At 36.9% G+C, this 115343-nt stretch carries 115 protein-coding genes, 1 tRNA gene, 1 pseudogene and 1 riboswitch; of the genes and pseudogenes, 16 read left to right on the top strand and 101 right to left on the bottom strand.

From position 1 onward, the window contains the following. Positions 1–7: 7 nt before the first annotated feature. The 13 genes from cmk to dnaE form a co-directional block, all read right to left on the bottom strand. On the bottom strand, positions 8–709 hold the full coding sequence (gene cmk, locus AC6UDD_RS02975; RefSeq protein WP_500718574.1) for a (d)CMP kinase: 702 nt from the start codon (positions 707–709) through the stop codon (positions 8–10). A gap of 30 nt (positions 710–739) precedes the next feature. Next, positions 740–1402, bottom strand: a complete 663-nt coding sequence (locus AC6UDD_RS02970) for a LysM peptidoglycan-binding domain-containing protein (RefSeq protein WP_500718572.1) — start codon at positions 1400–1402, stop codon at positions 740–742. A 58-nt stretch (positions 1403–1460) separates the two neighbouring features. Then, positions 1461–2888, bottom strand: a complete 1428-nt coding sequence (locus AC6UDD_RS02965) for a RecQ family ATP-dependent DNA helicase (RefSeq protein ID WP_500718570.1) — start codon at positions 2886–2888, stop codon at positions 1461–1463. Then, complete coding sequence (locus AC6UDD_RS02960; protein ID WP_500718568.1) at positions 2866–3948, bottom strand: helix-turn-helix domain-containing protein; 1083 nt, start codon at positions 3946–3948, stop codon at positions 2866–2868. Before AC6UDD_RS02960 ends, AC6UDD_RS02965 begins: the two co-directional genes overlap by 23 nt. Beyond that, entirely contained in the window at positions 3945–4577 is a 633-nt protein-coding gene (locus AC6UDD_RS02955; protein ID WP_500718566.1) for an ECF transporter S component, read from the bottom strand. The genes AC6UDD_RS02960 and AC6UDD_RS02955 overlap by 4 nt, the downstream gene beginning before the upstream one ends. 6 nt (positions 4578–4583) lie before the next feature. Continuing rightward, positions 4584–4704, bottom strand: a riboswitch (FMN riboswitch). Positions 4705–4710: 6 nt separating this feature from the next. Next, a complete protein-coding gene (locus AC6UDD_RS02950) occupies positions 4711–5436 on the bottom strand; it encodes a pseudouridine synthase (RefSeq protein ID WP_500718564.1) in 726 nt (241 codons plus the stop codon). Then, on the bottom strand, positions 5429–6001 hold the full coding sequence (scpB, locus tag AC6UDD_RS02945; protein ID WP_500718562.1) for an SMC-Scp complex subunit ScpB: 573 nt from the start codon (positions 5999–6001) through the stop codon (positions 5429–5431). Before scpB ends, AC6UDD_RS02950 begins: the two co-directional genes overlap by 8 nt. Next, on the bottom strand, positions 6001–6723 hold the full coding sequence (locus AC6UDD_RS02940; protein WP_500718560.1) for a segregation and condensation protein A: 723 nt from the start codon (positions 6721–6723) through the stop codon (positions 6001–6003). The genes scpB and AC6UDD_RS02940 overlap by 1 nt, the downstream gene beginning before the upstream one ends. Then, the gene (locus AC6UDD_RS02935; RefSeq protein WP_500695617.1) at positions 6692–7072 is read right to left on the bottom strand and encodes a riboflavin biosynthesis protein RibT; all 381 of its coding nucleotides are present in this window, start codon (positions 7070–7072) and stop codon (positions 6692–6694) included. Before AC6UDD_RS02935 ends, AC6UDD_RS02940 begins: the two co-directional genes overlap by 32 nt. Before the next feature lie 42 nt (positions 7073–7114). Beyond that, positions 7115–8002: a site-specific tyrosine recombinase XerD gene (gene xerD, locus AC6UDD_RS02930; RefSeq protein ID WP_500718558.1), complete on the bottom strand. Its 888-nt coding sequence runs from the start codon at positions 8000–8002 to the stop codon at positions 7115–7117. Positions 8003–8008: 6 nt separating this feature from the next. Beyond that, positions 8009–8878, bottom strand: a complete 870-nt coding sequence (locus AC6UDD_RS02925; RefSeq protein ID WP_500718556.1) for a CvfB family protein — start codon at positions 8876–8878, stop codon at positions 8009–8011. A 90-nt stretch (positions 8879–8968) separates the two neighbouring features. Beyond that, on the bottom strand, positions 8969–10729 hold the full coding sequence (gene pyk / locus AC6UDD_RS02920) for a pyruvate kinase (protein WP_500718553.1): 1761 nt from the start codon (positions 10727–10729) through the stop codon (positions 8969–8971). 115 nt (positions 10730–10844) lie between these two features. Further along, a complete protein-coding gene (gene dnaE, locus AC6UDD_RS02915) occupies positions 10845–14195 on the bottom strand; it encodes a DNA polymerase III subunit alpha (protein ID WP_500718551.1) in 3351 nt (1116 codons plus the stop codon). A gap of 126 nt (positions 14196–14321) precedes the next feature. On the opposite strand from dnaE, the gene AC6UDD_RS02910 reads away from it, so the two are divergent. Continuing rightward, entirely contained in the window at positions 14322–14498 is a 177-nt protein-coding gene (locus AC6UDD_RS02910) for a YjzD family protein (protein ID WP_500693794.1), read from the top strand. Positions 14499–14542: 44 nt separating this feature from the next. Here the strand turns inward: AC6UDD_RS02910 and pepT are convergent, their stop codons facing one another. The 14 genes from pepT to rpsU form a co-directional block, all read right to left on the bottom strand. Then, positions 14543–15781, bottom strand: coding sequence for a peptidase T (gene pepT, locus AC6UDD_RS02905; RefSeq protein ID WP_500718548.1), 1239 nt, complete (start codon positions 15779–15781; stop codon positions 14543–14545). Positions 15782–15792: 11 nt separating this feature from the next. Further along, the gene (locus AC6UDD_RS02900) at positions 15793–16605 is read right to left on the bottom strand and encodes a Nif3-like dinuclear metal center hexameric protein (RefSeq protein WP_500718544.1); all 813 of its coding nucleotides are present in this window, start codon (positions 16603–16605) and stop codon (positions 15793–15795) included. Further along, complete coding sequence (locus AC6UDD_RS02895) at positions 16592–17296, bottom strand: tRNA (adenine(22)-N(1))-methyltransferase (protein WP_500718540.1); 705 nt, start codon at positions 17294–17296, stop codon at positions 16592–16594. Before AC6UDD_RS02895 ends, AC6UDD_RS02900 begins: the two co-directional genes overlap by 14 nt. A 57-nt stretch (positions 17297–17353) precedes the next feature. Then, a complete protein-coding gene (gene rpoD, locus AC6UDD_RS02890) occupies positions 17354–18619 on the bottom strand; it encodes an RNA polymerase sigma factor RpoD (protein WP_500718538.1) in 1266 nt (421 codons plus the stop codon). 26 nt (positions 18620–18645) lie between these two features. Beyond that, the gene (dnaG, locus tag AC6UDD_RS02885; RefSeq protein WP_500718535.1) at positions 18646–20466 is read right to left on the bottom strand and encodes a DNA primase; all 1821 of its coding nucleotides are present in this window, start codon (positions 20464–20466) and stop codon (positions 18646–18648) included. A 45-nt stretch (positions 20467–20511) separates the two neighbouring features. Next, positions 20512–22590, bottom strand: coding sequence for a glycine--tRNA ligase subunit beta (glyS, locus tag AC6UDD_RS02880; RefSeq protein WP_500718533.1), 2079 nt, complete (start codon positions 22588–22590; stop codon positions 20512–20514). Beyond that, complete coding sequence (gene glyQ, locus AC6UDD_RS02875) at positions 22591–23559, bottom strand: glycine--tRNA ligase subunit alpha (RefSeq protein WP_500701106.1); 969 nt, start codon at positions 23557–23559, stop codon at positions 22591–22593. 280 nt (positions 23560–23839) lie between these two features. After that, positions 23840–24613 (bottom strand): DNA repair protein RecO, encoded by a 774-nt coding sequence (gene recO / locus AC6UDD_RS02870; protein ID WP_500718531.1) that lies wholly within the window; start codon positions 24611–24613, stop codon positions 23840–23842. An 8-nt stretch (positions 24614–24621) separates the two neighbouring features. Next, entirely contained in the window at positions 24622–25530 is a 909-nt protein-coding gene (gene era / locus AC6UDD_RS02865) for a GTPase Era (RefSeq protein WP_500718528.1), read from the bottom strand. 10 nt (positions 25531–25540) lie between these two features. Next, the gene (locus AC6UDD_RS02860) at positions 25541–25936 is read right to left on the bottom strand and encodes a diacylglycerol kinase family protein (protein ID WP_500718526.1); all 396 of its coding nucleotides are present in this window, start codon (positions 25934–25936) and stop codon (positions 25541–25543) included. Continuing rightward, the gene (gene ybeY, locus AC6UDD_RS02855; RefSeq protein ID WP_500718524.1) at positions 25920–26402 is read right to left on the bottom strand and encodes an rRNA maturation RNase YbeY; all 483 of its coding nucleotides are present in this window, start codon (positions 26400–26402) and stop codon (positions 25920–25922) included. The genes AC6UDD_RS02860 and ybeY overlap by 17 nt, the downstream gene beginning before the upstream one ends. A gap of 2 nt (positions 26403–26404) precedes the next feature. After that, the gene (locus AC6UDD_RS02850; RefSeq protein ID WP_500718521.1) at positions 26405–27379 is read right to left on the bottom strand and encodes a PhoH family protein; all 975 of its coding nucleotides are present in this window, start codon (positions 27377–27379) and stop codon (positions 26405–26407) included. A 116-nt stretch (positions 27380–27495) separates the two neighbouring features. Further along, complete coding sequence (locus tag AC6UDD_RS02845) at positions 27496–27939, bottom strand: GatB/YqeY domain-containing protein (protein WP_500718519.1); 444 nt, start codon at positions 27937–27939, stop codon at positions 27496–27498. A 54-nt stretch (positions 27940–27993) separates the two neighbouring features. Beyond that, complete coding sequence (gene rpsU, locus AC6UDD_RS02840) at positions 27994–28191, bottom strand: 30S ribosomal protein S21 (protein ID WP_039142968.1); 198 nt, start codon at positions 28189–28191, stop codon at positions 27994–27996. 142 nt (positions 28192–28333) lie between these two features. On the opposite strand from rpsU, the gene AC6UDD_RS02835 reads away from it, so the two are divergent. Beyond that, positions 28334–29152, top strand: a complete 819-nt coding sequence (locus tag AC6UDD_RS02835; RefSeq protein WP_500718515.1) for a pyruvate, water dikinase regulatory protein — start codon at positions 28334–28336, stop codon at positions 29150–29152. On the opposite strand, the gene AC6UDD_RS02830 is transcribed toward AC6UDD_RS02835, so the two are convergent. From AC6UDD_RS02830 to aspS, 6 genes are all read right to left on the bottom strand, one after another. Next, positions 29133–30068: a deoxyribonuclease IV gene (locus AC6UDD_RS02830; RefSeq protein ID WP_500718513.1), complete on the bottom strand. Its 936-nt coding sequence runs from the start codon at positions 30066–30068 to the stop codon at positions 29133–29135. The genes AC6UDD_RS02835 and AC6UDD_RS02830 overlap by 20 nt on opposite strands. Beyond that, entirely contained in the window at positions 30061–31284 is a 1224-nt protein-coding gene (locus AC6UDD_RS02825; protein ID WP_500718511.1) for a CDP-glycerol glycerophosphotransferase family protein, read from the bottom strand. The genes AC6UDD_RS02830 and AC6UDD_RS02825 overlap by 8 nt, the downstream gene beginning before the upstream one ends. Positions 31285–31295: 11 nt before the next feature. Then, complete coding sequence (locus tag AC6UDD_RS02820) at positions 31296–32105, bottom strand: ABC transporter permease (RefSeq protein WP_500718508.1); 810 nt, start codon at positions 32103–32105, stop codon at positions 31296–31298. 27 nt (positions 32106–32132) lie between these two features. Next, positions 32133–33200 (bottom strand): CDP-glycerol glycerophosphotransferase family protein, encoded by a 1068-nt coding sequence (locus tag AC6UDD_RS02815; RefSeq protein WP_500718506.1) that lies wholly within the window; start codon positions 33198–33200, stop codon positions 32133–32135. Positions 33201–33356: 156 nt separating this feature from the next. After that, complete coding sequence (locus tag AC6UDD_RS02810; RefSeq protein ID WP_500718504.1) at positions 33357–34235, bottom strand: YitT family protein; 879 nt, start codon at positions 34233–34235, stop codon at positions 33357–33359. 101 nt (positions 34236–34336) lie between these two features. Beyond that, positions 34337–36115 (bottom strand): aspartate--tRNA ligase, encoded by a 1779-nt coding sequence (gene aspS / locus AC6UDD_RS02805; RefSeq protein WP_500718501.1) that lies wholly within the window; start codon positions 36113–36115, stop codon positions 34337–34339. A 348-nt stretch (positions 36116–36463) separates the two neighbouring features. Here aspS and AC6UDD_RS02800 point away from each other — a divergent pair, with 348 nt between their 5' ends. Together AC6UDD_RS02800 and AC6UDD_RS02795 are read left to right on the top strand one after the other, a co-directional pair. Next, positions 36464–37315 (top strand): N-acetylmuramoyl-L-alanine amidase family protein, encoded by an 852-nt coding sequence (locus AC6UDD_RS02800; protein ID WP_500718499.1) that lies wholly within the window; start codon positions 36464–36466, stop codon positions 37313–37315. A 13-nt stretch (positions 37316–37328) separates the two neighbouring features. Continuing rightward, on the top strand, positions 37329–38177 hold the full coding sequence (locus AC6UDD_RS02795; RefSeq protein ID WP_500718497.1) for a fructosamine kinase family protein: 849 nt from the start codon (positions 37329–37331) through the stop codon (positions 38175–38177). On the opposite strand, the gene AC6UDD_RS02790 is transcribed toward AC6UDD_RS02795, so the two are convergent. The 10 genes from AC6UDD_RS02790 to AC6UDD_RS02745 all read right to left on the bottom strand — a co-directional run bounded on the left by AC6UDD_RS02790 (position 38166) and on the right by AC6UDD_RS02745 (position 46180). Beyond that, positions 38166–38798 (bottom strand): HAD-IA family hydrolase, encoded by a 633-nt coding sequence (locus tag AC6UDD_RS02790; protein ID WP_500718494.1) that lies wholly within the window; start codon positions 38796–38798, stop codon positions 38166–38168. The genes AC6UDD_RS02795 and AC6UDD_RS02790 overlap by 12 nt on opposite strands. A 1-nt stretch (position 38799) precedes the next feature. Continuing rightward, the gene (dtd, locus tag AC6UDD_RS02785; protein WP_500718492.1) at positions 38800–39255 is read right to left on the bottom strand and encodes a D-aminoacyl-tRNA deacylase; all 456 of its coding nucleotides are present in this window, start codon (positions 39253–39255) and stop codon (positions 38800–38802) included. Between the two features lie 6 nt (positions 39256–39261). Next, positions 39262–41487, bottom strand: a complete 2226-nt coding sequence (locus AC6UDD_RS02780; RefSeq protein ID WP_500718490.1) for a RelA/SpoT family protein — start codon at positions 41485–41487, stop codon at positions 39262–39264. A 7-nt stretch (positions 41488–41494) separates the two neighbouring features. Beyond that, positions 41495–42238 (bottom strand): RsmE family RNA methyltransferase, encoded by a 744-nt coding sequence (locus AC6UDD_RS02775; RefSeq protein WP_500718487.1) that lies wholly within the window; start codon positions 42236–42238, stop codon positions 41495–41497. Beyond that, on the bottom strand, positions 42239–43195 hold the full coding sequence (gene prmA, locus AC6UDD_RS02770; protein WP_500718485.1) for a 50S ribosomal protein L11 methyltransferase: 957 nt from the start codon (positions 43193–43195) through the stop codon (positions 42239–42241). Between the two features lie 36 nt (positions 43196–43231). After that, positions 43232–43555 (bottom strand): hypothetical protein, encoded by a 324-nt coding sequence (locus AC6UDD_RS02765; protein ID WP_500718484.1) that lies wholly within the window; start codon positions 43553–43555, stop codon positions 43232–43234. A 152-nt stretch (positions 43556–43707) separates the two neighbouring features. After that, the gene (locus AC6UDD_RS02760; RefSeq protein ID WP_500693823.1) at positions 43708–44094 is read right to left on the bottom strand and encodes a VOC family protein; all 387 of its coding nucleotides are present in this window, start codon (positions 44092–44094) and stop codon (positions 43708–43710) included. 97 nt (positions 44095–44191) lie between these two features. Next, entirely contained in the window at positions 44192–44554 is a 363-nt protein-coding gene (locus tag AC6UDD_RS02755) for a hypothetical protein (RefSeq protein WP_500718482.1), read from the bottom strand. A 20-nt stretch (positions 44555–44574) separates the two neighbouring features. Continuing rightward, positions 44575–44889, bottom strand: a complete 315-nt coding sequence (locus AC6UDD_RS02750; RefSeq protein WP_500693825.1) for an acetyl-CoA carboxylase — start codon at positions 44887–44889, stop codon at positions 44575–44577. Next, positions 44882–46180, bottom strand: coding sequence for a Y-family DNA polymerase (locus AC6UDD_RS02745; protein WP_500718477.1), 1299 nt, complete (start codon positions 46178–46180; stop codon positions 44882–44884). The genes AC6UDD_RS02750 and AC6UDD_RS02745 overlap by 8 nt, the downstream gene beginning before the upstream one ends. A 438-nt stretch (positions 46181–46618) precedes the next feature. Between AC6UDD_RS02745 and AC6UDD_RS02740 the strand changes: the two are divergent. After that, positions 46619–46759, top strand: a pseudogene (locus tag AC6UDD_RS02740) (sunset domain-containing protein); the annotation flags it as partial. Next, entirely contained in the window at positions 46756–47538 is a 783-nt protein-coding gene (locus tag AC6UDD_RS02735) for a DNA/RNA non-specific endonuclease (RefSeq protein WP_500718475.1), read from the top strand. The pseudogene AC6UDD_RS02740 and the gene AC6UDD_RS02735, both read left to right, overlap by 4 nt. A gap of 45 nt (positions 47539–47583) precedes the next feature. Here AC6UDD_RS02735 and pnuC read toward each other — a convergent pair whose 3' ends face one another. Then, positions 47584–48348 carry a nicotinamide riboside transporter PnuC gene (pnuC, locus tag AC6UDD_RS02730; RefSeq protein WP_500718473.1) on the bottom strand — a complete coding sequence of 255 codons (765 nt, stop codon included), beginning with the start codon at positions 48346–48348 and terminating at the stop codon, positions 47584–47586. 294 nt (positions 48349–48642) lie between these two features. Between pnuC and AC6UDD_RS02725 the strand changes: the two genes are divergently transcribed. Next, complete coding sequence (locus AC6UDD_RS02725; protein ID WP_500718470.1) at positions 48643–48912, top strand: hypothetical protein; 270 nt, start codon at positions 48643–48645, stop codon at positions 48910–48912. Positions 48913–49724: 812 nt separating this feature from the next. Here AC6UDD_RS02725 and AC6UDD_RS02720 read toward each other — a convergent pair. The 24 genes from AC6UDD_RS02720 to rpsB all read right to left on the bottom strand — a co-directional run bounded on the left by AC6UDD_RS02720 (position 49725) and on the right by rpsB (position 76763). Continuing rightward, positions 49725–50210 (bottom strand): GNAT family N-acetyltransferase, encoded by a 486-nt coding sequence (locus tag AC6UDD_RS02720; protein WP_500718466.1) that lies wholly within the window; start codon positions 50208–50210, stop codon positions 49725–49727. Positions 50211–50239: 29 nt separating this feature from the next. Continuing rightward, a complete protein-coding gene (lepA, locus tag AC6UDD_RS02715; RefSeq protein ID WP_500718461.1) occupies positions 50240–52078 on the bottom strand; it encodes a translation elongation factor 4 in 1839 nt (612 codons plus the stop codon). 115 nt (positions 52079–52193) lie between these two features. Further along, positions 52194–53339, bottom strand: a complete 1146-nt coding sequence (gene dnaJ, locus AC6UDD_RS02710) for a molecular chaperone DnaJ (RefSeq protein WP_500718458.1) — start codon at positions 53337–53339, stop codon at positions 52194–52196. Between the two features lie 97 nt (positions 53340–53436). Then, entirely contained in the window at positions 53437–55296 is a 1860-nt protein-coding gene (gene dnaK, locus AC6UDD_RS02705) for a molecular chaperone DnaK (RefSeq protein WP_500718454.1), read from the bottom strand. Positions 55297–55335: 39 nt separating this feature from the next. Next, a complete protein-coding gene (gene grpE / locus AC6UDD_RS02700; protein ID WP_500718451.1) occupies positions 55336–55899 on the bottom strand; it encodes a nucleotide exchange factor GrpE in 564 nt (187 codons plus the stop codon). 15 nt (positions 55900–55914) lie between these two features. Next, complete coding sequence (gene hrcA, locus AC6UDD_RS02695; RefSeq protein WP_500718448.1) at positions 55915–56958, bottom strand: heat-inducible transcriptional repressor HrcA; 1044 nt, start codon at positions 56956–56958, stop codon at positions 55915–55917. A gap of 90 nt (positions 56959–57048) precedes the next feature. Next, positions 57049–57999, bottom strand: a complete 951-nt coding sequence (gene ribF, locus AC6UDD_RS02690) for a riboflavin biosynthesis protein RibF (protein WP_500718444.1) — start codon at positions 57997–57999, stop codon at positions 57049–57051. An 8-nt stretch (positions 58000–58007) separates the two neighbouring features. Then, positions 58008–58919 (bottom strand): tRNA pseudouridine(55) synthase TruB, encoded by a 912-nt coding sequence (truB, locus tag AC6UDD_RS02685; protein WP_500718442.1) that lies wholly within the window; start codon positions 58917–58919, stop codon positions 58008–58010. 63 nt (positions 58920–58982) lie between these two features. Further along, positions 58983–59336, bottom strand: coding sequence for a 30S ribosome-binding factor RbfA (gene rbfA, locus AC6UDD_RS02680; RefSeq protein WP_500693838.1), 354 nt, complete (start codon positions 59334–59336; stop codon positions 58983–58985). A 21-nt stretch (positions 59337–59357) separates the two neighbouring features. Then, positions 59358–61871: a translation initiation factor IF-2 gene (gene infB / locus AC6UDD_RS02675; protein ID WP_500718439.1), complete on the bottom strand. Its 2514-nt coding sequence runs from the start codon at positions 61869–61871 to the stop codon at positions 59358–59360. Positions 61872–61894: 23 nt separating this feature from the next. Beyond that, on the bottom strand, positions 61895–62194 hold the full coding sequence (locus AC6UDD_RS02670; protein ID WP_500701134.1) for a L7Ae/L30e/S12e/Gadd45 family ribosomal protein: 300 nt from the start codon (positions 62192–62194) through the stop codon (positions 61895–61897). After that, a complete protein-coding gene (gene rnpM / locus AC6UDD_RS02665; RefSeq protein WP_500693841.1) occupies positions 62181–62483 on the bottom strand; it encodes an RNase P modulator RnpM in 303 nt (100 codons plus the stop codon). Before rnpM ends, AC6UDD_RS02670 begins: the two co-directional genes overlap by 14 nt. Before the next feature lie 19 nt (positions 62484–62502). Further along, a complete protein-coding gene (gene nusA, locus AC6UDD_RS02660) occupies positions 62503–63615 on the bottom strand; it encodes a transcription termination factor NusA (protein WP_500718436.1) in 1113 nt (370 codons plus the stop codon). 13 nt (positions 63616–63628) lie between these two features. After that, a complete protein-coding gene (rimP, locus tag AC6UDD_RS02655; protein ID WP_500718433.1) occupies positions 63629–64102 on the bottom strand; it encodes a ribosome maturation factor RimP in 474 nt (157 codons plus the stop codon). Positions 64103–64219: 117 nt separating this feature from the next. Beyond that, entirely contained in the window at positions 64220–68548 is a 4329-nt protein-coding gene (locus AC6UDD_RS02650) for a PolC-type DNA polymerase III (protein WP_500718431.1), read from the bottom strand. A gap of 37 nt (positions 68549–68585) precedes the next feature. Then, positions 68586–70292: a proline--tRNA ligase gene (locus AC6UDD_RS02645; protein ID WP_500718428.1), complete on the bottom strand. Its 1707-nt coding sequence runs from the start codon at positions 70290–70292 to the stop codon at positions 68586–68588. Between the two features lie 18 nt (positions 70293–70310). Then, positions 70311–71582, bottom strand: a complete 1272-nt coding sequence (gene rseP / locus AC6UDD_RS02640) for an RIP metalloprotease RseP (RefSeq protein ID WP_500718424.1) — start codon at positions 71580–71582, stop codon at positions 70311–70313. 24 nt (positions 71583–71606) lie between these two features. Continuing rightward, positions 71607–72395, bottom strand: a complete 789-nt coding sequence (locus AC6UDD_RS02635) for a phosphatidate cytidylyltransferase (protein WP_500718421.1) — start codon at positions 72393–72395, stop codon at positions 71607–71609. 10 nt (positions 72396–72405) lie between these two features. Beyond that, positions 72406–73143: an undecaprenyl pyrophosphate synthase gene (gene uppS, locus AC6UDD_RS02630; protein WP_500718418.1), complete on the bottom strand. Its 738-nt coding sequence runs from the start codon at positions 73141–73143 to the stop codon at positions 72406–72408. A gap of 53 nt (positions 73144–73196) precedes the next feature. Continuing rightward, entirely contained in the window at positions 73197–73610 is a 414-nt protein-coding gene (locus AC6UDD_RS02625) for a hypothetical protein (protein ID WP_500718415.1), read from the bottom strand. Between the two features lie 21 nt (positions 73611–73631). After that, entirely contained in the window at positions 73632–74195 is a 564-nt protein-coding gene (frr, locus tag AC6UDD_RS02620) for a ribosome recycling factor (RefSeq protein ID WP_500718413.1), read from the bottom strand. A 1-nt stretch (position 74196) separates the two neighbouring features. Further along, the gene (gene pyrH, locus AC6UDD_RS02615; RefSeq protein WP_500718410.1) at positions 74197–74919 is read right to left on the bottom strand and encodes a UMP kinase; all 723 of its coding nucleotides are present in this window, start codon (positions 74917–74919) and stop codon (positions 74197–74199) included. Positions 74920–75046: 127 nt separating this feature from the next. Continuing rightward, positions 75047–75928 (bottom strand): translation elongation factor Ts, encoded by an 882-nt coding sequence (gene tsf, locus AC6UDD_RS02610; RefSeq protein WP_500718903.1) that lies wholly within the window; start codon positions 75926–75928, stop codon positions 75047–75049. A gap of 79 nt (positions 75929–76007) precedes the next feature. Beyond that, positions 76008–76763, bottom strand: a complete 756-nt coding sequence (gene rpsB / locus AC6UDD_RS02605) for a 30S ribosomal protein S2 (protein ID WP_500718407.1) — start codon at positions 76761–76763, stop codon at positions 76008–76010. Between the two features lie 219 nt (positions 76764–76982). On the opposite strand from rpsB, the gene AC6UDD_RS02600 reads away from it, so the two are divergent. Next, on the top strand, positions 76983–77681 hold the full coding sequence (locus tag AC6UDD_RS02600; protein ID WP_500718404.1) for an HAD family hydrolase: 699 nt from the start codon (positions 76983–76985) through the stop codon (positions 77679–77681). A 41-nt stretch (positions 77682–77722) separates the two neighbouring features. Here AC6UDD_RS02600 and AC6UDD_RS02595 read toward each other — a convergent pair whose 3' ends face one another. From AC6UDD_RS02595 to AC6UDD_RS02585, 3 genes are read right to left on the bottom strand one after another with little or no spacing between them, the layout of a single operon-like run. Then, positions 77723–78724: a D-2-hydroxyacid dehydrogenase gene (locus AC6UDD_RS02595; RefSeq protein ID WP_500718402.1), complete on the bottom strand. Its 1002-nt coding sequence runs from the start codon at positions 78722–78724 to the stop codon at positions 77723–77725. Positions 78725–78770: 46 nt separating this feature from the next. After that, the gene (locus AC6UDD_RS02590) at positions 78771–79052 is read right to left on the bottom strand and encodes a GIY-YIG nuclease family protein (RefSeq protein ID WP_500718400.1); all 282 of its coding nucleotides are present in this window, start codon (positions 79050–79052) and stop codon (positions 78771–78773) included. Then, complete coding sequence (locus AC6UDD_RS02585) at positions 79042–79782, bottom strand: tRNA1(Val) (adenine(37)-N6)-methyltransferase (RefSeq protein WP_500718397.1); 741 nt, start codon at positions 79780–79782, stop codon at positions 79042–79044. Before AC6UDD_RS02585 ends, AC6UDD_RS02590 begins: the two co-directional genes overlap by 11 nt. Positions 79783–79877: 95 nt before the next feature. Here AC6UDD_RS02585 and AC6UDD_RS02580 point away from each other — a divergent pair, with 95 nt between their 5' ends. Continuing rightward, positions 79878–80522, top strand: coding sequence for a lysophospholipid acyltransferase family protein (locus tag AC6UDD_RS02580; protein ID WP_500718394.1), 645 nt, complete (start codon positions 79878–79880; stop codon positions 80520–80522). Between the two features lie 12 nt (positions 80523–80534). On the opposite strand, the gene AC6UDD_RS02575 is transcribed toward AC6UDD_RS02580, so the two are convergent. Next, positions 80535–80753, bottom strand: coding sequence for a YneF family protein (locus AC6UDD_RS02575; protein WP_500693858.1), 219 nt, complete (start codon positions 80751–80753; stop codon positions 80535–80537). 69 nt (positions 80754–80822) lie between these two features. Then, on the bottom strand, positions 80823–81074 hold the full coding sequence (locus AC6UDD_RS02570; protein WP_500718391.1) for a DUF896 domain-containing protein: 252 nt from the start codon (positions 81072–81074) through the stop codon (positions 80823–80825). 147 nt (positions 81075–81221) lie between these two features. Between AC6UDD_RS02570 and lexA the strand changes: the two genes are divergently transcribed. After that, the gene (lexA, locus tag AC6UDD_RS02565; protein ID WP_500706406.1) at positions 81222–81857 is read left to right on the top strand and encodes a transcriptional repressor LexA; all 636 of its coding nucleotides are present in this window, start codon (positions 81222–81224) and stop codon (positions 81855–81857) included. 11 nt (positions 81858–81868) lie between these two features. On the opposite strand, the gene AC6UDD_RS02560 is transcribed toward lexA, so the two are convergent. From AC6UDD_RS02560 to AC6UDD_RS02515, 10 genes are all read right to left on the bottom strand, one after another. After that, entirely contained in the window at positions 81869–83053 is a 1185-nt protein-coding gene (locus AC6UDD_RS02560; RefSeq protein WP_500718388.1) for a hydroxymethylglutaryl-CoA synthase, read from the bottom strand. A 46-nt stretch (positions 83054–83099) separates the two neighbouring features. Next, positions 83100–83987 (bottom strand): triphosphoribosyl-dephospho-CoA synthase CitG, encoded by an 888-nt coding sequence (gene citG / locus AC6UDD_RS02555; protein WP_500718385.1) that lies wholly within the window; start codon positions 83985–83987, stop codon positions 83100–83102. Beyond that, on the bottom strand, positions 83980–84522 hold the full coding sequence (gene citX / locus AC6UDD_RS02550) for a citrate lyase holo-[acyl-carrier protein] synthase (RefSeq protein ID WP_500718382.1): 543 nt from the start codon (positions 84520–84522) through the stop codon (positions 83980–83982). Before citX ends, citG begins: the two co-directional genes overlap by 8 nt. 60 nt (positions 84523–84582) lie before the next feature. Next, positions 84583–86082 (bottom strand): citrate lyase subunit alpha, encoded by a 1500-nt coding sequence (citF, locus tag AC6UDD_RS02545; protein WP_500718901.1) that lies wholly within the window; start codon positions 86080–86082, stop codon positions 84583–84585. Positions 86083–86110: 28 nt separating this feature from the next. After that, positions 86111–87025, bottom strand: a complete 915-nt coding sequence (gene citE / locus AC6UDD_RS02540; protein WP_500718379.1) for a citrate (pro-3S)-lyase subunit beta — start codon at positions 87023–87025, stop codon at positions 86111–86113. Further along, positions 87025–87318 carry a citrate lyase acyl carrier protein gene (gene citD / locus AC6UDD_RS02535; protein WP_500718376.1) on the bottom strand — a complete coding sequence of 98 codons (294 nt, stop codon included), beginning with the start codon at positions 87316–87318 and terminating at the stop codon, positions 87025–87027. Before citD ends, citE begins: the two co-directional genes overlap by 1 nt. Further along, a complete protein-coding gene (gene citC, locus AC6UDD_RS02530) occupies positions 87308–88360 on the bottom strand; it encodes a [citrate (pro-3S)-lyase] ligase (protein WP_500718371.1) in 1053 nt (350 codons plus the stop codon). Before citC ends, citD begins: the two co-directional genes overlap by 11 nt. A gap of 24 nt (positions 88361–88384) precedes the next feature. Further along, positions 88385–89353, bottom strand: coding sequence for an AEC family transporter (locus tag AC6UDD_RS02525; protein WP_500718368.1), 969 nt, complete (start codon positions 89351–89353; stop codon positions 88385–88387). An 11-nt stretch (positions 89354–89364) separates the two neighbouring features. After that, positions 89365–90555: an NAD(P)-dependent malic enzyme gene (locus AC6UDD_RS02520; RefSeq protein ID WP_500718364.1), complete on the bottom strand. Its 1191-nt coding sequence runs from the start codon at positions 90553–90555 to the stop codon at positions 89365–89367. A gap of 161 nt (positions 90556–90716) precedes the next feature. Beyond that, a complete protein-coding gene (locus AC6UDD_RS02515; RefSeq protein WP_500718361.1) occupies positions 90717–91505 on the bottom strand; it encodes an alpha/beta fold hydrolase in 789 nt (262 codons plus the stop codon). Between the two features lie 117 nt (positions 91506–91622). Here AC6UDD_RS02515 and AC6UDD_RS02510 point away from each other — a divergent pair, with 117 nt between their 5' ends. Continuing rightward, on the top strand, positions 91623–91880 hold the full coding sequence (locus AC6UDD_RS02510) for a hypothetical protein (RefSeq protein ID WP_500718358.1): 258 nt from the start codon (positions 91623–91625) through the stop codon (positions 91878–91880). A gap of 42 nt (positions 91881–91922) precedes the next feature. On the opposite strand, the gene AC6UDD_RS02505 is transcribed toward AC6UDD_RS02510, so the two are convergent. Further along, complete coding sequence (locus AC6UDD_RS02505; RefSeq protein ID WP_500693871.1) at positions 91923–93290, bottom strand: FAD-dependent oxidoreductase; 1368 nt, start codon at positions 93288–93290, stop codon at positions 91923–91925. Positions 93291–93525: 235 nt separating this feature from the next. Here AC6UDD_RS02505 and arsC point away from each other — a divergent pair, with 235 nt between their 5' ends. Further along, entirely contained in the window at positions 93526–93942 is a 417-nt protein-coding gene (gene arsC / locus AC6UDD_RS02500; protein WP_500718356.1) for an arsenate reductase (thioredoxin), read from the top strand. A 158-nt stretch (positions 93943–94100) separates the two neighbouring features. Here arsC and AC6UDD_RS02495 read toward each other — a convergent pair whose 3' ends face one another. Then, on the bottom strand, positions 94101–94313 hold the full coding sequence (locus AC6UDD_RS02495) for a helix-turn-helix domain-containing protein (RefSeq protein WP_500693872.1): 213 nt from the start codon (positions 94311–94313) through the stop codon (positions 94101–94103). A gap of 276 nt (positions 94314–94589) precedes the next feature. Here AC6UDD_RS02495 and AC6UDD_RS02490 point away from each other — a divergent pair, with 276 nt between their 5' ends. Further along, positions 94590–95216: a helix-turn-helix domain-containing protein gene (locus AC6UDD_RS02490; protein WP_500718353.1), complete on the top strand. Its 627-nt coding sequence runs from the start codon at positions 94590–94592 to the stop codon at positions 95214–95216. 71 nt (positions 95217–95287) lie between these two features. Here AC6UDD_RS02490 and AC6UDD_RS02485 read toward each other — a convergent pair. From AC6UDD_RS02485 to rnz, 5 genes are all read right to left on the bottom strand, one after another. Continuing rightward, a tRNA-Ser gene (locus AC6UDD_RS02485) sits at positions 95288–95376 on the bottom strand. Between the two features lie 72 nt (positions 95377–95448). Continuing rightward, positions 95449–95970: an adenine phosphoribosyltransferase gene (locus tag AC6UDD_RS02480; RefSeq protein ID WP_500695562.1), complete on the bottom strand. Its 522-nt coding sequence runs from the start codon at positions 95968–95970 to the stop codon at positions 95449–95451. A gap of 23 nt (positions 95971–95993) precedes the next feature. Further along, positions 95994–98309, bottom strand: a complete 2316-nt coding sequence (recJ, locus tag AC6UDD_RS02475) for a single-stranded-DNA-specific exonuclease RecJ (protein WP_500718350.1) — start codon at positions 98307–98309, stop codon at positions 95994–95996. 18 nt (positions 98310–98327) lie between these two features. Continuing rightward, complete coding sequence (locus tag AC6UDD_RS02470) at positions 98328–98726, bottom strand: LapA family protein (RefSeq protein WP_500706394.1); 399 nt, start codon at positions 98724–98726, stop codon at positions 98328–98330. Beyond that, positions 98723–99670, bottom strand: a complete 948-nt coding sequence (gene rnz, locus AC6UDD_RS02465) for a ribonuclease Z (protein ID WP_500718346.1) — start codon at positions 99668–99670, stop codon at positions 98723–98725. The genes AC6UDD_RS02470 and rnz overlap by 4 nt, the downstream gene beginning before the upstream one ends. A 107-nt stretch (positions 99671–99777) precedes the next feature. Here rnz and AC6UDD_RS02460 point away from each other — a divergent pair, with 107 nt between their 5' ends. Continuing rightward, positions 99778–100056, top strand: a complete 279-nt coding sequence (locus AC6UDD_RS02460) for a hypothetical protein (protein WP_500718343.1) — start codon at positions 99778–99780, stop codon at positions 100054–100056. Between the two features lie 33 nt (positions 100057–100089). Here AC6UDD_RS02460 and obgE read toward each other — a convergent pair whose 3' ends face one another. Both obgE and uvrC read right to left on the bottom strand, forming a co-directional pair. Then, positions 100090–101394, bottom strand: coding sequence for a GTPase ObgE (obgE, locus tag AC6UDD_RS02455; RefSeq protein ID WP_500718340.1), 1305 nt, complete (start codon positions 101392–101394; stop codon positions 100090–100092). Positions 101395–101412: 18 nt separating this feature from the next. Beyond that, entirely contained in the window at positions 101413–103221 is a 1809-nt protein-coding gene (uvrC, locus tag AC6UDD_RS02450; protein ID WP_500718337.1) for an excinuclease ABC subunit UvrC, read from the bottom strand. 119 nt (positions 103222–103340) lie between these two features. Between uvrC and AC6UDD_RS02445 the strand changes: the two genes are divergently transcribed. Beyond that, positions 103341–103508 (top strand): SPJ_0845 family protein, encoded by a 168-nt coding sequence (locus tag AC6UDD_RS02445; RefSeq protein WP_500695557.1) that lies wholly within the window; start codon positions 103341–103343, stop codon positions 103506–103508. A gap of 37 nt (positions 103509–103545) precedes the next feature. On the opposite strand, the gene yihA is transcribed toward AC6UDD_RS02445, so the two are convergent. The 7 genes from yihA to rpsO all read right to left on the bottom strand — a co-directional run bounded on the left by yihA (position 103546) and on the right by rpsO (position 111568). Next, positions 103546–104130 carry a ribosome biogenesis GTP-binding protein YihA/YsxC gene (gene yihA, locus AC6UDD_RS02440; protein WP_500718334.1) on the bottom strand — a complete coding sequence of 195 codons (585 nt, stop codon included), beginning with the start codon at positions 104128–104130 and terminating at the stop codon, positions 103546–103548. A 16-nt stretch (positions 104131–104146) separates the two neighbouring features. Further along, positions 104147–105433: an ATP-dependent Clp protease ATP-binding subunit ClpX gene (gene clpX, locus AC6UDD_RS02435; RefSeq protein ID WP_500718331.1), complete on the bottom strand. Its 1287-nt coding sequence runs from the start codon at positions 105431–105433 to the stop codon at positions 104147–104149. 143 nt (positions 105434–105576) lie between these two features. Continuing rightward, a complete protein-coding gene (gene tig / locus AC6UDD_RS02430) occupies positions 105577–106914 on the bottom strand; it encodes a trigger factor (RefSeq protein ID WP_500718327.1) in 1338 nt (445 codons plus the stop codon). A 167-nt stretch (positions 106915–107081) separates the two neighbouring features. Next, the gene (gene tuf / locus AC6UDD_RS02425) at positions 107082–108269 is read right to left on the bottom strand and encodes an elongation factor Tu (RefSeq protein WP_500693891.1); all 1188 of its coding nucleotides are present in this window, start codon (positions 108267–108269) and stop codon (positions 107082–107084) included. A 178-nt stretch (positions 108270–108447) separates the two neighbouring features. After that, positions 108448–109356 (bottom strand): hypothetical protein, encoded by a 909-nt coding sequence (locus tag AC6UDD_RS02420; protein WP_500718324.1) that lies wholly within the window; start codon positions 109354–109356, stop codon positions 108448–108450. 52 nt (positions 109357–109408) lie between these two features. Beyond that, positions 109409–111127: a ribonuclease J gene (locus tag AC6UDD_RS02415; RefSeq protein ID WP_500718321.1), complete on the bottom strand. Its 1719-nt coding sequence runs from the start codon at positions 111125–111127 to the stop codon at positions 109409–109411. Between the two features lie 171 nt (positions 111128–111298). After that, a complete protein-coding gene (gene rpsO / locus AC6UDD_RS02410; RefSeq protein ID WP_500693894.1) occupies positions 111299–111568 on the bottom strand; it encodes a 30S ribosomal protein S15 in 270 nt (89 codons plus the stop codon). 236 nt (positions 111569–111804) lie between these two features. Between rpsO and rpsT the strand changes: the two genes are divergently transcribed. After that, a complete protein-coding gene (gene rpsT, locus AC6UDD_RS02405) occupies positions 111805–112068 on the top strand; it encodes a 30S ribosomal protein S20 (RefSeq protein ID WP_500695552.1) in 264 nt (87 codons plus the stop codon). A gap of 13 nt (positions 112069–112081) precedes the next feature. Here rpsT and holA read toward each other — a convergent pair whose 3' ends face one another. Then, positions 112082–113116: a DNA polymerase III subunit delta gene (gene holA, locus AC6UDD_RS02400; RefSeq protein WP_500718318.1), complete on the bottom strand. Its 1035-nt coding sequence runs from the start codon at positions 113114–113116 to the stop codon at positions 112082–112084. Next, positions 113113–115152, bottom strand: coding sequence for a DNA internalization-related competence protein ComEC/Rec2 (locus AC6UDD_RS02395; RefSeq protein ID WP_500718315.1), 2040 nt, complete (start codon positions 115150–115152; stop codon positions 113113–113115). The genes holA and AC6UDD_RS02395 overlap by 4 nt, the downstream gene beginning before the upstream one ends. Between the last annotated feature and the right edge of the window lie 191 nt (positions 115153–115343).

Below are 115343 nucleotides of genomic sequence, written 5' to 3'. Positions count from 1 at the left end.
ATACCAGTTAATCGGCTTTATTATTTGAAAGTTGTTGAATTTTATTTTCGATTAATTGCGAAATTGCCGCAACCACGTCATCAATCGACATTGAAGTGGTATCAATTTCAAAAGCATCAGATGCCTTTTTTAATGGGGATATCTTTCGATGAGAATCCTTATAATCCCGTTCCTCAATATCTTTTTTAAGTTTATTAAGACTAACCGGGATTTCCTTTGCTTGATCCTCTTTATATCTCCGCTCAGCTCGTTCCGTAACACTGGCAATTAAAAAGACCTTTACATCTGCTTTGGGTAGAACCGTCGTGCCAATGTCTCTACCATCCATGACGATGCCACCATCTTTTGCCAAATCTTGTTGTCTTTTAACTAATTCGGAACGAATTGATCCAAGTGCTGAAACTGCTGAAACATTGCTAGTTACCTGAGGACTGCGAATATCATTTGTAACTTCTTTACCATCAACAAAGACCTTTTGAACTGGATCACCCGGTTTAAAAGTAATCGTGGTTTTTTTTAAAAGATCAAGAAGGGTCTTCTCATCATTTAAATCCAATCCTAGTCTAATTGCTTTTAACGTAATTGATCGATACATTGCACCGGTATCACAATATATGTAATGAAATTTTTTTGCAACTAGTTTAGCTACCGTGCTTTTACCCGCTGAGGCAGGTCCATCGATTGCAACTTGTAAGCCGTTCTTACCCAAAAGTAATCAATCCTTATCATTTATTTGTAATTATTTAACCCTTAAACTTTGTCCTGGATGAATCTGGCTGGATGAACTAAGTCCATTTAGTTTTAATAATTGTTGCATAGTAATACCAGCATTAGTAGCTACGCGATAAACTCCTTGTCCTTTTTGAACCTTAACATAATCATTACTACCAGCATTATCAGTGCCATCCGTTGTTTGGGCTGGTTTTTGTTGCTGCGAGTTATTAGCAGTAGATGATGAATCACTACTTGGAGTCGTACTACTTTGATTACTTCCCGTTTCGTTTTGAACGGATGAAGATGAAGCTTCTTCAGAGCCAGCAGTAGATGAAACAGTATTATCATTTGTAGTATCCTCACTTTGAACACTACTTGAGTTTGCCTTCGGTTTCTTTGATTTCTGATCTTTATTCTTTTTGGGTTTTGCGTGGTGCATCTTACTACTCTGTGTCTTTTGACTCGCACTCCCATTTCCAACCGCACGTTCCTTAGAAAGGCCAAAAACAAGTGCAACAAGGGCAATAATTACAATAACAGAAACCAGCATAATCACGACTAATGAATTACTACGATGGTGCTTACGATACTCTGTTCTTGAAAGATTTCCATCTGGATCGGTATCATCTGAAAATGAATCATCCCATGGATCATTTTTTTTGTTATCTTTATGTTTGTCGTCCCTCATAAATACATCCCTCCAAAACTTCTATGGTGATTATATCATTTTTTGCGCCTAATTATTATTAAAAAAGTTTGTCCAAAATCTCATACCAAGTACCAGTTAAATTGGACTTTTCACTATTAACGTTTTTTAACAAACCAAGACTCATTAAATCAAACTTTTCACTTCCAAAGTCACAACAATCATCATTGTGGTCATCAAAGTCCACATCAAATAAAGAAAGCAAAAGTCTTCGCCGACAGCCAGTATGATTAATGTACCGGACAACTTGCTTTAAACTTTGATCCTTTTTAAGGGTAACCTCAGAAAAAATCTGTTTGACGTCATCATTACCATACCCATGATTTAAATAGAACTGAAGGAGTCTCTTATTCTGCTCACTCATTTTAGCTTTGGGATTTGAAAAGAAATTATCAATCTGTTGATCATTAGGAATGGACTTAACAATTAAGCTCTGTGCAATTTGCTCATCACCATTAGAATAAAGTAACACTGCGATACTCTGTTTACCGTCTCTTCCAGCTCTGCCAATTTCTTGAACATAACTTTCCATATCAGTCGGCATATGGTAATGGACTACAAATCGGATGTCTGATTTGTCAATCCCCATTCCAAAAGCACTTGTTGCACAGATGACCTGAAGCTCATTATCCATAAACTGATGCTGAATCCGATACCGATCATCGTTACTAAGACCGGCATGATAAGCTGCCACTTTGATATCAGTTTGTTCTCTAAGTTTCAAAGCAACTTCAGAAGCCTTATCTCGACTAGAGAAATAAATTATACCTGGATACTTGAGTGTTTCAATTAACTTAAAAAGATAGGCTTGCTTATCTTTTTCACTTGAACTTTTATGAACCGCAAGGAAAACGTTAGGCCGATCCACATTTTCAATTATTTCTTGAACGTCAGTTAACTTCAAATAATTAATGATATCTCTTTGAACTTTCTTTGAAGCAGTTGCCGTTAGCATTAGCGTCTGCGGATACCCTAACGTACGAATCACCTGTCTTAATGACAGGTAATCAGGACGAAAATCAAGCCCCCACTTAGAGATACAGTGTGCTTCATCAATCACCAATAAGCCAATTTTCAATTGCTTAATTCGGTTAAGCACATCAGAATTAGATAATAGTTCTGGCGAAACAAAAATATAACGAAACTGATCAAGATGATTCAGTAGCCGGTGTCGCTTTGACCAATCGTTCATTGAATTTAAAGCACACACCCGCTTTTCTCCCATAAAGTTCATCCGACCAACCTGATCTTCCATAAGAGAAATAAGTGGCGAGACAATCACAACTGGCCGCTTAACTAAATACCCATATAACTGGTATATTAGTGATTTACCTGCCCCAGTGGGCATGATTGAAAGAACATTTGCGCCATTTAATAGTGCCGAAATGGTCTTATCTTGACCAGCCTTAAAATCACTAAAGCCAAACTTGTTTTTTAATATTTGTTTAGCAAGTTTCATCTTGTTCATTATTAATTCCCTGTTTTGTCTGTTTGATTTCAAGTAACCTAAATTGAAAAAAACTAAACTGCTCTAAAATATCAGTTGGTAATTGATGATAGTCCCAGTCATCAACATCCGTTCCAAGTAGAATACGCCTAACTTTTCTTTCCATTTGAAGGGAAAGAAAATTTTGATAAGGAAACTTGTCATAATCAACGTAAATTGCAACTTCCAGAAGATGCTCTAAGACAGTTGATTCCCGTAAATTTCGCAGTTGCTCAACCTTTTTTATATCACCCAATCGTTTATATTCATCAAAAGTCCTTTTAGAACTAACAGAAATTGGACTTTTGAAAAGACCATTAAGTAATGGAACAATTATAGATTGGTCACTTTGCTCAACCAAGTTCGCCAATTTTGCATAATTGATAAAATCATCAATATAACTTTTTACTAACGATTGGTTTAAATTATGTGCAATCTGCTGGATTGTGAATCCATTAGTATTAAATCCAACTAATCCTTGAGCAAATAAATCAGCGTCATTAGGATTAAGTGAGGATAAAAATCGTTTCAACTCTTTCTTTAAATCTGTGCCAACTTGCTTGCGATCAATCAGTCGATAATATTTTTTAATAAAATCTTTATTCACTCCATCAACATTGACTGGATAATAGTGTCTAACGTTATGGACATGCTCTGAGATAATCTGAACAAACAACTGCAATCGTTGCTTAAAACTAACTAAATCAATCCTTTGAAAAGTATGTAATGAAAAAGAAAGATTAGAATCATCAATCATTTTAACTAATTCTGCTCTTTCTTTTTCTCCTTCAGACGTTAATTTAAACTGACCATGTTCAACTTCTTCAAGCAAGTTCGCACTAATCAGAGACTTAACATCTAATTCGTTTTTATTAAAATATCGTCCAACTCCAAGAAGGTCTAAAAGACCATATCTCATTGCCCAGTATAAGGTGGCTACCGTTTTCTTACCTAACAGTAAGTTTTCAATTAATCGAGCTCTTCGTTTTTGGGTTGCACTAAAAACGAAAAGACTAAGAGCTTCATTTGTATTATTAATCATTTTTGATAAGATCGCTTATTAATCCATTTCTGCATTTGTTTTGCAATAATCACAAAAATCAGTCCAATCACAATCCCCTTGATTAAGTTAAAGGGAACTACTCCGTAAAGAATCGTTTTGGCAAGCGAAAAATCTAACTTTAAGTTTGTTAGCTTAACGTACAGTGGAGTACTAATGAACAAATTGGTAATACTCATGACAATTGTTAACGCCAGCGTTTCAACCAAAACAATCAAAAAGTCAATCCAGTGACTTTTAAATAAATATTTTCTCAAAAAGTAAAACACCAAAATCATTGTTAATGAGGCTAAAAGAGAAGTGGTCAACCCAATTAACTCAAGTGGTGAAAAACCCATCACCATCCAGTAAATAAATAGTTTAAGTATCACAGCTTCAATGGCTGCACCCGGTCCCACTAATAACAAACAAATCAAAATTGGAATATCCGAAAAATCCAATTTCAAATAACTCATGTATGGGATGATTGGAAATGAAATCAACATCAATAAAAATGAGATCGCACCAATCACGGCAGTTATAGTAATTCTTTTAATTCGATCATTTTTAGCTATCATCACAATTCCTCCAATTAAACGTTCTTCAAAGTCAATTAGGGTAAATTGCGCCATAAAAAAACTCATCTTCTTTATACCAGACTTTACTGTCGGCTATGGGATTTCACCATCTCAACCAATTTTCATTGGGTAGTGGGCTGTAACCACCGATTGGGAATTTCACCCGACCTTGAAGACGTTTTATTAATTATTTAGTTAAAGCATACAAATCTCGTATTTCTCTTTTTCGGAGCTTACGAAATTCACCAGGTTGCAAGTTTTCTAAACCGATCCCAGCAAACTCTTCCCGTTTTAATTTTTCAACAGGATGACCAACTGCTTTCAGCATATCTTTAACTTCATGATTCTTACCCTCGTGAATCGTCAAACGTAGCACCGAATTATTCTTTGAATTACCAGCCTTATAAATCACCTCAACTTCCGCGGGTGCACTCTTATACTTGCCATTAATTAAAACACCCTTTCGAATTTTATTCAACTCATTGTGATCGAGTTTCCCAATCACCTTAACTAAGTACGTCTTTTTTACTTCATATTTAGGATGAGTTAACTGGAAATCAAGCGTTCCGTCATTAGTTAAAATAATTATCCCACTCGTATCATAATCTAATCGTCCAACCGGGTATATTCGTTCAGGAACCTTTTTAAAAAAGTTCAAAACGGTCTTTCGATCCTTTTCATCCCTTACAGAAGAAATTACCCCACGTGGCTTATACATGGCAAAATATACTAGATCTTCTTTTCTTAGCGCTGTTCCATCCACCTCAATCTTGTCAGTGGGTTCAACCTTTATCCCTAACTGATTAACAATCTTACCATTAACCTTCACGTGTCCAGTACTAATGAGTTCCTCAGACTTTCGCCTCGAAGCCACTCCATCATGCGCCATAACTTTTTGTAATCTTTCACTCATCTCGCTGATCCTCCAATGGTTTCATTTTATCATCAAACATCTTCCCATAATCTTTTGGATCCGTTTCTGTGTCTAAAGCTGGTAAATCATTAATGCTTTTAAGGTTAAACGCGTTTAAAAAAAGGTCGGTAGTAACATATAGCTTAGGCTTGCCTGGTTCATCACGCTCACCCTTGATGGTAATTAAATTCTGTGCCAAAAGATTCCTAATTGAAATCAAACTATTTACGCCCCTCACCTCATCAACCTCAACGCGTGTTACTGGCTGTTTATACGCAATAATCGTAAGGGTCTCAAGTGCCGACTGCGTTAACAACTCTTCATCAGATTTAACAAACTTTTGAATTACTTTTGAATAATCCTTTTTAGTTGTCATGTGGATAATGTCACCATTTTGTAAAATACAGATGCCAAATTGATCACTTGAATAACGCTCACTCAACGAAGCAATACAGCTCCGAATGGTGGAATCATTTGCGGAAGTTAATCTTTTCAACCGTTCAATTGTCATTCCAGACTCTCCCGAAACATACAAGAGAGCTTCAATTTCTGCCATTAAATTCATTAATTAGATTTCCTTAATAAAATTTCCCCGTCATTACTGGTTTGTGCAACCATAATACGATGATGTTTAACCATTTCCAAAAGTGCCAAAAAATCGGTTACTAATTCTTCTAAAGGAGAATTAGCCTCAAACAACTTGGAAAAATAGATTTCATGACTGCTAGCTCCATTTATTCGTCTCATAATTACTTCACTTTGCTCATTAACGCTAAAATTCCATTCTGAAACTTGTTGAACTGGCGGTTTAGAAGTTAACTGACGTCGTTTAATGATTTTATTCCATGCTTGTTCCAGCAAGCTAATTTCAAACTCATTTTCACCAATTGCAATATCCGACTTATTAAAAGAACGAATCCTAGAATGATAATGATTTCGTTCTACTTCTTTTTTTTGTAACTTTTTCGACGCTTTTTTAAACCGATTATATTCAACCAACTGATCAACCAAATCATCCCTTGGATCATCATCTAATTCATCATCAGCTTCTTTAGCTAACAACATTTTAGATTTAATTCGCATCAAATTAGCCGCCATTACAAAGAAATCACCGGCAATATCAAAATTTAAACGTTTCATTTTATTTAAATATTTAAAATATTGCTCAGTAATATCCTTAATGTCAATATCATAAATATCCATCTTTGCTTGTTTGATTAGATGTAGTAAAAGCTCTAGTGGACCATCAAAGTCATTAACGTGAATCTGTAGATTGTCTCTGCTCATGACCTAACTCCCATTTACTAATAACATCTTGCGTATTAAACGTTCCCATGATTTTTTTGTCGGGGTATTCATTTTCAACACTATCAAGAATGCGAAATTCATTAAAAATATTGTTAGCATCCGGCGTAAGGGTAATCCTCCTAACAACCACGTTTTTCGGGTTGGTTTCAACTCCTACAATTCCAGCCCAATTCCCAAATCGATCCTTCCAAAGAAAAATGTCACGATTGTCAGCATTTCGATACCAATTCATTTCTTCCACAAGATGTTTCGTTTTATCGTTACTTTTAGAAAGTGACAACATCCCCATCACAATCTTTTCATAATCATTTCGGTACCTGAATAACATCGACATCACCTCAATTACTTGCTGTCATTATTCCATCTCATTTTACGCTCTTGGATGATATTTATCATACACCTGACTTAAACGCTCGTGGGAAATATGGGTGTAAATTTGCGTCGTGGAAATATCAGAATGTCCAAGTAATTCCTGGACAGTTCTAAGATCGGCTCCATTCTCTAAAATGTGCGTTGCAAAAGAATGTCGTAATGTATGTGGAGTAACGTTTTTTTTGATCCCGGCTAAACTGACATAACGCTTAATCTTCTCCCAAACACTCTGCCGACTAATTCGTCCGCCATGGGCATTCAAAAAAACGTAGGGAGATGCTCGGTGTTTAAGCAACTGTAATCGACTACCATTTAAATACTTAAAGAGCCAATTCTGAGCAACTTCCCCAATCGGAACAATTCGTTCCTTATCTCCCTTTCCAATGGTCTGAATCAGATTCATTTCTAAATGAAGATCAGATAACTTTAAATTAATCAATTCAGATACTCGTAATCCGGTAGCATACATCACTTCTAAAATAGTTCGATCTCTTATTCCATACTTGGTGTTCACATCAGGCATTTTAAGTAATCGATCAACTTCATTAACGGATAAAACATCAGGTAAGTGCTTGCCCTTTTTAGGAGTATCAATCTTGTTCATAGGGTTCTTTTTAATCACCTTGAATTCCATCAAATATTGAAAAAATTTACGAAGCGTTGATACAAATCGAATGATTGTATTACGAGACTTACCACTATTTTTCATTGTTTCCATGTAATTTAAAATTGCATACTGATCGACATCTTTAAACGAACTGATGTGATTTTTTTCTAAATCCAACTCAAATTCCCTTAAATCTTGTCGATAACTTTTAATGGTATTGTCAGATAATCCTCTTTCTACTAGTAAATAGTGGAGATAATCCTCAATTTGATCATTCACTTACTTTCATCTCGTTTCAGTTAATTTAATTCCATCCGGGGTTTCGGAAATAACGTGAGCCTTTAATAAATGCCCCAGGGCTCGTTTAAACTGAGATTTGCTGATTCCAAAGTAATCCTTAATTGCTTGAGGGTCACTTTTATCGTTATAAGGTAATTCATTATTAGGCTTATGCTCAAGAATTGTCTGAATCATCTTGGCGTCCTCACCAATCACTTCATAAGATCGTGGTCTAAGTGATAAATAAAGCGTTTTATTGGGTCGGATTCCAATAATCCTAGCGTTTACTTTCTCTCCTAGTCGCGGTTGTTCTTCCTCCTCTGATTTGTCAATGAAACCTAGATTGTAGTGATCCGTTATTACTTGCGTTCCCATCAGTTTAGGGTTAATAACCCAAGCGTTAACATCCCGATTTTTCAATTTTGGATCATTAACTGGTTGGGAAATCGCTTTATATATCTGGGGATCAGCTAATTCACCCCAGATTCGATTCTTACTATCCTTTTTTAAAGCAATTAAAAGTTGGTCACCAACTTCTGGCCATAATGACTTAATATCCGGCAAATCATCAAGAGAAACGGCAACATCTTTGTCCGGTAAACCGATGTCAACAAAGATCCCCAATCCAAATTTAATTCCAACCACTTTTCCCCATGCATAGCTGTCAATTCCAACATCAGGAACGTTTCGCGTGATTTTCATTTGATGCTTTTCATTTTCGTAGATAAATCCTTTAAAATTTCCACCTAATTTAATTGGCTTTTTTAACTCATCTTTGTTTAAAGAATATGTAATTCCGTTATTTTGAATGAAATACTCTTTATCGTTTTCATCAGTGACTTTTCCCGTAATTACGGTTCCCAAATCTTCATTCATATTAATTCTCCATCCCAGTGCTTTTAATGAATATTATACCAAATAAAAAAAGCATCCGATAATAATCGGATGCTTCATTCTTAATAATTATTATTTAGCTTTTGATTGGTTCCCAGCGTAAACAACACCGCGACGACCATCAACAGTAACTAATTGGCCATCTTTGATGTTTTCAACTGCATCAGTAGCACCAACAATTACTGGAATGTTAAGTGAGATACCAACGACAGCAGCGTATGAGGTCAAACCACCGTTTTCAACAACAATTGCACTTGACTTCTTCATTGCTGGTAAGTAATCCTTGTTGGTATCCTTAACAACTAGAACACCACCATCAACGGCTTTATCGTTAGCTTCCTTAGCATCTTTAGCAACTACTGTCTTGCCAATAACAGTTTCACCACCAACACCTTGACCTTGAGCTAATTTAGTACCAATCAACTTAACGCGAATTGTGTTAGTAGTTCCTTGATCACCTAATGGTACACCTGAAGTAATCAAGATCATGTCGCCTTCCTTAGCGAGTCCAGTTTCAACTGCTTTTTTAGCAGCCAATTCGAACATTTCATCTGGATTTGATGGCTTATCAACTAAAATTGGTTGAACACCATAGTTAACCGTCAATCCACGACGAACACGATCGTTAAACGTTAAAGCAAGAATGTCAGCGTCTGGATGATATTTTGAAATCATTCTTGCAGTGTAACCTGAACCGGTTGCAGCTACAATCGTATGAATTCCCATATCCTTAGCAATCCGTGTAACTGCTTCACCAAGTGACTCGGTGACGTCACCAGTACCGAACTTAGGACGTGGAGTACCAAATTCAAAGAAGTGTTTGTCAGCTTCAATATCAATCTTGCTCATCATTGCAACTGATTCAACTGGGTAATCACCATTAGCACTTTCACCTGAAAGCATGGTTGCATCAGTACCATCATAAACAGCATTGGCAACATCAGATACTTCGGCACGAGTAGGTCTTGGTTCTTCTTGCATAGAATCAAGCATTTGGGTAGCAGTGATAACTGGTTTACCTAAATCATTACAAATCTTAATTAAATGTTTTTGAACGGTTGGGACATTTTCTGGTGGAATTTCAACCCCCATGTCACCTCTGGCAACCATCAAACCATCAGATACTTTGATAATTTCATTAAAGTTGTCAATTCCTTCTTGTGATTCAATCTTAGGAAAGATTTGAACGTCTTCCATATTCTTGCTTTCAAGTAAGGCACGGATATCTAAGACATCTTGTGGCTTTCTAACAAATGAAGCAGAGATATAGTTAATACCATGGTCACATCCGAAAAGGATATCATCAGTATCTTTTTCAGTAATACCAGGTAAGTTAATTGAAACTCCTGGAGCATTAACACCCTTACGTGAGCCTAAGACCCCGTTATTTTGAGCAGTAACCACTAACTCTTTGTTGGCATCATCTTTTTTATCAATCTTGGTATCCAAAAGACCGTCATCAAACAGAACATGTCCGCCAACCTTAACGTCGTCATACAAACCTGGGTAAGAAACAGCAATCTTGTCTTTGGTTCCCTCAAGGTTACCGTCCATTGAAATTCTAAATTGATCACCAGTGTGATACTCAATTTTCCCGTCTTTTTGTACCGTGGTTCTGATTTCAGCACCCTTAGTATCTAAGACAATTCCAACAACCTTACCAGTTTTCTTTTCCGCTTCTTTCACTTTATTCATACGGTCTAAATGTTCCGCATGGTCTCCGTGTGAAAAATTGAAACGAAAAACGTTTGCTCCTGCTTCAATAAGCTTAGTGATGGTATCAACATCAGTACTTGCAGGACCAAGTGTACTTACGATCTTTGTTCTCTTCATAAGTAAAGCCTCTCCTTTTTGCATGGCACACATGTGCGTACCAAGCATTATTTGATTTCAAGTGTATTGTATCACTTTTTATAAGGATTGTCGTTAGTTTCACAGCCAAAATTTATCATTGTGTAACAACGTTTTTATCCCCCAAAATGTTACGTAAATCATGCATTAAATCAGAATCAATAGCCACATTATATGCTTTATCTAATAGTTGCTTTCGATCATCGGAAGCTCGATAAATCAAAATTGGCGTTGACCCGGGATGCCTTTTTATTGTCTGGATTAAATCTTGATAAATTGAATCTCGATCATGATCTAAAGCAATCTTTAAATAAAGCTTTTCCTGATGATCATCCCTTTTAAAAGATTGATGAACGACATTAGCAGCTGGTTCAATTGAATTTGCCACTAATTGAAGTCCCCGTTGAACCTCAATGTTTCCGGACACCAAGACCACTATTCCATTTTTTATCCATCCACTAATTTTAGCGTAAAGATTAGGAAAAATGGTCACATCAATATCACCAAACTGATCATTACCATCAACGAAAGCCATAAGTTGACCCTTTTTCGTTCGGATCGTCTTTACATGAGATACAAACAAAATCATTTTCACGTTTTTGCTAGGTTCATGAATATCATTAGTAGTTAACGCATGAACTTGTTTTTGTAAATTAGTATAGTGGCTGACTGGATGACCCGTTAGATAGGTCCCAAGGTACTCATTTTCCTTGTTTAGTTTCTCCCAATCAGAAAAATCATCAGTTCTTTTAATTTTGGGAGCCAACGCTTGAATTAATTCGATTGAGTTTCCACTTAATTCAGTAGAACTAATAAATTCTGGAATTGCATTAATTAATTCCTTTCGATTATAACCAAAACCATCAAGAGCTCCAGAATAAGCAAGAGCGTTTAAAAGATCAATTTTTCTAAACCTAGAATCGATTCGGCTAATTAACTCCTGCAAATCATGAAAAGATCCACTTTGATTTCGTTCTTCCTCAACATTCTTAATAAAATCGGTTCGTAATCCTTTGATAGTACGAAGTCCAAACCTGATTTTACCATCCTGATAAGTATAAACATCTTTACTCTCATTAATATCAGGACGCTCAACTTTTAGACCTGATTCTTTGGCTTCTTGAACGTAATTCTTGGTCTTACGTGAATTACCGATCACCGAATTTAGCAACGATGTAAAAAATGGTCCAGGAAAATGAACCTTTAAATAGGCCAATTGAAACGCCATTTTGCTATATGCAACTGCATGAGACTTATTAAATCCGTAGTCGGCAAATCTTTCCATATAGTCAAACGTTGTCTTTGAGACGTCTTTGGAATATCCTTTTTTGGAAGCACCTTCAATGAACTGGATCTTCATATTATCCATTTCTTTTTTATGCTTTTTGCTCATCGCACGCCGCAAAATATCAGCTTGCCCCAGTGTAAAACCACCCATTGCCGATGCAAGCTGCATCACCTGTTCCTGATAAACAATAATGCCAAAGGTTGAACCCAAAATGCTTTTAATGGTTTCATTTGGATAGTTAACCGTCTGAGTCCCATTCTTTCTGGCAATAAACATATCAATATTCTTAATGGGACCTGGTCGATACAAAGCATTCACGGCTGCCACCATATCAAAATCATCTGGTTTTAATTTCCGTAACACGTTTTGAATCCCAGATGATTCAAATTGAAAAACCCCATTAGTCTTACCAGATTGAAAGAGCTTTAAAGTATCCTGATCATTTAAATCGATGTCAGTTATTTCAAAGTTAGGATCAACTTTTGAATGAATAATTTCTAAAATGTTAGCCATCGTAGAGAGGTTTCTCAAACCCAAAAAATCAATCTTTAACAGCCCTACACTTTCAACATAATACTTGGAGTACTGGGTCATCAACAATCCATCATTTCCAGATTGAAGTGGAGCACGATCAACGATGGGATCTTCACTTAAAATTAAGCCAGCAGCGTGAGTGGAAAAATGGCGCGGCAGTCCCTCTAGTTTTTCAGCAGTATCAAATAGCAACCGATTTGTTTTACTATCAGCTAATAAATTTCTTAGTTTCTGTGACTCTGATTCAGCCTTAGCCAAGGATTCATGAAGCTGATTTGGAATTGCAGATGACCACTTTGCCATTTGAGTTGGAGTCATTCCAAATACCCTTCCAACGTCTCGAAGAGCTTGTTTTGCGGCTAACGTTCCAAAAGTCACAATTTGAGCAACGTGTTCGTTTCCATACTTTTGATGAACATACTGCAAAATATCATCACGACGATTATCGGGAATATCTAAATCAATATCAGGCATCTGTGCTCGTTCTTCGTTTAAAAATCGTTCAAATAGCAAATTATACTTAATCGGATCCACATCAGTAATTTTTAAAGTGTACGCAACTAATGATCCCGCTGACGATCCACGACCAGGTCCGGTTATAATTCCTTGGTGATGAGCAAAATTTAAAACATCCCATACAATCAAGAAATAATCATCAAATCCCATCCGGTTAATAACTTCGAGTTCAGAATATAACCGGTCCTGATACTCATTACGATTAAGATGCGATTGATCTTTCAATCTTTCCTTTAAACCCAGTTCACATAGTTGACGTAAATAGTCCTTTGAAGAAAGATTATCTGGAGCTTTAAACGTCGGTAGTTTAGGTTGCTCTTTGGGAATCGTTACGTCAACTTCATCAACCATTTTCTGGTTATTTAAAACCGCTTGATCAATCCCTAAATTGTGATACTGAGTCTCAATATTATGACGATCCTTCAGCCATTTGGTCCCAACCTGGTGCCGTTCTTCCATCGGATTTTTGATCACGTCACCAGTTCCAATCGACTTTAAAACTTCATTTGCAAAATAATCATCTGCATCAAGATATTCAACCGAATTAAGCGCCACTAAATCAACATCAACTTGGGCACCCAGGTTCTTAAGCTCATTTATAACTAATTTAGTTAGAGTTAAGCTAATTCCAATCTTTACTGCATTTGAATCGCTAACGCTCTTTATCTTAGTAATTAAGGTTTTGGCTTCGCTCATTCTTCCTACTTCAATTAGTTTATTTAACTCACTATTTTCTGGAAAAATGACAAATAAATGGTGAAGTTTATCCTTGATCTTTTCAACAACATTAGTTTGATCATTACTCATCAAAAGTGATGAAATTTTCATCAAATTCTTGTACCCGTCCTGATCCTTAGCAATCAAAATCAATTCGGACTTGTTTTCTTTAAAAAACATCCCGTCCAAAACTGCCGTTAAACCAATAATTGGCTTAACACCTTGCTTTTTTGCTTCATTATAAAAAGCTACTGATCCATACATTACATTCCGATCAGTTAATGCCACACTCTGATAACCACGAGCACGAGCTTTTTCAATTAACTTAGGAACCGTATTGGTACTTTGAAGCAAACTATATGATGTAATGTTTTGTAACGGATTGTATCCCAAAATTTGTCATCTCCTTTCCTAATTTCATATTCATTATAGCAAATGGACCCGCTAAATTTTATTCGAAGTTTGTAATTGATTTTTTCTACTGTAGTGATAAACTACTGGTATTGAGAGGTGTTAATTATGAAGACGTTTGCTGCTAACTTAACTGGTGCTTTCTGGGGATTTGTATATGGCGAAATTATTGGTTATATTGGATCTGCCTTGGTTGGCGCACCTTATAATTGGATTCAAGTTGGAGTGATCGGCGCTGTTGTTGCCCTTATTGCCTTCAACGGAATTAAACTAATTAGTCGTTAATTATAAATAAAATAACCTGCAGGTTGAACCTGTAGGTTATTTTTTTAGTCTTTTGCAACATCCTCTGAAATTTTAATAATTAGATCGACAGCCTTTTCCATCGTTTGAAGCGACACATATTCAAAACGACCATGCATGTTTTCTGGTCCAGCAAATAGGTTGGGAGTTGGAATTCCAAGAAAAGAAATCTTAGAACCATCTGTACCACCACGAACCGGATAAACATTTGGCTTAATATTAACTTCATTCATGGCATCCTTCGCAATGTTGACGGGTGTCATATCTTTCTTAATGATTTCAGCCATGTTGTAATATTCATCATGCATCTCAAGTTCAACTCGCCCATCACCATATTTATCATTAAACTTATTAACTAAGTTTTGAATAAATTGTTTGCGTTCGTTGAACTTACTTTTATCATGATCACGAATAATGTAATCCAATTTAGCATGATCAGTTACCCCATCAATCGCAAGTAGATAGTAAAACCCCTGACGATCTTTGGTATTTTCCGGTCGTTGGTCTTTTGGTAATTTATTATGAAAATCAATCGCAAGCTGAGAGGCATTTACCATCACCCCATAGGCGTCACCAGGATGAACATCAGTCCCGTTGAATTTTATTGTGGCAGCCGCCGCATTAAACGTTTCGTACTCTAAGTCTCCAAGTGGACCACCATCAACCGTGTATGCAAAATCAGCACCAAAATCAGTAACGTCAAATTGATCGGCTCCAGTACCAATCTCCTCGTCTGGTCCAAAGCCAACCACGATATCACCATGCTTAACTTCGGGATGATCAACTAAGTATTTCATTGCCGTCATAATTTCAGCCACTCCCGCCTTATCGTCAGCTCCTAAGAGAGTTGAACCATCGGTAGTAATCAAAGTTTGACCAGCATACTTTTTAAGGGTTGGAAATACACTTGGATCCAGCTGGTATTTGCCATCTTTATCAAGTTTAATAATCGATTTCCCATCATAATTTTTAACCACTTGCGGATTAACGTGTTCTGAATTAAAGTCTGCAGTGTCGATATGAGAGATAAATCCAATCTTAGGAATTTTTTGCTTAACATTACTTGGTAAATCAGCAAAAACATAACCACTTTTCTCATTGGTTCGTACGTTTGCCATCCCAATATCCTTTAATTCATAAGAAAGTTCGTTTAAAAAATCAACTTCTTTAGGATCAGACGGAATTGTGTCAGAATTCGGATTAGATCTCGTATTTACCTTCACATATTTCAAAAAGCGATCCAGTAACTGCTTGCTATCAGCCATAACTATTCCTCCTATATAAACTCAAACGGATCCGTGTTTAGTTGCGACGCAAATACATTGATATCCCAACGATTTTCATCAGACCAGCGCGTAAACATTTCAGCTAACTTATTTTTACATATACTTTCAATATGGTGCCCGGGATCAATCGCAGACAGACCACTTGAAAGCATCTCTTGAGAAGTATGATAATACAAATCGCCAGTAATATAAACTTGAACGCCTTGTTTAATCGCTTGTCGATAGAACTTGCCGCCGTCTCCACCTAAGATAGCAACCTGCTTAACACGCTGCTGATCATCATTTGTTACTATTCGTAAACCACTAATCCCAAACACTTGTTTACATAGTCGACCTAAATCAATGATTTTCATTGATTGTTTCAGGTTGCCAACGCGTCCCATGGAGTAATTAGTAGGAAAACCATTAGCATCCAAATGAGGTACTAACCCAACGGTATTTTGAAGACCGATCGCATCTGCAAGCCAGTCATTCATTCCACCATTTGCATTATCCAAGTTCGTATGCGCCGCATAAACGGTAATATTATGTTTCAAAATATTAGCGTACATTTCATTTTGAGGATCAGCTAAATCTAAATTCTTTGCAGGATGAAACATCACGGGATGATGGGCAAAAATAAAATCAACGTCTCTGTCGATCGCTTCATCAACAACTTCAGGCCTAACATCTAAAGTGGTCATGACGTTTTTAATACTGCGCTTTTTAGAACCAATTTGAAATCCGGTTGGGTCTTTTGGTTCAGCAAGTGAAAGTGGTGCGAATCGTTCAAATCTAGTGATTAAGTCATTAACGGTTGTCATCTAAAATCTCCTCTAATTCTTCATTAATCTTTTGAATGTGTTGAATTTTTTCAAGAGGTGGATTAGTAGCATTATGCAGATTATCCAACACAATCTTATTTTTTCGCATCCGATCAGTCCATTTTGCAATAAATGCCTGTTTTTGTTGTTTTAAAAGAATCGGTCCAAATCTTAGTTCCTGATTAGAATACTTAACCGGATTCGTTGACGGGGTTGCCAAGATCATTTCATAAAAATGACCAGCATCAAAAACAATGTTTTCAATATCAATCTTATACTGATTTGTAACTAACCAACTTCTTACCCGAATTTCGTCAACGTTTGGTTGCAGAATTAGGGCCGTTTGTTTAGAAAGTTTATCTTTCCCACGTTCAAGAATCTGAGTGATTAGTTCACCACCCATCCCAGCAATCACGATTGCATTCACGTGGTCACTTGGTTTAATCACATTAAGTCCATCACCCAACCGGGTCACCATTTTATCACCTAAATGTTGTTCTTCCATTTCCGATGTTGCATTATGCAGTGGTCCAGGAGCAACTTCACCGGCAATCGCAAATTTAATCAAATTCCGTTTTAACAAATGAGCGGGAACAAAAGCATGATCAGAACCGATATCAGCCATAACTGCACCATTTGGAACCAAATCAGACACTGCTTGTAAACGTGGCGATAATTTTTTTGCCGTCATCGTTTCCCTCCTAATCCAATAAAAAAGCAGCGATCCAGTTGGACCTCTGCCACAGTTTTAATCTAAGAAATCTTTTAATTGTTTACTGCGTGATGGATGTCTTAGTTTTCTTAACGCTTTAGCTTCAATCTGTCGAATTCGTTCTCTAGTAACACCAAAGACTTTTCCAACCTCTTCTAAAGTTCGAGTCCTTCCATCATCTAACCCGAATCTAAGTCGTAAAACGTTCTCTTCACGGTCAGTTAACGTATCTAAGACACTTTCAAGTTGCTCTTTTAAAAGTTCATAAGCAGCATGATCAGCAGGACTAGTAGCATCTTCATCTTCGATAAAGTCACCTAGGTGGGAGTCATCTTCTTCACCAATTGGAGTTTCAAGTGAAACTGGCTCCTGAGCAATCTTAAGGATCTCTCTAACCTTTGAAGTTGGCATATCCATCTCAGCACCAATCTCAGATGGTAACGGTTCTCTGCCAAGGTCTTGGAGTAATTGACGCTGAATTCGAATCAGTTTATTGATGGTTTCAACCATATGAACCGGGATTCGAATGGTTCGAGCCTGATCCGCAATGGCCCGAGTAATTGCTTGTCTAATCCACCAAGTAGCGTACGTTGAAAACTTAAATCCTTTACGATAATCAAACTTCTCAACGGCCTTCATTAAACCCATGTTTCCTTCTTGAATCAAATCAAGAAATTGCATGCCACGGCCAACGTAACGCTTGGCAATTGAAACAACTAATCGCAAGTTTGCTTCAGCTAATTCTTGTTTAGCTGTTTCATCACCCTGCTCGATTCTGAGAGCTAATTGTACCTCTTGATCGGCGGTAAGTAATGGAACTCGACCAATTTCCTTTAGGTACATTCTGACCGGATCATTAATCTTAACTCCCTTTGAACTGGAAGCATTTTTTAGTTCTTTTTGAGTAACTTTTTTAGCTGCTTTTAAAGCTCTGGGATCGGGTTCGCCACTTTCATCAACGATACTTATTCCTGAGTCTTCAACCTTTTCCATCAATTCGTTCATTTGTTTTTTATTCAAACTAAATGGAACCTGGAGTTCTTCCTCTAAGACTCCATAGGTGATGTGCCCAACCTTCTTGTGCTTCTTTACAACAGCGTCAAAAACCTTCTTATATCCAGTTTTATCAAATTTTTCTTTACTCGTTGTCTTCTTTGCTCTAGTCGTCTTAGTTTTAGTTGTTTTCTTTGCAGTAGTCTTTTTAGTGCCCTTACTCTTAGGAGCACTGCTCTTTTTGGGAGCTGCTTTCGCAGTCTTATTTGTAGAATTTACTTCATTTTTCTTAATGTCTTTTTCTGCCATAAAAATTGCCTCCCATTACTGTATTCTTATTGATACTTCTTTTGCAGGTCCTGGTATTCTTTACCCAATTGGGCAGCCTTATCAGTATCACCAAGTTTAACTGCATCTAACATTTCTTGGTACTTTGATTTAAGGGATACCCCACCAGTTAAAGCCTGCTTTATTATTTTAACACAATCGTCAACTTCTTTTTCACTTGGCTCATTAGATAAAGCAGCCATTTCAATATTAGCGAAAGTTGATTGCAAATCTGATTCTTTCAAAAAGTCACTAAACTCAGCGGGAACATACTCGTCATGCGACTGAAAATAATGTTGTGCAAGTAAATAAATCGTTTGATACCCATCATGAACAAAACTAAAATCAGGATCATCGGTCACTTTTAACCAAACATCATGATTATTCAACATTCGTGACAAAAGTAACCGCTCCGCACTTTCAACTTTAGTAATCTTCTTTGGATTACGATTCAAAACTTCAGGAGATGAGTCAGTCTTCAATCTACGGATTTGTTTTCTTTGCTGTTTATTGATGAAAGTCGAACGAATTTGTTTACATTGAACCGACAAAGCATTGATATCCAAGTCAAACTCATCAGCCAAATGTTTTAAATAAACACTACGTTCAACTGGTTTGTCAATTTTTGCAATCACATTAACGGCTTCATCTACATAATTTAATTTTTCCTCATCATTACTTAAATCATACTGCGTTTTAAGAAAATGCAATTCAAAAGAAGTCGTGGTTTCTCGAGCACTTTTGATAGCATCTTTAAACTTGTCATTTCCGTTTTTTCGTCGATACTCATCAGGATCAACCCCGTTAGGCATTTGAATCACGCCAACTTTAAATTTGCCTTCATTACTTAAAAGGCTAATCGCTCGTTTAGTAGCTTTCTGTCCAGGTTCATCGCCATCATAACAAACGTATATCTGATTCGTTAACTGATTGAACTGATAAATTTGTTCATTAGTCAAACTCGTTCCCATTGAAGCGACGCCGTTTTTAACCCCAGCCTGAAAAGCAGAAATAACGTCCATAAAACCCTCAAACAGAATTAAATTTTGCTCATTTCGAATATTAGGCTTGGCAAGATCAAGATTATAAATAATCCTTCGTTTATTAAAGATACTGGTTTCAGGACTATTTAAATATTTTGGAAGATCAGGATCTCGATGTAAGATTCGACCGGAAAATCCAATGGTCTTAGAATTAGCATCCCTGATAGGATACATGATCCGATTCGAAAATCGATCATTCAATTCACCACTCGAATTTTCAACAAACAATCCCGACTTTCGTAAAAGTTGAAAATCAGTTTTTTTGTTCTTAAAGAACGGCTTTAAGAGTCTTTGGTTGGGAGCAAATCCTAAGTTAAAAGTCTCAATCATGTCATCCGTTATTTTTCGTTCATGCAGATATTTTAATGCGGAAACCCCAAGTTCAGTATTAACTAATACATGATGATAGAGTTTACTTGCTTCCTCATGAAGATTAATGAGACTGTTCTTTTCTGAATTTACTGGAGATTTACTATTATCATTTTGAACTGAGTCAGGAAGAGCAATGCCCTCGTCTTCTGCCATAGCAATAACAGCTTCTGGAAAGGAAATTCCTTGCAAATCCATGAGGAATTTAAAGACATTTCCACCACGTCCACAGCTAAAACAATGAAAAATCTGTTTACTTTCTGATACAGAAAAGGATGGTGTTCTTTCCTCATGGAACGGACACAAACCGAATAAATTATTTCCTGACTTCTTTAGATTGACATACTTACTAACAACGTCAGTAATGTTGGTCTTACTTAAGACATCATCAATTACCGTTTCAGGAATTTTTGCCATGAGATCACCATCCTTTCTCGGAAATCTATTCTAATATTAATTTTTTTATTTAACAATTATTTTGTCGACATCAGCAAAGTGATCAATCATTCTTGCTAAATTAGTCAATTCTGCCAGACGATTATTGCGAACTTTCGTGTCGTCTGCCATTACCATGGTTTTATCAAAATATTCATCAATGAGTGGCTTTAAAGAAGTTAATTCATTAAAGGCTTGGTCAGCATTTAATTCATCAAAGTTTGGGCTGATTAGTTTGATTTTATCATTAAGGATTTTTTCTGAATCATTTTCAAATAACTTTTCATCAACTTTAACACTACCAGCTGGAAAATGACCTTTTTGAGCAATCCGAACCACTCGCGTCAGTGCTTCAATTGATTCTTTAAAATTAGGATCATCTTTATGATCATTTAATGTCATTGCGACTTCAACGTTAAAGTAAATATCACTATCAGTTGATCCCACCGCCGCATCAATTAGATCATAGCGAATATCTTCCGACTTGAGTTGTCGTTTAATTCTTTCTTTAATGAACACAACCACGTCAGAAACAATCTTAGTCTGATCTACTTTTGGTAAGACCGTTTTAACTTTCTCTTCAGCAATCACTTGATTCATTAATGGCATAAGTGGTACTCGCCATTTTTCACTAACAACAATTCTAACAATTCCAGCTGCCTGCCTTCTTAATGCATACGGATCATTTGAACCATTGGGAATCATATCTGCAGCAAAGAAGGTCATCACACTGTCAAGTTTATCTGAAACTGATAAAACAGCACCTACTTTAGTCTTTGGAAGTTCTCCGTCGGATGAAATGGGAAGATAATGTTCACGAATTGCAGTAGCAACTTCCGGATCTTCACCCGCAAGCAGTGCGTACTTTTCACCCATTACTCCTTGTAATTCAGCAAACTCTCCAACCATCCCGGTAACTAAATCAAATTTATAAATTTCTGAGGCACGTTGTAAGTGTTTTAATTGAGTTTCATCTAATCCAACATCTTTACCAATTATTTGGGAAATAACTTGAACGCGCTGCATCTTATCGTATTCAGAAGAAATCTTATCGTGAAAGCTAACGGTTTTGAGCTTATTAACATAATCGTCAATTGATTGCTGTTGATCCTCATTATAGAAGAAATCAGCATCATCAAGTCGGGCAGTCAAAACTTTCTCGTTTCCAGCAATCACATTATCAAGATGATTCTCATCCCCATTTCTAACGGAGACAAAATAAGGTAAAAGATTACCATCCTGATCTTCAACGTAGAAGAATCGTTGGTGGTTTCTCATTGAAGTAATCAATACTTCACGTGGGATCTTTAAGAAACGGTCATCAAACTTCCCAGCAAAACTAGTTGGCCATTCCACTAAATTATTAACCTCTTCAAGAAGATCATTATCAATATTAACCTTCCAATTGTTCTTTTTAGCAATTGCTTCAATCTGTTTACGAATTAAATCTTTTCGCTTGTTAGCATCGGCAATCACGTGTTGGCCCGTTAAAGCCTCTTCATAATCATCAGCATTTTTTAACTCGACGTCTTTTCCAAGAAAACGATGTCCCCAGGTGGTCCGTCCAGAATGAACGTCAACAATCTGCATTGGGATCACTTCGTCGTCAAGCAAAGCTACAATCCATTTAATGGGACGAATAAATTCAAACTTGTTGGTTCCCCACTTCATTAACGTTGGAAAAGTCATTGATTTTACAACATCATCAAGACCACTTAATACTTCTTGAACTGGTTTTCCCGCTACATGTTTTTCAACAAAAGCGTACTTAGTTCCCTTAACATCCTTAAAGACAATGTCGTCAGGTGTTAATCCTTGTCCTTTAGTAAAACCAATCGCAGCCTTACTCCAGTTGCCATCTTTGTCCTTTGCAATTTTTTCGGCTGGACCTCTAACCTCTTTATCAACATCTGGTTGTTTATTAGCTAAGCCTGCAATTTGAATTGCCAGTCTTCTAGGAGTAGAGAACTTTTTAATTTGGTCATAAGAAATTCGCTGATCTTTTAAATACTGAGCCGCTTTTTCTGCCAATTGATTAACACTTGGCGTCACAACGTGAGCGGGCATTTCTTCTAATCCAATCTCCAACAAAAATGTCTTAGCCATCTACTTATCCCCCTTGCCATCATGATGCTTTTTGTTTTTCTTCTTACTATTTTTTGAATCATCTTTTAAAAGTTCTTGTCGTCTTTGCTCATCCTTAATAAGTGGAAAACCACGCTTTTTACGTTCAGCAACAAATGCTTTGGCGATCGCGTGTGCCATTTTTCGAATTCGTGAAAGGTAACCGGCACGTTCAGTGACAGATACGGCTCCTCTTGCATCTAGTAGGTTAAAAGTATGACTACACTTCAAAATATAATCATAGGCTGGATGAACTAGGCCAAGTGATATTAATCGTTTAGCCTCTTTTTCGTAAGCATCAAACATTTCGTGCAACATTTTCTGGTCTGATTCTTCAAAACTATACTTAGAATGCTCATATTCCGGCTCTTTAAAGATATCACCATATTTAACTCCGTTACCCCATTCAAGATCAAAAACATTGTTAACGTCTTGAATGTATGAAGAAAGTCGTTCCAATCCATAGGTGATTTCAACTGCAACTGGATCCATAGTTAGTCCACCGACAACCTGAAAATAAGTAAACTGGGTTACTTCCATACCATCGAGCCATACTTCCCATCCAACACCAGCACATCCCATTGACGGATTTTCCCAGTTATCTTCAACAAACCGAATATCATGTTCAAGTGGATTAATTCCTAGTTGTTCAAGCGAATTAATGTACAATTCTTGGATGTTGTCTGGAGATGGCTTCATCAATACCTGAAACTGATGATGCTGATAAAGCCGATTAGGATTTTCTCCATACCTACCATCAGCTGGACGTCTTGATGGTTCAACGTAACAAACATTCCATGGCTCTGGTCCAATCGCACGCAAAAAAGTGTACGGGCTCATTGTTCCCGCACCTTTCTCGGTATCATATGATTGCATCCGCATGCAACCAAGCGAGCTCCAGTATGATTCTAGAGTACTGATAATATCTTGGACTGATAGTTTTTCTGTCATTAACTTCTCCTCCTAATCAACAAGCAAATAAAAAAACCTATGCAAAAGTACAATGACTTTCACATAGGGACGATTTATTCGCGGTTCCACCCTACTTCTGAACTTAATCAGCAACTCGAGATTAAATGGCTCCGAAAGTGCCAATTTACACCCACATTAACCATTTCCCACTAACATGGTTTCACTGAAATGTGATAAGCATAAAACTTCCTTCATCAACACCAATTATTTAACTACTTTAATTATAAAATTATCACACAAAACAGTCAACGCTTAACCATCAATTAAGATTGATTTTCCAATTGTTCATCTGATCTAAAAATTTTTTACTCTTTAAATTCAGTCCAACAGAACTATCGTAGATTTTATCAATCACACTACGAATCTTCTTTTTAGTTTTGCTATTAACCTGAATATTACCGATTTTTTTCAGGTCAATCGCAGAAAATAAGCGAAGATAGTAAATTGTTTTTTGATCGAGATGCATTCGATGAGGATCAAGATGAAAATGATCCTCACAAATAATTCCCCCGTACTCTTCTGAATAATCAAACTTTTTATTTGTTTGATGACAAATAACACAAGATTTAAATTCAGGTGCTACCCCAAAAGCAGGGAGAAGTTGAATCTCAATGATATTGGTAATTACTTCAGCATCATAACCACTGTTAATCATATTTAAAGCATAGTATAAACGATTAAACCAATCGTTTATCTTAACTCCTTCAGGAAAAGCCGCATCCACTAACGTCATAATGTAAGTAGCATATGCATCTAAATAAATATCATTTGCGATCTGTTCAAAATGCTTAACCTCATTACCGCTACTAATGTACGACAATCCCTCTGATTTGAGTGTGCCCTCGTAAGTACCAAAACTAAATGGTAAAATATCACCCGCCATTTTAAAGTTCGCTTTATTGGCTCCTCTAATAAAAAACATTTTGAGTCCAGCTTCTGCCGTCAAAAACTTCACCAACATATCGTGCTCGCGATAGTTCTTACGATACAATAAAATTCCATGAAAAGTTTGACTCCTTGGATTTACTGCCAAAATATCACCTAGTAACTATCTTTTCGGTATCCTAATTGTCTTAAAGCTGATTCTTTTTCACGCCAACTTGGTTGAATTTTTACCCACAATTCAAGATAAACTTTGCTTCCAAGTAAAGTTTCAATTTCTTTTCTGGCCAATGTCCCAATCTTTTTCAGCATTCCACCATTTTTTCCAATCAAGATCCCGCGTTGGCCCTTTCGTTCAACAATAATATTAGCGTCAATATGAACGTTTCCATTATCTTGGGCTTTCATTTTTTCAACTTCAACTGCAACAGAATGTGGGATTTCTTGCCTCGTTAGTTCTAAAACTTTTTCACGAATTAATTCGGAAACAATAAAACGCTCGGGATGATCGGTAATTTCATCGTCAGGATAATACTGCGGTCCTTCTGGCAACTTAGAAACCAAAGTAGTCAGTAATTCCTCAACATTGTTCCCTTGAAGAGCAGAAATAGGAAACACATCAGCCCATTTATAGGCGCGCTTGTACGTGTCCATGATTGGTAGTAAATTGTTCGGATTGACTTCATCAATCTTATTGATAACTAAGTAAACCGGACTACCCACTTTTTTTAATTGATCGATGATGTAATTATCACCAGCACCACGAATTTCAGTAGCACTCACCATAAAAAGGACTGCATCGACCTCCTTTAAAGAAGAGAGAGCCGCGTCGTCCATATAATCATCCAACTTATTTTTAGGTTTATGAATTCCAGGTGTATCAATGAAAACAATTTGTGCATTATCAGTGGTATAAATTCCTTGAATCTTGTTACGAGTGGTTTGTGCCTTGTCAGACATAATCGCCACCTTTTGCCCAATCACTCGGTTTAAAAAGGTTGACTTTCCAACATTTGGGCGCCCTACAATTGCTACAAATCCTGACTTATACTGTGACTTCTCTGCCATATTTTCTCCCTTAGTTAATTAATTCAATAATTTTTGGAACGAAAACAATTAACCCTACAATGATCGCAAAAATTGCCGTTAAAACAACCCCACCAGCTGCAACGTCTTTAATCACCTTAACTCGTTCGTCGTAATGATGGTCCGCCATAAAATCCATGATCCTCTCAACAACGGTGTTAAGAATCTCACCAACCAGAACTAAAATAATTGCGGTAAACAACCACATAAATTGTTCCAAACTAATTTTCAAAAGAAACCCAATTATTAGGGTAATAATGGCACTAGTTATATCAAACTTAAAGTTTCGTTCATGAATAAAAACCCATTTAATGCCATCAAATGCATGTCCAAAAGCCTGAAATATATTTTTATTTTTCCCAATCTGTTTATTATTTTGTGAGTCCATAAGAGTCCATAATCTTTCTTTGAAGTGGGAACATGATTGCCTCATCCTCAGGTTTCATATGATCATAACCATTTAGATGCAAAAATCCATGCACAACCAAAAAACCGAGTTCCCGATCATTAGAATGATTTAAAAAATCAGCCTGTTCAGCAACTTTATCAACACACACAAAAATATCCCCGATATTTTCAGGAATATCTTTTTTCATTTCGTCATTCATGATCACAGGAAAATCATCATCACTCTGGTCTTCAATTGCAAAACTAATCACATCAGTTGCTCGATCTACCCCACGGTAGTCTCGGTTGATTTCTTTAATCCGGTCATTATTGACCAAAGTAACTGACATCTCGGCATTGTCCTTCAAATCAATATACTTAGCGGCATAATCGAGAATGTTTCTAATCAAATCAATTTTTTGGGGATCAACCCCATCTTTAGTTTGATCATATATTTCCAGATCCATATCTATTCTCCGTTATCATTTTTTTCGTAGGCATTAATAATTTTAGCCACAACCGGATGTCTAACTACATCATCAGCACTAAAGTTTACAAAATTAATATCATCGATATTTTTCAAGATTTTAGGAGCGGTTACTAATCCACTCCGGATTCTTCCGTTTAAATCAATTTGAGAAATATCACCATTAACAATCATCTTAGAACCAAATCCCAATCGGGTCAGAAACATCTTCATTTGAGCATTAGTCGTGTTTTGAGCTTCATCTAGAATAACAAAAGAGTTATCAAGAGTTCTACCGCGCATATAAGCTAATGGTGCAATTTCAATGACACCACGATCCATTAATCTTTCAGTATGATCGGATCCGAGCGTCGAATTCAAAGCATCGTATAGCGGTCTTAGATAAGGATCAACCTTTTCTTTTAAGTCCCCGGGTAAGAATCCTAAACTCTCACCCGCTTCAACAGCTGGTCTGGTTAAGACGATCTTATCAACGTCACCCTTTTTTAAAGCGGCAACTGCCATTACAACTGCTAGATAAGTCTTTCCAGTCCCAGCAGGTCCGATCCCAAATGTGACATCATTATGCTTGATAGACTGAACGTACTGGCGTTGCCCAAAATTCTTAACTCGAACTGGCTTTCCCTTATTATCCTTTAAAAGGACTTGATTATATAATTCCGGTAGAAAGCCTAAAGTTCCTTTTTCGGCCATTTTCATTGCTGAAACAAAATCACTGGCATTCAAAGTAATCCCAGAATGAACGAGTTCAAGCATCCCATTTAAAATATCAATGGTATTTTGAACTGCTTTCTGGTTGTCACCCTCAACCGTAATTTTTCCACCCGAATGGCGAATAGACGTCTCCATTCCTTGTTCTAGAATATCTAAAAAGGCATCTTGAGCTCCAAATAATGCCGATTCATCATTTGGATTCTTTAACGTTAATTCTTTTTTAAATTCAAAATTATCTGTCAATCAAACAAGTTCCTTTCATATCAACTCAACTTTTACTTAAAATACTAGCATATAATTTGCCACTTACAAAGTAAAAGAACAAAAAGAACCCATTGACCATTCAATGAGTTCCCTTCTTAACTAAGCGCTTTATTAACAAGTTTATTAACAGTGTTGCCATCGGCCTGTCCTTTAACTTTACCCATGACAGCACCCATTACCTTGCCAAAATCGCTCTTGTTTGACGCACCAAGTTGCTTAACCGTTTCGTTAACAATTTTTTCAAGATCAGTTTCTGACATTTGCTTTGGTGCATAATTTTCAAGAATCTTTAGCTCATCTTCTTGCTCCTTCACCAAATCATCTCTGCCACCGTCTTTAAACTCAGCAATTGAATCTTTGTGTTGTTTAACTTCTCGATTAACAACAGCTGCTTCTTCACTATCAGAAAGATCATGACCTAATTTAATCTTTTCGTTCATTAAGTTCGACTTAAGCATTCTGACAATTGTCAGCTTAGTCTTATCATGATTCTTCATTGCATCTTTTAAATCATTATTTAATTCATTTGATAAAGTCATATTGGACCTCTTTTCGTCAATATAAAAAACGCTCCTGATCAGGGGCGTTTAATATTAGAAGCTGCGACGCTTCTTTTTCTTATTGTTACGTTTACGAGCTGCTTCTGATTTTAACTTACGTTTTACGCTAGGTTTTTCGTAAAATTCACGTTTACGGAATTCCTGAAGGGTACCGCTTTTTGAAACCGTGCGCTTAAAGCGTCGAAGAGCATCATCAAGAGATTCGTTTTTACGAACGACAGTTTTTGACATGATAAAATCCCTCCCTCCGAGCTTAAATGATACCGTCTGTAATCCTTAACGGTCAATACTAATTATACATTATGGCACGGAGCCCGTCAACGAGTCTGAACAAGAAATATGATAAAATGTTAACAAAGTAGGAGGTAATATTATGGCAACTAATTTTAATGCATTTATCATTTCTGATTCAAGTGGTGCCACGGCGACTTCAATCGCCCGAACCGCCGCTTCTCAATTTCCAGAAGCAAACGCTAATTTTAAACGATACCCATTTACTCAAACGCAATCAATGCTCGATGGAATACTCAAACTTGCTAAAAAACAGGACGCCATCATTTTCCACACTTTAGTTGATCCCAATCTGAGTAAAATGGTATCTCAATTTGCAATAGAAAATAATCTGTATAGTTTTGACTGCATCCAAAAACCCATCCAAATCATTTCTAAAAAGCTCCATGAATCGGCTGCAGAAGTACCTGGCCTAGTCCATAACTTAAACGAAGACTATTTCAAACGGATCTCAGCAATTGAATTTGCCGTAGCTAATGACGACGGAAAAAGGCCTAGCGACCTCAAAAAGGCTGATATCGTTCTTTTAGGAATCTCAAGAACATCTAAAACACCATTATCGCTATACCTGGCCAACCAGAACTTCTTGGTAGCAAACGTCCCAATCGGGCCTACCATCCAATTACCAGAAGAGGTTTATCAGATCGACCACAATAAAATATTTGGTTTAACCAATTCAGTTACCAATCTAAAAAAGATTCGGCAAGAACGGATGATTGCCTATGGATTAGACCCAAACACCCCATACTCAGATTCAAATCAAATAAAAAAAGAGCTTGACTATGCCAAGCAACTTTATCGTAAACTAAATTGTCTTCAAATTAACGTCTACAACAAATCCATTGAAGAAACCGCTACCATTATAACCCAAAGCCTCAATACTAACGAACAAGATCATTAATCTTTTTAGCTTGATAATCCCCTTCAATGTCTTCAATCATACCAGGATTAAACTTTTGTTCTTTTAACATTTTAATTTCATATTGATGAGGATTAATTTTAACATCACCAACCTTAATAACCGGTGTCTCTAAAATCTTAGGGACTTGATTAAACTTGGGATACCGAGCTACGTAATTTAGAGCATCAAATCCAATGGTCCCAAAACCAATGTTAGTATGACGGTCCTTATGTGAGCCCATCGGATTTTTAGAGTCATTTAAATGAATCACTTTGATTCGATTAATACCAATAACTTTATCGAACTCTTCCATAACCCCATCAAAATCATTTTTAATGTCATAGCCAGCGTCACTAGTATGACAGGTGTCAAAAGTAACCGATAACTTATCATTCAAATTAACACCGTCAATAATCTCAGCAAGTTGTTCAAAAGTGGAGCCGATTTCAGTCCCTTTTCCTGCCATGGTTTCAAGTGCAATTTGAATCTTTTGTTCTGGAGTGATTACTTCATTTAACCCTTTAATGATCTGCTTAATTCCTGCTTCAACTCCAGCACCAACATGTGCACCTGGATGCAAAACAATTTGATCAGCTCCCATTGCTTCAGAACGATCAATCTCTTGTTTAAGAAAATCAACCGCAAAGTGAAAGCTTTGTGGCTTTTTTGTATTACCTAAGTTAATGATGTAAGGTGCATGAACTACCACCTCGCGTAAATCATGATCAGTCATGTAATCGTGTGCTTGATCAATTTTAAGATTTGCAATCGGGGTCCTTTTTGAGCTCTGAGGAGCACCAGTGTATAACATAAAGACATTCTCACCATCGCGTTCGGCTTCCTTTGCCGATCCTAACATCATATCCGGTTTTTTCATTGCAACATGTGAACCAATCAAAAATTCATCATTACTCATGTTTATCCCCCATTACTTTAACAACTTGATTAGAAGCACTTCCATGCTCCCAACTACAAAACTTATCATAAAACTTCATCATTTTCTGATTATACCCAGCAAACTTACCATTTTCATTAAAATTAGACAACTCTTTATAAAAAGAACTTTGATCTTGAACAATTGGACCAGGAGCATCGCTTAAGAAATCAAAATAAAATCCACGCAGTTCATCCTTATAATGCTTTAAGTCGTAAGTATAAAACAACATTGGCCGTTTTAGATTAGCATAATCAAACATTACTGAAGAATAGTCAGTAATGAGTAAATCTGAAATTAAGTATAACTCATTAATATCACGGTCAGCTTCAATGTAAACTCGCTTTTCATACCCTGAAATATCAATTTGGTCTCTGACTAAGTAATGCGGACGAATAATTAAAATAGTGTCACTAGATACATGCTTAAAAAAATCTTTTAAAGAAAACGGTAATTTAAAGTTATAACTGCCCTTCTTTTGATAATCATCATCACGCCAAGTTGGTGCATACAAAATAACTTTAGAAGTCGAATCACCAATAATTTTTTCTTTTAATTTTTTAATCTCCACTGAAGTATTCTCGTGATACAAGACATCGTTTCTAGGATAACCAATTCTTAACGGAATATTCCTAAAATCAAAAGCATGATCAAAGATTCGTTCCGAATACTGATTAGGCATAATTAAATAGTCCCACCGCTTGGCTGCCTTAATAAAATCATCATGGTATCGATTAGTGGAAATACCTGGAATCGCGACATGTTCGATATCAATTCCTAATTTTTTTAGCGGAGTTCCGTGCCATGTTTGGATATAGGTGGTTCGCTTATTCTTTTTCCACCACTTCGGAAACCGGGAGTTAAAAACCCAAAAGTCTGATCTAGCAATGTGCCAAACCCAACGTGGAAAAAAGCGCCGTAAAATTTTTATGTTGGGATACTTTTCGTGTAATTGTTTGTACTTAGAAGCTTTGACACCAAAATATGCCTTTTTAGCGTCATGAGGATGTTGCTTCACCCACGCAAAGTAAATGGCGGCCGGATTATCATTTATGTCTTTACCATTAAAGCTTTCAAACATTACTTCATTTTTTTTAGTTGGTAAACAAATAAACCCATCGTTTAAAACGATGAGCCCAGTGCGAATAGTCAACTTAATCCCATTAATTAACTTGTTTTTAATCTGTTTTCCGTTCATGTAATTTTTACCTATACTAAATCAACAAAATGCGATCTAAATTTAAAGTGAAGATGAGAACCAATTAAAAAGAAAAATAACGTCATCAACCAAAAAATCACGGTTAACAGTGGCTTCTCCCAAAACCAGCTATTCGATAACATTGAATCCCTGAATCCTTGAACAATGTAAAAGAATGGATTCAATTCCAAAATTCTGATTAAAAATGGTGGGAATGACGCAGACGATTCAAAGTTAAATAGAACTCCTGAAATGTAGAATAGCATTCTCATAAACGATTGCAACATAACATGATAATCTCGCACCAAGACCGTAATGGTCGAATTAAAAATGCCAAAGGCAATTAACCAGGCAATCATGGCAATAAAGTAATAAATCCACTGGAACCAGAACAAACTCGGTCGAACTCCATAAAGATAACCAATTACAATTGAAAACGCCAACATTGTCCAAAAAGAACTCAAGTTACTGACTAACTTAATCGAAGGTAAAATGCTAATTGGAAACTTCATCTTTGAAACTAATCCCGCTCGTTGATAAATACTCTTAGAGGCGTCAAGTGTAACTCGGTTCATAAAAAACCAGGGAGTAATCCCAATGACCATCCATGGGAGATAACTGCCGTTGTGTCCGGTACTACCCTTTAACCCCACACCAAAGACTAACCAGTAAATTGCAATTTGAATCAGCGGATAAAGATACTCCCAGACTAAGCCCAAATAATGACTTTGATACGTAGCCTTATCTTCATACTTTGAAATTCGAAAAATAATACCCAAATTTTCAAATTGTTCCTTAAGTAAGGCCCAAACTTCCTTCAAGCTCAGCACTCTCCCTTTTCTGTTTATCTAATTATTTTGTAAAACATACTTTTTAATAACCCGTTCGGTTGCATACCCATCATTATAAGTGTTCCAGTGTTTATTAAAATTAGTAAAATCAATTTTTTGATTATCCACAATGGCTTTATTCAACTGATCAACCTTAGTGATTGGCTTAGACGGTAACCACTGTAAGAAATCCTTTTGAATTCCTGGGTCTTTTTCGTATTGTTCTAAATCAAACATAAAGAAAATCATTGATCGCGCTTGTGGCAACAAACTAAAATCAAAAGCAACTGAAGAATAGTCCGTTACGAGGGTGTCACAAACTGAAAGTAAATCCGACGTTGAAAGTTGATTATAAAAACGAATATTTCCGTTTGAAAACTTTCTAATACGTGCTTCCTGATCCCTAAGTAAGGGATGAAGTTTAACCACTGTAATCGCATTTGGATCAGCAGTCAATGCTTCACCAATACTTTTTGGCGGTTCAAACTCTAGACCATCCCGATATGTCGGAGCATACAAAATGACCCTTTTACCCTTTAATTCTGGAGCAACTTGATAAACACGATGTCTAGCAACTCTTATCCAACGCTCCTTAAACAATCGATCCGAACGCGGATAACCCAAATATTTCATTTTACTAGGAGCTTCATGATAACTGCGTTCAAAGATCTTTCCCATCGCTTTGGAAGCTACGACAAAGTCATCAAAATGATTGTACACACTTTGAAATCTAAGTCGATCGAAAAACGATCTTTTCTTGGTTGTGGGATCTTCCCATCCAAAACATTTAATGGCACCATCCGCATGCCACAATTGAACGATTCTCATCTTATTCTTTGGTCGTACTAAACCAGCCAAAAATGGGAAGTAATTATCACAGAACAAAACTCGAGCCGACATTAATTGAGGAACGGTCAATAACGCAAATTTAGCGTTTTCATTAAAGGGAATCGTCTTGATTCCAAAGGCACTCAAATCAGTTGCTGCAGCTTCAATTTCGGGTTCGTATAATACGACTAATTCTTGTCCAGTGGGCATGTTAGTGGCAATCTGTTTAATCAGCCTAAGGTTATTATCGAAACTCATAACATAATATATATTTTTCTTAGGGCGAAAATAAAAAATTGCAGAAACTATTTTAATTAACCATGTATACATGACTTTCACTTAAACCACCATTTTCAATAATTACAATGAAACATTATATCATAAAGAAAAACCGGAACATTCTATGAAAATAAGCTATTTTCGCTTCTTTTCATAGAAATTCCCTAATACCTTATCAACATCCACAACCACTCCAAATGAGTCTGGATCCGATTCATTTAAAGCCGCTTCAAATTCAGTCATTTCATATCGTGAAATCGAGGTGAACAAAACTGACTTTTTCTTATGGTTATAGGCTCCCTCAGCATTATGAATAATCGTAATACCTCTTCTAAGGTGATTTTGAATACTATCAACCACCGTCTTAGGACGATCGGTAACTACCATTACCTGAACGATTTGTTGCCTTGTATATGCCAGATCCATCGCTTTCGCGTTAACTAGGACCCCGATTGCTGAATAAAATGCATATGGCCAACCATAAAAGAATCCCGCTGATAAAATAATAAAAGTATTGAATATCAGATTAATCGTTCCAATTGATTTACCGGTCTTACGTTGGATAACAATTCCTAAAATGTCTAACCCACCAGTAGAAATCCCATTTTTAAGCGACAGGCCAACCCCAAATCCGTTAATGGCACCACCAAAGATAGCACAAATCAATGGATCCGTTGTCAGGGTCAATGGCCGCAATATTTTAATCATAACACTAGCAACCACAACGGAAACAAACGTAAACATGGTAAACTGATGACCAATTTGTTTCCAAGACAAAATAAACATTGGAATGTTCAGTAAGAAAAGTCCCAATGCAGCTGAAATTGTAAATGGAAAATACCGTTCTGTAAGGGTATTCAATAGCTGTGCAAAACCCGTAACTCCTGAAGAATAAATGTGTCCGGGAGTCCAAAAGAAATTCATCGCAATGGAAACCATGATCCCATACACGAAGGCGGTCGAGAACTTAGATATGTACTGATGTCGCTTTAAAATTTTCTGTACGTCGTCCATTTAAGTAGCCCCTGATCATTTAGAAATTCATAACTAGTATACCATTCCAAAATTTAAAAAAAATAAAAAGTTGTGGGGTTACCACAACTTTTAGCTAATATTTAATTATCGTTTTTATCGACTGAGATTCCTAATTCATCTAATTGTTTATCAGAAACAGGTGTAGGAGCACCAGTCAATGGTTCAACCGCCTTTGAATTCTTAGGAAAAGCAATTACATCTCGAATATTACCACGATGTGCTAATAACCTAGCAAAACGATCTAATCCAATTGCCAAACCACCATGCGGTGGAAAACCATAATCTAATGCTCTAAGGAAATACCCAAATTGGTTCTCTGCACTTTCCTTAGTAAATCCGAGGGCTTTAAACATCTTTTCTTGAAGATCACGGGTATGAATACGAATTGATCCTCCACCAAGCTCCAGTCCATTCAAAATAATATCATAACTTTGAGCATGCGCTTTATGAGGGTCTTCTCCATCATTTAGGTAATGTTCGTCACCTACATTTGGCATCGTAAATGGATGGTGAGCAGCAACCCAACGCCCAGCACCCTCATCATATTCAAATAGTGGCCAATCAACAATCCAAAGGAAATTATACTTATCTTCTGGAATCATATTTAACTCATTGGCAATGGCAACCCGAAGGTATCCTAAAGTATCAGCTACTACCTTACTCCGATCAGCAGCAAATAATAACAAGTCACCGTCTTTTGCACCAGTGGCTTCTTTAATTTTACTTACCATTTCTGGATCTTTAAAGAATTTAGCGATTGGGCCAGAGAATCCATCATCAGTGACTTTCATCCATGCGAGTCCCTTAGCGCCAAACCGCTTTACGTATTCACCGTACTTATCAATATCTTTTCTTGAGAATTTTGCTGCACCACCAGGAACTGCAATGGCCTTAACCTGGCCACCGTCTTTAACTGCCGAATCAAATACCTTAAAGTCCGAATCAGTCACTACGTCTGAAAGGTCCTTTAATTCCATTCCAAAGCGAGTGTCTGGTTGGTCTGTACCAAATCGGTCCATTGACTCCTGCCAAGTAATCCTCTCAAAAGGCAGATTAACATCAACGTCAACCGTATCTTTCATGACCCTTTTAATTAATCCTTCTGTGATTTCTTGAATTTCTTCAGCAGAAAGAAATGAAGTTTCCATATCAATCTGGGTAAATTCTGGTTGACGATCACCCCGTAAGTCTTCATCTCTGAAGCACCGTGCAATTTGATAATAGCGATCAAATCCAGCTCCCATCAGTAACTGTTTAAACTGCTGCGGAGACTGAGGTAATGCATAAAACGATCCCGGATATACTCTTGATGGGACTAAGTAATCTCTTGCTCCCTCTGGAGTTGAAACCGTTAGATCAGGGGTTTCAATATCGATAAACCCATTCTCATCAAAGTACTTATGAGTAGACTGTAAGATCCGATTCCGAATCAATAATCCCTTCTGCATTACCGGACGTCTAAGATCAAGATAACGATATTTTAATCTTAAGTCATCGGATGCATTGATATCATTTTTGATTTCAAACGGAGTTTGTTTGGAGGTACTTAAAACCTTAGCGTCAGAAACATCAACTTCAACTTTTCCAGTATGGATGTCAGGATTGATTTCTTTTTCTGCTCTAGCAACCACTCTTCCTTTAACCTGGATAACATACTCATTTTTAACTGATTCAGCTACCTTAAACGCCTCTTTGCCATTTTTTTCATTAAAAACTAACTGAACAATCCCAGCACGATCACGTAAGTCAATAAAGATAAGACTTCCTAGGTTACGCTTCTTAGCAACCCATCCATCTAAGACAACCTCTTGATCTAAATAATCTTCGTTAACGTTTCCAGCATACGTTGTTCGCTTCATATACTAATCTTCCTCTCATTTAGTTGAGTCAAAAGCATAAAAAAAGCGCACCATGTAATCACAAGGGCGCAATTAGCACGGTACCACCTTTTTTAGTTTCTTTTGTTTATTCATTTTACCTCGATGCGTCTTTACCATTTATAGGACACGCCCTCTCAGCACTTGGACGTTCTCTTCAGACCACTAAACGGTTACTATTCATCGTCAACAGCATTTTAAATCACTTTAAGACTAATAAAACCCACATAAATTGTCAAGATTCTAGTGAATATTTTTATTATATGCTTAAACAAAAAGTCAAAAAGTTATACTATTATGAGTAATCGTATCATTAATGAGGTCGAAAAGATGAATATAAATTTATACATAAAAAATAAACGCGGTTTTTACACTACTTTGATAATTGTTGGCGCAACATTGATCATTCTTTTAGTTATGTTAATAAAAAATAATGTCAGTATTAGCTTTAATAACCTCAACATAAAATCCGGCCCAGGGATTGAATATCGCACTGTCAAAACTGTTAATCAAGGAACTAGACTCCAAATTCTAAGTGAAAAAGATAACTGGTACAGAGTTGTATATCAAAACCAAAAGATTGGTTGGGTACCCACTTGGTTAGTCAATAACCGTAAGCTTAATAAAGCCACTAAACTATCGGAAACCACCATCGTCTTAGACCCTGGTCATGGAGGAAGTGACTCAGGTGCACTATCAACCAGCGGGCAAAAAGAAAAAACCTACACCCTTAAGCTGGCCCAACAAGTTGCAAATAAGCTGCGTAATCGTGGTGCGCATGTTATTATGACGAGGGATTCGGATAAGACGGTTAGCCTATACAAACGGCCCGATTTTTCAACTGACAATCATGCCAACCTCTTCGTGAGTTTCCATTTTGATTCATCCAGTACCGATAACACCGCAAGTGGATTTACCAACTACTACTATCATAGTGGAAAATCAAAACAATTGGCATCTGACATCAATTCAAATATGGATGATGTTCCTCTCAATAATCGTGGTGTCCAAGTTGGTAACTATTTAGTGATTAGGGATGTCTCAATTCCATCAGTTTTACTCGAAATGGGATACATTAATAATGATCATGATTTTAGTAAGATTAAAAACGCTAATTACCAAAATCTCGTTGCAAATGATGTAACCAATGGAATCAATAATTATGTAAACAAGACTTATTAGAAGGGAGTTTACTATGAAAAAATTAAATCAAGATTGGATTACTCAATTACCATTAAAGAACGTTGAATCGCTCACTTCGGTTTCAGGTGGAGATATCAATGACTCATACCAAGTTAAAACTCCAGATAAGACTTACTTTATGAAGGTCCAGCCTAATCGTGGAAAAGTATTCTTCGATCATGAAGTTGAAGGAATCCACTTGTTATCGAAAGCGGCCAATGTACCAACGGTAGTAGCATCTGGTGAAATTGATGGTGACGGTTTTTTAATCTTAGACTGGATTGACGTTGGTTCTGGAAACCAATACGATCTTGGCAAAATGGTTGCAAACGTTCATAAAATTCATAACGATCAGTTTGGATTAGACCAAAATTTTGATGCTGGAAAAATACCAAAAAATAACACTTGGCAAGATACTTGGCAAAAATTCTACGTCGAACAACGAATTGATCCGTTGGTAAAAATAGCAAAAGAAAAAGGCCGCTGGAATGATTCCAGAGACCAACATTATCAAGTTATGAGACAACAAATTATTGACTACTACACAAAACATCCCAGTACCCCAAGCTTGCTTCATGGAGACCTCTGGTCTGGGAATGCTATTTTTACTGCCAATCATGAGCCCATGTTGATTGATCCAGACGTCTACTTTGGCGACCGTGAGTATGACCTTGGTGTAACAACCGTCTTTGGTGGATTTAACCGCGATTTCTACCGCGGTTACAATGACACCTATCCAATTACACCGGGTTTTGAAAACCGGGTCGGTTGGTACCGCTTCTATTACTCACTAATACACGTTGTATTATTTGGTGAGACATTTGGACCTCTATTAGATGGCGTACTAAGCTCATTTAATTAAACTTAACACATCGTTAAAATCATGAATTACGTAATCTGGGTCTCCTGGTTCAACAATTACGTAGTCAGGATCGAAAAGGATGGTTTTAATTCCGGCATTATGACCAGCATCAACATCTAAACGTCGATCACCAATCATAAAAGTATCAGACCGATCTAAATTCATCTTTTCAATTAAATAATTCAGAGACTCTGGATCAGGTTTCCTTTTAAAAGACTGTTTGCTGGTAACAAAACCAGTAAACAGTCTTTTTAAGTCAAAATGATCAAGTAGAGTTAATGCTTGGTCATCTCTGTGAGTTAAAAGTCCGTTCTTCCCATTCGTTGCCAAAACTTTTAACAAAACAGATTGAACTCCGTTAAATGGCTTTGCTAACATAACTTCATCAACTTCAAACTTTTTATAGTCTTTTAGAAATTGATCTCGGTTAAGGTTAAATTCAGCGCAGTATTTGGTCTCAGCCGAGCCCAATGAATGAACTCGCATATCTTCGTAGATTGATTCAGGATCAAAGTTAACATCACCCACTCCACTCTCAGCTAACGCCTTACAAAACGAAGTCACCATGTACGGGTAGGTATTAAAAAGTGTTCCGTCAAAATCCCAAACTGCATTTGTCATGTTAAATTTTTCCTTTTTTCTGATAATTCAAAATAAATGTGGCAGGGCCGTGGTTCTCTAAATCAACGTTCATATCGGCACCAAATACGCCAGTTTCAACTTTCAATCCGATCTTTCTGAGTGCGTCATTAAACTTTTCGTAAATGAGTTTAGCGTGCTCAGGATTACCAGCTCCAGTGAAAGTTGGACGATTTCTCTTTTTGGTGTCAGCAAGCAATGTAAATTGCGAAACAGAAAGAATTGAGCCGTTAACTTGCTGGATGTTTAAATTCATTTTGCCATTCTCATCTTCAAAAATCCTTAGATGAGCAACCTTATGAACAAGATGATTAATTTCATCTTGTCCATCGGAATCTGTAACACCAACTAGGATCATATATCCGTTACCAATTTGTCCGTTTATTTTACCATCAATACTCACACTTGCATGATTAACTCGTTGAATTACTAATTTCAATCTTCTTCATCCTTCCGTTCGTTTAACTTCATAAACATCAGGAACAGCACTCACACTATCAATAATGCGATTTAGCTGTTGAATATTTCTCACGCCCACAGATACTCGGATAGAAACAAGGTCCTCGTGAATGACCTTTCCTTCAACTGAATTCAAATTCTTAGTAGCAGAATTAACTCGTTTTAAGATATCGTTTAAAAGACCACTTCGATTGTATCCCTGAATCTCTAAATCACTACTATAAGTGATAACGTTATTATCAATTTTACGCCAACTAAGATTAATAATTCGATTATTACCATTCTTTGCTTGAATTAAGTTGGGACAATTACTTCTATGAACTGAAATACCATTTCCCATGGTGATATATCCCTCAATATCGTCTCCTGGAACCGGATCACAGCAACGACTGATATGAACTAATAAGTTGTCAACGCCTTCAATCTTGATGTTATCTTCAGGTTTCTTTCCTTGTTCTGCATCCTCACTCTCATGTGAAATGGTTTTATGACCCTCTAATACATCACGCTCGGCATCTTTTTGTCGTTTTTTCTCAATTTCATCTTTTTCGGGTTCCAGTAAACGATTAACAACTCCGTTAGGTTGAATGTCACCAAATCCAATGGCTGCATATAAATTATCAATACTTGTATAATGCATTTCATTGATAACACGGGATAAATTGTCATCAGTTAGAATGGTAGTTGGATCAAATCCAGAATCGACGATTTCTTTTTCAAGTATTTCTTTCCCAGAATTAATGTCATCATCATGACTACTCCGTTTGAAAAATTGCTTAATCTTATGCTTAGCACGACGCGTTTTAACCATGTCCATCCAGTTCTTACCAGGACCGTCGGAACTACTTGAAGTGATAATATCAACAATATCACCATTCTTAATTTCATAATCTAGTGGAACTAATTTGCCATTAACTCGTGCCCCTGTCGTTGAATTACCAACATCAGTATGAATTGAGTACGCCATATCAATCGGAATTGATCCTTTAGGTAATTCAATAACATCACCAGATGGGGTAAAAGCATAGACTCGATCGCTAAATAAATCACCCTGCACACTATCCATGAAATCAGAGGCGTCCTCTGACTCTTCTTGAATTTCAATAATCTTTTTAAAAAGATTGAGTTGAACATTGTTTTTATTACTTTTAACTTCGTCCTTTTGACCTTCTTTATAAGCCCAGTGAGCAGCAACACCATACTCAGCAATTCGATGCATTTCTTCAGTTCGAATTTGAATTTCAAGCGGTTTACCTTCAGGACCAACAACTGTAGTATGCAACGATTGATACATATTAGGTTTGGGCATTGCAATGTAATCTTTAAACCGATCTGGAAACGGTTTCCATTCAGTGTGGATCGCACCTAAAACTGCATAACAATCCTTTACTGATTTCACAATTACCCGAACAGCCAGTAGATCATAGATTTCTTTAAAATCTTTATGTTTGTCATGCATCTTACGATAAATGGAGTAGATATGTTTAGGTCTTCCATACACCTCTCCTTTGATTCCCAGTCCCTTTATCGCTTGTTGAACCTTTTTTACAGCGTTATCAACATAGGCCACTCGCTCATTCCGCTTGGAATTCATCAAATCAACAATTTGATAGTAATCATCAGGCTTTAAGTAACGCAAAGAAAGATCTTCTAATTCCCACTTAATCGTTCCAATTCCGAGCCGATCGGCTAAAGGAGCATAGATATCTAAAGTTTCTTGAGCAATCCGCTTTTGTTTATCTGGACGAAGAGCATCCAAGGTCTCCATGTTATGCAATCGATCCGCTAATTTAACAATCATTACTCGAATGTCTTTGCACATTGCTAGCAATAGTTTTCGATGATTTTCGGCAAGTTGTTCTTTACTCGATTTATACTTAATCTTACTAAGCTTTGAAACTCCATCAACGATCAATGAAACGTGTTTGCCAAAAAGTTCAGTAACGTCTTCAATCGTTGCACCGGTGTCTTCAACCACATCATGAAGAAAACCAGCCGTGATCGTTTCTGCATCCATATGAAGATCAGTTAAAATGCCTGCCACCTCAACAGGATGATTAATATAAGGCTGCCCAGAAGCACGTTCTTGCCCCTCATGAGCAATTTTGGCAAATTTATATGCTTTTTTTATCATTTGAACATCACTATCATCAAGATACTCAGAAGCATCATGAAAAATTTCTTGTGGTGTCCATTCTTTAATTTTCGACATTATATCCCTACTCACCTTGTTTTAATTCTAATATAGTTGAAACGGCTGATAAAAAATATAAAGGCGCTGACTCGGTTCGCAAAATCCTTGGCCCCAATCCAACGGGCATAAAACCATCTTGTTTCAATTGTTCGATTTCTTGAGGCGAAATCCCACCTTCAGGGCCAAAAAAGGCAGTCAAGTTTTGCCCAGGTTTCATTTCCGCCACACTTTCATACAATCTACTGTTTTCACCCTGTTTAGCCGATTCCTCATAGGCCACAACTTTTCGATCACTCTTAATTTTTCCTACCATAGTGATTGAATCGATGTATTTCACCGTTGGAATAACATTCCGGTGAGATTGTTCAGCCGCACTTTTAGCGATTTTTTGAAGTCTCTTAATCTTCTTAGGTGCCTTATTTCCCCATTTAGCAATTGACCACTTAGTAAGTACAAAAATAATCTCACTGACTCCCATTTCGGTTGTCTTCTGTGTGATGAGGTCGGCCTTGCTCGCCTTAGGAATTCCACAAATAATCGTTACTTTAACAGGAAGTTCAGTATTTTGACTAGTTCCATCAACAATCTTAATTGTTGATGCTGTTTCATCAACCAATTCCCCAATATAAATAATATTTTGACTAGAAACAAACTCCGCCTTGGTTCCAGTTTTTGCTCTCATAACCCCAACAAAATGATGTGCTATATCGTTTGGAAGTTTAACAATTTGACCCACTTTTAGTGGCTTATCTAAAAAGTAGTGTTGCAATTAATTAACCTCACTATCTTTCTTTGCAATTACCGATCGCCAATCATCCATACTTAAAACTTGATTAACCTTAAAATGATGTTTTTTAAGCGCGTCAATCACTAGCTCTAATTTATCGGCAATAATACCTGAAGTAATGAACACGCCACCTTCATTTAAGCATTGTTCTGCTTGCGGGATTAACGGAATGATAATCTCAGCTAAAATATTAGCTACCACAATATCTCCTTTTTCATCGATTCCATTTAACAAATTATTAACACTAACGTTAATTCCCTTCATCCCAGAATTTAATTCAATGTTTTTTTCAGCTGATTCAACGGCCACCTTATCGACATCATAAGCATTTATATTACCAGCACCAAGTTTTCTTGCTGCAATACTTAGCACTCCTGAACCAGTTCCAACGTCAAACACTCCTTCGTTTCCTCTAATAACAATTTCAAGTGCTTGCATGGCAAGTTTAGTAGTAGGGTGGGTACCAGTTCCAAACGCCATTCCGGGGTCTAATTTTACCATCAACTCGTCAGAGCTTTTGACATCATAGTCTTCCCAACTTGGGACAACAGTTAAAAATCGTGTCACCCGTTCTGGATGGTAATACTTTTCCCAAGATGTCGCCCAATCCTCATCCTTTACATCATGAACACTTATCGCATTTTTACCAGGATTCAAACCGAATTGTGTCAAATCGGCAACTTTGTCATGAATCTTTTTTACAGTCGCATCTACCTCAATATCATCCTGAAAATAAGCACTTACTTTAGCGTTAACTAGATCATTATCGGCTTTTGAATCTCCTAGTTCATATTGATCCCAATTAGATTCCCGTTTTAAAACCTCATAATCATTTCTATCATTAATCTGAACCCCATTTGCCCCAAAGTCCATTAAAATATTAGCAACCGCATCAACCGCTTCATGACTTGTTTCAACTGAAATCTCGACTAAATTCATTGTTATCCCTCATTCTTTTTATAAAAAAAGCACCCGTTAGCTGGATGCATTATTTTTATTATCCTCAATTTTTTTAAGCTTCTGCTCGTGTTGTCTCAAATGACTAGCCAAATACTTAAGCAATCCGCGCTCGGTCTTAAAAATCCGAGGATGCTTTTGTTTATGCAATCGAAGATCAATTTCCTTAATTCTTTGTCGTCCTGTCCACCCATGGCCATAACGAATAATGAGCCGATTATTTAAATTATCCTTACCAAAGCGAAATACATAGACGTTATCTGGAGTAATTAACGGTCTGATATATGTTTTTTTATAATGATATCCTTGATCGCGCAAAAACCTTTTAGTTTGATCTAACATATTCATCCTCCTCTCATATTTTTAATAAAACTCGTTCTTAAAACCTTTAGTCTATATCATAATGGAGATATATTTAATTGGCAAGCATCTAACTTACAGCAAACAAAAAGACGTGCATCACCACGTCTTAATATAAACATTCAAACTATAAACTAAACAATTTGACAGAATTCAATTTTTTCGTGGTTAGGACCATAAATGTTAAAGAAACGAATTCCCTTGTCCCAGAATGGACGAGTATCAATTTCATCTTCCTGAACATCTAAGCCCATTTTCTTAGCTTCTTTAAATGCTGCGTCAGCATCAGTAGTATTTAATGAGATATGGTTAATAGCGCCATCTTTATCAGCAACTGGATCGCCTTCCCATGTCTCAATCATTAAATTGCCATACTTCATAAAAGCACAACGATTTCCTTGATACATGAATTGACCAGCTTTATCAAAACCTAACTTCTTATAAAAATCAATCGTTTCGTCTAAATCTTTTGCTGGAATACCAACGTGTTGGATGCCTGTAAAGTAATTACTAAGTGCCATAATAATTCTCCTTATGATATATTTTTCACCATATGTGAAATCTCTAACAACTACATTGTAAGACATTAATGATAAATAATAAAGTCATCATCCTAGTTTATTTTATTAATTTAGCACTCACGATTTCATTCCATTTAAGAATTTGGTCTCCCACAATTACTAAGTTCTTATAATATCCTTTCATCCTACCGATAATTTGTTCCACTTTTAATTCGTTTTTGTCATAATAAGCATACTGAAGTTCCACTTTTAGTCGACTAGAAAACGATTTTTGCAGAATCTCATCAATTTTAAAGTGATCCATCTGATCATCTAATTTTCTGGTTTGCTCATTATCCTTTTCTTTCTTTATTTTATTTAATTTACTGGTATGATCTGATAAAAAATAACCCTGCCATTTTTTAATCCCACGATCATGATAATCAAACTTAAAAAAATCATGTACAGCTTCTTCGTTCATCATGTTCTCCTAACTTTAAGTTAATCTTGAATTTTCTTCTGTGAATCCGGCCAAACCATGTCATCAAAATTACGATAATAAATGGTTAACAGGTTATATTCAGTTACATAGTTAACTACCTTTTCTAAAAGTTCCAAGTCGTAATCAGAAATAACATAGATTGGTTGCGATCGCTCCTGTTGATACTTCTTCTTAGAACTCAAAAACCAATCGTACTCTTTATCAAAGGTGTTATTAACAATCATCATCCAGTAGCGGGTCTTAGGAATTCGCAAAAATAGATGATTAATATGGGATAAAACTTGATTCCCAATAAAAATCACATCATTACTCATAAGAATTGCCTCCATTGTGTCCACCAACCAAATTAGACCGTGAAATTGCGGTAGCACCTACACACAAACTATTGGCATTTAATAAAGCCGTGTTACCAAACCGTTTTCGAATTTGATCACTGGTTTTATTTAACACATTTTGTTTAATCATATTTTGATTATCCTTAAATAGGTTTAATTGTTCCCCAACCTTATTTGAGAGATGACTGTAGTCAACTCCAATATTTCGCACAACTTCACCGTGCCAGTTCCTTTCAAACAATTCAATTAAGTAACGACCAAGGTCATGATCATCATCTGTTGGTTCAACTTTCATTGACTGAGAAAAACCATTGCTACCGGTAAGCTGTTTTATTGAAAAAGAAAAGCCAACCCATAACGTCACACACCCAGCTTTCAGTCCATGATTACGAATTCGTGAAGCAACCTGACTCGCAATTTCTCTAATAACAACTTCAATCTCATCCCGTTTAACGTAATCACGTGGAAGTACCTGAGAATTACTGTAACTTTTTTCTTTAGCATGCATGGGTTGTCTCAAGTTACTTCGATCAATTCCCCATGCAGTGGCAAATAGCTGTAATCCAATGACTCCCATTTTTTCTTTCAACAGATACGGGTTAGCATGCGCCAATTCATACATATTATTAATATGAAGTCGCTTTAGATGGACTTTAGTTCTTTTTCCAATTCCCCAAACATCCGTTAATCTATTAATATTCCAAATCTTATCAGGAACATCTTCGTAATGAATCTCACCAATCAGGTCGTAATCATGCTTCGCATAAACGTCTAACGCTAGCTTAGCTTGAACGGGATTATCACCAATCCCAACCGTTGTATACAGTCCTAAACGGCTTCTGACCTCCTCTTGAATTTTAAGAGCCACCTCCCTCAAACTAGTACCAAACAATCTCCAAGTATGAGTCATATCCAATAATGACTCGTCAATTGAGTATGGCAAAATGTCATGTTCATCGGTAAATTCAGCAAAAATATCATTAATTTGTAGATTCTTTTCAATGTATAAGTTCATTCGTGGAGGAACAATCAACAACCTTTCATCGTCAGGAAGATCACGCTGACGACTAACGTTGCTAATCCCAAATAACTTTTTTGCCATAGGAGAAGCTGCCAGTATTAATCCGCCATTTGTATTAGCTTGTTCCGACATAACCACCAAAATCGAACGAAGTGGATTAAGTCCACGTTTAACACTCTCACAACTTGCATAAAAAGACTTATTATCAATGAAAAAGTAAACACCATGAGGTTCATCATCATAATTCAAAATATCACCTACCCGAACATCTGTTCGTATTAAATATTACTATCTTTCATTTGCTTTGTAAATATAATTTTTTGCTTTTATTTTTTATGATATTCTAATTATATTAAGTAGAAACGGAGCATAATAACCATGCATCGAATCAAGAAAGCAATAATATTAACCGGATGTACCTTATTACTGTTCACTACTCCGGCAGTAATTCTGTCTGCTTCAAAATCTAGTAGATCAGAATTAATTTCCCAGAAAAAAGCACTCATTGAACAGAATCAACAACTATCAAAACAAATCAATCATACGGAAAATGATCTAAACAGTAGATATGTATCGATTAACCCACTCTCAAATGTTAAAACAAACGACTCCAATGCCTTAAGAACAAAACCTACACCAAATCATCAAAATCAAAGTAATAACAATGACATCAATACTTCAAACGCTCAGCGAATCGTTGGAAATAAAAACTCACACATTTATCATGTACCTGGCCAAACGGGTTACAAAATGAACAGCCAAAACGTCATCTACTTTAACTCGGAGGCAGACGCACAAGCAGCTGGATATCGGAGGGCTAAACGATGAAAAAGTTCCTGCTATTTCCAATCATGGTATTATCCTTATTACTTGCGGGATGTTCACAACAATCCAATTCAAACGAACATAAAAACCCCCATGATAATGAAAGTACCCAGCAACTTGAAAAAAGCATTAATCACCTTCAAGGGCAAGTTGACACTAAAAGATCAAAGCTTAAAAAACTTCAATACCAATTGAAGCATGCACCAGATTTAAAATTAAGTGATTTAAATTACGACGGAAATCAAGAAGTAGAAGTTGATCACAATAATCCTAATTTTTCTACTGAAGAATTGCATAATAAACACCCCTGGTTACGATTTAGTAACCTTGATCATCTCAACCGAGCCACCGATGCTAACGGTATGTTAAACGTTAAAACAATGCCCACTAAGAAACGTGAACCACTTACCTTTAATCCCACTGGATGGCACAATAAACACACCAACAGTGGTTGGTTATATAACCGAAGTCATCTGATTGGTTACCAACTATGTGGTGAAAACAATAATCCCAAAAACTTAATAACTGGGACAAGGACGTTAAATTCCCCACTAATGCTTTATCATGAGGATGATATTGCTACTTATCTAAAAGAAAATCCAAATAACTACGTCAGATATCAGGTCACTCCGATTTATCGAAATAATGAATTACTCAGTCGTGGTGTCCAAATGAGAGCCCAATCAGTCGGAAGTAATCAAATTCACTTTAACGTGTACATTTTTAACGTCGAGCCAGGATACAATATTAATTATCAAACTGGATACAGTACAAAATCATAAAAAAAGGACAGTGACCATCTAGTCACTGTCCTTTTAATTTAAATATTAATGATTGGTTGGTTTCGTATGGAACCATGCAATGTTTTTGTCAAAGAAGCTTAACAAGTCATTACATAAGTACAGAATGTAGGTTAAGAATAACGTCCAATTGGCTCCACCTTGATATGCAGTAATGCCCCACAGAATAATTGAGAAAATCCCCTGGGCAAGCCAGAAGTAATAAGTATCCCGGAATCTCAAAGTAGTGAGTAAAGCACCAGTAATTCCAATCGTGGCCGCAAAACTATCTACAAAGGGACGAGGACTGTCACTGTATCCATGTTCCCAAGCATACAAAGCTCCTAGTACTACAACAAAGAAAAGAGCTGTCAACCCCCAATTCATAAACGTTTTTCTAAGGTTACCCTTAACAGTCAATTTCTTAATGTGTTCATCAACATTAGTAGCCCAACTAGGAATTAACAAGACCGGAATATCCAAAAGTACAATGTATGTAGTTTGGAGAATAATATCATTGTAATTCTTAGCAGTGAACGCAACGTAGATATAAATCAAAGCACTAATCAAGCCAAAAATTCCATTTAATGGTTTCGTATTAGTAATTGAAATGGTAGTAGTAAATCCAAGCATCCCCGCTAACATCGTCATAATAGCAATAAACGAAAGTGATTGTGTGACAGTTGATCCGGCAATTACTCCCAAACCAAATAGGAGCAACAAATAGCTTTTAAAGCTCCAACCTTTCATCTGATTGACATACCAACTAGGCTTCAATATGTCATAAGCCGCAATGTTGTTTTTCTCTAACATAAATAATCATCCCTTCAACAAATTTGAATTCACTTTTCATCATTACACACTTATAACCTCTAAACAAATTTGCTAACAACCATAATTTTTATAAATTGGCCCAACATTGGTGCATAAAAAAATTTTTTTATTTTTATAGCCTCATTTTTTATTTGATTATACTAGCGAAATTGATAAAAATACTTAAGTTGTGACAAATCAAAACAAATGTATCATTTATAAAATATAAAAGATATTGTAAATGCAAACAAAAAATATGTATAATGAATAATGAAGTATGAAGGAGGAAATAACATGCTAGTAAATGTCCCATTTGCAATCAAAGCTGATGGAGTTCATGATCTCAGAAAAGTTACCGTAAAAATGCCATCTGGTGAAAAAGTAGAATTAGACGCTGTCACCCTTGACGATATCGATCGTGATCATGAACATCTTTTAACCATTACAAAAGACGCTAAACATGAATTGGGAACTCCTGGTGAAAGCATTTCCTTTGATGAATTCGGTGAAAAGAACTCATTCCCATCAAATAATAAGGTTGTGTTCATGGCAATTCCAAAATAAAAAGAAGTACTACCTAACAGGTAGTACTTCTTTAGTGAATAAGCATCATAATTATGAGAATTCACTGGTAAAATTTCGTAAAGTGTGATTAAATATAGAGTGTAGATTAGAGAGGTAATAAATTTCTGTTACATTCTCAACATTCACATCAGCTAAGGCTTTCCACTCCTACTGCTTATTAGTCTTAGACACGTGTGCTCTTTTATTTCATAGATCTTTACTTATTAGATTGTTACTTCTCATAACTATGCTACAGTTCTTGAACCTCTCTAATCATAGAAAGCACTCAATTTGAGTGCTTTTTTTGTACATTCAAATCCCCTGGCGTGAATTCTTTAATCTTTACCTTACTTTTACAGTATATTATATTAGCTGTTACTAATCAAGTATATAAGTAAAAAATATCAAAATATATTCCTTATAAGAGAACACAAAAACTAATCATGAAGCAATTTTTATCTTATAAAAAATTTTTCTAAGAAATTTTTACAATTATATTGTTTCCCATATCACATATCTTAACACCTATGACAACGGGATTAATAGTGGCAACCGGTGATTAAAAACAAAGAACCCTTTCATTCAATAGTTATAAAAGTTAGTCATATCACTTCATTAGTGTACTCAATTCAATTGTGTAATCCATAACATTAACTAATGATTTTCATAATCATAATATCGGCATTTAATGAAATTTATTAACAATTAACGGAAAGAATAATATCATTTAAATTAAAAAACCACTATTCTATAATAGTGGTTTTTAGTACTAAATAAAATAATAAATTTTAATTTTTAAAATATCATAATTATTATTTAAAAAGCGGATCATGAACCATATTTATATGTTCAACATTTCCCTCCATGAAGACTTCTCCTTCCGATCGAAAGCCAAATGAAGCATATAAATTTTCAACGTATTTTTGTGCCTCAATAATAATCTCTTTATGAGGATATTTTTCTTTAATAACCTCCATCACTCTCTGAACTAGCTTCATTCCCAGATGTTTTCCACGTTGTTCGGCTAAAACCGCAATTCTTCCAAAAGTTATATAGTAATCTTGTTTATATACTCGGCCATAAGCAATAACGTGATTTTGATCATTAAGCAAAAAAACATGCCATGCCTTCTTATCATTATCATCAATATCCTGTAAAGTAATCTTTTGTTCTACTACGAACACTTCGCATCTCAGTTGATAAATATCAAACAATTCGTTCAAAGTTAATTGATCAAATGATTTTACCTTCCACATATGTTCACTTCCAATCATCAAATTTAACTTATTATAACCCATAATTTTTAGGATCAAAAAAGCGGCAAATACTATTTGTCGCTCTTTTGATCTTCATCAGTTTGTAAGACAGCCATGAAGGCTTCTTGGGGAATATCAACCTTTCCAACCGCTTTCATTCGCTTTTTTCCACGTTTTTGCTTCTCAAGTAACTTTGCTCTTCGATCAGGGTCACCAGTATGAATTCTAGATGTCACATCTTTCCGATAGGCTTTAATATTAGTTCTGGCAATAATGGTGGCGCCAATTGCTGCTTGAATCGGAATTTCAAAATTTTGTCTTGGGATGATGCCCTTGAGCTTTTTAACAATTTCTCGACTTCGTCCAGCAGCAAACTGTTTGTGGGAAATAAAACTTAAAGCATCAACCTTATCGCCATTCAAGAGAATATCCACTTTAACTAAGTCACTTTGTCGATACTCAGATAATTCATAGTCAAGTGATGCGTAACCATGCGTACTTGATTTTAACTTGTCGAAAAAATTAAAAATAATTTCCGATAATGGCATTTGATAAATGACATTCACTCTGGCATCGTCTAGATATTCCATCGTGACAAATTGACCACGTCGATCTTGACACATTTCCATCACAGCACCGACATAATCGTTTGGCACCATAATGCTAGCTTTAACAAATGGTTCTTTAATATCCTTAATTGCTGATACATCTGGCATTTCAGACGGATTTTCAACTTCAAGTGTACTTCCATCATTTAAATCCACATGATAAGTTACTGACGGAGCCGTAGTGATTAAATCCAACCCAAACTCACGTTCAAGACGCTCCTGAACCACGTCCATGTGAAGTAATCCAAGAAATCCACAACGAAAGCCAAAGCCCAATGCTTCAGACGATTCAGGTTCAAATTCAAGTGAAGCATCGTTTAACTTAAGCTTTTCAAGTGCTTCCCTTAAGTCACCAAACTTCGCATTATCAGTCGGATACAATCCGGCATAAACCATTGGAATCATTTCACGATATCCCGGTAAGGCTTCACCAGTTGGATTATTTGCATCAGTTACCGTATCACCAACTCGCGTCTTAGTAATATCTTTAATGCTGGCAGTAATGTATCCCACGTCTCCAGCCATTAAATACTTTCGTTGAAGTGGCTTAGGCGAGTTAACGCCAACTTCTGTAACTTCATATTCACTTCCACTGTTCATCAAGCGAATTTGATCTCCAGGTTTTACGACCCCATCGTACAAACGAACACTCAATACGACGCCCCGATAATCATCGTAAACTGAATCAAAAACCAATGCTTTAAGCGGTGCTTCAATATCCCCCTTTGGAGCGGGAATTTTTTGAACAATTTCCTCTAATAGGTTCTCAACCCCGAGTCCAGTCTTAGCACTAATCTCAACCGCATCAGAGGTATCTAATCCAATAACATCTTCAATCTCCTTTTTAGTTTTCTCAGGTTCTGCTGAAGGCAAATCAATTTTATTAATGACAGGAATAATTTCAAGATCGTCATCCAAGGCCAAATAAACGTTAGCTAGGGTTTGGGCTTGAACTCCTTGAGTGGCATCAACAACCAGTAAGGCACCCTCACAAGCAGCCAAACTCCTAGAAACTTCATAAGAAAAGTCCACGTGTCCGGGAGTATCAATCAAATGAAATACATAGTCAATTCCATCCCTAGCGTGATAGGTTAATTCAACTGCATTTAATTTAATGGTAATTCCACGTTCCCGTTCCAAATCCATATTATCCAAAATCTGATCTTGCATGTCTCTTTTAGAAACTGTATCGGTCAACTCCAAGATTCGGTCGGCTAAAGTTGACTTACCGTGATCAATATGAGCAACAATAGCAAAATTTCTCGTCCGGCGTTGCTTTTCCTTCATTTTTTTATAATCCACGATATTTTCCTACTTTCATTATTAATTCGTCCAAGTCGTTATTATCATTATAACAACCAGATATATGTATAACAAACAAATAAAGGAGCGGTCTCTAAACCGCTCCTTTATTTGTTTATTTAAAAGCATCTTTCATTTTATCAAAGAAATTCTTGCCTTCTTCAATATTAGTATCACCACTAGCTTCAGCTAAAGCTTGTAAAGCAACTTTTTGTTTAGAGTTAAGTTTCTTTGGTGTTTGAACCTTGACTTTGACCATTTCGTCACCATTACCATTTCCGTGAAGCTTAGGCGCACCTTTTCCTCTTAAACGGAAGACCGTCCCAGTCTGGGTGCCTGCAGGAATTTTCAAATCAACGTCACCATGAACGGTTTTAACTTTAATTTCTCCACCTAAACCAGCAGTGGCAAATGAAATTGGTTGATCAAAGTAAATAGTAGATCCGTCTCTTCTAAAGTACTTGCTCTGAAGAACTCTAAAGATTACATACAAATCACCATAAGGACCACCATTTTCACCGGCATCACCTTGACCTTGCATATGCATTTGTTGTCCTTCTTCGACACCAGCAGGAACCGTAACTTCAAGAGAATGTTGCTTCTCAACTTTTCCAGTGCCACCACAGGTTGGGCACTTCTCTTTAATTACTTTTCCAGTGCCACCACAAACTGGACACGGTTCTTGGGTCTGCATCTGACCAAGCGGAGTATTAACTGTTTTAGTCACATAACCACTTCCATGACAGTTAGAACAAGTCTCTGGTTTAGTCCCAGGCTTAGCACCAGTGCCATGGCATGTCGGACAAGTTTCTTCACGATTATACTTAATGGTTTTTTTAGTCCCAAAAACAGCTTCATCAAATGTAAGTGTCATCTGATATTGCAAATCACGTCCACGACGTGGTGCAGTTGGATCGGCACGGCGACGTCCACCTCCACCACCAAAAATATCATTGAAAATGTCAGAAAAGTCACCAAATCCAGCACCTTGTCCACCTGCGCCAGCACCGGCTCCACCGCCAAAGCCTCCAAATCCTTGGGGACCATCAGCTGAACCATACTGGTCATAATTGGCCCGTTTCTTTTTGTCACCTAAGACTTCATATGCTTCGGTTATTTCCTTAAACTTTGCCTCTGCATCTGGAGCTTTATTAATATCTGGATGGTATTTTTTTGATAATTTTCGATAGGCATGTTTAATGTCATCTTCACTGGCATTTTTATCCACGCCTAATACTTTGTAATAATCTTTACTAGCCATTAGTTCGCCTCCAAGCTCAAATAATACAACAAAAAGCCAAAGCCCATCAAACTGACTTTAGCTTTTCATCAATTGTTAATAGCATCAATTGCCACAATTACTTGTTGTCATCATCATGAACTTCATGGTAGTCACCATTAACAGTATTATCATCATTTCCATTAGATGATCCACCGTTAGCATTGTTTCCACCTTGTTGTCCTTGATCAGCTTGGCCTTGGTTTTGTTGATACAATTTAACTGCTAATGCTTGAACCTTTTCGTTCAAAGCATCCTTTTTAGTCTTCATTGCATCAGTATCGCCATCTTCTTTAGCTTTTTTGAGTTCGTCTTCAGCATCCTGAGCTGCTTTAATCTCATCATCTGAAACTTTGCCTTTAACATCTTTCAATGTCTTATCAGTCTGGAAGATCAATTGGTCAACTTCATTATCTAGATCAACCTTGTTCTTCTTTTCCTTGTCGGCATCTTCATTTGCTTCGGCTTCTTTCATCATCTTGTCGATTTCGTCGTCTGATAGACCGTTGGAATCTTTGATGGTGATCTTTTGTTGTTTACCAGTCCCTTTATCTTTGGCAGAAACATTTACAATTCCGTTTTTGTCGATATCAAAGGTAACTTCGATTTGAGGAACACCTCTTGGTGCTGCAGGAATGTCAGTCAATTGGAAACGACCTAATGATTTATCATCAGCAGCCATTGGACGTTCACCTTGCAAAACATGAATGTCAACAGCAGTCTGATTATCAGCAGCAGTTGAGAATGTTTGTGACTTTGAAGTTGGAATAGTGGTATTTCTATCAATTAACTTAGTGAATACACCACCCATCGTTTCAATACCCAGTGAAAGTGGAGTAACATCAAGTAAAACAACGTCTTTAACGTCACCAGTGATAACTCCACCTTGAATGGCTGCACCTAATGCAACAGCTTCATCAGGGTTGATTGAATGACTTGGTTCTTTGCCAGTCCACTTTTGAACTTCTTCTTGAACGGCAGGAATTCTAGTTGAACCACCATTAAGAATTACTTGATCAATATCGCTAGCTGAAAGTCCTGCATCCTTTAAGGCATTGTCTAAAGGAGCCTTAGTCTTTTCAACCAAGTCAGAAGTTAATTCGTTAAACTTAGCTCGTGTAAGTGTGGTTTGTAAATGAAGTGGACCGTTGTCACCAGAAGAAATAAATGGAAGTGAAATTTCAGTTTGAGTTACACCTGACAAGTCTTTCTTAGCTTTTTCAGCAGCGTCTTTCAAACGTTGTAAAGCCATCTTGTCTTTTGAAAGATCAACGCCATTTTCCTTCTTGAAGTTATCAATTAACCAGTCCATGATTCTCTTATCAAAGTCATCCCCACCTAAGTGAGTATCACCATTAGTTGAAAGAACTTGGAAGACACCGTCACCTAATTCAAGGACGGAAACATCGAAAGTACCTCCACCTAAATCATAAACCAAGATTTTTTCATCTTTATCTTTTTTGTCTAAACCATATGCAAGTGAAGCAGCAGTAGGTTCGTTAATAATTCTCTTAACATCAAGACCAGCAATTTTACCAGCGTCTTTAGTAGCTTGACGTTGTGCATCATTAAAGTAAGCAGGAACGGTAATAACAGCTTCACTAACAGTGTCACCAATGTAATCTTCAGCATAGCCTTTAATGTATTGAAGAATCATAGCTGAAATTTGTTGTGGAGTATATTCTTTTCCGTTTGCCTTTACTTTGTAACCTTGCTCACCCATGTGACTCTTAATTGATACAACAGTATCTGGGTTAGTAATTTCTTGACGCTTAGCAACTTCACCAACTTGAATCTCACCATCTTTAAAAGCAACTACTGATGGCGTAGTTCTTGATCCTTCTGGATTGGTAATGATCTTTGGTTCATTACCTTCCATAACGGCTGCAGCTGAATTAGTTGTTCCTAAATCAATTCCAATAACTTTATTACTTGCCATAACTTAAACCTTCTTTTTATATATTTAATAACTATTTAATTACTGTGCAACTACTACCATTGCTGGTCTTAAGACCCGATCAGCAATTTTATAACCGCTTTGAAGTACCGATACTACGGTTCCCTTTGGATGCTCATCACTTGGAGCAACCGTTTGAACAGCTTGATGAAGACTAGGATCAAATTCTACCCCATTAGCATTAATTTCTGAAATATCATTATCCTTCAGAGCTTTTTCAAGATGTTGTTGGACCATTTCGATCCCTTTTTTGAGTTGCTTGCCGTTTTCATCAGATACGTCAACGTCAAGTGCTCTTTTTAAATCATCCATCACAGGTACAACGTCTTTAGCAAGATCTTGTGCCCCATACTTTGCTAAATCAGCACGTTCTTTTTTGTTTCGATTTTGAATGTTCTGAATCTCAGCTTCTGCTCGTAAATAATTGTCTTGAACTGAATCTAGTTGTTGATTTAGCTCATCAATCTTTTTTGCAGAATCATCTTTCTTGTCCGTTTTGACTTCTTGCTCTGACTTGCTCGATTCATCAACATTTCCCGTTTTATCATCTAAATCTTTACTTTGCTTTTCCTTATCGCTCGCCATTTTGAACCTCCCTTTTTATTTATCATAATTATCATAGTATCCATTGATTCGTTTCTGAAGTTCATCTTTAAACGCATCAACTAGGCCCAAAACCTTGGGATAAGACATTCTGGTAGGACCAATTACGGCAATCCTACCAACGCCATGAATCCCAACATCATAAGTTCCAGAAATAATACTATAATTTTTCAATAAATCATTTCGTAGCTCAGAACCAATCATAACTGAAATGGGTTTGGATTCATTATCTAAAATCTTTGCCATATTCGAGTTATTTCCAAACATTGAATAAAGTGGCTTAATATTTTTTAGATCATTCTTATCATCCATTGTATCCAATAAATTCATTCTTCCACTAACAAAGAAATGGTCTTTAAGCGATTTATTAATGACGTATTCAAAAGCCCCCACAAAGTTTTCTGAAGAAGTTAAATAGTGTCTAATTTCTTCAGGAATTGTACTTTTAAGTGCCTCTAAAACTTCTGGAATTGTCTTACCAAAAAGCTTGTCATTAACTAAATTAGTTACTTGAAGTAACTTATCTTCGTCAATCTGGTGATTAGTTATAAAGGGCTGACTTTCAACTTGCCCATCATTCATCACCATAATTGCCATCACTTGGTGATCGGCTAACTTAATTAGTTGAAAATGTTGTAAAGTTTCGGTATTAGTCTGTTCTGGGCTTAAAGTCATCGCGGTATAATCGGTCAAACTGGACAAAATATCAGCAGATTGTTTAACAATATCATCAATTTGTTGAAATGTTCCTCCCAGAGCATTATGAATCAAACTCTTTTCTTCATTGCCAACTAGTACGGGATTAACCAAATTATCAATGTAATATCGATATCCTTCATTTGAAGGAACTCTTCCAGACGAAGTATGAACTTTTTGAATCAAATTTTGACCACTTAAAACCGCCATCTCATTACGAATGGTAGCCGAACTAACATTCATTGGAAGTTGATCAGCCAAGCGTTTTGATCCAATTGGAACGCCATTGTTAGTATAATCATCAACAATGTACTTCAGAATCATATCTTGTCTCTTTGTGAGCATTCTTACCACCTCTTTTAGCACTCTTTATTATCAAGTGCTAACGTACATTTATACCTTACCAAAGGTATTAAAGAACGTCAAGAAATAAGTTTACTGGTGAGAATTAATGTATTTCTTAAAATAAGATCGGGTGTTCCTTTCATCAATTTTTAATTGATCAATCAATGGTTTCCGACCCTGATATTTGACCTCATCTCTCATTTTCGACAACCATCTAACCCTGACGTGATTACCATAGATATTTTGATCAAAATCCAAAATATTAATTTCTAAAGTAACTGGATTATCATTTCCAAACGTTTCATTTTTGCCAATTGATGCCATCGCCTTATACCACGTACCATTAACTTCAAGCTGGACCACATACACCCCAAGTTTGGGTAACTGCTGTTTTGCAGAATACTCAACGTTAGCAGTGGGAAATCCTAATTCACGACCCCGAGCAAATCCATGCACAACCACTCCATCATTTTCGAATTCATATCCCAAAAGATCGTTAACCGTTTGAATATGTCCCTGTTCAAGATTTCGACGAATCCTAGTAGAGCTAACCTTCTTGTCGTCCATTTCATCCGCTGCAACACTGACTACCTCAAATCGCTTCTTGGCATATTGAGGTAGCTCTTCTATGCCTGCATTTTGTTCTCCATAAGTATGATCAAATCCTGCTACAACTGTGTCAGCATTCAATCCAATTAAATAATTATCAACGAATTCTTGGGGATTTTGATTTTGAAAAGCAAAGTTGTAGTTGATGACATAGACTACATCAACTCCCAGTTGCTCAAATAAATGTAATTTACGGTTAAGCGGAGTTAAATAACGTTTTTCATTTCCATCCAACTTTTTGTACACTAACGACGGGTGATGATCATAAGTTAAAATTGCCAAAGGAAGTTTTTTTTGTTCAGCAATTTGTTTAGCTTGTTTGATCACTTTTTGATGTCCCAGGTGAACTCCATCAAAAAAACCCATTGCAATGACTTGTGGACGATGTTTTTCGTTCTTATCAAGTGGGTATGATAAATAATTGATTTCCATAATTTCCTCTAATCTAAATCAAACATTTTCTTGGGCTTATAATTATTTTCCTGTTCATTTCTATAATACAAAGCTCGATCAATATTATTATACTTTAAAACTATCATTTCATCTTGACAAGCGATCTCATCAATACTTAAAAAGCCGCCATTTTGAACACGATTCCACTGCTCTTTATTAATCACGATAGTCTTAAAATCTTTAAGAGCATGTGAAATTGGAAAAACAACATTACTGATCTGATTAGAATCCATGGCTTCTTTAACATCTTTGAACGTTACTGTATCGCAAAGATTAAATCCACCACTTTTAGTTCGAGTTAAACTTGACATCACAGCTGGGATACCTACTTTTTTCCCAAAGTCAGTTGCCAAAGTTCTGATATAGGTTCCCTTTCCACATTTCACTTCAAAATCAAAGGTTTGGGTGTGAGTATCATGATTGTAGGAACTCGAATTGATACGAACAAATTGACTAACGTTAATTTGTCGTTTAGGACGATCAACTTTCATACCAGCACGTGCGTATTCATATAACCTCCTTCCATCCACCTTAACTGCGGAAAACATGGGAGGAATCTGGATTGAAATTCCCAAAAATGATTCCAAGACTTCGTCAATTTCTTGATCTGTGATTGGCTGAAAATCAAAATTAGTATCAATAATTTCACCATCTAAATCCTCAGTAGTAGTGGAAAAACCCAACGTAATTGAACCACTATAAACCTTCCCTGATCGCATTAAATAATCAACTACTTTAGTGGCGTGGCCCAAACAAATCGGTAAAACCCCATCCACATTGGGATCAAGTGTGCCACTATGCCCCACTCTTTTTTGTCCAATAATGTGTCGAATCTTACTCACACAATCAAAACTTGTCATTCCCCTAGGCTTATACAAAGGGATAATTCCAGTGACCAATTCACTCACTCCTGTACCATATACGCAAAAAAGACCGGAAATAAATATTTCCAGTCAATTTTTTTACTTATTTTTTTTATTTAAATTATCAATCAAACGATCAATCTTACTTCCGTATTGAATGGATCCATCCCGTTCAAAATGAATCTCTGGAGTAACGTAGATACTTAACCGATGACCTAACTCACCTCGAATTAAACCAGTTGCTTTATCCAAGCCCTTTTGAACCTTTTCTTGTTCAGACTTCTTGTCAGATAAACTACTGTAATAAATCGTAGCTTGTTGCAAATCACCAGTAACTTCAACACCAGTAATAGTTACTCCTTGAACTCGTGGGTCACGAACACGCTTAAGTAAAATATCGTCGACTTCTTTTTGAATTTCCTGTTGTAGTCTTCCTACACGATATTGTGCCATGACAATCACTCCTTACGGTATCTACTTAGGTTGGACTTCTTTCATGTGGTATGCTTCGACTTTATCTCCAACTTTAATGTCATTATAATTTTCAATTGTCAAACCACACTCGAAGCCTTGTTTAACCTCTTTAACATCATCTTTAAAACGCTTTAGACTACCAAGCTCTCCATCATAAATCACAACATTATCTCTAATCAGACGAACTTTGCTATCACTTTTTACGTACCCATCAAGAACCATTCCACCAGCAATTGTTCCAACTTTAGAAGCTTTATAAATTTGTCTTACTTCGATATTACCAGTAACTTCTTCTTCATAAGTTGGATCAAGCATGCCTTTCATTGCAGCTTCCACGTCATCAATGGCGTTATAAATAACTTGATAAAGACGAATATCAACCTTATCAGTTTCAGATTGAGCCTTAGCTTGCGGAGTGGGACGAACATTAAAACCAATGATGATGGCATTACTTGCTTCAGCAAGTGCAACATCACTTTCGTTCACCGCACCAACAGAGGCATGAATAACGTTAACCTTAACTCCCTCAACATCGATTTTTTTGAGGCTTCCAGCTAAGGCTTCCACTGATCCTTGTACATCAGCTTTAATAATTACGTTAACCTGTTTCATATCTTCTTGTTTCATTGAATCAAACAAGTTATCAAGAGTAACACGGTTATTTTGTTTCCGTTCTTCGATTTGAGCTTCTTTAGCTCGTTCTTCTCCAGCGGCACGAGCAGTCTTTTCATCATTAAAGACAACGAAACGATCACCTGCTTCAGGAACATAATTTAGTCCCGTAATTTCAACTGGAGTTGATGGTTTAGCATTCTTGATTTCTTTTCCGTTCTCATTAGACATGGTTCGAACTCGACCAAAAGTATCGCCAACAACGATTGGATCCCCAACGTGCAAAGTTCCTTGTTGAACCAAAAGGGTAGCAACAGGGCCCTTACCCTTATCCAATCTTGCTTCAACTACTGAGCCGGCTCCATTTTGTTTTGGATTAGCCTTAAGTTCAAGCACATCGGACTGAAGTAAAATCATATTTAACAATTCATCAACATTAGTTCCATTTTTAGCAGAAATATCAACAAAAATCGTATCTCCACCAAAATCTTCAGGAACCAATCCGTAGTTCATCAATTGTTCTTTAACATGTTGTGGATTGGCATTTGGCTTATCAATTTTATTAACTGCAACAATAATTGGAGTTCCCGCTGCTTTAGCATGATCAATTGCTTCAACCGTCTGTGGCATAACACCATCATCAGCTGCCACTACCAAAACAGTCACATCGGTAATGTCAGCCCCACGAGCTCTCATGGCAGTAAAAGCAGCATGTCCTGGAGTATCAAGGAAGGTAATGGTCTTATCGCCATGTTTTAACTGGTAAGCACCGATAGCTTGAGTAATTCCACCGGCTTCACCTGCTGTAATGTGTGAATGACGAAGATAATCTAATAACGTTGTTTTACCATGATCAACGTGTCCCATGATGGTAACAACGGGCGGACGGCTTTCTTGGTAATCAGTGTTATGCTCTTCTTCATTAAAGAACTTGTCAATATCTGATACATTAACATTTTCTTTTTCTTTGGCTTCGATCCCATAATCGGTGGCAAGAAGTTCAATGGCATCCTTATCCAAGGACTGATTCTGATTAACCATCATTCCCAGCATAAATAATTTTTTAACAATCTCTGCTGGTTCCCGATGCAATAACTTACCAAGATCCTGCGCATTCATACCATCTTGATAGATTAAAACTTTAGGTAATGGACGACTCTTACGGGTTGGCGCTGCATTCTTTTTATGATTCTGACGAATTCGTTGATTCTTAGAATACATATTATAACGATTATCGCGACGCTTATTCCGCTTCTTGCCCTTTTTATTTTTGTTGCGGTTCAAACTACCACCAAATTTTCCACTTCCGTTATTATGTGGCTTAGAAGTATTATTAACCGGCTTCTTGCTTGCATTATTTGCAGTTGTAGAACGATTACTATTAGCATGGGTCACATTTTGACTATTATTCGTGTGCGAATGTTGCTTATTTTGATGATTGTTGTGATTAAAATGATTACTTGAATTCTGATTCCGGTGCTGACCGTTAGTATGAACACCATTGCTATGAGCATTTTCTGGACGCTGATTACTTGTTTGCCCATTATTTTGATGTTTATTTACTTGTTTATGTTCAAAATTACTTGGTCGATGTTGATTGTTAGAATGATTGTTTCTACCAAAATGATTGTTATTCTGACCATTTTCATGTTTTGAAGTATTGTGACCATTACTTCCGTTACGGGAGTCAGCAGTCTTTTTTGCTGGAGCATGCCGTTGTTCACTTCCACTGGCCGCTTTCTGACTATTCTTAAGCGCGCCTCGGACGGTCTTCTCCTGATTTGAATCAAGCGATGACATATGGTTTTTAACCGTAAAACCATTTGACTTAGCAGTGTCAATCACACGTTTACTAGGTATATTAAGCTCTTTGGCTAATTCATAAATTCTTTTTTTGGCCATATAATCACACTCCTTTACTTGTATTATTTTAATTCTTTAAATTTTTTCGAAAATCCTTTATCCTTAATCGCTACGATTGATCGTTTCATCCCAATCGCCTCGCTAAGATCATCTTTAAGCATACCAGTATTAACTGGAACTTCATAGAATTTACTTTTATCGAGAAACTTCTTTTTGGTACTTGCACCGCAGTCTGACGCAATAAACAGGTAATTAATCTGTCCCTTTTTAATTGCATTCAAGACAATCCCCTCACCTGAGATTATTTTACCAGCTCGTCTTGCAATTCCCAATAAGTTTAAGACTTTATTATAATTTGTCATTATCAATCAATTCCTGTCGAGCCTGCTTATGGTCGACGTAACTAATAAGTTCATCATAAAAATCATTTGTTAAAGTTACATCAAAAACTTGATCAAGGATTTTGTCCTGCTTGGCTTTTTTGGCAATTGTTACGTCAATTTTTACGTAAGCTCCTCGACCAGATTTTTTCCCAGTTGGATCAACTGAAACATTACCTTCTTTATCACGAACAATTCTTACTAACTGTCGTTTAGGTGCCATTTCACCCGACACCACATCTTTTCGCATTGGCACTTTTCTTTTTCTCATAACAGTACCTCCTCAAAAATTATTCCTCGTTTTCGTCTTCATTTGATGAAACATCATCAGTAGAATGATTATCTTCACTGTCACTTTCGTCAGTGCCATCCATTTCTGATTCAGATTTAATGTCAATCTTGTATCCAGTCAGTCTAGCGGCTAACCGTGCGTTCTGACCACGTTTCCCAATTGCTAACGACAACTGGTCGTCTGGAACAACAACGGTGCAAGAACGATCGTCTCCATCTTTAAAAATAACGTCAATAACGTCAGCGGGTTTCAATGCATTGGCAATGTACTCAGCCGGATTCTCATCCCATTGGACAATATCCATATTTTCTCCACCAAGTTCATTTACAATTGTTTGCACTCTGGTTCCTCTAGGTCCAACACTAGTTCCCACCGGATCAATATCAGAACTATTAGAACGAACAGCCACCTTAGCACGGTCGCCGGCTTCTCTTGCAATCGAGACAATTTCAACCGTTCCATCATAAATTTCAGGAACCTCTTGTTCAAAAAGTCGTTTTAGCATTCCAGGTGCAGTCCTACTTACAAAAATTTGCGGTCCCTTTGAGGAATTTTCAACGTTTGTAACATACACTTTTAACTTGTCCTGTGGACGATAAGTTTCATTTGGCATCTGATCATTTTTAGCCATCACAGCCTCAACTTGACCAAGATTCATATACACAAAACGACTATCTTGCCGTTCTACTTCGGCAGTCACAAGTTCATCTTGATACTTACTGTACTTATCGTATACGGTCTCACGTTCAGCTTCACGAACTCGTTGGGTAATAACTTGTTTAGCGGTTTGGGCAGCAATTCTTCCAAAGTTCTTTGGTGTAACTTCAAATTTAATTTCGTCACCAAGTTCGTATCCTTTGTTAATCTTTAAAGCTTCATCCAAACTAACTTCCAAACGTTGATCTTCAACCTTATCAACCACTTTCTTAACAGCGTATACATGGATATTGCCAGTTTTTTCGTCAAAGTTTACTTCAACGTTTTGAGCCTGATCAAAGTTACGCTTGTAAGCAGAAGACAATGCTGCTTCTAAGGCATCGATCACAACCTCTTTTTTTACGCCCTTTTCCTTTTCAAGTTGATCAAGCGCACTTACTAATTCTTTACTCATTTTAATCTCCTAACTAAAATTCAATTGCTAATCTAGCTTTTGAAATTAATTTTCGCGGAATTTCAAGTTCACTAATTCGCGTTTTATCTTTAATTGCTAACGTTAATTTATCATCATCAACACTTTTAAGGGTTCCCTCAAAAGACTTCTTCCCATTGAGTTTTTGATATAAAGAAACGTGGATATAATCACCAATTGCATTTTGATAATCAGACTCCCGTTTTAATGGTCGTTCAGCACCTGGCGAAGACACCTCTAAAAAGTATGGTTCGTCAAATGGATCTGGATCCAATTCATCAAGTTTTTCACTTAACTGATCACTAACCAAAACACAGTCATTCAAACTAATTCCTTGGTCTTTATCAATATAAACTCGCAAATACCAGCTTCCACCCTCTTGAACATACTCAATGTCATAAAGGTAAAAATTGTTGTCATCTAAAATCGGTTGAACGGTTTTAGTAACTCTATCAATAACTTCGCTCAAATACTTTACCTCCTAAAAAATACCAATAAAAAGAGCGAGCATCCCTGCTCACTCATCAGAAGAGTTTATTATTACTGTCATAACTATACCATATAACCCGGATAATATCAAAGAGCTCTAGATATCAAACAGACTTAACTGATTTTCATCAGGTAATTCACTCAAAACTCCATTTTGGGTCATAAATTCAATAATGGTTTTAGAAACTTTACCACGTTTAGCAAGATCTTCCTTTGAAATAAATGGCTTATCTTCTCGAGCCGCCACAATTTGTTTAGCAACATTTAACCCTAGTCCAGGAATTGCTCGAAATGGCGCGATTAATTTTTTACCATCAATTAACCACTCAGAAGCGTCCGAACGATTAATGTCAACCATCTCAAATTCGTAACCCCGCTCCAACATTTCATTGGCAATTTCCAAAACAGTCAAAAGATTCTTCTCTTTAGTTGATGCTTCGGTCCCTTTATCGTTGATTGCCTTGATGCTTGATTTAACTGCTTCTTTTCCATGACTCATAGCCACAATATCAAAATCGTCAGCTCGAACAGAAAAGTAAGCGGCATAGTAAACGAGTGGAAAATATACTTTAAAGTAGGCCACTCTGAGTGCCATTAAAACATAGGCAGCAGCATGAGCCCGTGGGAACATATACTTAATCTTCAAGCAAGAATCGATGTACCACTGTGGCACACCCACGTCTGTCATCTTATCCTGCCATTCATCTTTAATCCCGCGGCCGTGTCTGACTTGTTCCATCACTTGAAATGAAGTTTCTGAATCTAATCCCCAGTTGATCAAATCAGTCATAATATTATCACGGCAACCAATTACGTTTGCAATAGTCGCTGTTCCGTCTTTAATAAGTTCTTCAGCATTCCCTAACCAAACGTCCGTCCCGTGGGACAAGCCGGAAATTTGCAATAATTCAGAAAAATTACTTGGTTTAGTTTCTTCAAGCATCCCACGCACAAAACGAGTCCCAAATTCTGGGATTCCAAGTGTTCCAGTTTTTGAAAAAATTTGTTCAGGCGTCACACCAAGGATTTTGGGACTAGCAAACAATGACATCACACCTGGATCATCCATCGGAATCGTTGTCGGATCGACTCCTGATAAATCTTGAAGCATTCTAATCATCGTCGGATCATCATGTCCTAAAATATCGATTTTTAAAATATTATCGTGAATGGAATGAAAGTCAAAATGAGTCGTTTTCCATGCTGCATTTTGATCTTCAGCTGGATACTGAATGGGAGTAAAATCATAAATATCCATGTAGTCTGGCACAACAATGATTCCAGCTGGATGTTGTCCCGTTGTTCTTTTAACGCCAGTAGCACCTTTAGATAATCGATCAATCTCCGCATTTCGAAAGCGTTTCCCGGTATCCCGTTCATAAGCTTTTACGTATCCGTAAGCGGTCTTGTCAGCAACGGTCCCAATCGTTCCGGCACGATAAACATTCTTCTCACCGAAAAGAACCTTGGTGTAATTATGGGCAATTGGTTGATAATCTCCAGAAAAGTTTAAATCAATATCTGGAACCTTATTTCCCTTAAAGCCTAAAAAGGTTTCAAATGGAATATTATGGCCATCCCCTACCATTAACGTTCCACACTTCGGACACTTCTTGTGTGGCAAATCAAATCCCGAACTGTATTCACCCTTAGTAAAAAATTGTGAGTACTGACAATTAGGACAACGATAGTGTGGTGGAAGTGGATTAACTTCAGTAATTCCTGACATCGTCGCTACTAAGCTTGATCCAACTGAACCTCTTGATCCAACTAAGTATCCATCCTTATTACTTTTAGAAACCAGTCTTTGAGCAATCAAATAGATCACAGAAAATCCATTCCCTATGATACTTTTAAGTTCCTTATCAAGCCGTTTCTGGACAATGTCAGGAAGCGGATCACCATACAAACGATGCGCAGTATTCATCGTTCGATCTCTAATTTCGTCCTCGGCACCCTCCATTTTTGGTGTATACAACTTATCTTTTAAGGGTTTTACGTCATCAATTTCGGAAGCAATTTTATTAGTATTGTCAATTACAATTTCTTCGGCTTTATCATTCCCCAAAAAGTTGAAATCTTTTAACATTTCATCGGTGGTCCGAAAATGAAGATCAGGTAGTTCTTGACGATTCAACGGATTAGCTCCACCTTGAGAGTTAATCAAAATTTTACGATAAATATAATCGTGGGGATCAAGATAGTGAGCGTCACCAGTTGCTACTAAAGGAATGTCTAGTTCATGGGCAATTTCATACATATTACTAATAATTTCTTGTAACTTACCCCGATCACTAATTAATCCCTGATCGATTAGTGGCTGATACGCTGCTTGAGGTTGAACTTCAAGATAATCGTAAAACTTAGCCTTATCAAGCGCCTCTTTTTTACCCTTTTGCATCATCGCCGTAAACACTTCGCCGCTCGAACAGGCCGATCCAATCAATAGGCCAACCCGAAACTTCTTAAGCTGACTCCTAGGAATTCGGGGAACCCGATAATAATAATCAACATGAGCAAGTGACACCAGTTTAAACAGATTCTTTAAGCCAGCTTGAGTTTTCGCCAAAATAATAGCATGGAATGGACGAGCATGCTTATAAGCATCATGTTCCTCCATATGATCATTAAGCTGATCGTGATACTGAATGTTATATTTATCTTCAGCCTCTTTTAAAAAAAGATAATTTAAATGACCAGTTGATTCTGCATCATAAATGGCACGGTGATGGTGCTCTAATGAAACATCAAACTTTTTAGCCAACGTGTTTAACCGGTAACTCTTAAAATTAGGATATAGAAAACGTGCCAACGTCAAAGTATCAATAATTGGATTACTAATCCGACTCATACCATGGCGTTCGTAACCAGTATTCATGAACCCAATATCAAAAGTAACGTTATGTCCTACAATGATTGCATCACCACAGAACTCACGGAACAACTTAAAGACTTCTTCTTCAGATTTAGAACCAGCCACCATATCATTGGTAATTGAAGTTAAATTGGTAGTTTGTTCAGACAATGGGAAACCAGGATCAATGAACTCCTCAAACTGGTCAATCACATTGTTATTTTGCATCTTTACAGCCGAAAGTTCGATAACCTTATCGTAAATTGCAGATAAACCAGTGGTTTCAACGTCAAAGACAACGTATGTAGCATCTTTTAAAGCAACATGTTTATCGTTATAAGCAATTGGTTCACCATCATCAACGACATTTGCTTCCATCCCATAAATCATTTTAATATCGTTATCAACTGCAGAATGATAGGCATCCGGAAAGGCTTGCACGTCGTCATGATCAGTAACAGCAATTGCAGGATGACCCCACTTTTTAGCGCGACTAACATAATCACTAATCGAATTAGTAGCGTCCATTTGGCTCATGTTGGAGTGCAAGTGTAACTCAACCCTTTTTTTATTTTCAGGGGCCGTATCTTTTCTTTCTTCGTGTTTAATTGGATTAATATCATAAGCATTGAGCGTTAACTCATGAGAGTAATTATCTTCTTGAATACTCCCACGAACTTTGACCCAATCCCCCGCGTCCAATGCGGCAAATTCTTGTTCTTCCTCATCATTTTTTGAGAATTTCTTGACCACAATGGATGAAGAATAATCAGTAACTTTTAAAATCATCAATTGGCGGCCAGACCGTAATGATCGAATCTCTTTATCAAAAACATATCCACTAACCACGGCGGAACGTTCTTCTTCGGTTATGTCCACCATCTTAGTAATATCAACATCATCTTTGATTTTCTTTCCAATCATTTTAGAATGCTTGCTTGGATGTGATTTTCCCGAGGAATTCTTTAGAGCCTGCATCGCCTTTTGAGCCAATTCAACGTCCCGTTGTTGCTTCTTTTTCTTTAAATCATCAATTTTTGCTTGAGAAGAGCTAGCATCAATCATGGTGTGAATGGAAAATTTAGGAAAACCAACTCGTTGGTAGGTAGCTTCAATCGGTCCTAAAGCTCGACCGTCCAGAAAATCTTTGACAATTTCGTTTTCAGCAATAAACGTAACGCGATCGTCAATTAGCTTTGGCAAATTATTATTACATAACTCATGAGTTAAATTCGATGTAATTCCAGCGTTATTTACAATCCACTGCCAGTAATCACCAAGTTTACGATTATCAAAACTACTATCTGTGGTCTTGATCTCAAAATCAACCTTTGCAATCCCATCGAAGGCAACATCCAAATGATGAACAAATTCTATAAACTTTTCGTAAGGCATAATCTCTGGTAGTACTAAATGAAAATGCCATCGATTTGATTTCTGATGGACATCAATTTTGTCAATTTCAGCGTTTTTAAAGTAAGATTGATCAGCTGAATCTTCTAATTTAATTTGCTGAAGTAATTTACTAAATAATTCTTTTTTATTTAAACTCACTTTGAGCCTCTCTTTCATTAGTTTAAAAAAGACCAGTTAAAACCTGGTCTTTAATTTAAATCTCTTTAGACAAAATATCAATTGTATTACTTAGATCATCCTGTTTAGTTTCAATCGTTTCACCAGTTTTACGAATTTTAACTTCCACAATTCCTTCATCCGCCTTCTTACCGATTGTAACCCGAATTGGGATTCCAATAAGATCAGAATCAGCAAACTTAACCCCGGCACGTTCTTTACGATCATCAACCAAAACAGATAATCCTTTTGATTCTAACTCTTTCTCAATGGAAGATGTCATCTCTACTTGCTCATCGTTTTTGACATTGGTTGGGATAATATGAACATCATATGGGGCAATCTCTTTTGGCCAAACTAATCCATTTTGATCGGCCTGTTGTTCCGAAACTGCCGACAACAAACGACTGATTCCAATCCCATATGAACCCATGACAACTGGAATATTACGCCCATTCTGATCAAGAATATCAGCACCTAATGTTTTGGAATAGCGTGTTCCTAACTTGAAAATATGGCCAATTTCAATTCCCTTGGTAAATTTAAGCACTCCGCTACCATCAGGAGAAATGTCTCCTTCCTTAACTAAATGAAAATCACCAAAGTCTTTTACTTTGTAGTCACGGTCGTAATTGACGTTTTTATAATGCTTACCGTTTTTGTTAGCACCAGTCACGCCATTACTAATACCTTTAACATACTGATCAGCATAAACAGAAACGTCATCTGGAACATTAATTGGTCCCACTGATCCAGGTTTAACGTCTAAGTATTTAGAGACTTCACTAGGACTAGCAAGTTCAGCTGAGTCAGCATGAAAATAATTTTTAACTTTAGTTGGGTTAATTTTTTGATCGCCACGAATCAAAATCATTACTGGATTACCATCAACGATATAAAGTAAACTTTTAATAATCTGATCTTTTTCAACATCAAAGAACTTACTAACTTGATTAATGTTATTAACATCTGGAGTGTCCACTAATTCCAAGTCATTTAATTCTTGATGTCCTTTTTGATCAACAAACATATTCGTTGCCATCTCCAGATTAGCAGCATAATCACTATCATCAGAATAGACAATCGTATCTTCACCAACCGCAGCAGGCGCCGAAAATTCTTTTGAATCGGAACCACCCATTGATCCAGAATCACCAATGATGGTTCGATAATTTAACCCAATCCGGTCAAAAATTCTCTGAAACGCTGCTTCCATTTGTTTATAAATTTTATCCAAATCAGCATCATCTTCTGAAAAGGAATAGACATCAAGCATAATAAACTCTCGACTACGCAACAATCCATAACGTGGGCGATCTTCATCACGATATTTAGATTGAATTTGGTACAAAATTAAAGGGAGCTTTTTATATGACTTGATATTATTTTTAATCAGATCAGTAAAAGTCTCTTCATGTGTAGGACCCAAAATGAAATCTGTATCGTGTCGATTTTTAAATTTAAATAGTTCGGGACCATAAGTGTCATATCTACCCGAATCTTTCCATAATTTGGCCGGAATAACTGCGGGCATCAACATTTCTGCTGCATCAGTTTTATCTAATTCTTCACGAACAATCTTTTTGATGTTTTCAAGTACGCGATATGCAAGTGGTAAATATGCATACATCCCTGCCGAAACCTGTCTAACGAATCCAGATCGAACTAACATTTTATGACTGAGAGCTTCAGCTCCCGCTGGATCTTGTTTTAAAGTTGGTATCAATAATTTTGACTGTTTCATTTTATAACCCCTAAAGTTTTATCGAATAAAATATCGCTCAATATCATTCCAAGTTACCAGTACCATCAATACTATCAGAATGGCAAAACCAATGAGCGTAATGATCGTTTCCGTTTTTTCCGAAACTGGTTTTCTTCTAATTGCTTCCACAATGTTTAATAATATTTTACCACCATCCAAGGCTGGAATTGGCAATACATTTACAATGGCTAAATTGATTGACAAAAATGCTAAAAAGCTCAATAGTCCTAGAAAACCGCCCTTAGATGCGTTAGACGTCTCCGCAAAGATAGCAACTGGACCACCTAAGTCATTTAAAGAAAAATGGGTAAACATTGAACCCAACACACCAAACAATTCGGTTGTCATGTCCCATGTTCGAGTAAATCCTGAAAACAACTTAGCTGAAAAACTAGTGTCCATCGCTTGTTGAACCCCAATCATACCAACTCTTTGCTTCTGAATGGTTTTGGCTTCCGTCTTCATTGAAATATTTTTAACTTTTCCATCATGCTTAACCGTTAAAGTTACTTTTTTATCCGGACGCTTCTGAATCAAGGTTCCGATGTCATTCCACGTGTTAGTTTTGTTACCATCAACAGCTAAAATATTACTATTATTTTGAAGACCAGCTTTTTTTGCAATTGAAACTTGTGGTGACAGGTTAACCTTGTTTGAATTATTAGGAACCCCACCTTGCATGAAGGACAAAAGCATAAATGCCAAAATTGCCAAGACAACGTTGTTAAAAATTCCCGCACAATTTACTAAAAGTCGTTTATACAAAGGTGCTGACTGAAATTGAACGTCAATCGGCGCTATTTGAACCTCGATTCCATCTTTTTCAATAATAGTAGCATCGTGATCCACAGAAAACCTTTTTTTCTCAGTATCATCACCATTTTCGTACCCTTCAATCCAGAGACCCCTTTCTAGATCGGATCCCGACACATCTAATGGTATTCCCTGAAATAATTGGCTTTTATTACTCAAATCAATTCTAGTAACAACACCTTTGCTATTAGTTTGAAGTCGAACTGGAGTCCCCGGTTGAATCTCTTCATCCTCATCATCACTACTTCCAGCCATTCGAACATACCCACCGATAGGTAGTAATCGTAGTGTGTAAGTCGTGTGATTATGTCGATAGTAAAATAGCTTGGGACCCATTCCAATTGAAAATTCACGGACCATGATTCCTGACATTTTAGCCACAATAAAATGACCAAATTCATGAACAAAAACTAATATCCCAAAAATGATTATGAAACTAATGATTGTAATTAACAAAAAAGACCCAGTCCCTTCCAGATATTACACAATTCCGAATAAATGTAGTAGTGGTAGAACAAATAATAAACTATCAAATCGATCTAATATTCCACCATGGCCTGGCAAAATCTTGCCGGAATCCTTAACTCCATAATAACGTTTTAAAGCTGACTCAACTAAATCACCAAATTGACCAAAAATAGAAAGAACAATCGTAATAAAGAACATACTTACGGTACCAATCCCATCAATCGGGAAGAAGTAGACAAAGATTGTACATAAAATGGCTGCTAATGCTGTACCGCCAATCGATCCCTCCCAAGTCTTATTAGGAGAAATATGGGGTGCCAATTTGTACTTTCCAAACGCCCTTCCAAAAAAGTAGGCACCAGAATCAGTTAACCATACAATAAATAGAGCATATAACAAGGTCGTTAATCCATCAGTCCGGGCTTCAATAAAGTAATGAAATCCAAATCCAATGTACAAAATTGCCAAGGTAAAGACCCCAGCGTCATCAAAATTGAACTTATTTTTAGAAAATACGGTAAATAACATCAACAACATTATTAAAATGTAAATTGCAAATGGAGGTTTAATCCACAATGGTAAAAATGATAACCAGTTTGTCGGGATAATCATAGCAATTGTCGCGACAAACGCAATTAGTGTTTCTGGAGACACTAAAAGTCGTTTTTTCATAATAAAAATTTCCGCTAGGGCAATCAAACCTAGCACGATGGCGGCCAAATCAATCCATATTCCACCAGCAATGATAATCGGTATAAAAATGATCAAAGCAATAACAGCTGTGATAATTCTCTGCTTCATAATAAATCTCCTATTTTGCGTCCAAACCACCAAATCGACGGTGACGCTGTTGAAATTGTATAATTGTTTTTTCTAGATCAGCAGGTGTGAAATCGGGCCAGTACTGATCAACAAATTCTAATTCACTGTACGCAATTTGCCATAACAAAAAATTAGAAATGCGTTCTTCACCACTAGTTCGAATCAATAAATCAGGATCAGAATATTCACCCAAAAAAGCGGTCATCAAATGATCCGAAATTGTCTGATCAGAAATTTCATCAACATTTATATTACCCTTTTTTACATTTTGCGCAATTTCCTTAACACCACGCACAATCTCGTCACGACTACCGTAATTTAAAGCAAAATTCAAGATCATCCCGGTACAATCCTTAGTATCATCAATTGCGTCATAAACTGCTTTTTGGGTTCTTTTCGGTAATCCAGAAATATCACCAATCGTCGTAACCTTAACATTGTGTTTAATGAGGCTTGGAACAAAGTCATCAAAAAATTTAGCTGGTAAACTCATCAAGTAGCCAACTTCCTTTGCGGGTCGTTTCCAGTTTTCAGTAGAGAATGCGTATAACGTTAATACTTTAACCCCAAGATTACTTGCCTTGGTAGTAATATCTTTTACTACCTCCATTCCGCGCTTATGGCCAGCAATTCTAGGTAAGTGTCTTTTTTTTGCCCAGCGCCCGTTTCCATCCATAATTATTGCAATATGATTAGGAATGTTTTTTATATCCAGTTCGTTAGTCATTTGAGTACCTCAATACTTTTACATAAATAAAGGATGAGAGAATCCTCATCCTTTTACTTTACTAATTTCCATTCTCCACGACCTGCATCAACCAAAGTATTAAAATACTTTAAAATCTTATTAGCGTCTTCAGGGCTCTGTTCCCCGAGTTGATTCAATCCTTCGCCCGTTGGGATTGGCTCTGACAGATCTGTAATTTCATTTCCGTTCTCAATCGTTGCTTTTGAAAAAGCAATAATCCAATCATTTTCGATCAAAGGAGAAACTACAAAAAATAAGTTAAAGTCATCATTAATGTAGGCAGGCATCACGTACACATTGTCTTGAATTTTCTGTAATTGATTACCATCATAATCTAGTGCACGCAAGTTTTCTTCGTTAACTGGTTGTTTCAAACGAAATGCCATGTGATCAAACTCAGGTGTGCCCGGTGTTACTTCTTTTTCGTTCTCATTCTCATCAGCCATTAGAAAAACTCCTCCTTTTTACTAACCATTAAGAATCTCGTCTTCCTTTTTCGAGACAATGTCCTCCACTTCAGAAATTGACTTATCAGTGATTTTTTGAATTTTGTCTTCCAAATTATGAGACTCGTCATCCGTAAAATCACCATCTTTGTTGCCCCGTTTAGCAGCATCCATGCCGTCACGACGAACATTTCGGACTGCTACTTTACTTTCTTCACCAGTTGCCTTAACTTTTTTGGCAATTTCCTTTCGACGATCTTCTGTCAACTGTGGGATCACAATCCGAATATTGTCACCATCATTCATTGGATTAATTCCAAGGTCAGCCTCTAAGATGCCGTGTTCAATGTCTTTTAATGAGCTCTTATCATAAGGCGTAATTAAGATTACACGTGGCTCTGGAATTGAGATCGAAGCTACCTGATTTAATGGCGTTGATGCCCCATAGTAGTTAACTCTAACTGGACTTAATAAACTAGCATTAGCACTACCAGCTCGGATATTTCCAAGTTCCCGTTGTAATGCTTCCTCTGCTTTCTTCATTTTTGATTTAGTTGTGTCAATAATTTCATTTGAACTAGGCATATTATTTTCCTTCCACGATTGTTCCAATTTTGTCACCTTGAACAACCTTCTTGATATTGCCAGGCTTATTTAAATTGAATACCACTAACGGGATATTATTATCCATTGAAAGTGAGCTTGCAGTAGTATCCATAACATGTAAGCCCTTATTAATGATATCCATTTGCGTTAATTTCTCATACTTCTTAGCGTTTGGATCGGTTTTAGGATCAGCTGAGTAAATTCCGTCAACCCCGTTTTTTGCCATTAAAATGGCATCAGCGTCAATCTCAGCAGCACGAAGGACTGCCGTAGTGTCAGTTGAAAAGTACGGATTACCAGTTCCTCCGGAAAAGATCACAATTCTTCCCTTTTCCAAGTGTCGAACCGCTTTACGCCGAATGTAGGGTTCTGCAATTTGCTTCATTTCAATTGATGTTTGCAGTCTAGTTGGAACATCCACTGATTCAAGGTTATCCTGTAAGGCTAAACCGTTCATAATGGTCGAAAGCATCCCAATATAATCAGCTTGAGATCTCTCCATTCCCATTTCTTCACCAGCTTCACCACGCCACATGTTTCCACCACCGACAACAATGGCAATTTGAATCCCTAAGTTATAAACATCTCTAATTTCTTCAGCAATCGTTTTGATAACGGGAGGATTAATTCCAAATCCTTTATCACCAGCAAGAGCTTCACCGCTTAACTTTAAAACGATCCGTTTGTACTTTAAATCTGACATCAGATTTCCTCCAACAATATAAATTAACTACGATAATTCTAGCATAGATTAACGTATAACAACAGTGTCCCGAAGTTAGGTATAACAAAAAAGCCAGTGCATTTAACACTGACTTTTTGCTGAAATATTATTGATTCATTTGTTGTTTAACTTCATCAGCAAAACTTTGAGTCTCTTGTTCAATACCCTCGCCAACTTCATAACGAACAAAGTCTTTTAGCTTGCCATTGTTTGATTCGACATACTGTTGAACCGACATGTCAGGATCCTTAACAAAGGGTTGGTCAGCTAAACTAATTTGAGCAAGAAACTTCTTCAAACGTCCATCAACCATTTTCTCAACGATCTTTTCAGGCTTACCTTCACTAAGAGCTTCCTTTTTAAGAACTTCACGTTCATGCTGCAAACGATCTGAAGGAATTTCATCTTGAGTTAAGAATTCAGGATTCTCGGCAGCAACATGCATGGCAACATCCTTTGCGGTATTGTCATCTCCACCTTCGAGCTCAACCAAAGCGCCAATTTCTCCACCATTATGAAGATAAAAGCCAAAACTATCATTATCATCCTTGTTAAAGGTTTTGAAACGACGCAATTTGATTTTTTCACCAGTAACTTGGGTAGTATTAATGATGGCATCTTCAACGGTTCCATCGTTTAATTCAAGTTTCATTGCTTCGTCTAAATCCTTAGGTTGATTCAATGCAATTGCATCGGTAACAGCATCAATCAAATCCTTAAAGTCATCATTACTAGCAACAAAGTCGGTTTGTGAGTTAATTTCAACAATTGCAGCCTTATTATCATGAACGGCTACTCGAGTTAAACCACTAGCGGCAACCTTTCCACTCTTCTTTTCAGCTTTTGCAACACCATTTTCTCTAAGAATATCGATAGCTTTCTTTTCATCACCATCAGCAGCAACTAAAGCTTTCTTAGCATCCATCATACCAGCACTAGTCTTGTCACGTAACTCTTTAACTTGTTTAGCGGTTACTTTTGCCATAATTGTGATCTCCTTTGTTTTAATAAAAAACTGACTTAAATTAGGCCAAAAGGGGTCTAAAAAAGTCAGCCTATCACTTTAACTATTTAGTTTCTTCGGATGTTTCATCTTTTTGATCAGCATTTTTATCAAAATCTTTTTCGCTAACTTCATCTTCACCTTGTTTACCTTCAATAATAGCATCTGCCATTGTTGAAGTAATCAATCTGATGGCACGAATTGCATCATCATTAGAAGGAATAACGTAATCGATTCCATCAGGATCAGTATTAGTATCTACCATTGCAACAACTGGAATGTTGAGCTTTTGAGCTTCATGCAAAGCAATCTGTTCCTTATGTGGATCAACAATAAACATTACATCCGGAATCTTAGGCATATCTTCGATACCACCTAAGAATCTTTCAAGCTTATCAGTTTGCTTTTTAAGTAAAGCAACTTCCTTCTTTGGCAAACGTTCAAAAGTTCCATCTTGGGCCATCTTTTTAAGCTTTTTCAAGTACTTGATTCGCTTTTGAATGGTGTTCCAGTTAGTAAGCGTACCACCTAACCAACGATGGTTAACGTAGTAAACACCTGCACGTTTTGCTTCTTCTTCAATTGAATCTTGAGCTTGCTTCTTTGTACCAACAAAAAGAATTACAGCATCATTTGCTGCTTCATCTTTCATGAAGTTGTAAGCTCGGTCAATACACTTAACCGTCTTTTGTAAATCGATGATATAAATACCATTACGTTCAGTAAAAATGTATTTCTTCATCTTTGGATTCCAACGACGAGTTTGGTGACCAAAGTGAACACCAGCCTCAAGTAATTGTTTCATTGTAACTACAGCCATAATTAGCCTCCATATAAAAGTTTTTTCCTCCCCAGAATTATATAAGGAACTCAAAGAGCACCACCTTATAAAGCCTTCCAGGTGTGTATTGGTAATTAACACCAAAGATTAGTATACAAAATATTAACGTAAATAACAATAATATTTTGAGATTTAATCAAATCTTGCGTATAATATTAAAAATGTGTTACGGTTCTATGTATCTGAGGAGGAGTTTAAATGATAAAAGCTGTCGTATTTGATGTCGACGACACATTGTATGATCAGAAGCGGGTTTCAGAAGAGGCCTTTTTTAAAACGTTCCCTAATCATCCAATTATTGACACAGCTACTTCATTTAAAAATTTTCAAATTCAAAGTCCCCTAGTTTATTCCAATATAATGTCTGGGACTTACAAGCAAAATGAACTAGTTTATCAAAACATCAAAAATGGTGTTAATGATCTTGATCCGGATAAAGAAGAAATTAAACATTTTAAGAAAAATTATCTAACCTGCATTAAAGAAATTTCATCTTATCACGATCTTTTAAAGACAATTAAAATGTTGTCAAAAGATTTAAAAATTGGAATTATCGCTAACGGATCCAGTCAATTTTTAAATAATGAACTAAAGATCCTTGGATTAGAAGATTACATTAATCCTAATTACATTATTGCTTCAGAGTCGGTTGGCATGTTAAAACCGGATCCCAAAATTTTTACCGTTATGAATCATAAATTAAACGTCCGCCCATCCGAAGTAGCATACATTGGCGATTCATTTACTGGTGACGTCATTTCAGCCAAGCGAGCAGGTTGGCACGCCTTTTGGTTCAATCATCGCAAACGATCTGTCCCAGAAACAAATTTTGTCCCAGACCAAACGGTGACTTCTCAAAATGAGCTTTGTGAACTCCTAAAGGCTCTATCAAAATAAAAAGAGCACTTCATATGAAGTGCTCTTTTTATTTTAAGTTCCTATTTAACTTCAACTGAGTTACCGGACTTACCGTTTTTAATCAATTGAACGTTTGAATCGAGTGCAATTTGAACCATGTTCTTAACCGCAGGCTTCGTGTAAAACGCAATGTGTGGAGTAATTAAAACATTGTCCCGTTTCATCAAGTTCTTCAATCTGTCATCTGGGATCTTATCAAAACTTCCAAAATCAACATTGAAAATGCCCACTTCGTTTTCGTAAACATCAAGAGCAGCTCCTGAAATCTTGCCGCTGTCAAGGCCACGAATCAAAGCATCAGTATCAATTAAGCTTCCACGAGCAGCATTGATAATTTTGATTCCATCTTTCATTTGCGCAATTGAATCATCATTAATCATATGATCATTTTCTTTTAATGCTGGGGCATGAAGCGTTAAAATATCAGAATTTGCATACAATTCTTCAGGGGTACCAACGTAAATTCCCTCTTTTTTGAGCTCAGGATTTGGATAAGGATCATAAGCAATCACTTTGGCACCAAAACCTTGAAGGATTTTAACAACTTGGCGTCCAATTCTTCCAGTAGCATAGACACCAACGGTTTGTTTGTTCATTTCGTCAGCAATATCTGGAGCCCATGTCATGTTACCATGGCGTTCCTTATCTTCAAACTTTTTAGTATGACGAAGTAACCGCATCATTTCTGTAACCGCTAATTCAGCAATAGCAGCTGGTGAATACGCTGGAACGTTAGTGACATTAATGCCATCACGTTTAACAGCGTCGGCATCAACATTATCCACCCCAACGTTTCGAAGTGAAAGTGATTTAATGCCAAAACTAGCTAATTTGTCTAAAATATCAGCAGTATAAGGCTTTTGCTGGTATGCAACCACGCCATCAAATCCCTTTGCTTCGTCGACAGTGTCATTATCCAATAATTTTGATTCTGCTTTTACTTCAATGTCTGGATGAGCTTTATCCCATTGTTCTAAGTATGGTCGTTCATCGTCTCTAATTCCATATGCAATGATTTTCATAACTTAGTCCCCCTTTTCTTTTCACCATAATTATAACACCCAATCACTAATTACCCCAAAGAGTCGAGTCAATTCCATGGCTAATTAGAAAAAATTCTTTTTTCCTCCGAGTTTGATGCTTAAAAGCGTATTCTGCTTTCATGGCACTACTTTTATCATTAAATTTTTCGTAGTACAGTAGTTTTAACGGTCGCCTGGTTTTAGTGTATTTGGCACCTTTCCCAGCTTGATGAACCGCTAATCTACGATAAACGTCGTCGGTAAACCCACCGTAAAACGTCCCGTCACAACAAAGCAAGACATACATATAGTAATTTTTATTTTCCATACAACATCTCTTTAACCTCTTTTGAATAACTACCATGGTCATAAACCGTAATCGGATAATCAACTTTGAAGCCGGCATCTTTTCCATCCTTAATTGCAGATACTAAAATCATGTTAGAATTCTTTCCCTCTTTAGGGTAAATAAATTGAATTTGCTTCATCGCTAGTCTAAAGTTAGTCATTAAGTTCATTAGTTCATGTAGGCGATCAGGACGATAAACCATGTAAAGCTTTCCACCAGTTTTTAAAAGCTCACTACTGGTTTTAATAACACTTTTCAAATTAGTTTTTATTTCGTGTCTTGCAATCGCTAAATATTCATTTGGATTTTTTTTACTAGTCGGAAGATTTGAAAAATACGGAGGGTTAACCGTAATAGTATCAACCCTATCTTTGCCAAAAATTGTGGTAGCATTCGCTAAATCAGCATTATAAACGGATATCTGATCCTCTAAACCGTTCAGTTGAACACTCCTATTTGCCATATCACTTAGACGTGATTGAATCTCGACTTCGGCAATCTTACCATGTGTTTTTTTGCTTAAAAACAAACCAACGGCACCATTTCCAGCACATAAATCAACCAAAAGACTATTCTTACTAATCTTTGGCTGAGCAAAATTAGCAAGCATTACAGCATCCAAAGAAAATGAAAACACACTTGGACTTTGAATGACTTTAATGTCCTGACTGTAGAGTTGGTCAATTCGTTCATCACCAATCAAGTTCACCTAGTTCACCACCATTTTTGAAATTTAACTTGTCACTTTTACCGTTAATAATATACTATTAAATTATACATCTTAAAAAAGGAGCTTAAAATCTTTTGTGGTACTCGTTTTTATTTACAGTTGGCCAATTCATTTTAAGAATTGTAAATGGACCAATGAATGTGATGCACAAGAATCGTATCCCAGACGGAAATTACGTGTTAATTGCTCCCCACCGGAGTTGGTTTGATATGATTCTAATTGCAACGGTAATTCGCCCTAAACAATTGTGTTTCATGGCTAAAAAAGAACTATTCAAAAATCCAATGCTGGGATGGTTTTTGCGGCATGTCAACGTATTTTCGGTTGATCGTTCAAATCCAGGAATTTCAGCAATTAAAATTCCCGTTAGAGCACTGAGAAAAACCAATCTATCACTCATGATGTTCCCGTCTGGTACGAGGCATTCCAAAAAACTCAAGGGCGGTGCAGCACTGATTGCCCAACTAGCTGGAGTGCCCCTGGTACCAGTTGTTTATCAGGGACCATTGACTCTCAAAGAAGTTTTCAAACGCCAGAAAGTTTCAATTAACTTTGGTGATCCGATTTACATCAATAAAAAAGAAAGATTGGATGATAAAAACCAAAAATTAATTGAAAATCAAATGCAAACCGCTTTTGACAAGCTCGATGATGAAATTAATCCCAACTACGTGTACATTGATGAATCAAAACCGCATAATAAAAAAACGTCGAAATAATTCGACGTTTTTTTAATTTTGATGATGTTTCATTGCGTTCATCATCTGATTAAGTTTCTTTTGTGATGGTTTTTGTCCCATCTGAAGCATCATCGCTTTAAGTTGTTCCTGGTTGATTGGTGGATTATCCTTCAAATACTTTTCCATGTACTTACGAGCACCGAAGAAGCCAATTAGTGCACCAGCTAGTAAAGCCAAAATCACTATTAAAATCCAGATCCATGTAGACAAATCATTGACCTCCCTTCAAGCCTTTCATTATTATTCTACACAATTAACAAGGTTTTGAAAAGATTGGAATCAATCGTCTCGCAAATTTTTCTTTCGTTGAGACTCCTTTACTTTGTCTGAAGTAATTTCGTTCCCATTTTTATCATAAACCTTGGTCATTTCAATCTGACTTTTAAAATTAGCCTTGAATCGCTCCAAATATTCTTTTCGTAACTTCTTCTGTTCTTCTTTTTCGTCTTCCGACAAACCTTCATGTTTTGATTTTTTAGATAATTCGTTAATTCTTGGAATGAGTTTTTCTAATTCTTTATCTTCAGCCATGTTAACCTCTCCCTTCATCTGATATCATAATATCACGAAATAAAGCGTTAAAACAAGGATTTATACACGAACAAACGTTTGCAAAGTTCCGTTTTTGTGGTATTCTTATTTTAGCTAAAAATCAATTAGAAAACCTAGAGGTGCCCTATGTCGCAAGCATCACAAACAAAACAACATGATATTCTCGAATATATTTGGAAACAAGTTCGGGATCAAGGATACCCACCTACCGTTCGAGAAATCGGAGAACACGTTGGCTTATCATCAACTTCAACGGTCCATGGTCATCTTGCTCGCTTGGAAAAGAAGGGCTACATCATAAAAGATCCAACTAAGCCGCGCGCCCTTGAAGTTACTTCTGATGGAATGAACTATCTTGGTGTTTCTCAAGAATCAAAGCCGGACGAGATGCCTTTACTTGGAACCGTTGCTGCTGGGGAACCAATTCTTGCGGTTCAAGACGCAACTGATTATTTTCCGATTCCAACCGAACTTCAACGAAATTCCGATTCACTTTTCATGCTTACCATTAGTGGTACAAGTATGATCAATATCGGAATTTTAGATGGTGATCAGGTAATTGTAAAACGCCAAAATACCGCTGAAAATGGTGATATTGTCATCGCCATGAACGACGAAAATGAAGCCACCTGCAAACGATTCTTTAAAGAAAGTGACCATTTCAGACTCCAGCCCGAAAACGATGACATGGCACCAATTATCTTAAAAAACGTTGTCATCTTAGGTAAAGTGGTCGGTTTATATCGCATCGGCATTAAATAAAAACCATTCACTTAAAGTGAATGGTTTTTTTCTTGATTTAAATACTGCCGTTTGCCCTCTTTAACACCAGAAAAGACGAACTTAGCTGGATCATTACTTAGATCCAATTCATAATTATCATCCAAAAGACTAGGCAATCCGTTAAATATTTGTTCATAAGCTTCAACTGATAATTTCTTTCGACTGTCTAACAGATTATTCATTAACTGTCTCCGCTTTTGATCCCTAAAGTGATCTTGTAGTATTCCGGTATAAAACTCTCCTTGAGCCCCAGAGCCATAACTAAACACGCCAATTTGGTCTCCTACCCTTAAATCTGAAGAATTATCCAGAAGTGAAAGAAGACTTAAATATAGTGACCCGGTATACAAATTGCCAACTCGTTTACTGTAAACCCGACTAGCTTCAAATTCTCTTAACAATTTTTCCTGTTCCTTAACTGAGACTTCAGGAAGGACTTGGCGTAATGCTTTTAACCCCATCTTAGTGTATGGCAAGTGAAAAACGATCGCCTTTAAATCATTAAAAGTAAGATCATGTTTTTTTAAATAATCATGAACCGTTTCATTAAAAAATTTTTCATAAATATCGTTAGAGTAGTGTCCATCCACCACCGCCTCAGTCTTTCCGATTGGACGCCAAAAATCCATAATGTCTTGAGAATAAACACTACTATCATCGCTTAAAGTCATAATACTTGGATTACTCGACACCGTCATGGCAACCGCTCCACCACCTTGTGTAACTTCGCCGGCAGTTTGAACTCCGTATCTAGCAATATCAGAACCAACCACTAAAGCCTGCTTATCGGGATGCAAGTGAACATAGTCTTTAGCCATCTGTAATCCTGCAGTCGCTCCATAGCAGGCTTGTTTAATTTCAAATGCTCGTGCGTGTGAACTCAGTTTTAACAGGTTTTGAACATAAATTGCCCCAGACTTAGAGTTATCAATTCCACTTTCTGATCCAAAAATAATTAAATCAATCTTATCTCGATTTTCTTGACTTACAATTTGGTCCGAAGCATTAGCCGCCAACGTAACAGAATCTTGGGTGGAGGGAATGACAGCTTGTTGAGTTTGTCCGATCCCAATTAAATACTTGTTTGGATCTTCATCACGCGCTCTGGCTAAATCCACCATATCAATAAAATAAGTTGGGGTATAAAAGCCAATTTTATCAATTCCAACTTTCACTAATACCACTCCATTTTCAATTTAATTTTCTAAACGTCACTCATGTCTAAAAATGATCAGTTATCTTACCAAAAAAGATGGTTAAAATTAATAAATCAGCTGAACCACCTAAGCTTAAATCTTGATTATCAAAGTTTTCACACATTTTTTCAAGCTGTTCTTTAATTAGCGCGAAATTAAAAGCTTCAGTGTTTAAAATTGAAGTAACCTGCCTGTGTACCTTTTCAACGATTTCAGGCGATCCAGCACGTTTAATCAAATTACTGTCTTGACTATGAGCGACAATGTTAAGTAACGCCCAAAGGATCTTTTCATTTTTATTTCCATCAAAAGTGACCAAAGCTGGCAATCCATGACCTGTCACCGTTTTGAATCCTGCCTCGGCTTCTCCACGAATTCCTGTCATCCCATATTCTAAAAATTGGTGCTCACCAGCGGTTAATTCTTTATCTGATTTTCTTCTTACTTGCGCAAAATCTGATTTAACGATTCCAGCAGTCATGGCTTTTTCTACGTCAATTACATCCCCAAGGGTAAAGGAAACTTTAGACTGAGAAAGATACCCCAGTGCTGTCACAATAATTCCTAGTACAAAAATCGCACCTTTATGAGTATTAACACCCTTAGTCACCTTAAACATGGTTTGCTCGGCTTTAATTCCATCAGGTCGAATCAATCTCAATAGTTGACTTAAGTCATCACTTAAAAAATTTTGTCCCCTTAAAAAGACAGTTTCAAAATAAGGACGCATCGTTATAATGCTGTCAATGAACGTAAAAACATCCATATCGGGATGAGTTTTATGAGAAACTGGATCCACCAGTCCTGGTTTGGGATTGGAAACAACTTCATCTAACATCGATTCCATCGCTGCGTCAACGATCTTATTTTTTTGACAAATTTTAACTTCCCAATCCATTACCGCATTATTCATTTCCGACATTCCTAAAATATATCTCACTAATTTTTCGTTGCAAATCAGACACGGAATGAGTACGATTTCTAGCACATTCTTTAGCATTTCGATCACAAATCAGACATCTTCTAGGTCTCATTTTGACATCAGTCCGGGAGTAATGAGAATGCTTATGATCCATTACGTCAATATCAAACAAACGTCCTAAACGATCATTATCTTCAAAATGAATTGCTCGTTTCTTCAACATAAGTCCATTACCATCAACCACCAAAAACCGTTCTTTTCCCGCATCAGTGTTCCACTCCATTTTATCGATAATCTTCATATTGTACAACTGCGTTTTAAGGAATCGCTTATAGCCAACATCAAATAATTCCATAATTTGCGGGTTGTTCTTGATGGGACCCGGAATATTTAACTTGATTGACACAATCGCATCCATCGGATATTGCCCCTTTAATTGAGCTTGTAAGTGTGCCCGTCTGTCTTTGTTAGCAAGTACATCTGGGATCCCCTGCACTTTCCCAGTTAAAAAAATATTATCTTCCAACTTATCAAACCCCTTAAAAAAACGGCTCCATCTGCCTTACAGATAGCACCGTCTTTAAAATTAATCTTTTACTTGTCGAATTGAATCAATGATCGTTCCATCCCGATACTCAACCAATCCAACCGTCTTATTAGTATACCTCAGTGGTTCTTCTTTGCCGACGATCTTTTCAGCTTTTTTAGCTAATTCTTGGATGCTGTATACATGCAAACTCGGAACATCCTTAAATTGCTTAATCAGGTCTGGGCGATTAGGATTAACGGCGATTCCAAATTCGGTTACTAAGACATCAATCGATTGCCCTGGAGTTACAGCCGTACTAATATGATCTACCACCGTTGGAATGCGACCTCGTACCAGTGGAGCACAGATGATTGTCATCTTAGATGTAGCAGCATCCTGATGTCCACCAACTGCTCCTCTAATTACGCCATCAGAGCCAGTTAACACGTTAACGTTAAAATCAGTATCAATTTCCAAGGCACTTAATACCGCAATGTCTAACTGAGCGACCATTGATCCTTTATTATCAGGATCAGCATACCATGACGCATCAATTTCCTGTTGGTTTTTGTTGTTTTTCATTGAATCAGCAGCGGCTTTATCAAAGTCTTGAACATCCATTAACTTATCAACTAATCCCTCTTCAAGCAAATCAACCATTGGTTTAGTAATTCCACCCAAACCAAACGAGGCATGAAGATGATTATCAAGCATTGCTTGTCTTAAGTAACGAGTAACAGCAAGGGCAGCTCCACCAGAGCCAGTCTGAAATGAGAAGCCATCTTTAAAGTACGGTGAATTAACAATCACTTGGTTGACCGCTCTAGCGATGGTCAAATCTTTTGGATCCTTAGTGAATCGAGTAGCGCCAGAGCCAATCTTATTAGGATCACCAACTTTGTCCACCTTAACGACATAATCGACTTGTGTTTGTCGAATTGAGGCAGGTGTGTTGGGATAATCCACCACATTATCAGTTAATAAAACGACTTTATTAGCATAAGCTGCGTCCATTAACGCATACCCTAGTGAACCAAATGCGGCGGGACCTTCCATTCCATTAGCATTACCACAACGGTCTGAATTAGGAACCCCTAAAAAGGCAACATCAATTTTGATATCACCGTTTTCAATGGCACGAGCACGGCCACCATGGGATCTGAAAATCACTGGATTTTTAAGAATTCCATGAGAAACTTCGTCACCCAATGAACCACGCATTCCGGATGTGGTGATGTTAGTAACGGTTCCATTCTTAATGGCTTTAATTGCCATATCATTCATTACGCCGGTCAGTGAAGAGGGTGCTAAAGTTAGATCTTTAATTCCAAGGTCCATGATTGCCTTCATCACAAGATTAAAGATGTAGTCACCATTACGTAAATGGTGATGAAATGAGATGGTCATCCCATCCTTCACGTTATCTTTAACAACCTGCTTTAAATCATCCTTTAATTTATCATGTCCATCTTGAACCTGGACTTTAGGAGCCGTTCTTTGAAAGACCGGGTTATCAATCTTAGTAGTTTCAAATGGTTTAAAGTGCAGTTCATTCATTAATTTATCGGGTAAATTACGACCTAATTTATTTTCCAATGTAATGACCCTCCTTATCAATCAAGCCAGAAGCTTTAGCTAGTTTCATAACTCTCTCAGCTCTGAGTGCAACTGGTCTATCAACCATCTGTCCGTTCATTGAGACAACTCCTGAGCCAGCTTTTCTTGCTTTTTCAATCGCAGCAAGTACATTTTCAGCATTCTTAATTTCATCTTCACTTGGGGCATAAACTTGGTTTACCAAAGGAATTTGGCGTGGATTAATAACTGATTTCCCATCGTAACCCAGTTCATGAATATACTCAGTTTCTTCCAAAAATCCTTTAACATTATCAACATCGGTGTAAACCGTATCAAAAGCGGCGATACCAGCTGCTCTAGCAGCATTTAAAATCATATTTCTGGCAAACTGTAGCTCCAATCCATTTGGATAACGGTGTGTTTTTAAATCCGTTGTGTAATCTTCCGCCGATAAAGCAATCCCAATCATGCGATCAGAGGCCTTAGCAATCTCAAGTACATTCATAACACCTTCAGCGCTCTCAATTGCGGCCATTAAATGAGTGGTTCCAACTGGAATGTTGAACTCTTTTTCAGCGTCAACAACTAGACTCTCCATCTCTTCAACCATTGCTGCGCTTTCAGTTTTAGGAATTCTAATAACGTCGATGCCAGCCTTAACCATCATTTTGACATCAGCTTCAAAAAAGTCAGTGTCGAGTCCATTAGTTCTAACAACTAATTCTGCATCACCGTAATCAACCGTTTTTAAAGCCTCATAAACTAAGTTTCTTGCCGAATCTTTTTCCGCTAACGAAACCGAGTCTTCAAGGTCGAACATGATTGAATCGGCACCATAGATCCCAGCATCTTTGATCATCCCTGGATTATTACCTGGAACAAACATCATCGTTCTTCTGAGTCGTTCACTATTTTCAGCCATTATAGTGCCTCCCATGCTGGTTGTTCGCTGTCACCCATGGCCCGTTGAATTGCGGTAATTGTTCGAGCTTTAATTACACAATCTAAAGCACCTTGGTCAACTGCCTTAATATTGACATTATCTAATTCAAATTTGTTAACAACTTCCTTAATGGTAGCAATAATATCAACACCAAACCGTTTCTTAACATCCGATTCAAGATTAATTTGGATTCCGTTAGTACCCTTACTAACCGTAATCTGAATGTCAGAAGATTCCAGTGTTCCATCCATTGCAGTTTTATTAATTCCCACTGATCTTCATTCCTTTCTTAATTCTTTCTTGTAATGAGTCCAGATGCGTTTCTATGAACTCGTAAGTTGTTTTTGTAACAATCCCCTTAATTGAGGTTAACTCACCATTCTTAATGGCCATCCGAACCGTTCGAGCTGAAATTACTCTTCCGGCTTCATCCTGATCTCGTTTAATAACTTTAACTTTGACTTCAGGTGGGAGAACCTTTTCTAAAATTTGATTATAGATTGAGGTTGTTTTGGAATTTTGCTCTGTTCCAAGAAAACGAACGTTAATGCCAAGATCTTGAGCAATCCAATCTTTAAAGATTAATGCATCAATGGTTGTCTGATACCGCACCTTGTCTGCTTGTGCTCCCAAAAAATACGAAGGAAAAGTTGCATAACTTACTAAGTAGTCGCCACCAGGAACAACAATTACATTTTTTAAATCAGCAACACCCTTTTGAACCAGTTCTAACCGTTCTTTGGATGTAAACAATGATTTATCAGTGCTCACAACAAATACATAAACGTTATCACTGACTTCTGCTGCTTTTTCAATCAAATATCGATGACCATCAGTAAAGGGATTAGCGTTCATAACTATTCCAGCATTATTATCTGCTTTATTAACCTTGGGCAGACTTTTAAGATAATCAGTAATACTATAATCACCGGTCTCTAAAAAGGCCGCATCATCACTTTGAACGAGTTCCTTAAACCCAACGTGTTCGAAACTTTCCGCATACATTGGTTTTGTAAAGACAAAGACGTGAAAGATTCCACGTTGTCCTAAATTTGTTAAAAGATTCGAAACCACCTTGTTAAAGTAGACTCCGTTTTCAGTGTACTTATGACAAACACCAATGTACTTTAAAATGTTTCCAGAATATGAACCAGTACCAACTAATTTGTCCCCATCAAAAAGCCCAACGGTATAATCCAAGGGATCAACCTCATCACCAGAAAAATTGGCAATACCAAGTGATTTAAGAAAATCTTTCCACTGATTAAATTGATCAGGAACCTCTAAATTAATTTCTCTAGTCTCAATATTCATATCCTTAATAATCTCCCGTTTCTACTAACCCATGATTAACATAATAATCGGAATTACGATGATAAAGAGGACTGATGTAGATACAACCACGTTTGTAGCAAACTTAACGTCACCATGATAAGTTTGTGCCAAAATTGGTAGAACTGCAAGTGAAGGAGTAGCAGCTTGAACAATCAAAGTCTTGGAGAAGGTTGGAACCATTGATGCTCCAAGCTTGAAACCAACAAAAATAATTGCAGCCATGACTAATGGTGAAATCACGAAACGACCTGCCAAAGTCAAAATGACATCTTTATCAAAATGCATGTTTCTAAGACCAAATGATCTCAACATAATTCCAATATAGATTAATGCAAGTGGGGTAACCAGTGCACCCAAATCAGTTAACGTTGTTTGGACAAAATTAACTAACAAATGCTCCTGAAGCCATGGAATATACAAAAATGGAATGGCAACGATGAATCCCCATAATGGAGCTGGAATCAAATGATGCCAATCAAATTTAGCTTTGGAACCATCTTTAGCGGTTGGATCGTCCGCAGCAATTACCCAAACACCCAGAGTCCAAATAATGATCGTATTTACAATATAGTAAACAAGTAAATAAGGGACTGATATCTCACCAAACAAAGCAACGTTTAAGGGCATTCCAATAAAAACAGTATTAGCACCGTTAATACCGGTCATCATCAGTCCTCTTCGACCCTTTTTAACTCTAAATAATTTAACTTCAATCCATGAAATAACGTAGCCTAAAAGGATCGCAAGCACAACATAGATTAATCCAGTTGACAAATTAGCTAGTTGTTCTGGATGAAAATATTTAAGCATTGCCACAAAAATAGAACATGGCAAAGCAACTTTCATAATAATCTTTGAGATTGAACCGGAAAATGATTCTTTAAACCATCCAAGTCCTTGTGTGATATAACCAACTGCAATCATAATTACAATTGCTAACACACTCTGGATCGATGTAATAAATATTGCCATAATTGCACCTCTTATCCCTTTTCACCATATTTTATAATTGAATTTGTGACTGTTTTAACAACGTTTTCATCAAAAACCCCCGGAACAATTTTATCTGGAGTGGGATCGGGAATCATGCTGGCTAACGCGTCAGAAACGACTTCCTCAATTTGGTATGTAACCTTTTTAATCCCACTCTTTAAAAGTCCCTTGAAAAGACCAGGGAAAACCAAAATATTATTAACTTGATTTGGATACTTACTAGACCCAGTCGCAATCACTTTAGCACCACCGGCTTTAGCGTCTTGTGGAAGAATTTCCGGAACTGGATTAGCGAGCGCAAAGATAATTGGATCTTTTGCCATTCTTTTAACTTGACTAGTACTTAAAACATTAGCATCAGACAGACCGATAAAAACATCCTGATCATCAATTACATCATCTAGGGTTTGCCCTTCTTTTCCGTTCAAGGATTTAGCAAGTCCAGTTTGATATGAATTATAGTTCTTACTATCTGGCTTAACTACGCCATCGATATCAACTAAGGTAATATTCTTAATGCCGACATGCTCCAACAATGAGGCTGTGGCAACACCAGATGCTCCCACCCCGTTGACGACGATCTTTAAATCTTTCAATTCTTTACCAACTACTTTACTAGCGTTGATCAATCCGGCCAAAACCACAATAGCAGTTCCCTCTTGGTCGTCATGATAGACCGGAATATCTAATGTTTTACTCAAGATATCCTCTAACTCAAAGCATTTTGGTGCCGCAATGTCCTCCAAATGGATCCCAGCAAAGGTATCTTGGATACTTTTAATGTGAGTGGCCATTTTCTTGGCATCTTCCTGCTCAATGGCAACCGGTAACGCATTAACACTGGCCAGATCTTTATATAACAGCGCTTTCCCTTCAACAACAGGAAGCCCTGCAGCTGGTCCGATATTACCTAATCCTAGAACTGCTGAACCATCAGTAACAACAGCAAGTAGCTTTCCACTCATTGTGTACTTGTCCTTTAAACTAGGGTCTTTTTCAATGGCCTTGGAAATCTTAGCAACACCAGGTGTGTAAGCTTCACTAAGTTCTTCACGGTTTTTTACAGGAAATTCTGATTCCATTTCTAGCATTCCCGTGTGCTTTTCATGAATGGAATAAATATTATCAGCCACGCAAACCCCTCCAATTGTTTTTATTTTCACGCGGACACGATTGCTCATATCCGCTTACATTGTGATTATATTAACTAAAGTGCGCAAAGTCAACCAAGTTAACACACTTTAACAAACTCAAATAAAAAACGACCTCATTAAAATGAGACCGCTACCAAAAGGTTAAATCTAATAATTCACACGCTGATATTTCTTACCATTGTGATTTCTTATATTTTTTTCACAAACTTCAACAAAATATCGTTAAACACATTTGGCTGTTCAGCCATAATGATATGACCAGCATCTTCAACAATCTGATAATGACCATTATGAGCCATCCCCGCTGCAACTTTTGCAAAGTGATAATCAAAAAATGGCGATTTTCTTCCGGCAATAATCATCAAAGGAACCTTCAAATCACTCAAAATGTCACGCCAATCTTGAAAAGCATGATCCACTAACAACGAATAGTTTAAGTCGGCATCATATGGATACTTCTGTTTTAACAATTGGATTTTACCGTACAAAAGATCATTAATTTTACTGTAAGTGGAACGTCCAAATGGCTGCTTCAAAAATTCAGGGAAATTACTCCAGTCTAAAGCTTTAAATCCGTATGGCCATGACTGATCGGCAATCATTTTGGGACTCTGATCAACGTCTACAATGGCCTTAATCCCCTTATCAGTAAACAAAGAAACGTACGCAAACATGGTTGCCGCTCCCATTGAATTCCCGAGTAAGATTGGTTCTTTTAATCTTAGTTCCCTTTGGATCTCGTATAAATCCATCGCATGACGCGACATCCGTTCATCCTTACTAGTACGCTCAGACATCCCCTGATTTCTAGCATCCACGTTTACGACCCGAAAGCCGCTTTCGACTAATCTTTGGACAGTAAGGGTCCAAATCTCTTTATAACCCCCAATACCAGTGAGAATCATTACGGGTTGATCGCTTTTATTTCCCTCATCATCATAATCCAATTCAACGTTATCAGAAGTATAGAATTTCATTATCACTCACCATTTTCTTTATGATTTATTTTATATGTTAGCACTTCTCTCGCCAAAAGAATTATACTAATCCTAAAAACCAATTGGTAGTATAATAACTAAGAAAGAAGGGATAACATGAAACGGATTACATTAACATTTCCAACTCCTGGAAATTCAATTACTAAAATCATCAATGTTAATGACGGCAATCAGTACGTCATGAAATTGACCACTTTAGATAACATGGCTCCAGATGGCCATTCACTTGAAATTGAATTTCTCCCTAAAACCAGTGAAGATTTTCCAGAACGTGGCACCACCATCTTTTTAAATGGTTTTGATAAAACGTTCAAATTGTCAAACGGAGACATCCTAGTAGCAAAAAGTATGTAATAAAAAGGGTCTGTTGATTAAGTCAACGGGCCCTTTGTTTTTTTATTTGTGATCTAACTTATCTTGTGCTTTTTGAGCTGCGACGTTCATGATATTCCATGGACGGTCAAAGCCTGGTTGGAAGAAGAAGTCAGCATATGCCAAGTCATCAACGGTCATGTGTTGTTGAATTGCTAATGAAATGGTATTAATATTAGCGGTTACATCCCGTTTTGACATGATTTGAGCACCCTCAACTTCGCGAGTCTTAGGGTCAAAAGTTAATTTGAAGTATACCTCTGCATTCAATTTGTCATCATGAACAAACGGAGGAACTGCAGTATCAACAACAAAGACAGATTCAACGTCAACGCCAGCTTTTTCAGCAGTAACGTCCTTAAATCCAGTTGAGGCAAACTTGTAATCAAAAACATGAAGTGCTGATGAACCAGAAACTTCGGTAGTCTTACGCTTCTCATCGTTCAAGTTCATGGCAGCTGAGCGACCTTGACGTCTAGCGTTAGAAGCTAAAGCAATGATTTGCTTCTTGCCAGTAGGTGCAAAGGTAACCTCGGTAGAATCACCAACGGCAAAAATATCAGGTTGATTGGTTCTTTGATATTCATCGGTCTTGATCATGCCCTTTTCGTCGAGATCAACTTTACCTTTAAGCCAATCGGTAGCAGGACGAATTCCGGCAGTTTCAATCACTAGGTCAGCATCCCATTGGTCACCATTAGTTGAAATAACCGAAGAAACGTTTTCATCATCGTCACCAACGTATTCCTTAACACTTTGGTTCAATGACAATTTTACGCCGTTCTTTTTAAGTTCCGCTTCAAGAATCTTAGTAAACTCTGGATCCAAGTAAGTAGGAAGAATGGTTTTACCAGTATCAACTAAGGTAACGTGCTTGCCAGCCTTAGCGAATGATTCAGCTGCTTCAATTCCAATGTATCCACAACCAACGACCGTGACGTTGTTGATACCTGGAGTAACTTCAGCTTCCTTCAATTTAATGGCCCAATCACGTCCACGCATTGCGTAGATATTACCTAATTCCTTCCCTGGAACTGGAAGTTGGAATGGATTAGCACCAACACTTAAAATTAATTTATCATATTTTTCAGTGCTCTCTTTGCCATCGTTAACGTTTAAAGCGGTTAATGTGTGAGCTTCAGGATCAATATCGGTGATTTCAGTATTAATGTGAACATTTACACCTAATTTTTCCATGCCTTCTGGAGTTGCATAACTTACAGAGTTAACATCTTTTACGACGTTTTGAAGATATAATTCAATTCCACAAGATAGAAAAGATACAAAGTCTCCCTTTTCGTACCATTCGATGTCAGCATCAGGAAAATCTTTTAAAACTCCTCTGACAGCTTCGAATCCACCATGAGATGATCCAATTACAGCTACTTTCATATCTGCTTCCTCCTTCAATTTTTAAATTGTCGTTCTTTATGAACATTTTTATAGTACCACGCAATTACCTAATGAGACTACAAAATGTTCAATATTTAATAAATTATTTGCACACAATTTGATTGAACTACCCATAAGTTAAGCAATTAATAACCTATAAGATAAGTTATTAATTATATCCATAGTAATCATCTTTTGGTATCATGACTTATAAATTACTAAGGGATGAATCAAAATGAAAAAAATTTATTTTTTGTGTACGGGCAACTCGTGTCGAAGTCAAATGGCAGAAGGATTTACTAAAAAATATTTCCCGCAAAACTGGCAAATAAAAAGTGCAGGATTAAAAAAGCATGGTGTAAATCAAACTGCGGTTAAGGTAATGAAAGAACGCGGAATTGATATTTCTCACAATACATCAAAGTTAATTGACAAAAATTATTTAGTTAAGTGTGATTTAGTCGTTACGCTTTGCGGAGATGCTAAGGACAAGTGTCCAGTTACTCCGGGATCGGTTACGAAAATTCACTGGCTACTTAAGGATCCAGCACAAGCGAAGGGTTCCAAATCGGAAGTAATCGAAACTTTTAGAATCGTCCGCAATCAGATTGACCAATTAGTAAAACAATTGTCAGTTGATGAAACTAAATAAATAACAAAGGCCTAGATCAACTACTGCAACTGATCTAGGCCTTATTAAATCTTACGATCACTACATATACTAATACTAATTACAAACGTGAAAACAAGTAGTATTAATATATTTAGTTTATCTCATTGCTCTTTTATCACACGGATAACAAATGAAGATTAAGAAACTTTGATATCTAGGTACTTAAAAATTTGCTTCCTAATTCTTTGCGATTTAGGACTCATCTCACCATGAATTGCCCGATTTAATTCAACTGGTGAGACATCAACAATTTTTGACATATCAACTTGAGTCAAGTCCTTGTTAATTAAAGCTACTTTGATCTTTTTAAATACTCTTTGAGCATTACGTTCCAATTCAACGTTAGCCATCATTGATCCCTCCTTTCACAATTTATTAATTAAGTTATTGACTATGTCTATCCTTTGGAATAAAATGTAAATATGATAAAAATAATGGACTGTACTTAAACTATTTTCTTCGTGGGAACTAGTTTAAATACTTTTAACCATTGATATTATTCTGGACTGACTGATCAATTACTTAACTAAATTAATTATCAATCATATAAAATAAAATGTCAATGATTTTCTCTATTATTTGAAATAACTTTTTTAACTACCAATTTCAGAAAAGGAGAAACAATTTTGACAACAATTGAACGAATTAAGAGACTTTCAAGAATGCGTGGATGGTCACTTCAGTTAGTGGCACAGAAGGCTGGGATTGGGATTAACAATATTTATACTTGGAACAAAAAAACTCCTAGTACAAAGAGCCTTGGAAAAGTAGCCAAAGTACTCGGCGTGTCGATCGATTACCTATTAGGAAATACCGATCAACCGAACTACCACAATAACAGTACAAGAGCTAAATCAAAAACTAATGAGGTAATTGATCTTCCCCTCATTGGCAGCATTGCTTGCGGAAAACCAATCTTTGCTGAGCAGAATGTTACCGCGTACTTTCCAACTCTAAAGGAAGGACTGCCAAGTGGTGAGAATTTCTGGTTAAAATGTGACGGAGATTCGATGGCTCCTACCATTCAAAACGGATCGTACGTTTTGATTCATTATCAACCAGAGGTGGAAAATGGTGAAATTGCTGCTGTCCTATTAAACGATAACGAGGAAGCTACTCTTAAAAGGATTAGTACTCAAAAAGACCAAACCGTCTTAGTTCCTGATAACAAGGAATACCCACCGATTATCTTGAATAAAGATAATCCAGGTAAAATCATTGGAAAAGCAATCCGGATGCAATCCGAATTATAAGAGCTCAATACAACAAAAAGGCTATCAAAATCACAAGTTTTGATAGCCCTTTTGTTTTGTAATACTTATAAAGGCGAGTACAGGATTTGAACCTGCGCGCCGGCTATAAACCGGTTCGCCGGATTTCGAGTCCGGTGCATTACCACTCTGCCAACTCGCCATAATTAACACCACTTAAGTATAATCGTAAAAGAAAAGACAATCAACTTGAGAAGTGTGTTTAATTTAAAACTTAATCATATTTAATCAGACTGAGAATATCATAGTCTTTAATCTTATCGCGACCCTTTAAGTCCATTAATTCGACGATAAAAGCCGTTCCAACTACTACTCCACCGAGATCCTTGACCAACTCAATGGTAGCTTCAATGGTACCACCTGTAGCCAGCAAATCATCAGTCACAAGAACTCTCTGACCTGGTTTAATCGCATCATCATGCAAATAAAGTGATGACTGACCGTATTCCAGGCCATATGTAGCTTTGACAGTCTTGCCAGGTAACTTCCCTTTTTTTCTTGCAGGAGCAAATCCAATTCCAAGTTCATAGGCAACGGGACATCCCACAATAAAGCCACGAGCTTCGGGACCAACAATCATATCAATGTTCTTGCCCTTAGCATAGTTGACAATTTCGTCAGTAGCTTGACGATATGCTTCACCACTTTCTAGCAATGGAGAAATATCTCGAAAAGTTACACCTGGCTCTGGAAAATTAGGATAACTTGCTACATAATCCTTTAAATTAAGGACCATAAAAAATACTTCCTTTCTTATTATCAGTTCCCAATCTTATTAATTATTTTCACCAAATCACTTGGAGAAACGTTAAAAAGAGCATCTTCCACCTTTAATTGCTCTTCTCGCAATTGGTAAGTTGGGGAAGTAGACAAGCTTTGCTTGTTTGGATTACTGATACCATTCAAAATTCCATCCTGAATGGTGATAAACCCCAGTTCATTAAATACCTGCAACATGAAAACCAGAATATTGGTTGGAACATGCAAATGGTTTGCAACCTCACCAACATTCTTTGAAATTTGCACATTTTTATTAGTTTCAACGAACTTAAATAGTTTAGCATATTGTGAACGTTCTGGCATCCCTAAATTTAAAATATGATTCTTTTTATATAAATACAATATAATTTCAGGATTTTGGAAATGATTAACGACGTCTTTTAATTCATCAAGTGTTTCAGGACAATCAACAAGATAAACTACCCCATTAGTAATATCTTTTTTAACATCTGAAGCAAGCATGGCTTTAGAACCCTTACCAACATATGATTTCAATTGTTGATACAAGTTACGATGAAAGAAAATATACGTTCCCTCATTTATAAACATTGACTTAGTTAAGGTAGTGGTCCGTTTGTCAATAACAACGGTTCCGTCAACTTTAAGATCATCAACCATCAACTGGAGATTAGTACGACCCTTCCACTCATTTTCATTCAAGGTCGCTGCTACGTTAATATTCGCTGATAATTTAGAAACTTCAGTAGCAACATCCCCCATCCCAAAGTCAATTGCAGAAATCCGTGAATGATCGCCAACAACTTGAAATTTAAGATGATCATGCGCTTTCCCAATTACCTGAACATTAGTTAAAGCAATCGGATCAACGTCAAATCGTGGGCATTCATTATCAGTTCCAAATGGACTCAAAGTTTGAATTTGTTGAAATAACTTTTGATCAATTTCATCTGGAGTAACTTTAAAATCAATTTTTAAAGTTGGCTTTTGTGATAAATCAACCTGCTGCTTTGCCGATGACCGTTCAAACCGCTCAGCTAATGTTTTCAAGTTATCGGCTGGAACTGTCAATCCAACTGCCATGGCATGTCCACCAAATGCATCCATCAGATCGCGTTCACTATCTAAGGCTTTAAAAAGATCAAATCCTTTGACACTTCTTCCAGATCCTTTTGCCGTCTTGTTTTTGTCATCAATACTAACAACAACCGTCGGTTTATGAAATTTATCTTTAACCCGACTAGCTGCAATTCCCAGTACTCCTGTATGCCAACCCTTTCCTACAATTAAAAGGGTATCTTTCTTCCGATTCTCAGGTGACTTAGCTTGGGCAATTGCCTCGTCAGTAATTGAACTAACCAGTAACTTCCTCTGATCATTCTTTTGTTCAGTCTTCTTAGCTAGCTCATTTGCTTGATCATCGTCAACCGTAGTAAGTAGATCAACGCCCATATTGGCGTCACCCATTCGACCAAGTGCATTCAATCTAGGAGCAATGTTAAACCCAATATCTTGTTCATCAACTTTTCCCAAATCAATTCCAGATCGTTTAATAAGGGCTTTTAATCCAGGTCGCACCGTCAAGTGAATAACATTTAATCCAAACTGGACCAATGCTCGATTCTCTCCGGTAAGCGATACTAGGTCGGCAACTGTCCCAATTGCGGCTAAATCTAGTTTATCTTGAGGAATTTCATCCATTAATGCCGTCGCCAACTTAAAAGCCACTCCAGCTCCGGAAAGATACTGAAACGGATATTTAGGATCGCCCAACTGGGCATGAACGATTGCATAGGCGTTTGGCAATTTTTCTGGTAACTCGTGATGATCGGTAATAATCACATCACAATTTAACTTATTAGCTTCCTCAATTGCGTCAAATCCAGCAACTCCATTATCAACGGTAACAATTAACGAAGTTCCACTATCAATAATTTTCTGAAAGGCCTTTACATTTGGACCGTATCCATCTTTAAACCGATTAGGAATATAATAACGAACTTCTGCTCCCATCTCGACTAGCGTTTCATATAGAATAGCGGTACTAGTAAGCCCATCAGCATCATAATCCCCATAAACGGTAATTTGCTCACCATTTTCAACTGCCAACTCAATCCGATCAACCGCTTTTTGCATATCATGCATTAAAAGGGGGTCGTTTAAGTCACTAGTATCCGGACTTAAGTAATGTCGAATCTTATCGGCATTATCATAACCTCGTTCAAACAGTAAACTAACAACTAACGGTTCAAGTCCCAAATCACTAGCTAGTTGACTAACAGCATCTTGGTTAAGATTATTTTGTTTTAGCTTCCAATTATACTTTGAAGAAAGCAAATATGGATCCTCTTTTCACTATTTTTCGTTGTCCTCTTGCTGTTTATTGATTACATTTTCAACGTTTCGATTATCTTGATTAACCTTTTGTTTACTAATTGAATTCTTTAACTGCATCTTTAGAGAATCAACTTGTTTATTTAAATCATTAATTTGTCCCTTTAATCCATCAATTGTTTTCTGTGAATCACGATTTTCTTTTTTCCGTTTGGAACCATTTTTAAATGAACTGATCATTGATAATAAGAACATAATTAAAGCTCCAATTAGTAATGTCAATAATAAGACTAGGATTAACGGCATTTTAACCGTCGTGAAACCGAAGTTAATCTCAGCACTTCCCATATTTAACAAAACAAAAATAGCGACAATCACAATCAAAACCATGCTTAAAATCATTGAAACTTGTTTTTTCATTGGGCATTCTCCTCTCCCTTATTAAAGGGAATATCAATAAAATCAAAATCTTTAACTACCTTGGTATTTGGAAAAACTTGTTGAGCCTGCCTTTGCAACTCATGAGCCATTTTAGCAGTATACCTTGCGGAAATGTGCGTTAATAGCAATCGTTTTACGTTGGCATCTCTGGCAGTATTAGCAGCCTGGATGTTCGTAGAATGATAGTAATTGTGAGCTAATTTTGCTTCGCCCTTTCCAAACGTACTTTCATGAACTAAAATGTCAGCATTTTGCGCTAACTTATTGATGGTATCAACTTTTCTCGTATCCCCTAAAATGGTAACAATTCGTCCCTTTTGAGCATTACCAATGTAGTCTTTTCCATTAATGACTCTGCCATCATTAAGTTTGACCGTCTTACCTTCCTTAAGCTTTCCGTACAGTGGACCGGATGGAATATCATCTTCCCGCAGTTTATCAACAAGCAGTTCACCCGGATGATCATGTTCAACAATCCGAAAACCCCAACTCTGAACTTGATGATCAAGCTTTTCCGCATAAACCGTAAACTTTTTGCCGTCAAAAATCTTACCAGGCTGGTCCAGCTCCACGTATTTTATTTTATACCCTAACTTAGTCTGCGTCACTTGCAAACTAGTCTGAACGTAGTTTTTGATTCCAAAGGGACCATAAATGGTAACCGGATCATCTCCACCCTGAAACGAACGACTTGATAATAATCCCGGAAGACCATAGATGTGATCACCATGAAGGTGGGTAATAAAAATCTTATTAATTTTTCGCGGTTTTAACGTTGATCGCAAGATTTGTTGTTGAGTACCTTCCCCCGCATCAAATAACCACACGGAATTAATCTCATCCAACAATCTTAAAGCGACACTAGAAACGTTTCGAAACTTACCAGGAACTCCCGCACCAGTTCCAAAAAACTCTAATTGCATATCCTATCGTTCCTTCTTGACACTCAAATTTTTACACTCGTGAAGAATTACTATACAATTGTAGCATACCACATTGGCAATAATAAGCTGAAATCTAGGTGATAACTTTGAGATTAAATGAATTTTACGTCTCATCTGAAGATTTAAATAATTCATATAAAATATACGTTGAAATTAATAAGGTTATTTTACCAGTTTTTGACATTGAATTTTTACAAAATAAAATTTTATTAGTCCCAAGTAAAAACAAACGTCCACTAACCTTGAATCAATTTAACACCCGGACAAGAGAACTCGATGATCATTTATCACTTTTTTGTAAAACAATTGAAACTCCAAAACTATTCGGTTATCGTTTAAAAAATGATGAGCTTATTTTTGGATAATAAAAGACGATACTACAAGTATCGTCTTTTATATTATTCAACATATGAAAAAGTAAAGTCCGAAATTGATACCAGATCACCATTCTTAGCGCCGGCATCCCGTAGTGCTTGATCAACACCCATTCCACGTAATTTTCGAGCTAACCTTAATACACCTTGTTCATGCTCAGTATTGGCCATTTGAATTACTCGTTCAATCTGATGTCCAGACAGAACCCAAGTTCCATCTTCATCTTTTGTCAAAGTAAACGGCTTTTCATCCTCATCGGGACGGTAAACGACTTCCTTAGAATCATTAAGCTCGTTAGCACCCACAATTGGAAATTTTGGTGCTTGATCGAGTTCACTACTAGTTTCTCGAATGAGATCCTTAAGCCCTGAATGAGTAATGGAAGAAATGGGAATAATTTTGCTATTAACATGATCATTATGTTCGGCTAATTCACGTTTAAACAACTTAAGATTCTCATCCGAATCGGGCATATCCATTTTAGAAGCAACGATAATTTGAGGACGCTTCAAAAGACTTTCATCAAAATTAGCCAGTTCATGATTGATTTTTTCATAGTCATCATACGGGTCACGTCCCTCAACTCCACTCATATCAACAACATGGAGGATAACTCGAGTTCTTTGAATGTGTCTTAAAAATTCAAAACCTAATCCAACACCCTTGGATGCTCCCTCAATCAGTCCAGGCAAATCAGCAATCACAAAGTCGTTTCCATCATGATTTCGTACGATTCCAAGATTAGGAACGATGGTAGTAAAGTGGTATTGAGCTACTTTTGGTTTTGACGAAGTAATCGCACTTAATAACGTAGATTTACCAGCTGATGGGAAACCGACTAAACCAACATCAGCTAATAACCTTAACTGAAGTTCAATCTCCATCTCTTGACCAGGTTCCCCATTTTCAGCAATTTCTGGGGCAGAATTTTTAGGAGTTGCAAAGTGAACGTTTCCTCTTCCTCCACGACCACCCTTTACAACTACAACTTCATCGTTTGCTTTAGTCAAATCTGCAATTGGTTCTCCGGTCTCTGAGTTATAAATCGTGGTGCCATCGGGGACATTCACCACTAAGTCAGGGGCGCTTGCACCAGTCATCTTTTTGTTAGCACCATTGCCACCGTTTTTGGCTTTAAATTGTTTTTTATACTTAAAATCCATTAGAGTTGACATCCCGGTATCAACTTTGAAAACAACATTACCACCATGGCCACCATCACCACCAGAAGGTCCGCCATTTGGTACATATTTTTCCCGACGAAATCCAACCATTCCGTCTCCACCCTTACCGGCCTTAACTTTAAATTTTACTTGATCTACAAACATAATTTCTCCATTTTCCTATTAGTTTTTCATCATCTTGGCCACTGGTGCAACGTTCTCAAAGGTCAATTTAACCGTCTGAGCAACCTTCTTTGAAATGCCAACTGCTTGAATGTCTTCTACACTAGCATCCGCAATGTTTTTAGTGGAACCAAATTTTCGCAAAAGTTTATTTCTAGTTTTGGGTCCAACTCCTTTAATACTATCTAATCTAGAAGTCATCGAATTCTTATTATGGAGTTGATGATGATAGTTAATTGCAAAGCGATGCACTTCGTCTTGAACCCTTTGAACTAGATAAAAAGCCTGACTTTTCGGATTTAAATTAACGTGATGATCATTACTTCCGTAAAGCAAATCAGCCGTCTTATGCTTATCATTTTTCACCATTCCAGCTACTGGAATGTGCAGATTAAGTTCATTTTCCAAAACATCGGTAACAGCATTCATCTGAATCTCGCCGCCGTCCATGAGTATCAGATCTGGCATTTCAGCGTGTTCCTTTAATAAACGGGTGTAGCGCCTTCTAATCACTTCGCGCGTACTGGCCGCTTCATCGGCATGATCAACGGTTCTTAACTTATATTTTCGATACTTCTTCTTATTCGGTTTCCCATCTTCAAATACTACCATAGCAGAAACTAAATCTGCACCTGAAATATGGGAATGATCAAAAGCTTCGATTCGTCCGATATGACCAATTCCTAAAGCGTCACCCAACTCATCCATTGCTCCGGTAGTCTTTTTGCGATCCATTTCCATTAACTTAAACTGCTCATTTAAAACTAATCGCGCATTATGCTCTGCCATGTCCAAAAGGGCTTTCTTTTGGCCACGCTGAGGGGTTCTGACTGGCACTCCGATCATCTTTGAAAGAACATCATGGTCGATTGAGTTAGGTACCAAAATTTCTTTGGGTGGAATCCGATCAGAATCGTTATAAAATTGAACGATATAGCTAGTCATCTCTTCATTGGCGGTACTAATAATCGGAAATAATTTTTTCTCACGTTTCATCAAACGTGCCTGCCGAATAAAGAAAACTTGTACAGAAAGCCAGCCTTTATCAGCATAAAAATTAAACACGTCTCGTGGGGTATTGTCATGCGAAATGATTTTTTGTTTCTCAACGGTCGCATCAATGTAATGCAGTTGATCACGCAATTCAGCTGCCCGTTCATACTCCATGTTATTTGATGCCTTATTCATTCGTTTAGTCAATAGTTGTCTAGCAGGTCCCACACTACCGTTTAAAAAGGACTTGATTTTTTTGATTTGAGCATCGTACTCTGACTTAGGAACTTCCTTAAAACAAGCTCCCAAGCACTGTCCCATGTGGTAGTACAAACAAGCTCGTTTTTGATACCCGTTACAACGTCTGAGTGGATACATCTTTTGTAAAAAATTCAAGGTTTCATCCGCAGCATAGACGTTTGGATATGGTCCAAAGTAATATCCACCATCATTTTTAACGGTATTAGTAATCAACATTCGGGGATCACGTTCATTAGTAATTTTAATGTAAGGATACCCACTGTGTCCCTGCTTTAAACGAACGTTATAATAAGGCCGGTGTTTCTGAATCAAAGTAATTTCAAGTAAAAATGCTTCTTTGTCATTTGAAGTAATGATTGTCTCAAAATCAGCAATGTTTCGCACTAATTTGGCTCGTCTTCCGTACTGAGTACTCTTGAAATAAGAGCGAACTCGGTTCTTTAGGTTTTTTGCCTTACCAATATAAATAATTTTGCCATCTTTATCTTTCATAATGTAACAACCGGGTTGATCCGGAAGTAACGTTAACTTTCGTTCAATTAAATCAGATGCCATAAACTCCCTCCTTTCCGATAAATACTACTGTTACAATTATAATGAATTAGTTACAGTTTGTATAACAAACTGACATGAAATGATTTTTTTGCTATGATGAGTCTAAAGGAGCGATTAATATGGGACTAAAAATTAGAAGAAATGAAGATCTTGATGCCATGTTCAGTAAATTTGCTAAAGAGAATCCGAAAGATCCTAACCGCACCAAGTTTTTGAATCATAAAAACAAAGAAGACCAACGCGAATCAAAAAAGAATAAAATATTAGATCAAGACAAAACCAAATAAACACAAAATCAGCTGTTCTCACAGCTGATTTTTTTTATTACTTAATTTGTTGCTCAATCCAGTTCCAAATTTGATCTGCTCCGACCTTGGTTTTAGCAGAGAACATTATCAACGGTTCATCTGCTTCAAGCTCCAGCCCTTTTCGCAACATCTGTTCTTGTTTCTTGATTTTACTTTTAGGAATTTTATCAACCTTAGTCGCTACGTAAAGCACGGGAATCCCATAATACTCTAACCAATCACGCATCTGAATATCGTACTCACTCGGGGCGTGTCTACCATCAATTAAATTGATCACACCCCGGAGCTGCTCACGTTGCGTTAGATAAGTCTCAATCATTTGGGCCCATTTTTCCCGTTCTGTTTTAGAAACCTTCGCGTACCCATATCCTGGAACGTCAACAAAGTAAATTTCATCGTTAACGCGATAAAAATTCAAAGTCTGCGTTTTTCCAGGTTGACCAGACGTATGAGCGTAATCCTTTCGGTTAATCAACATATTCGTTAGTGAAGACTTGCCGACGTTAGATCGACCCAAAAAGCCAATTTCTGGATATCCAGTAGTGGGATACTGTTTGGGATCAACTGCACTCATTACTAGTTCAACATCATTTACGTCCATTATTATCTCCGTTCGATTACTTTGCTTCGCTTTTTAAGACCATCTTTGGTTCCTTACCACTATTTACTGAATCTGGGGTAACAATCACTTCTTTAACGTCATCGCGACTTGGAAGTGAATACATAATATCTCTCATCACACTTTCAATCATAGAGCGGAGACCACGAGCACCCGTATTTCTGGCAATAGCCTTTTTAGCCATGGCCTTAAGTGCATCGTCTTCAAATTTAAGTTGGACACCTTCAAGAGATAAAAGCTTTTGGTATTGTTTCACTAACGCATTTTTAGGCTGAGTAAGAATTTTGACCAGATCATTTTCACTCAACTTATTCAAAGCAGTCAAAATTGGAAGACGACCGATAAACTCTGGAATTAATCCAAAATTCATTAGGTCCTCAGGAATTACTTTTTGCATAATATCTTCATCAGCAACGTATTGGGTTTCATGATTATCAACCCCAAAACCAATTGTTTTATCACCTAAGCGTCGTCTAACAATATCTTGAATTCCATCAAAAGCCCCACCAACAATAAACAGAATATTCTTCGTATTAATCTTAATAAACTCTTGGCTCGGGTTCTTTCTACCACCTTTTGGTGGGACATTAGCGGTCGTTCCCTCTAAAATCTTTAAAAGAGCCTGTTGAACTCCTTCACCAGATACATCTCTTGTGATTGAAACATTTTCGGCTTTTTTAGCAATTTTATCAATCTCGTCAATATAAATGATTCCCTTTTCAGCCCGATCAACGTCATAATCAGCGTTCTGTAAGAGTTTCAAAAGAATATTTTCAACATCTTCTCCAACATATCCAGCTTCAGTCAGCGTCGTAGCATCAGCAATTGCAAAGGGAACGTTTAAAATTTTAGCAAGTGTTTGAGCCAGATAAGTCTTCCCCGATCCAGTTGGTCCAATCATTGCAATATTACTTTTCTGAATCTGAGCGTCATCATAAGCATGTCGTTCTTGGTTACCATCTTCACTTTCATCATCATCTTCAGAATCATTCAAAGCCTTAATTCTCATATAATGATTAAAGACAGCCACCGCTAGCGTTTTTTTGGCTTCATCTTGACCAATCACATACTCATCAAGTTTTTTAACAATTTCACTTGGAGTAAGCACATTGATGTCTTCAGCATTGGTCTTGTTTAATTCATCACTCATGATCTGTTCACACAAATCGATACATTCATTACAAATATATACACCGGGTCCAGCAACAATTTTTTTTACTTGGTCCTGTGACTTTCCACAAAAGGAGCAAGTAATGGTCTCATTTTGATTTGAATCATCATACATGGTATCTCTCCTTTTTGTTAATTCGTTGTTAATTCGTCTCGTTGCCCGCAATTTGAAACTATACCATACTAATAGAACCTTTTAAAATAATTTGCTCTACAAAAAAAGACCCGCTCTAACAAGCGGATCCCATCTTGTATAAATTATTTCTTATTTTCTTTACTGGAATCCTTCTTTTCAGAAGCCTTCTTGGTAGTTGATTTTGGTTCTTCTTTAGCACTGTCAACCACAATGTCAACGGCTTTTTGAATACCAATATCATGTTTTAACATGTCGTCAGATAATGCATTACGAACGGCTGTTTCTTCCATTCCGTATTGTTTAGCAAGATTGCTAACTTCTTTTTGAATGTCTTCTTCACTAGGATCAATCTTTTCAGCTTTAACAATTGCTTCTAAGACCAAATTAGTTTTAACTCGACGATCTGCACCATCAGCAAATTGCTTCTTTAAGTCCTCTGGCTTAGTACCAGTGAGTTTGTAGTACATTTCAGCGTTAATACCCTGCTGCTGCATTCCAGCTAAGTACTGGTTCATTTGACGTTGAACGTCATCATTAATCATAACTTCTGGAATATCCTTAACAGTAGCATTATCTACTGCTTCACTAATAGCCGTATTTTCCTTGGCATCGTGAGCGGCTGATTCTTTTTGTTCCTTAAGTTCTTTTTTAACTTTGTCTTCCAATTCAGAAAGGGTATCAACATCTTCATCAACATCTTTAGCAAAGTCATCATCAAGCTTAGGAAGTTGTTTTTCTTTAACTTCATGGAGTTTAACTTTAAAGGTAGCTTCTTTACCAGCAAGTGACTTTTCTTGATAATCCTTAGGGAAGGTAACTTTTACTTCGACATCATCGCCAGCCTTTTTGCCAATCAATTGATCTTCAAATCCTGGAATGAATGATCCTGAACCAAGTTCAAGAGAATAGTTATTTGCTTTTCCACCTTCAAAAGGCTTGCCATCAACAAATCCCTCAAAATCGATGGTAACAGTGTCACCCTTTTTGGCAGGGCGATCAACTAGAACAAGTTCAGCTTGAGATTGACGCATTTTATCAATCTTAGCATCAACGTCTTTCTTGTAAACTCGAGTGCTTTCCTTTGGAACGCTTAGTCCTTTGTATTGACCAAGTTTAACGTCAGGTTTGACACTAACAGTAGCCTTTAAGACCCAAGGCTTCCCTTTTTCAATTGAATCAACACTAACGTCAGGTTGACCAACGGGTTCAATGCCAGCGTCCTTAATTGCTTCACTGTAAGCATCTGGTAATAACAAATTCAAAGCATCTTGGTATAAAGCTTCTTCACCATACATTTGGTTAAATACTTGTCTTGAAACTTTACCCTTACGGAATCCAGGAACTTTAATATTTTTCTTATTCTTTTTGAAAGCTCGATCTAATCCTTCTTTAATCTTATCAAGACCAATTTCAAAGGTTAATTCCCCATCATTGGTGCCTTTTTTCTTCCAATCTGCCATAACATTTCCTCCAACATGAAAAATATTTACACACTTTTCCAAGTAATAGTATTCAAATAATATTCTAACTTAAGCGTCCGCAAAAGTAAACAGCGACGCTAAAACGGCCATAGCAATAAAAAAAGAGATTGAAGACAATGTCTTCAATCTCTAAATAAAAATACTAATTAATCATCGATTTCGGTAACAACACCGGCACCAACGGTATGTCCACCTTCACGAATAGTGAACTTAGTACCTTTTTCAATGGCAACTGGCTTAGTTAAGTCAACGTGGAAAGTAACGTTGTCTCCAGGCATTACCATTTCAGTTCCCTTGTCTAATTCGATAACACCAGTAACATCAGTGGTGTGGAAGTAGAATTGAGGACGATAGTTTGAGAAGAATGGAGTATGACGTCCACCTTCTTCTTTGGTTAAGATATAAACTTGACCAGTGAACTTCTTGTGGGTTTGAATTGAACCAGGTGCTGCAAGAACTTGTCCACGAACAACTTGGTCACGATCAATACCACGAAGTAATGCACCGATGTTGTCACCGGCTTCACCTTTGTCAAGAGTCTTTCTGAACATTTCAAGACCAGTAACAGTAGTCTTCAATGTGTCAGGAACTAAACCAACAATTTCAACTTCGTCGCCGACTTTGATGCTACCACGGTCAATACGACCAGAAGCAACAGTTCCACGACCAGTGATGGTAAATACATCTTCAACAGGCATTAAGAATGGCTTGTCGTCATCACGTTCTGGAGTTGGGATGTATTCATCAACAACATCCATTAATTTCATGATGTTTTCTTCTTGTTCTTTGTCACCTTGAAGTGCTTTCAAAGCTGAACCACGAACAACCGGAACATCGTCACCATTGTAACCATATTCTGAAAGCAACTCACGAATTTCCATTTCAACTAAGTCGATCAATTCGTCGTCATCAACCATGTCAGTCTTGTTCAAGAAGACAACAATGTGGTCAACACCAACTTGTCTAGCAAGCAAAATGTGTTCACGAGTTTGTGGCATAGGACCATCAGTTGCGGCAACAACAAGAATGGCACCATCCATTTGAGCAGCACCAGTGATCATGTTCTTAACGTAGTCAGCATGTCCTGGGGCGTCAATATGTGCATAATGACGCTTTTCAGTTTCGTATTCAACGTGGGCAGTATTAATAGTAATACCACGTTCCTTTTCTTCTGGTGCAGCATCGATATCAGCAAAGTCTTCAGCCTTAGCCAAGCCCTTTTCTGATAATACTTTAGTGATTGCTGCAGTTAAAGTAGTCTTCCCGTGGTCAATATGGCCGATAGTACCAATATTAACGTGGGGCTTTGTTCTTTCATAATGTTCTTTTGCCATTTATGAAACCCTCCTGTCATTTTCGTAAGACAAACATCAGCAAAACGCCAATGTCTCTTTATCATTAATTATACTACATTTCCCCTAAAAGGCAAAATTGTCACCCTTTTGGGAATTCACTTTCATATTATATCCACTGACAAATTATTTGTAAACCAGATATAGACAATTTCTTAAATTACTTTAGTAATAAATTCATGATTTTATCAATTTTCACTAACCAATGATCAATTGATCCCATTTTTTCATCATCCACTACCATATTCGGATTAATGATATGCCGATGAATAGCGGTTACCCATTCACTAGGCTCCTTAATCACATCATCAATAAACGGATACAAAATCTGGGCATCATATTCAACCGCGTTAGAAATTTGCTGGTAACGAATTGGATCATTTTGTCCGTAGCGTTTTCTAATTTCCCTTTGCATTGCTTGATACGCACCAGAATCCAATTCATCAACAAGCTGTGATGGTGTTAAAGTATACGTTTTTCCATCCATCCAAATATATTTAACTGGTTTATCATACTTTAACTTAGCTAAATTATTAAGTAACTGATTTCTCCATACTGGATTGAAGTCTGGATCTACTAGGTTAAACTGTGCACCCTTCAAATATTGCTTATACGGGAGTTCTTCAGCCTTTTCCATTATGTCGCGCTGCTTGATTCCCGTTTGTCCACCCATGTGCATAAAATGCTTCAAGTTAGCCCGGTTAGATTCAGCCTGCTCAGAGTCATTGATTCTCTCTAAAGATTCGATTTCGCCTTTGACATCATCCTTATCTAATACATCAATCGAATCAACAATTATTCGTAGTGGGATAAACTTCCGGTTTTTTAAGTAAATATTTATTAATAATTTAATGTCATTTTCAACAAAATAATTAAAGTTATCTTCTAATAATCGATACGATTCAACGTACTTTTTTTCATTAAAGAGCGAGTGTCCCAACAAATCAATCACATTGTAATCGTCAACTTCATCATACAAAGCCAACAATTCCTGTGAACTTTTCTGATAATGTTTTTGTTTAAAATCTGTTTGTGCTTTTTTTAATCTTGCTTCTTGATGATCATTCAATCTATTATCCTCACATAAGAAAACAAAAAAATTGAGCCGGGGCTCAACTTCTTTAATCTTCTTGATCGTTTTTATTGTTAGCTTTTTTTCTTCTGTGGTGTTGATTGACTTCCATAATAACCGGAAGAATCACAGGTCTTCTTCCAGTCTTTTTGTATAGAAATTGTCCAAGGTCTTCTCTAACGTCTTGTTTTAAATGACCCCAGTCGAATTCCTTGTTATTAAGGTTATTCTGGACTGCTTCAGATACAATATCGGCTGCTTCTTTAAGCAAGGATTTATCAGAATTAACGTAAACAAACCCCCGAGCCATGATCTTGGGCTCTGAAATAATTTTTTTCTTCTTGCGGTCGATAGTAACGACTGCCACGAAGACACCATCTTCCGACAACACTTTTCGATCCCGTAATACAATGTTTCCAATGTCTCCGACACCAATTCCATCAATCATGGTGTCAGAAGCCGGGACAGCTTCTGACAAAAACATGTTTTCGCCATCAAACTCAATTACATCACCCTTAGCGGGTAAAATAACGTGTGAAGGTTTCATCCCAACTTCCTCAGCTAGCTCTTTTTGTGCTTCCATTAATCGATACTCACCCTGGATTGGAATTAAGTAATCGGGATGAATCAAATTAAGGAGCAGTTGAAGATCATGCTTGCTGGCATCTCCTGAGATGTTCTTTTCATCAGCAATGCTCATGACTTCTCCACCAGCTTTATAGATCATATCACGGGTCTTAGCCCATGGAGTGTCCATTGCACGGGATGGACTGGTAGCAATCAAGACCAGGTCACCTGGCTGAATATCAACGTCTCTGTCTCGGTTATCAGCCATTCTTTGAAGTGATTCCATTGGTTCACCGTTCTTACCGGTTTGTAGAATCAAAACTTCATGCGGATTCATTTGATCTAACTCTTTTGCAGATTCAATAAACAAATCGTCAGAAGGTAACGTTAACTTACCAAGTTTCAACGCAGTATCAATAACCTCTTCTAGACCCTTGCTGGTTAGATAAACTCTCCTACCTGACTTAGATGCAGCGTTTAAAACTTCTTGAATTCTTAAAATATTATTAGCAAGACAGGCAACGATCACACGACCCTTCTGGTAGTGAAAGGTTTCATAGAGATAATCTCTGATTTCTTTCTCGTCAGTACTCTCTTCTGGATTGTCAGCATTTCTTGAGTCACTTAAAAGTGCCAAGACGTGTTCTTTACCAATATCAGTAAGAGCTGAATAATCCGTTTTGTACCCGTCGGCAGCAGTCTGATCAAACTTAAAATCACCAGTATAGACAATGTTTCCGAGTTCAGTACTAATCACGATCCCAACTGAGTCAGGAATTGAATGGGTGGTATCAAAGAAACTAACCGTGCCATCCTCAAATACGATTTCACTTTTACTATTAATGACATGGAAATCATTAAATTTTTTAGTCTTCTTATTATCAGCAACCGCCAGCTTTGCCAAACCAATCGTTAACTCCGTTCCAAACACGGGAACGTTAAATTCACTTAAAAAATATGGAAGTGCCCCAATTGCATCTGCGTGACCGTGGGTAAGAAAAACCCCGACAATTTTATCGGCGTTATCCCTTAAATACGAAAAATCTGGGATTACAAAATCAATTCCTAACATTTCGTTTTGAGGGTATTTTAGTCCACAATCCAAAATAAAAATACTATTATCATTAATTTCAATGGCATAAAGATCCTTGCCATTTTCTCTCACTCCACCCAGTGGAATGATTTTGATGTTCTTTTTCATAATTACTTGTTCCTCTCAAAAAATTACTTACGATTAAAATTAACTATTTTATGCGAAGCTTAGCCTCTAAGCGCTCATGATATCTGTTAACAGTGTAACATATTTATATTAAGCACTAAATTATTTATGTATAAAAAAAGAGCGGAAAAATCCGCCCTATTAAAATCAAGATTAACGACGTAATCCTAATTCCTTGATTAATTTACGATAACTTTGTACATCATTGTTACGTAAGTAAGCAAGAAGATTTCTTCTGTGACCGATCTTCTTCATAAGTCCACGTTGTGAATGAAAATCCTTTTTGTGGGTCTTCATGTGTCCATTAATTTCATTAATGTCAGCAGTCAATACAGCAATTTGTACTTCTGTCGAACCCGTGTCACCATCGTGTTGAGCAAACTTTTTAATAATGTCGTTCTTTTGTTCTTTAGTTAAAGCCATTATTACATTCCACCTTTCTAATATAATCCCTCAATCTGAGTAATACGTCAGTGACTCGCAAAACTAAGATTAAGTTACTTATTCAATATAACCTAAAAGAAAGCGTTATTCAAGTTATCATTAAAAAATTAGTCTTGTTTTTAGTGCTATTGCAATTAATCAATGGATTTTGTATAATTAAGAACGTCAAAAGATGTGAATAATTGAATTTATTTCACAAGGTGGAGGTGAACTTAATGCCAGTAATTAAATCTGCTATCGAACGTATGCGAACTAACGAAGAAGCTAGAAAGAAAAACGCATCTCAAAAGAACGAAATGAGAAGTGCAATCAAAAAATTCGAAAAAGCTGAAGCTTCTGGTGCCGATGATTTAGATAGTGTATACCGCAGTGCTGTTGCAGCAATTGACCATGCAAAATCTAAGGGTCTTATCAAAGCTAATAACGCTAACCGTAAGAAGTCTCATTTAGCAAATAAACTTGCTAAAAACGACAACTAAAAAAAGAATCCGATTAATCGGATTCTTTTTTTATACTCTGATTTAGTTTAACGGCAAACATTTCAAACAACAATTCTGGATCAACACTCGTACTTTTCAGTTGCTCCTCAATTTCTACCAAACTAATATAGGCATTTCGTAGATATTCTCTAGGATACTTACGATTGTTCCTAATTGCTAACTTTACTCGATACGGATGGACCCGTAAAGAACTTGCTAAATTCCCCTGACTATAGCCAAAATAATCTAAAATTTTAACTTGCAGTAATAACCTAAACTGACTAACTAAAATTGCATTGATTTGAATTGGTTCATGCTTCTGAGAAATTAAATCATGATAAAACTCAATTGCTTTCGTTGTTTTACCACTCATTAGATAATTAATTAAATCAAAAACGTTTTGATCCATCGATTTTGATACTAACGAATCGACCGCATCAAGCGTTATTTTTTTATCATTGGTTTTGTATAAAAAGAGTTTATTTAATTCGTTCATAACACTAGCCAAATTGCCCGAAGTTCGAGAAAGAAGTTCTTCAAGTGCATTTTGATCGATCGAATATCCACTGTTCTTAATCTTACTTTGCACTAACTGCTTAACTTCCCTTTCAGAAAACTGATTTAAGTCGATTACTTCCGCACATTTTAAAAGCTTCTTACTAACTTTTTTTCTGGCATCTAGCTTTTGATATGGGGCAAAAAAGGCCAAAGTTGTGTCATCAGGAGCATTTTTCAAATAATTTATGAGTTCTTCTGGATGATGAACGGCTTTGCTTTTATTTTTTTCACCAGTCAAAAAATATGGATTCTTAATGAAGACTAGTCGTCTTTCCCCAAAAAAAGGAATTGACATCGCATCATTTAGTGCAACGGAAAGCGATGTTTCTTCCATATCATAAGTAGCAAAATTCATTGTCCGTTCATCATTCGGGATCAGAGATTTTAGTTTCTTCTGAATTATATCGATCCAATAATCATCATTTCCAAGGATTAAATAAATTGACTTAGGATCATTATCAATCTGATTAACTTGTTCTACGACACTCAACGACGTGCCACCTTCCACTTTGTTTCAAATTTTCCAATTTTGTTATTATTTTTGAATTTATATCTAATCATACCATTCTTTTTAGTACTGATAATTGCAACATGTTGTTGATGCATTGTATCAATAGTTTCCTGATTTGGATGATTATAACGATTATGACGACCAGCAGATATCAGAGCAACTTTAGGACTAATCGCCCTGATAAATCTAGGATCGGAGGAAGTCCTACTTCCATGATGACCTAGCTTAATCACATCAACTCGCAAATCAGGATATTTTTGAATAATTTTAAGTTCCTCTTCTCGATTCAAATCACCCATAAAAATCCATTTCAAACCGCCAATTTTACCAAAAAGTACCATGGAATCTTGATTTTCACCAGACCCACTTTTCATCGGATGAACAACTTGAAATGGAGAATTTTTAATTCGATTTCCAGCCTTGGCATCAAGCAACTGAAACTGTCCTTGATACGGTCTAATTCGCCTTAAAAAGCTTTGATTATTAGTCATCCCCCATGGAACATAAACCCGATCAACCTTCATTTTACTTAAAAAGGCCGGCAAATCACCAACATGATCAGCATCTTGATGACTTAAACAAACATTATCAAGTTTTGAAATCCCAATGCTTTTTAAATATCGGATTGAAGTATCATTGGCTTGATAAATTTTGGCCCGCTTCTGTTTGCCAAAGAAATTAGGCTTCCCGCCTGTGTCAATCAAAGTAATCGAACGATTAAACGGTTCTCTAACAAGAAAGCTATCCCCTTGACCAACATCAAATGCATCAACTTCTCCATTTATCGGAAAATGAATCATCACAAAACCAATACTGAAAAACAGCACCAAAATGGTTATTCGCTTCATAGTTACCTTTTCAATGAGAAGTAAAGAAATTACTACCATCAATAAAACAATCCATACGTTTAGTTTCCCGATTACCAAATTCCCTGGAAGCCTGGAAAGAAAATTTAAAAGTTGGTCAAATACCTTTAAGGTTGTATCAATTAATGAAACAATCAAATCAAACTTTAAAAATGACAGCAAATATCCAATTAACACCATTGGAAATATAAAGGTTGAAAAGAAAGGAACAAATAACAGATTGGCAAACAAAGATAATGCATGCCATTCATACATATGATACAAAATAATCGGTAAACTAATTAAGTTAAGTAGGATAGTCTGTTTTAAAAACCCACATTTTTTCGTCAGGATTAACCCAAGTGATAATAAATATGAGAGCTGACACCCAAACTGAAAAATAAACAATGGATTAATCAGCAAGTTGATCATCACCGCACTGGACCAGATATCTAAGGGAGACATGTCAAAATGCACTTTATCTAGACCCAAACGTTCTTCGGCCATTATAATTGCCCGAAGTAAACTAGCTCCTGCACCAGCAATTACAAAGTAAAATGGGAGAAAAATGATTAAGAATGAATTAACCTGCTCCCTTCTCAATCGCAAAGTCGTCATAATCCACGTAATTAGACCAATTAGATAATAAACGTGCATCCCCGAAATTGTGAATAAGTGGATGAGGCCCAAGCGTTGGACCCCGGTCAGTTCTTCTCTAAAATCACTACTCCGACTCCCATAAATGATACCCAAAACGTACATCCGTAGATGTTTAGGTAATTGATCACACGTTTTAAGCATTTGAAACCTTAAGTCGTGAACACGATTACCTAAATCTCGGCTGCTACAAATCTGACGGTATTTAATTTGATCACATTTAATTTCACTCACAATTCCCTTAGCACGATTAAAACTCTTGGAGTCAAATTGGGCAAAATTGGGAGGTGAATCAATCAAATTAAGTTGGCCATCAATAATAAATTCGCTGGTGTGATTAAGATGAAGTAAAGCATCTTTTTCACTCTTATTTTTTACAAACCCATAAATTAATACCCGCTGTTTCAACCGGGGGATTTCTACAACTCCACTATACGTATCTCCACGAAGCTGTAATTCATCTGGATGGACCTTAGCTATCCAAGTCGAAGTCGCTTCTGTCTTAGGTATCACCCTAACTTGTTGGTTAATGTGATTCTGCCAAATTCCAAAAAATATCAGTGGGATTAGCAGTGAGATGACACTTTTTGAAAAGAAACAGGGAATTTTTAAAAGAAAGATACGAATCAACCATAAAATTAATAAAACAATTCCAATTATGTGATTTCCAAAAAATGCGAATGCACCAAGCACCCACAAAATGG

The organism is Fructilactobacillus sp. X2R1C3, assembly GCF_059901425.1.
The sequence above is the reverse complement of the archived record's forward strand: the minus strand, read 5'-3'. Positions and strand labels throughout refer to the sequence as shown.

What these genes read in the sequence shown, in the direction of transcription:
- citC (WP_500718371.1), bottom strand. Translation starts at nt 88,360, where the DNA reads ATGAATATTGAGACTAGAGAAATTAATTTAGAGGTTCCTGATCAATTT.
- lexA (WP_500706406.1), top strand. Translation starts at nt 81,222, where the DNA reads ATGTCGCAAGCATCACAAACAAAACAACATGATATTCTCGAATATATT.
- tig (WP_500718327.1), bottom strand. Translation starts at nt 106,914, where the DNA reads ATGGCAGATTGGAAGAAAAAAGGCACCAATGATGGGGAATTAACCTTT.
- AC6UDD_RS02790 (WP_500718494.1), bottom strand. Translation starts at nt 38,798, where the DNA reads ATGACAAATGCAGTTTGGGATTTTGACGGAACACTTTTTAATACCTAC.
- citG (WP_500718385.1), bottom strand. Translation starts at nt 83,987, where the DNA reads ATGAATAATGCGGTAATGGATTGGGAAGTTAAAATTTGTCAAAAAAAT.
- AC6UDD_RS02595 (WP_500718402.1), bottom strand. Translation starts at nt 78,724, where the DNA reads ATGAAAATCATTGCATATGGAATTAGAGACGATGAACGACCATACTTA.
- grpE (WP_500718451.1), bottom strand. Translation starts at nt 55,899, where the DNA reads ATGGCGAGCGATAAGGAAAAGCAAAGTAAAGATTTAGATGATAAAACG.
- AC6UDD_RS02735 (WP_500718475.1), top strand. Translation starts at nt 46,756, where the DNA reads ATGAAAAAGTTCCTGCTATTTCCAATCATGGTATTATCCTTATTACTT.
- rpsB (WP_500718407.1), bottom strand. Translation starts at nt 76,763, where the DNA reads ATGGCTGTAGTTACAATGAAACAATTACTTGAGGCTGGTGTTCACTTT.
- AC6UDD_RS02505 (WP_500693871.1), bottom strand. Translation starts at nt 93,290, where the DNA reads ATGAAAGTAGCTGTAATTGGATCATCTCATGGTGGATTCGAAGCTGTC.
- AC6UDD_RS02755 (WP_500718482.1), bottom strand. Translation starts at nt 44,554, where the DNA reads ATGAACGAAGAAGCTGTACATGATTTTTTTAAGTTTGATTATCATGAT.
- AC6UDD_RS02670 (WP_500701134.1), bottom strand. Translation starts at nt 62,194, where the DNA reads ATGACAAATTATAATAAAGTCTTAAACTTATTGGGAATTGCAAGACGA.
- nusA (WP_500718436.1), bottom strand. Translation starts at nt 63,615, where the DNA reads ATGAGTAAAGAATTAGTAAGTGCGCTTGATCAACTTGAAAAGGAAAAG.
- AC6UDD_RS02780 (WP_500718490.1), bottom strand. Translation starts at nt 41,487, where the DNA reads ATGTCGAAAATTAAAGAATGGACACCACAAGAAATTTTTCATGATGCT.
- pepT (WP_500718548.1), bottom strand. Translation starts at nt 15,781, where the DNA reads ATGGCTGATAGCAAGCAGTTACTGGATCGCTTTTTGAAATATGTGAAG.
- AC6UDD_RS02520 (WP_500718364.1), bottom strand. Translation starts at nt 90,555, where the DNA reads ATGAGCAATCGTGTCCGCGTGAAAATAAAAACAATTGGAGGGGTTTGC.
- glyS (WP_500718533.1), bottom strand. Translation starts at nt 22,590, where the DNA reads ATGGCTAAGACATTTTTGTTGGAGATTGGATTAGAAGAAATGCCCGCT.
- rnpM (WP_500693841.1), bottom strand. Translation starts at nt 62,483, where the DNA reads ATGAGAAAAAGAAAAGTGCCAATGCGAAAAGATGTGGTGTCGGGTGAA.
- AC6UDD_RS02845 (WP_500718519.1), bottom strand. Translation starts at nt 27,939, where the DNA reads ATGACTTTATCAAATGAATTAAATAATGATTTAAAAGATGCAATGAAG.
- AC6UDD_RS02415 (WP_500718321.1), bottom strand. Translation starts at nt 111,127, where the DNA reads ATGAAAAAGAACATCAAAATCATTCCACTGGGTGGAGTGAGAGAAAAT.
- AC6UDD_RS02600 (WP_500718404.1), top strand. Translation starts at nt 76,983, where the DNA reads ATGATAAAAGCTGTCGTATTTGATGTCGACGACACATTGTATGATCAG.
- AC6UDD_RS02950 (WP_500718564.1), bottom strand. Translation starts at nt 5,436, where the DNA reads ATGAGTGAAAGATTACAAAAAGTTATGGCGCATGATGGAGTGGCTTCG.
- AC6UDD_RS02650 (WP_500718431.1), bottom strand. Translation starts at nt 68,548, where the DNA reads ATGAAAGAGAGGCTCAAAGTGAGTTTAAATAAAAAAGAATTATTTAGT.
- AC6UDD_RS02940 (WP_500718560.1), bottom strand. Translation starts at nt 6,723, where the DNA reads ATGAGCAGAGACAATCTACAGATTCACGTTAATGACTTTGATGGTCCA.
- AC6UDD_RS02470 (WP_500706394.1), bottom strand. Translation starts at nt 98,726, where the DNA reads ATGAAAAAACAAGTTTCAATGATTTTAAGCATGGTTTTGATTGTGATT.
- scpB (WP_500718562.1), bottom strand. Translation starts at nt 6,001, where the DNA reads ATGAATTTAATGGCAGAAATTGAAGCTCTCTTGTATGTTTCGGGAGAG.
- AC6UDD_RS02445 (WP_500695557.1), top strand. Translation starts at nt 103,341, where the DNA reads ATGGGACTAAAAATTAGAAGAAATGAAGATCTTGATGCCATGTTCAGT.
- pyk (WP_500718553.1), bottom strand. Translation starts at nt 10,729, where the DNA reads ATGAAGAGAACAAAGATCGTAAGTACACTTGGTCCTGCAAGTACTGAT.
- AC6UDD_RS02960 (WP_500718568.1), bottom strand. Translation starts at nt 3,948, where the DNA reads ATGATTAATAATACAAATGAAGCTCTTAGTCTTTTCGTTTTTAGTGCA.
- AC6UDD_RS02925 (WP_500718556.1), bottom strand. Translation starts at nt 8,878, where the DNA reads ATGAATGAAGATTTGGGAACCGTAATTACGGGAAAAGTCACTGATGAA.
- AC6UDD_RS02515 (WP_500718361.1), bottom strand. Translation starts at nt 91,505, where the DNA reads ATGAAATTCTATACTTCTGATAACGTTGAATTGGATTATGATGATGAG.
- rnz (WP_500718346.1), bottom strand. Translation starts at nt 99,670, where the DNA reads ATGCAATTAGAGTTTTTTGGAACTGGTGCGGGAGTTCCTGGTAAGTTT.
- AC6UDD_RS02510 (WP_500718358.1), top strand. Translation starts at nt 91,623, where the DNA reads ATGAAACGGATTACATTAACATTTCCAACTCCTGGAAATTCAATTACT.
- AC6UDD_RS02590 (WP_500718400.1), bottom strand. Translation starts at nt 79,052, where the DNA reads ATGGAAAATAAAAATTACTATATGTATGTCTTGCTTTGTTGTGACGGG.
- AC6UDD_RS02810 (WP_500718504.1), bottom strand. Translation starts at nt 34,235, where the DNA reads ATGGACGACGTACAGAAAATTTTAAAGCGACATCAGTACATATCTAAG.
- AC6UDD_RS02965 (WP_500718570.1), bottom strand. Translation starts at nt 2,888, where the DNA reads ATGAACAAGATGAAACTTGCTAAACAAATATTAAAAAACAAGTTTGGC.
- AC6UDD_RS02760 (WP_500693823.1), bottom strand. Translation starts at nt 44,094, where the DNA reads ATGGCACTTAGTAATTACTTTACAGGCATCCAACACGTTGGTATTCCA.
- dnaK (WP_500718454.1), bottom strand. Translation starts at nt 55,296, where the DNA reads ATGGCAAGTAATAAAGTTATTGGAATTGATTTAGGAACAACTAATTCA.
- AC6UDD_RS02970 (WP_500718572.1), bottom strand. Translation starts at nt 1,402, where the DNA reads ATGAGGGACGACAAACATAAAGATAACAAAAAAAATGATCCATGGGAT.
- AC6UDD_RS02835 (WP_500718515.1), top strand. Translation starts at nt 28,334, where the DNA reads ATGGCAACTAATTTTAATGCATTTATCATTTCTGATTCAAGTGGTGCC.
- pnuC (WP_500718473.1), bottom strand. Translation starts at nt 48,348, where the DNA reads ATGTTAGAGAAAAACAACATTGCGGCTTATGACATATTGAAGCCTAGT.
- AC6UDD_RS02625 (WP_500718415.1), bottom strand. Translation starts at nt 73,610, where the DNA reads ATGGCTGATGAGAATGAGAACGAAAAAGAAGTAACACCGGGCACACCT.
- AC6UDD_RS02895 (WP_500718540.1), bottom strand. Translation starts at nt 17,296, where the DNA reads ATGACGGCAAAAAAATTATCGCCACGTTTACAAGCAGTGTCTGATTTG.
- obgE (WP_500718340.1), bottom strand. Translation starts at nt 101,394, where the DNA reads ATGTTTGTAGATCAAGTAAAATTTAAAGTTAAGGCCGGTAAGGGTGGA.
- rpsO (WP_500693894.1), bottom strand. Translation starts at nt 111,568, where the DNA reads ATGGCTTTAACTAAAGAACAAAAGAACGACATTATTAAAAAGTTTGCT.
- hrcA (WP_500718448.1), bottom strand. Translation starts at nt 56,958, where the DNA reads ATGCTCACAAAGAGACAAGATATGATTCTGAAGTACATTGTTGATGAT.
- AC6UDD_RS02720 (WP_500718466.1), bottom strand. Translation starts at nt 50,210, where the DNA reads ATGGGTTATAATAAGTTAAATTTGATGATTGGAAGTGAACATATGTGG.
- frr (WP_500718413.1), bottom strand. Translation starts at nt 74,195, where the DNA reads ATGCCTAGTTCAAATGAAATTATTGACACAACTAAATCAAAAATGAAG.
- ybeY (WP_500718524.1), bottom strand. Translation starts at nt 26,402, where the DNA reads ATGGATCTGGAAATATATGATCAAACTAAAGATGGGGTTGATCCCCAA.
- rpsU (WP_039142968.1), bottom strand. Translation starts at nt 28,191, where the DNA reads ATGTCAAAAACTGTCGTTCGTAAAAACGAATCTCTTGATGATGCTCTT.
- clpX (WP_500718331.1), bottom strand. Translation starts at nt 105,433, where the DNA reads ATGTATGATGATTCAAATCAAAATGAGACCATTACTTGCTCCTTTTGT.
- AC6UDD_RS02935 (WP_500695617.1), bottom strand. Translation starts at nt 7,072, where the DNA reads ATGTTATTCAGGTACCGAAATGATTATGAAAAGATTGTGATGGGGATG.
- AC6UDD_RS02830 (WP_500718513.1), bottom strand. Translation starts at nt 30,068, where the DNA reads ATGAGTAATGATGAATTTTTGATTGGTTCACATGTTGCAATGAAAAAA.
- infB (WP_500718439.1), bottom strand. Translation starts at nt 61,871, where the DNA reads ATGGCCAAAAAAAGAATTTATGAATTAGCCAAAGAGCTTAATATACCT.
- pyrH (WP_500718410.1), bottom strand. Translation starts at nt 74,919, where the DNA reads ATGTCAGATTTAAAGTACAAACGGATCGTTTTAAAGTTAAGCGGTGAA.
- tuf (WP_500693891.1), bottom strand. Translation starts at nt 108,269, where the DNA reads ATGGCAAAAGAACATTATGAAAGAACAAAGCCCCACGTTAATATTGGT.
- uvrC (WP_500718337.1), bottom strand. Translation starts at nt 103,221, where the DNA reads ATGGCATCTGATTTAATTGAACGAAAGTTAACGTTACTTCCGGATCAA.
- glyQ (WP_500701106.1), bottom strand. Translation starts at nt 23,559, where the DNA reads ATGACAGAAAAACTATCAGTCCAAGATATTATCAGTACTCTAGAATCA.
- AC6UDD_RS02645 (WP_500718428.1), bottom strand. Translation starts at nt 70,292, where the DNA reads ATGAAACAGTCAAAATTATTGATACCAACTTTAAAACAAGATCCAGCG.
- AC6UDD_RS02495 (WP_500693872.1), bottom strand. Translation starts at nt 94,313, where the DNA reads ATGGCTAACGTTGAATTGGAACGTAATGCTCAAAGAGTATTTAAAAAG.
- prmA (WP_500718485.1), bottom strand. Translation starts at nt 43,195, where the DNA reads ATGAATTTAGTCGAGATTTCAGTTGAAACAAGTCATGAAGCGGTTGAT.
- rpoD (WP_500718538.1), bottom strand. Translation starts at nt 18,619, where the DNA reads ATGGCAGAAAAAGACATTAAGAAAAATGAAGTAAATTCTACAAATAAG.
- rpsT (WP_500695552.1), top strand. Translation starts at nt 111,805, where the DNA reads ATGCCAGTAATTAAATCTGCTATCGAACGTATGCGAACTAACGAAGAA.
- AC6UDD_RS02750 (WP_500693825.1), bottom strand. Translation starts at nt 44,889, where the DNA reads ATGAGTAATGATGTGATTTTTATTGGGAATCAAGTTTTATCCCATATT.
- dnaG (WP_500718535.1), bottom strand. Translation starts at nt 20,466, where the DNA reads ATGGCAAAAATTCCTGAAACGGTAATTGATGATGTCTTAAGTAAGACC.
- AC6UDD_RS02525 (WP_500718368.1), bottom strand. Translation starts at nt 89,353, where the DNA reads ATGGCAATATTTATTACATCGATCCAGAGTGTGTTAGCAATTGTAATT.
- rbfA (WP_500693838.1), bottom strand. Translation starts at nt 59,336, where the DNA reads ATGGCACAATATCGTGTAGGAAGACTACAACAGGAAATTCAAAAAGAA.
- citF (WP_500718901.1), bottom strand. Translation starts at nt 86,082, where the DNA reads ATGAATGAACTGCACTTTAAACCATTTGAAACTACTAAGATTGATAAC.
- AC6UDD_RS02635 (WP_500718421.1), bottom strand. Translation starts at nt 72,395, where the DNA reads ATGAAGCAGAGAATTATCACAGCTGTTATTGCTTTGATCATTTTTATA.
- era (WP_500718528.1), bottom strand. Translation starts at nt 25,530, where the DNA reads ATGGCAGAGAAGTCACAGTATAAGTCAGGATTTGTAGCAATTGTAGGG.
- uppS (WP_500718418.1), bottom strand. Translation starts at nt 73,143, where the DNA reads ATGACTAACGAACTGGATATAAAAAACATTCCTAATCATATTGCAATA.
- arsC (WP_500718356.1), top strand. Translation starts at nt 93,526, where the DNA reads ATGAAAAAAATTTATTTTTTGTGTACGGGCAACTCGTGTCGAAGTCAA.
- AC6UDD_RS02800 (WP_500718499.1), top strand. Translation starts at nt 36,464, where the DNA reads ATGAATATAAATTTATACATAAAAAATAAACGCGGTTTTTACACTACT.
- AC6UDD_RS02815 (WP_500718506.1), bottom strand. Translation starts at nt 33,200, where the DNA reads ATGAGTTTCGATAATAACCTTAGGCTGATTAAACAGATTGCCACTAAC.
- AC6UDD_RS02910 (WP_500693794.1), top strand. Translation starts at nt 14,322, where the DNA reads ATGAAGACGTTTGCTGCTAACTTAACTGGTGCTTTCTGGGGATTTGTA.
- AC6UDD_RS02765 (WP_500718484.1), bottom strand. Translation starts at nt 43,555, where the DNA reads ATGTTAGATCAAACTAAAAGGTTTTTGCGCGATCAAGGATATCATTAT.
- AC6UDD_RS02825 (WP_500718511.1), bottom strand. Translation starts at nt 31,284, where the DNA reads ATGAACGGAAAACAGATTAAAAACAAGTTAATTAATGGGATTAAGTTG.
- dnaJ (WP_500718458.1), bottom strand. Translation starts at nt 53,339, where the DNA reads ATGGCTAGTAAAGATTATTACAAAGTATTAGGCGTGGATAAAAATGCC.
- AC6UDD_RS02955 (WP_500718566.1), bottom strand. Translation starts at nt 4,577, where the DNA reads ATGGCGCAATTTACCCTAATTGACTTTGAAGAACGTTTAATTGGAGGA.
- ribF (WP_500718444.1), bottom strand. Translation starts at nt 57,999, where the DNA reads ATGGAAATCAATTATTTATCATACCCACTTGATAAGAACGAAAAACAT.
- AC6UDD_RS02725 (WP_500718470.1), top strand. Translation starts at nt 48,643, where the DNA reads ATGCTAGTAAATGTCCCATTTGCAATCAAAGCTGATGGAGTTCATGAT.
- AC6UDD_RS02900 (WP_500718544.1), bottom strand. Translation starts at nt 16,605, where the DNA reads ATGACAACCGTTAATGACTTAATCACTAGATTTGAACGATTCGCACCA.
- AC6UDD_RS02795 (WP_500718497.1), top strand. Translation starts at nt 37,329, where the DNA reads ATGAAAAAATTAAATCAAGATTGGATTACTCAATTACCATTAAAGAAC.
- aspS (WP_500718501.1), bottom strand. Translation starts at nt 36,115, where the DNA reads ATGAAGCGAACAACGTATGCTGGAAACGTTAACGAAGATTATTTAGAT.
- citE (WP_500718379.1), bottom strand. Translation starts at nt 87,025, where the DNA reads ATGGCTGAAAATAGTGAACGACTCAGAAGAACGATGATGTTTGTTCCA.
- AC6UDD_RS02480 (WP_500695562.1), bottom strand. Translation starts at nt 95,970, where the DNA reads ATGGTCCTTAATTTAAAGGATTATGTAGCAAGTTATCCTAATTTTCCA.
- AC6UDD_RS02860 (WP_500718526.1), bottom strand. Translation starts at nt 25,936, where the DNA reads ATGGACTCACAAAATAATAAACAGATTGGGAAAAATAAAAATATATTT.
- yihA (WP_500718334.1), bottom strand. Translation starts at nt 104,130, where the DNA reads ATGGACGTAAATGATGTTGAACTAGTAATGAGTGCAGTTGATCCCAAA.
- AC6UDD_RS02570 (WP_500718391.1), bottom strand. Translation starts at nt 81,074, where the DNA reads ATGGCTGAAGATAAAGAATTAGAAAAACTCATTCCAAGAATTAACGAA.